Annotated in this window: 113 protein-coding genes (1 of these 113 only partly in view); 78 read left to right on the top strand and 35 right to left on the bottom strand. The window is 71.6% G+C overall.

What is annotated here, in order from left to right:
- The 31 genes from rplV to ACZ6TD_RS21255 form a co-directional block, all read left to right on the top strand.
- Window positions 1-339, top strand: the 3' portion of a protein-coding gene (gene rplV, locus ACZ6TD_RS21405; protein WP_059148970.1) for a 50S ribosomal protein L22. The gene continues 9 nt to the left of window position 1, outside the view; the window shows 339 of its 348 coding nt (coding positions 10-348); its start codon lies off the left edge, out of view; it ends in the stop codon at window positions 337-339.
- Window positions 339-1,169: a 30S ribosomal protein S3 gene (gene rpsC / locus ACZ6TD_RS21400; RefSeq protein WP_471356334.1), complete on the top strand. Its 831-nt coding sequence runs from the start codon at window positions 339-341 to the stop codon at window positions 1,167-1,169. The genes rplV and rpsC overlap by 1 nt, the downstream gene beginning before the upstream one ends.
- A gap of 4 nt (window positions 1,170-1,173) precedes the next feature.
- The gene (gene rplP / locus ACZ6TD_RS21395; protein WP_009715875.1) at window positions 1,174-1,593 is read left to right on the top strand and encodes a 50S ribosomal protein L16; all 420 of its coding nucleotides are present in this window, start codon (window positions 1,174-1,176) and stop codon (window positions 1,591-1,593) included.
- Window positions 1,593-1,817: a 50S ribosomal protein L29 gene (rpmC, locus tag ACZ6TD_RS21390; protein WP_009715874.1), complete on the top strand. Its 225-nt coding sequence runs from the start codon at window positions 1,593-1,595 to the stop codon at window positions 1,815-1,817. Before rplP ends, rpmC begins: the two co-directional genes overlap by 1 nt.
- The gene (gene rpsQ, locus ACZ6TD_RS21385; protein ID WP_014054172.1) at window positions 1,817-2,104 is read left to right on the top strand and encodes a 30S ribosomal protein S17; all 288 of its coding nucleotides are present in this window, start codon (window positions 1,817-1,819) and stop codon (window positions 2,102-2,104) included. The genes rpmC and rpsQ overlap by 1 nt, the downstream gene beginning before the upstream one ends.
- A gap of 99 nt (window positions 2,105-2,203) precedes the next feature.
- On the top strand, window positions 2,204-2,572 hold the full coding sequence (rplN, locus tag ACZ6TD_RS21380; protein ID WP_003998823.1) for a 50S ribosomal protein L14: 369 nt from the start codon (window positions 2,204-2,206) through the stop codon (window positions 2,570-2,572).
- A 3-nt stretch (window positions 2,573-2,575) separates the two neighbouring features.
- The gene (gene rplX / locus ACZ6TD_RS21375; protein ID WP_470009700.1) at window positions 2,576-2,899 is read left to right on the top strand and encodes a 50S ribosomal protein L24; all 324 of its coding nucleotides are present in this window, start codon (window positions 2,576-2,578) and stop codon (window positions 2,897-2,899) included.
- Window positions 2,899-3,459, top strand: coding sequence for a 50S ribosomal protein L5 (gene rplE / locus ACZ6TD_RS21370; RefSeq protein ID WP_020869255.1), 561 nt, complete (start codon window positions 2,899-2,901; stop codon window positions 3,457-3,459). The genes rplX and rplE overlap by 1 nt, the downstream gene beginning before the upstream one ends.
- Before the next feature lie 3 nt (window positions 3,460-3,462).
- Window positions 3,463-3,648: a type Z 30S ribosomal protein S14 gene (locus ACZ6TD_RS21365; RefSeq protein WP_003948630.1), complete on the top strand. Its 186-nt coding sequence runs from the start codon at window positions 3,463-3,465 to the stop codon at window positions 3,646-3,648.
- Window positions 3,649-3,857: 209 nt separating this feature from the next.
- Window positions 3,858-4,256 carry a 30S ribosomal protein S8 gene (rpsH, locus tag ACZ6TD_RS21360; RefSeq protein ID WP_014178779.1) on the top strand — a complete coding sequence of 133 codons (399 nt, stop codon included), beginning with the start codon at window positions 3,858-3,860 and terminating at the stop codon, window positions 4,254-4,256.
- Window positions 4,257-4,276: 20 nt separating this feature from the next.
- Window positions 4,277-4,816, top strand: a complete 540-nt coding sequence (gene rplF, locus ACZ6TD_RS21355; protein ID WP_198269288.1) for a 50S ribosomal protein L6 — start codon at window positions 4,277-4,279, stop codon at window positions 4,814-4,816.
- A 3-nt stretch (window positions 4,817-4,819) separates the two neighbouring features.
- A complete protein-coding gene (gene rplR / locus ACZ6TD_RS21350; RefSeq protein WP_470009697.1) occupies window positions 4,820-5,203 on the top strand; it encodes a 50S ribosomal protein L18 in 384 nt (127 codons plus the stop codon).
- 43 nt (window positions 5,204-5,246) lie between these two features.
- Window positions 5,247-5,852 carry a 30S ribosomal protein S5 gene (gene rpsE, locus ACZ6TD_RS21345; RefSeq protein ID WP_020869250.1) on the top strand — a complete coding sequence of 202 codons (606 nt, stop codon included), beginning with the start codon at window positions 5,247-5,249 and terminating at the stop codon, window positions 5,850-5,852.
- Between the two features lie 2 nt (window positions 5,853-5,854).
- Window positions 5,855-6,037: a 50S ribosomal protein L30 gene (gene rpmD, locus ACZ6TD_RS21340; RefSeq protein ID WP_037952898.1), complete on the top strand. Its 183-nt coding sequence runs from the start codon at window positions 5,855-5,857 to the stop codon at window positions 6,035-6,037.
- A 1-nt stretch (window position 6,038) separates the two neighbouring features.
- Entirely contained in the window at window positions 6,039-6,494 is a 456-nt protein-coding gene (gene rplO / locus ACZ6TD_RS21335) for a 50S ribosomal protein L15 (protein WP_471356330.1), read from the top strand.
- Between the two features lie 204 nt (window positions 6,495-6,698).
- Complete coding sequence (gene secY, locus ACZ6TD_RS21330) at window positions 6,699-8,012, top strand: preprotein translocase subunit SecY (protein ID WP_137979071.1); 1,314 nt, start codon at window positions 6,699-6,701, stop codon at window positions 8,010-8,012.
- Complete coding sequence (locus ACZ6TD_RS21325; protein WP_471356327.1) at window positions 8,012-8,668, top strand: adenylate kinase; 657 nt, start codon at window positions 8,012-8,014, stop codon at window positions 8,666-8,668. Before secY ends, ACZ6TD_RS21325 begins: the two co-directional genes overlap by 1 nt.
- Window positions 8,669-8,761: 93 nt before the next feature.
- A complete protein-coding gene (gene map, locus ACZ6TD_RS21320) occupies window positions 8,762-9,598 on the top strand; it encodes a type I methionyl aminopeptidase (protein ID WP_471356326.1) in 837 nt (278 codons plus the stop codon).
- A 150-nt stretch (window positions 9,599-9,748) separates the two neighbouring features.
- Complete coding sequence (gene infA, locus ACZ6TD_RS21315) at window positions 9,749-9,970, top strand: translation initiation factor IF-1 (RefSeq protein ID WP_003956442.1); 222 nt, start codon at window positions 9,749-9,751, stop codon at window positions 9,968-9,970.
- Window positions 9,971-9,998: 28 nt separating this feature from the next.
- Window positions 9,999-10,112: a 50S ribosomal protein L36 gene (gene rpmJ, locus ACZ6TD_RS21310; protein ID WP_003956441.1), complete on the top strand. Its 114-nt coding sequence runs from the start codon at window positions 9,999-10,001 to the stop codon at window positions 10,110-10,112.
- A 193-nt stretch (window positions 10,113-10,305) separates the two neighbouring features.
- Complete coding sequence (rpsM, locus tag ACZ6TD_RS21305; RefSeq protein ID WP_470009692.1) at window positions 10,306-10,686, top strand: 30S ribosomal protein S13; 381 nt, start codon at window positions 10,306-10,308, stop codon at window positions 10,684-10,686.
- Window positions 10,687-10,752: 66 nt separating this feature from the next.
- The gene (rpsK, locus tag ACZ6TD_RS21300; RefSeq protein WP_009715860.1) at window positions 10,753-11,157 is read left to right on the top strand and encodes a 30S ribosomal protein S11; all 405 of its coding nucleotides are present in this window, start codon (window positions 10,753-10,755) and stop codon (window positions 11,155-11,157) included.
- A 28-nt stretch (window positions 11,158-11,185) separates the two neighbouring features.
- A complete protein-coding gene (rpsD, locus tag ACZ6TD_RS21295) occupies window positions 11,186-11,812 on the top strand; it encodes a 30S ribosomal protein S4 (RefSeq protein ID WP_470009691.1) in 627 nt (208 codons plus the stop codon).
- Between the two features lie 129 nt (window positions 11,813-11,941).
- On the top strand, window positions 11,942-12,964 hold the full coding sequence (locus ACZ6TD_RS21290) for a DNA-directed RNA polymerase subunit alpha (RefSeq protein ID WP_009715858.1): 1,023 nt from the start codon (window positions 11,942-11,944) through the stop codon (window positions 12,962-12,964).
- A 113-nt stretch (window positions 12,965-13,077) separates the two neighbouring features.
- Complete coding sequence (gene rplQ, locus ACZ6TD_RS21285) at window positions 13,078-13,593, top strand: 50S ribosomal protein L17 (protein ID WP_471356322.1); 516 nt, start codon at window positions 13,078-13,080, stop codon at window positions 13,591-13,593.
- 85 nt (window positions 13,594-13,678) lie between these two features.
- Window positions 13,679-14,545 carry a tRNA pseudouridine(38-40) synthase TruA gene (gene truA, locus ACZ6TD_RS21280; RefSeq protein ID WP_471356319.1) on the top strand — a complete coding sequence of 289 codons (867 nt, stop codon included), beginning with the start codon at window positions 13,679-13,681 and terminating at the stop codon, window positions 14,543-14,545.
- A gap of 177 nt (window positions 14,546-14,722) precedes the next feature.
- Window positions 14,723-15,601, top strand: coding sequence for an STAS domain-containing protein (locus ACZ6TD_RS21275; protein WP_471356317.1), 879 nt, complete (start codon window positions 14,723-14,725; stop codon window positions 15,599-15,601).
- Window positions 15,598-16,008 carry an STAS domain-containing protein gene (locus ACZ6TD_RS21270; protein WP_198269279.1) on the top strand — a complete coding sequence of 137 codons (411 nt, stop codon included), beginning with the start codon at window positions 15,598-15,600 and terminating at the stop codon, window positions 16,006-16,008. Before ACZ6TD_RS21275 ends, ACZ6TD_RS21270 begins: the two co-directional genes overlap by 4 nt.
- Window positions 15,992-16,471, top strand: a complete 480-nt coding sequence (locus ACZ6TD_RS21265) for an ATP-binding protein (protein WP_471356314.1) — start codon at window positions 15,992-15,994, stop codon at window positions 16,469-16,471. Before ACZ6TD_RS21270 ends, ACZ6TD_RS21265 begins: the two co-directional genes overlap by 17 nt.
- On the top strand, window positions 16,468-17,487 hold the full coding sequence (locus ACZ6TD_RS21260; RefSeq protein ID WP_471356312.1) for a SpoIIE family protein phosphatase: 1,020 nt from the start codon (window positions 16,468-16,470) through the stop codon (window positions 17,485-17,487). Before ACZ6TD_RS21265 ends, ACZ6TD_RS21260 begins: the two co-directional genes overlap by 4 nt.
- On the top strand, window positions 17,484-18,692 hold the full coding sequence (locus ACZ6TD_RS21255; protein WP_471356310.1) for a PP2C family protein-serine/threonine phosphatase: 1,209 nt from the start codon (window positions 17,484-17,486) through the stop codon (window positions 18,690-18,692). The genes ACZ6TD_RS21260 and ACZ6TD_RS21255 overlap by 4 nt, the downstream gene beginning before the upstream one ends.
- Here ACZ6TD_RS21255 and ACZ6TD_RS21250 read toward each other — a convergent pair.
- Both ACZ6TD_RS21250 and ACZ6TD_RS21245 read right to left on the bottom strand, forming a co-directional pair.
- Window positions 18,686-19,222: a hypothetical protein gene (locus ACZ6TD_RS21250; protein WP_471356308.1), complete on the bottom strand. Its 537-nt coding sequence runs from the start codon at window positions 19,220-19,222 to the stop codon at window positions 18,686-18,688. The two genes, ACZ6TD_RS21255 and ACZ6TD_RS21250, sit on opposite strands and share 7 nt — an antisense overlap.
- A gap of 98 nt (window positions 19,223-19,320) precedes the next feature.
- Window positions 19,321-21,420 (bottom strand): glycosyltransferase, encoded by a 2,100-nt coding sequence (locus ACZ6TD_RS21245; protein ID WP_471356305.1) that lies wholly within the window; start codon window positions 21,418-21,420, stop codon window positions 19,321-19,323.
- A gap of 307 nt (window positions 21,421-21,727) precedes the next feature.
- On the opposite strand from ACZ6TD_RS21245, the gene ACZ6TD_RS21240 reads away from it, so the two are divergent.
- On the top strand, window positions 21,728-22,519 hold the full coding sequence (locus ACZ6TD_RS21240; RefSeq protein WP_471356302.1) for a hypothetical protein: 792 nt from the start codon (window positions 21,728-21,730) through the stop codon (window positions 22,517-22,519).
- Window positions 22,520-22,870: 351 nt separating this feature from the next.
- Here the strand turns inward: ACZ6TD_RS21240 and ACZ6TD_RS21235 are convergent, their stop codons facing one another.
- A complete protein-coding gene (locus ACZ6TD_RS21235; protein WP_471356300.1) occupies window positions 22,871-23,734 on the bottom strand; it encodes a hypothetical protein in 864 nt (287 codons plus the stop codon).
- A 467-nt stretch (window positions 23,735-24,201) separates the two neighbouring features.
- Between ACZ6TD_RS21235 and rplM the strand changes: the two genes are divergently transcribed.
- The 3 genes from rplM (at window position 24,202) to glmM (ending at window position 26,689) form a co-directional block, all read left to right on the top strand.
- Complete coding sequence (gene rplM / locus ACZ6TD_RS21230; protein WP_020869230.1) at window positions 24,202-24,645, top strand: 50S ribosomal protein L13; 444 nt, start codon at window positions 24,202-24,204, stop codon at window positions 24,643-24,645.
- A gap of 41 nt (window positions 24,646-24,686) precedes the next feature.
- The gene (gene rpsI, locus ACZ6TD_RS21225) at window positions 24,687-25,190 is read left to right on the top strand and encodes a 30S ribosomal protein S9 (RefSeq protein ID WP_037952927.1); all 504 of its coding nucleotides are present in this window, start codon (window positions 24,687-24,689) and stop codon (window positions 25,188-25,190) included.
- Window positions 25,191-25,330: 140 nt separating this feature from the next.
- Window positions 25,331-26,689 carry a phosphoglucosamine mutase gene (gene glmM, locus ACZ6TD_RS21220; protein ID WP_471356296.1) on the top strand — a complete coding sequence of 453 codons (1,359 nt, stop codon included), beginning with the start codon at window positions 25,331-25,333 and terminating at the stop codon, window positions 26,687-26,689.
- A 302-nt stretch (window positions 26,690-26,991) separates the two neighbouring features.
- On the opposite strand, the gene ACZ6TD_RS21215 is transcribed toward glmM, so the two are convergent.
- Entirely contained in the window at window positions 26,992-27,912 is a 921-nt protein-coding gene (locus tag ACZ6TD_RS21215) for a DUF389 domain-containing protein (protein ID WP_471356293.1), read from the bottom strand.
- 14 nt (window positions 27,913-27,926) lie between these two features.
- Window positions 27,927-28,937 (bottom strand): type I pantothenate kinase, encoded by a 1,011-nt coding sequence (gene coaA / locus ACZ6TD_RS21210; RefSeq protein WP_471356291.1) that lies wholly within the window; start codon window positions 28,935-28,937, stop codon window positions 27,927-27,929.
- A 95-nt stretch (window positions 28,938-29,032) separates the two neighbouring features.
- Between coaA and glmS the strand changes: the two genes are divergently transcribed.
- The 4 genes from glmS (at window position 29,033) to ACZ6TD_RS21190 (ending at window position 33,086) form a co-directional block, all read left to right on the top strand.
- Window positions 29,033-30,880, top strand: a complete 1,848-nt coding sequence (gene glmS / locus ACZ6TD_RS21205; RefSeq protein ID WP_471356288.1) for a glutamine--fructose-6-phosphate transaminase (isomerizing) — start codon at window positions 29,033-29,035, stop codon at window positions 30,878-30,880.
- A gap of 28 nt (window positions 30,881-30,908) precedes the next feature.
- Window positions 30,909-31,277: a holo-ACP synthase gene (locus ACZ6TD_RS21200; RefSeq protein WP_044571618.1), complete on the top strand. Its 369-nt coding sequence runs from the start codon at window positions 30,909-30,911 to the stop codon at window positions 31,275-31,277.
- A 405-nt stretch (window positions 31,278-31,682) separates the two neighbouring features.
- The gene (locus ACZ6TD_RS21195; RefSeq protein WP_471356286.1) at window positions 31,683-32,258 is read left to right on the top strand and encodes a GNAT family N-acetyltransferase; all 576 of its coding nucleotides are present in this window, start codon (window positions 31,683-31,685) and stop codon (window positions 32,256-32,258) included.
- Between the two features lie 57 nt (window positions 32,259-32,315).
- Entirely contained in the window at window positions 32,316-33,086 is a 771-nt protein-coding gene (locus ACZ6TD_RS21190; protein ID WP_471356283.1) for an NUDIX hydrolase, read from the top strand.
- A gap of 665 nt (window positions 33,087-33,751) precedes the next feature.
- Here the strand turns inward: ACZ6TD_RS21190 and ACZ6TD_RS21185 are convergent.
- Together ACZ6TD_RS21185 and ACZ6TD_RS21180 are read right to left on the bottom strand one after the other, a co-directional pair.
- Window positions 33,752-34,117, bottom strand: coding sequence for a hypothetical protein (locus tag ACZ6TD_RS21185; RefSeq protein ID WP_191068625.1), 366 nt, complete (start codon window positions 34,115-34,117; stop codon window positions 33,752-33,754).
- A 269-nt stretch (window positions 34,118-34,386) separates the two neighbouring features.
- The gene (locus ACZ6TD_RS21180; RefSeq protein ID WP_414085412.1) at window positions 34,387-34,695 is read right to left on the bottom strand and encodes a hypothetical protein; all 309 of its coding nucleotides are present in this window, start codon (window positions 34,693-34,695) and stop codon (window positions 34,387-34,389) included.
- Between the two features lie 267 nt (window positions 34,696-34,962).
- Here ACZ6TD_RS21180 and ACZ6TD_RS21175 point away from each other — a divergent pair, with 267 nt between their 5' ends.
- Together ACZ6TD_RS21175 and ACZ6TD_RS21170 are read left to right on the top strand one after the other, a co-directional pair.
- Window positions 34,963-36,240: a hypothetical protein gene (locus tag ACZ6TD_RS21175; RefSeq protein WP_471356280.1), complete on the top strand. Its 1,278-nt coding sequence runs from the start codon at window positions 34,963-34,965 to the stop codon at window positions 36,238-36,240.
- Window positions 36,237-36,797, top strand: a complete 561-nt coding sequence (locus ACZ6TD_RS21170; protein ID WP_471356277.1) for a GNAT family N-acetyltransferase — start codon at window positions 36,237-36,239, stop codon at window positions 36,795-36,797. Before ACZ6TD_RS21175 ends, ACZ6TD_RS21170 begins: the two co-directional genes overlap by 4 nt.
- A 264-nt stretch (window positions 36,798-37,061) precedes the next feature.
- Here the strand turns inward: ACZ6TD_RS21170 and ACZ6TD_RS21165 are convergent, their stop codons facing one another.
- Window positions 37,062-38,660 carry an NAD(P)H-hydrate dehydratase gene (locus ACZ6TD_RS21165; protein ID WP_471356275.1) on the bottom strand — a complete coding sequence of 533 codons (1,599 nt, stop codon included), beginning with the start codon at window positions 38,658-38,660 and terminating at the stop codon, window positions 37,062-37,064.
- 105 nt (window positions 38,661-38,765) lie between these two features.
- On the opposite strand from ACZ6TD_RS21165, the gene alr reads away from it, so the two are divergent.
- The 4 genes from alr to ACZ6TD_RS21145 all read left to right on the top strand — a co-directional run bounded on the left by alr (window position 38,766) and on the right by ACZ6TD_RS21145 (window position 42,214).
- Entirely contained in the window at window positions 38,766-39,920 is a 1,155-nt protein-coding gene (gene alr / locus ACZ6TD_RS21160) for an alanine racemase (protein ID WP_471356272.1), read from the top strand.
- A gap of 2 nt (window positions 39,921-39,922) precedes the next feature.
- Window positions 39,923-41,146 (top strand): alpha/beta fold hydrolase, encoded by a 1,224-nt coding sequence (locus tag ACZ6TD_RS21155; protein ID WP_471356270.1) that lies wholly within the window; start codon window positions 39,923-39,925, stop codon window positions 41,144-41,146.
- A 162-nt stretch (window positions 41,147-41,308) separates the two neighbouring features.
- Window positions 41,309-41,827: a tRNA (adenosine(37)-N6)-threonylcarbamoyltransferase complex ATPase subunit type 1 TsaE gene (gene tsaE, locus ACZ6TD_RS21150; RefSeq protein ID WP_471356267.1), complete on the top strand. Its 519-nt coding sequence runs from the start codon at window positions 41,309-41,311 to the stop codon at window positions 41,825-41,827.
- 195 nt (window positions 41,828-42,022) lie between these two features.
- Window positions 42,023-42,214, top strand: coding sequence for a hypothetical protein (locus ACZ6TD_RS21145; protein ID WP_470009650.1), 192 nt, complete (start codon window positions 42,023-42,025; stop codon window positions 42,212-42,214).
- A 62-nt stretch (window positions 42,215-42,276) separates the two neighbouring features.
- On the opposite strand, the gene ACZ6TD_RS21140 is transcribed toward ACZ6TD_RS21145, so the two are convergent.
- Window positions 42,277-42,843: a hypothetical protein gene (locus ACZ6TD_RS21140; protein WP_471356264.1), complete on the bottom strand. Its 567-nt coding sequence runs from the start codon at window positions 42,841-42,843 to the stop codon at window positions 42,277-42,279.
- A 322-nt stretch (window positions 42,844-43,165) separates the two neighbouring features.
- On the opposite strand from ACZ6TD_RS21140, the gene tsaB reads away from it, so the two are divergent.
- The 4 genes from tsaB to ACZ6TD_RS21120 are packed head-to-tail and all read left to right on the top strand — an operon-like array spanning window position 43,166 to window position 45,807.
- A complete protein-coding gene (gene tsaB / locus ACZ6TD_RS21135) occupies window positions 43,166-43,834 on the top strand; it encodes a tRNA (adenosine(37)-N6)-threonylcarbamoyltransferase complex dimerization subunit type 1 TsaB (RefSeq protein WP_471356261.1) in 669 nt (222 codons plus the stop codon).
- Window positions 43,835-43,866: 32 nt separating this feature from the next.
- A complete protein-coding gene (gene rimI / locus ACZ6TD_RS21130) occupies window positions 43,867-44,454 on the top strand; it encodes a ribosomal protein S18-alanine N-acetyltransferase (protein ID WP_471357920.1) in 588 nt (195 codons plus the stop codon).
- Window positions 44,447-45,547, top strand: a complete 1,101-nt coding sequence (gene tsaD / locus ACZ6TD_RS21125; protein ID WP_471356258.1) for a tRNA (adenosine(37)-N6)-threonylcarbamoyltransferase complex transferase subunit TsaD — start codon at window positions 44,447-44,449, stop codon at window positions 45,545-45,547. Before rimI ends, tsaD begins: the two co-directional genes overlap by 8 nt.
- Window positions 45,544-45,807, top strand: a complete 264-nt coding sequence (locus ACZ6TD_RS21120; RefSeq protein WP_471356256.1) for a hypothetical protein — start codon at window positions 45,544-45,546, stop codon at window positions 45,805-45,807. Before tsaD ends, ACZ6TD_RS21120 begins: the two co-directional genes overlap by 4 nt.
- Before the next feature lie 293 nt (window positions 45,808-46,100).
- On the opposite strand, the gene ACZ6TD_RS21115 is transcribed toward ACZ6TD_RS21120, so the two are convergent.
- Complete coding sequence (locus tag ACZ6TD_RS21115; protein WP_471356254.1) at window positions 46,101-48,086, bottom strand: AfsR/SARP family transcriptional regulator; 1,986 nt, start codon at window positions 48,084-48,086, stop codon at window positions 46,101-46,103.
- A 163-nt stretch (window positions 48,087-48,249) separates the two neighbouring features.
- Here ACZ6TD_RS21115 and ACZ6TD_RS21110 point away from each other — a divergent pair, with 163 nt between their 5' ends.
- Complete coding sequence (locus ACZ6TD_RS21110) at window positions 48,250-49,167, top strand: alpha/beta fold hydrolase (protein WP_471356252.1); 918 nt, start codon at window positions 48,250-48,252, stop codon at window positions 49,165-49,167.
- Between the two features lie 190 nt (window positions 49,168-49,357).
- Here the strand turns inward: ACZ6TD_RS21110 and ACZ6TD_RS21105 are convergent, their stop codons facing one another.
- A complete protein-coding gene (locus tag ACZ6TD_RS21105; protein ID WP_471356251.1) occupies window positions 49,358-50,215 on the bottom strand; it encodes a polysaccharide deacetylase family protein in 858 nt (285 codons plus the stop codon).
- A gap of 277 nt (window positions 50,216-50,492) precedes the next feature.
- On the opposite strand from ACZ6TD_RS21105, the gene ACZ6TD_RS21100 reads away from it, so the two are divergent.
- Window positions 50,493-51,227 carry a hypothetical protein gene (locus ACZ6TD_RS21100; protein WP_471356249.1) on the top strand — a complete coding sequence of 245 codons (735 nt, stop codon included), beginning with the start codon at window positions 50,493-50,495 and terminating at the stop codon, window positions 51,225-51,227.
- On the opposite strand, the gene ACZ6TD_RS21095 is transcribed toward ACZ6TD_RS21100, so the two are convergent.
- The 4 genes from ACZ6TD_RS21095 to ACZ6TD_RS21080 all read right to left on the bottom strand — a co-directional run bounded on the left by ACZ6TD_RS21095 (window position 51,185) and on the right by ACZ6TD_RS21080 (window position 53,618).
- Window positions 51,185-51,517 carry a hypothetical protein gene (locus tag ACZ6TD_RS21095; RefSeq protein WP_471356247.1) on the bottom strand — a complete coding sequence of 111 codons (333 nt, stop codon included), beginning with the start codon at window positions 51,515-51,517 and terminating at the stop codon, window positions 51,185-51,187. The genes ACZ6TD_RS21100 and ACZ6TD_RS21095 overlap by 43 nt on opposite strands.
- A gap of 102 nt (window positions 51,518-51,619) precedes the next feature.
- Window positions 51,620-52,462: an arylamine N-acetyltransferase family protein gene (locus tag ACZ6TD_RS21090; protein WP_471356245.1), complete on the bottom strand. Its 843-nt coding sequence runs from the start codon at window positions 52,460-52,462 to the stop codon at window positions 51,620-51,622.
- Window positions 52,463-52,543: 81 nt separating this feature from the next.
- Entirely contained in the window at window positions 52,544-52,756 is a 213-nt protein-coding gene (locus ACZ6TD_RS21085; protein ID WP_471356244.1) for a DUF397 domain-containing protein, read from the bottom strand.
- A 10-nt stretch (window positions 52,757-52,766) separates the two neighbouring features.
- Window positions 52,767-53,618 (bottom strand): helix-turn-helix domain-containing protein, encoded by an 852-nt coding sequence (locus tag ACZ6TD_RS21080; protein ID WP_471356242.1) that lies wholly within the window; start codon window positions 53,616-53,618, stop codon window positions 52,767-52,769.
- A 190-nt stretch (window positions 53,619-53,808) separates the two neighbouring features.
- On the opposite strand from ACZ6TD_RS21080, the gene ACZ6TD_RS21075 reads away from it, so the two are divergent.
- Window positions 53,809-54,297, top strand: coding sequence for an ATP-binding protein (locus tag ACZ6TD_RS21075; RefSeq protein ID WP_471356240.1), 489 nt, complete (start codon window positions 53,809-53,811; stop codon window positions 54,295-54,297).
- Between the two features lie 33 nt (window positions 54,298-54,330).
- On the opposite strand, the gene ACZ6TD_RS21070 is transcribed toward ACZ6TD_RS21075, so the two are convergent.
- Together ACZ6TD_RS21070 and ACZ6TD_RS21065 are read right to left on the bottom strand one after the other, a co-directional pair.
- Window positions 54,331-55,740, bottom strand: a complete 1,410-nt coding sequence (locus ACZ6TD_RS21070) for an acyltransferase (protein ID WP_471356238.1) — start codon at window positions 55,738-55,740, stop codon at window positions 54,331-54,333.
- Between the two features lie 280 nt (window positions 55,741-56,020).
- Window positions 56,021-57,202 (bottom strand): class I SAM-dependent methyltransferase, encoded by a 1,182-nt coding sequence (locus ACZ6TD_RS21065; RefSeq protein WP_471356236.1) that lies wholly within the window; start codon window positions 57,200-57,202, stop codon window positions 56,021-56,023.
- A gap of 77 nt (window positions 57,203-57,279) precedes the next feature.
- Between ACZ6TD_RS21065 and ACZ6TD_RS21060 the strand changes: the two genes are divergently transcribed.
- The 3 genes from ACZ6TD_RS21060 to groL all read left to right on the top strand — a co-directional run bounded on the left by ACZ6TD_RS21060 (window position 57,280) and on the right by groL (window position 60,647).
- Window positions 57,280-58,362, top strand: a complete 1,083-nt coding sequence (locus ACZ6TD_RS21060) for a polysaccharide deacetylase family protein (protein ID WP_471356234.1) — start codon at window positions 57,280-57,282, stop codon at window positions 58,360-58,362.
- A 256-nt stretch (window positions 58,363-58,618) separates the two neighbouring features.
- Window positions 58,619-58,927 (top strand): co-chaperone GroES, encoded by a 309-nt coding sequence (groES, locus tag ACZ6TD_RS21055; RefSeq protein WP_014054228.1) that lies wholly within the window; start codon window positions 58,619-58,621, stop codon window positions 58,925-58,927.
- A gap of 94 nt (window positions 58,928-59,021) precedes the next feature.
- A complete protein-coding gene (gene groL / locus ACZ6TD_RS21050; RefSeq protein WP_471356231.1) occupies window positions 59,022-60,647 on the top strand; it encodes a chaperonin GroEL in 1,626 nt (541 codons plus the stop codon).
- Window positions 60,648-60,782: 135 nt separating this feature from the next.
- On the opposite strand, the gene ACZ6TD_RS21045 is transcribed toward groL, so the two are convergent.
- Both ACZ6TD_RS21045 and ACZ6TD_RS21040 read right to left on the bottom strand, forming a co-directional pair.
- Entirely contained in the window at window positions 60,783-61,556 is a 774-nt protein-coding gene (locus ACZ6TD_RS21045; protein ID WP_471356229.1) for an SDR family NAD(P)-dependent oxidoreductase, read from the bottom strand.
- Between the two features lie 97 nt (window positions 61,557-61,653).
- Window positions 61,654-62,340: an MOSC domain-containing protein gene (locus ACZ6TD_RS21040; RefSeq protein WP_471356227.1), complete on the bottom strand. Its 687-nt coding sequence runs from the start codon at window positions 62,338-62,340 to the stop codon at window positions 61,654-61,656.
- Window positions 62,341-62,419: 79 nt separating this feature from the next.
- Here ACZ6TD_RS21040 and ACZ6TD_RS21035 point away from each other — a divergent pair, with 79 nt between their 5' ends.
- Complete coding sequence (locus ACZ6TD_RS21035) at window positions 62,420-63,340, top strand: LysR family transcriptional regulator (protein ID WP_044571555.1); 921 nt, start codon at window positions 62,420-62,422, stop codon at window positions 63,338-63,340.
- A 92-nt stretch (window positions 63,341-63,432) separates the two neighbouring features.
- On the opposite strand, the gene ACZ6TD_RS21030 is transcribed toward ACZ6TD_RS21035, so the two are convergent.
- Window positions 63,433-63,747 carry a WhiB family transcriptional regulator gene (locus ACZ6TD_RS21030; protein WP_014054233.1) on the bottom strand — a complete coding sequence of 105 codons (315 nt, stop codon included), beginning with the start codon at window positions 63,745-63,747 and terminating at the stop codon, window positions 63,433-63,435.
- Between the two features lie 409 nt (window positions 63,748-64,156).
- Here ACZ6TD_RS21030 and ACZ6TD_RS21025 point away from each other — a divergent pair, with 409 nt between their 5' ends.
- The 4 genes from ACZ6TD_RS21025 to ACZ6TD_RS21010 all read left to right on the top strand — a co-directional run bounded on the left by ACZ6TD_RS21025 (window position 64,157) and on the right by ACZ6TD_RS21010 (window position 68,568).
- Window positions 64,157-64,768, top strand: a complete 612-nt coding sequence (locus tag ACZ6TD_RS21025; protein ID WP_003948568.1) for a response regulator transcription factor — start codon at window positions 64,157-64,159, stop codon at window positions 64,766-64,768.
- 290 nt (window positions 64,769-65,058) lie between these two features.
- Entirely contained in the window at window positions 65,059-65,670 is a 612-nt protein-coding gene (locus tag ACZ6TD_RS21020) for a sigma-70 family RNA polymerase sigma factor (RefSeq protein WP_471356224.1), read from the top strand.
- A 156-nt stretch (window positions 65,671-65,826) separates the two neighbouring features.
- Entirely contained in the window at window positions 65,827-67,329 is a 1,503-nt protein-coding gene (gene guaB / locus ACZ6TD_RS21015; protein WP_471356222.1) for an IMP dehydrogenase, read from the top strand.
- 111 nt (window positions 67,330-67,440) lie between these two features.
- Window positions 67,441-68,568 (top strand): GuaB3 family IMP dehydrogenase-related protein, encoded by a 1,128-nt coding sequence (locus tag ACZ6TD_RS21010; RefSeq protein WP_471356220.1) that lies wholly within the window; start codon window positions 67,441-67,443, stop codon window positions 68,566-68,568.
- 97 nt (window positions 68,569-68,665) lie between these two features.
- On the opposite strand, the gene ACZ6TD_RS21005 is transcribed toward ACZ6TD_RS21010, so the two are convergent.
- Window positions 68,666-69,355, bottom strand: coding sequence for a hypothetical protein (locus tag ACZ6TD_RS21005; RefSeq protein WP_138914359.1), 690 nt, complete (start codon window positions 69,353-69,355; stop codon window positions 68,666-68,668).
- Between the two features lie 208 nt (window positions 69,356-69,563).
- Window positions 69,564-70,007, bottom strand: coding sequence for a hypothetical protein (locus ACZ6TD_RS21000; RefSeq protein WP_471356219.1), 444 nt, complete (start codon window positions 70,005-70,007; stop codon window positions 69,564-69,566).
- An 89-nt stretch (window positions 70,008-70,096) separates the two neighbouring features.
- On the opposite strand from ACZ6TD_RS21000, the gene ACZ6TD_RS20995 reads away from it, so the two are divergent.
- On the top strand, window positions 70,097-71,254 hold the full coding sequence (locus ACZ6TD_RS20995) for a rod shape-determining protein (protein WP_137979104.1): 1,158 nt from the start codon (window positions 70,097-70,099) through the stop codon (window positions 71,252-71,254).
- A gap of 323 nt (window positions 71,255-71,577) precedes the next feature.
- On the top strand, window positions 71,578-73,908 hold the full coding sequence (locus tag ACZ6TD_RS20990; protein WP_471356216.1) for a DUF6049 family protein: 2,331 nt from the start codon (window positions 71,578-71,580) through the stop codon (window positions 73,906-73,908).
- A 33-nt stretch (window positions 73,909-73,941) separates the two neighbouring features.
- Here ACZ6TD_RS20990 and ACZ6TD_RS20985 read toward each other — a convergent pair whose 3' ends face one another.
- The gene (locus ACZ6TD_RS20985) at window positions 73,942-75,213 is read right to left on the bottom strand and encodes a nucleotide sugar dehydrogenase (RefSeq protein WP_471356214.1); all 1,272 of its coding nucleotides are present in this window, start codon (window positions 75,211-75,213) and stop codon (window positions 73,942-73,944) included.
- Window positions 75,214-75,410: 197 nt separating this feature from the next.
- Between ACZ6TD_RS20985 and ACZ6TD_RS20980 the strand changes: the two genes are divergently transcribed.
- The gene (locus ACZ6TD_RS20980; RefSeq protein WP_471356213.1) at window positions 75,411-77,117 is read left to right on the top strand and encodes a glycerol-3-phosphate dehydrogenase/oxidase; all 1,707 of its coding nucleotides are present in this window, start codon (window positions 75,411-75,413) and stop codon (window positions 77,115-77,117) included.
- Here ACZ6TD_RS20980 and ACZ6TD_RS20975 read toward each other — a convergent pair.
- Window positions 77,015-78,298 (bottom strand): serine hydrolase domain-containing protein, encoded by a 1,284-nt coding sequence (locus tag ACZ6TD_RS20975; protein WP_471356211.1) that lies wholly within the window; start codon window positions 78,296-78,298, stop codon window positions 77,015-77,017. The genes ACZ6TD_RS20980 and ACZ6TD_RS20975 overlap by 103 nt on opposite strands.
- A gap of 200 nt (window positions 78,299-78,498) precedes the next feature.
- On the opposite strand from ACZ6TD_RS20975, the gene ACZ6TD_RS20970 reads away from it, so the two are divergent.
- Window positions 78,499-80,469 carry a serine/threonine-protein kinase gene (locus tag ACZ6TD_RS20970; protein ID WP_471356210.1) on the top strand — a complete coding sequence of 657 codons (1,971 nt, stop codon included), beginning with the start codon at window positions 78,499-78,501 and terminating at the stop codon, window positions 80,467-80,469.
- Between the two features lie 157 nt (window positions 80,470-80,626).
- The gene (locus ACZ6TD_RS20965; protein WP_471356208.1) at window positions 80,627-83,647 is read left to right on the top strand and encodes a protein kinase domain-containing protein; all 3,021 of its coding nucleotides are present in this window, start codon (window positions 80,627-80,629) and stop codon (window positions 83,645-83,647) included.
- On the opposite strand, the gene ACZ6TD_RS20960 is transcribed toward ACZ6TD_RS20965, so the two are convergent.
- A complete protein-coding gene (locus ACZ6TD_RS20960; RefSeq protein ID WP_471356207.1) occupies window positions 83,644-85,197 on the bottom strand; it encodes an AMP-binding protein in 1,554 nt (517 codons plus the stop codon). The genes ACZ6TD_RS20965 and ACZ6TD_RS20960 overlap by 4 nt on opposite strands.
- A gap of 147 nt (window positions 85,198-85,344) precedes the next feature.
- Here ACZ6TD_RS20960 and ACZ6TD_RS20955 point away from each other — a divergent pair, with 147 nt between their 5' ends.
- From ACZ6TD_RS20955 to ACZ6TD_RS20945, 3 genes are all read left to right on the top strand, one after another.
- Window positions 85,345-86,508 carry an acyl-CoA dehydrogenase family protein gene (locus tag ACZ6TD_RS20955; protein ID WP_471356206.1) on the top strand — a complete coding sequence of 388 codons (1,164 nt, stop codon included), beginning with the start codon at window positions 85,345-85,347 and terminating at the stop codon, window positions 86,506-86,508.
- Between the two features lie 7 nt (window positions 86,509-86,515).
- Window positions 86,516-87,682, top strand: a complete 1,167-nt coding sequence (locus ACZ6TD_RS20950; RefSeq protein WP_471356204.1) for an acyl-CoA dehydrogenase family protein — start codon at window positions 86,516-86,518, stop codon at window positions 87,680-87,682.
- A gap of 471 nt (window positions 87,683-88,153) precedes the next feature.
- Window positions 88,154-88,726, top strand: a complete 573-nt coding sequence (locus tag ACZ6TD_RS20945) for an ATP-binding protein (RefSeq protein ID WP_471356201.1) — start codon at window positions 88,154-88,156, stop codon at window positions 88,724-88,726.
- Between the two features lie 272 nt (window positions 88,727-88,998).
- On the opposite strand, the gene ACZ6TD_RS20940 is transcribed toward ACZ6TD_RS20945, so the two are convergent.
- Window positions 88,999-89,925: a cyclase family protein gene (locus ACZ6TD_RS20940; RefSeq protein WP_471356199.1), complete on the bottom strand. Its 927-nt coding sequence runs from the start codon at window positions 89,923-89,925 to the stop codon at window positions 88,999-89,001.
- Between the two features lie 110 nt (window positions 89,926-90,035).
- Between ACZ6TD_RS20940 and ACZ6TD_RS20935 the strand changes: the two genes are divergently transcribed.
- Genes ACZ6TD_RS20935 through ACZ6TD_RS20915 form a run of 5 tightly spaced genes read left to right on the top strand, consistent with a single transcriptional unit; the run spans window position 90,036 to window position 95,362 of the window.
- Complete coding sequence (locus ACZ6TD_RS20935) at window positions 90,036-90,947, top strand: SDR family oxidoreductase (protein WP_471356197.1); 912 nt, start codon at window positions 90,036-90,038, stop codon at window positions 90,945-90,947.
- A 58-nt stretch (window positions 90,948-91,005) separates the two neighbouring features.
- On the top strand, window positions 91,006-92,370 hold the full coding sequence (locus tag ACZ6TD_RS20930; protein ID WP_471356194.1) for an acyl-CoA dehydrogenase family protein: 1,365 nt from the start codon (window positions 91,006-91,008) through the stop codon (window positions 92,368-92,370).
- Window positions 92,367-93,833: an aldehyde dehydrogenase family protein gene (locus ACZ6TD_RS20925; RefSeq protein ID WP_471356192.1), complete on the top strand. Its 1,467-nt coding sequence runs from the start codon at window positions 92,367-92,369 to the stop codon at window positions 93,831-93,833. Before ACZ6TD_RS20930 ends, ACZ6TD_RS20925 begins: the two co-directional genes overlap by 4 nt.
- Before the next feature lie 21 nt (window positions 93,834-93,854).
- A complete protein-coding gene (locus tag ACZ6TD_RS20920; protein ID WP_471356190.1) occupies window positions 93,855-94,904 on the top strand; it encodes a Zn-dependent alcohol dehydrogenase in 1,050 nt (349 codons plus the stop codon).
- An 11-nt stretch (window positions 94,905-94,915) separates the two neighbouring features.
- The gene (locus ACZ6TD_RS20915) at window positions 94,916-95,362 is read left to right on the top strand and encodes a hypothetical protein (RefSeq protein WP_471356189.1); all 447 of its coding nucleotides are present in this window, start codon (window positions 94,916-94,918) and stop codon (window positions 95,360-95,362) included.
- 45 nt (window positions 95,363-95,407) lie between these two features.
- Here the strand turns inward: ACZ6TD_RS20915 and ACZ6TD_RS20910 are convergent, their stop codons facing one another.
- A complete protein-coding gene (locus tag ACZ6TD_RS20910; protein WP_471356187.1) occupies window positions 95,408-96,463 on the bottom strand; it encodes a GlxA family transcriptional regulator in 1,056 nt (351 codons plus the stop codon).
- A gap of 57 nt (window positions 96,464-96,520) precedes the next feature.
- On the opposite strand from ACZ6TD_RS20910, the gene ACZ6TD_RS20905 reads away from it, so the two are divergent.
- Window positions 96,521-97,936 (top strand): MFS transporter, encoded by a 1,416-nt coding sequence (locus tag ACZ6TD_RS20905; protein WP_471356184.1) that lies wholly within the window; start codon window positions 96,521-96,523, stop codon window positions 97,934-97,936.
- Between the two features lie 350 nt (window positions 97,937-98,286).
- Here the strand turns inward: ACZ6TD_RS20905 and ACZ6TD_RS20900 are convergent, their stop codons facing one another.
- The 4 genes from ACZ6TD_RS20900 to ACZ6TD_RS20885 form a co-directional block, all read right to left on the bottom strand.
- Window positions 98,287-98,904 (bottom strand): flavin reductase family protein, encoded by a 618-nt coding sequence (locus ACZ6TD_RS20900; protein WP_471357917.1) that lies wholly within the window; start codon window positions 98,902-98,904, stop codon window positions 98,287-98,289.
- Window positions 98,905-99,009: 105 nt separating this feature from the next.
- On the bottom strand, window positions 99,010-99,825 hold the full coding sequence (locus tag ACZ6TD_RS20895) for an enoyl-CoA hydratase/isomerase family protein (protein WP_471356182.1): 816 nt from the start codon (window positions 99,823-99,825) through the stop codon (window positions 99,010-99,012).
- A 16-nt stretch (window positions 99,826-99,841) separates the two neighbouring features.
- On the bottom strand, window positions 99,842-102,091 hold the full coding sequence (locus tag ACZ6TD_RS20890; protein ID WP_471356180.1) for an acetate--CoA ligase family protein: 2,250 nt from the start codon (window positions 102,089-102,091) through the stop codon (window positions 99,842-99,844).
- A 206-nt stretch (window positions 102,092-102,297) separates the two neighbouring features.
- Window positions 102,298-103,452 (bottom strand): flavin-containing monooxygenase, encoded by a 1,155-nt coding sequence (locus ACZ6TD_RS20885; protein ID WP_471356177.1) that lies wholly within the window; start codon window positions 103,450-103,452, stop codon window positions 102,298-102,300.
- Window positions 103,453-103,670: 218 nt separating this feature from the next.
- On the opposite strand from ACZ6TD_RS20885, the gene ACZ6TD_RS20880 reads away from it, so the two are divergent.
- Together ACZ6TD_RS20880 and ACZ6TD_RS20875 are read left to right on the top strand one after the other, a co-directional pair.
- Complete coding sequence (locus ACZ6TD_RS20880; RefSeq protein WP_210948436.1) at window positions 103,671-104,123, top strand: DoxX family protein; 453 nt, start codon at window positions 103,671-103,673, stop codon at window positions 104,121-104,123.
- Complete coding sequence (locus ACZ6TD_RS20875) at window positions 104,105-104,566, top strand: Zn-ribbon domain-containing OB-fold protein (protein WP_471356174.1); 462 nt, start codon at window positions 104,105-104,107, stop codon at window positions 104,564-104,566. Before ACZ6TD_RS20880 ends, ACZ6TD_RS20875 begins: the two co-directional genes overlap by 19 nt.
- A gap of 79 nt (window positions 104,567-104,645) precedes the next feature.
- Here ACZ6TD_RS20875 and ACZ6TD_RS20870 read toward each other — a convergent pair whose 3' ends face one another.
- The 3 genes from ACZ6TD_RS20870 to ACZ6TD_RS20860 all read right to left on the bottom strand — a co-directional run bounded on the left by ACZ6TD_RS20870 (window position 104,646) and on the right by ACZ6TD_RS20860 (window position 106,866).
- Window positions 104,646-105,332, bottom strand: a complete 687-nt coding sequence (locus tag ACZ6TD_RS20870; protein ID WP_471356172.1) for a pyridoxine/pyridoxamine 5'-phosphate oxidase — start codon at window positions 105,330-105,332, stop codon at window positions 104,646-104,648.
- Window positions 105,333-105,402: 70 nt separating this feature from the next.
- Window positions 105,403-106,581: a thiolase C-terminal domain-containing protein gene (locus ACZ6TD_RS20865; RefSeq protein ID WP_471356170.1), complete on the bottom strand. Its 1,179-nt coding sequence runs from the start codon at window positions 106,579-106,581 to the stop codon at window positions 105,403-105,405.
- Window positions 106,582-106,737: 156 nt separating this feature from the next.
- The gene (locus tag ACZ6TD_RS20860; protein WP_267950671.1) at window positions 106,738-106,866 is read right to left on the bottom strand and encodes a hypothetical protein; all 129 of its coding nucleotides are present in this window, start codon (window positions 106,864-106,866) and stop codon (window positions 106,738-106,740) included.
- Between the two features lie 191 nt (window positions 106,867-107,057).
- Here ACZ6TD_RS20860 and ACZ6TD_RS20855 point away from each other — a divergent pair, with 191 nt between their 5' ends.
- Both ACZ6TD_RS20855 and ACZ6TD_RS20850 read left to right on the top strand, forming a co-directional pair.
- Window positions 107,058-108,377, top strand: coding sequence for an acyl-CoA dehydrogenase family protein (locus ACZ6TD_RS20855; protein WP_471356167.1), 1,320 nt, complete (start codon window positions 107,058-107,060; stop codon window positions 108,375-108,377).
- Complete coding sequence (locus ACZ6TD_RS20850; RefSeq protein ID WP_471356164.1) at window positions 108,377-108,859, top strand: nitroreductase family deazaflavin-dependent oxidoreductase; 483 nt, start codon at window positions 108,377-108,379, stop codon at window positions 108,857-108,859. Before ACZ6TD_RS20855 ends, ACZ6TD_RS20850 begins: the two co-directional genes overlap by 1 nt.
- A gap of 294 nt (window positions 108,860-109,153) precedes the next feature.
- On the opposite strand, the gene ACZ6TD_RS20845 is transcribed toward ACZ6TD_RS20850, so the two are convergent.
- Window positions 109,154-109,801: a TetR family transcriptional regulator gene (locus tag ACZ6TD_RS20845; protein ID WP_471356162.1), complete on the bottom strand. Its 648-nt coding sequence runs from the start codon at window positions 109,799-109,801 to the stop codon at window positions 109,154-109,156.
- Window positions 109,802-109,863: the final 62 nt, after the last annotated feature.

Raw genomic sequence — 109,863 nt, 5'->3', positions numbered from 1 at the left:
AGGGCCCAGGCGCGGTACATCCGCGTCACGCCCATGAAGGCCCGCCGCGTGGTGGACCTCATCCGTGGCATGAGTGCCACGGAGGCCCAGGCGGTCCTGCGTTTCGCCCCGCAGGCCGCGAGCGTGCCGGTCGGCAAGGTGCTGGACAGCGCCATCGCCAACGCCGCGCACAACTACGACCACACCGACGCCGACAGCCTCTTCATCTCCGAGGCGTACGTCGACGAGGGCCCGACCCTGAAGCGGTTCCGTCCGCGCGCCCAGGGCCGCGCCTACCGGATCCGCAAGCGGACCAGCCACATCACCGTGGTCGTCAGCAGCAAGGAAGGAACCCGGTAATGGGCCAGAAGGTAAACCCGCACGGGTTCCGGCTCGGCATCACCACCGACTTCAAGTCGCGCTGGTACGCCGACAAGCTGTACAAGGACTACGTCAAGGAAGACGTCGCCATCCGCCGGATGATGACGAAGGGCATGGAGCGCGCCGGTATCTCCAAGGTGGAGATCGAGCGCACCCGTGACCGCGTCCGCGTCGACATCCACACCGCCCGGCCGGGCATCGTCATCGGCCGCCGCGGCGCGGAGGCCGACCGTATCCGTGGCGAGCTGGAGAAGCTGACCGGCAAGCAGGTGCAGCTCAACATCCTCGAGGTGAAGAACCCCGAGGTCGACGCTCAGCTGGTGGCCCAGGCCGTCGCCGAGCAGCTCTCCTCCCGCGTCTCCTTCCGCCGTGCGATGCGCAAGTCGATGCAGAGCTCGATGAAGGCCGGCGCCAAGGGCATCAAGATCCAGTGTGGTGGCCGTCTCGGCGGCGCCGAGATGTCCCGCTCGGAGTTCTACCGCGAGGGCCGCGTGCCCCTGCACACGCTCCGCGCGAACGTCGACTACGGCTTCTTCGAGGCCAAGACCACCTTCGGCCGCATCGGCGTCAAGGTGTGGATCTACAAGGGCGACGTGAAGAACATCGCCGAGGTCCGCGCCGAGAACGCCGCCGCCCGCGCCGGCAACCGCCCGTCGCGTGGTGGCAGCGACCGCCCGCAGCGCCGTGGCGGCGAGCGCGGTGGCCGCGGCCGTAAGCCGCAGCAGTCCGCCGCGGCCGCCGAGGCCAACAAGGCCGAGGCGCCCGCCGCTCCGGCGGCCGAGCCCAGCGCAGCCGGAAAGGAGAGCTGACCCCATGCTGATCCCTCGCAGGGTCAAGCACCGCAAGCAGCACCACCCCAAGCGGTCCGGCATGGCCAAGGGCGGTACGGAGCTGGCGTTCGGCGAGTACGGCATCCAGGCCGTCACCCCGGCGTACGTCACCAACCGTCAGATCGAGGCCGCTCGTATCGCGATGACCCGCCACATCAAGCGTGGCGGCAAGGTCTGGATCAACATCTACCCGGACCGTCCGCTGACGAAGAAGCCTGCCGAGACCCGCATGGGTTCCGGTAAGGGTTCGCCGGAGTGGTGGGTCGCGAACGTCAAGCCCGGTCGGGTGATGTTCGAGCTGTCCTACCCGAACGAGAAGACTGCGCGTGAGGCGCTCACCCGCGCTGCTCACAAGCTCCCGATGAAGTGCCGGATCGTTCGGCGCGAGGCAGGTGAGTCGTGATGGCGGCCGGTACCAAGGCGTCCGAGCTGCGTGAGCTGAACAACGAGGACCTCGTTGGCAAGCTGCGTGAGGCCAAGGAAGAGCTGTTCAACCTCCGCTTCCAGGCGGCGACCGGACAGCTCGAGAACCACGGCCGGCTGAAGGCCGTCCGCAAGGACATCGCCCGGATCTACACCCTGATGCGGGAGCGCGAGCTCGGCATCGAGACGGTGGAGAGCGCCTGATGAGCGAGACGAATGTGACTGAGAACGCAACGCAGAACCGCGGCTTCCGCAAGACCCGTGAGGGTCTGGTCGTCAGCGACAAGATGGACAAGACCGTCGTCGTCGCCGTCGAGGACCGCGTCAAGCACGCGCTGTACGGCAAGGTCATCCGCCGTACCAACAAGCTCAAGGCGCACGACGAGCAGAACGCCGCGGGTGTCGGCGACCGCGTCCTCCTGATGGAGACCCGGCCGCTGTCCGCGACCAAGCGCTGGCGCGTCGTCGAGATCCTCGAGAAGGCCAAGTAACCCCCTGAGGACAGCAGTCCTCAGGCCAGTTCCGCCAGGCTCGGCGGGGGCCCGGACCAGGGCCCCCGCCGGGAACCGGCAGACGATCAGGAGATAGACGTGATCCAGCAGGAGTCGCGACTGCGCGTCGCCGACAACACGGGCGCGAAGGAGATCCTTTGCATCCGTGTTCTCGGTGGCTCCGGTCGCCGCTACGCGGGCATTGGTGACGTCATCGTCGCCACCGTCAAGGACGCGATCCCCGGTGGCAACGTGAAGAAGGGTGACGTCGTCAAGGCGGTCATCGTGCGCACCGTGAAGGAGCGCCGCCGCCCGGACGGTTCGTACATCCGCTTCGACGAGAACGCGGCCGTCATCCTCAAGAACGATGGCGACCCCCGTGGCACCCGTATCTTCGGCCCCGTGGGCCGTGAGCTGCGCGAGAAGAAGTTCATGAAGATCATCTCGCTCGCGCCGGAGGTGCTGTAACCGATGAAGATCAAGAAGGGCGACCTGGTCCAGGTCATCACCGGTAAGGACAAGGGCAAGCAGGGCAAGGTCATCGCGGCCTTCCCGCGCGAGGACCGTGTCCTGGTCGAGGGTGTCAACCGGGTCAAGAAGCACACCAAGGCCGGACAGACCGCTCGTGGTTCGAAGACCGGCGGCATCGTGACGACCGAGGCCCCCGTCCACGTGAGCAATGTGCAGCTCGTGGTGGAGAAGGACGGCAAGAAGGTCGTCACCCGCGTCGGATACCGCTTCGACGACGAGGGCAACAAGATCCGCGTTGCCAAGCGGACCGGTGAGGACATCTGATGACTGCCACCACCACTGCACCGCGTCTCAAGGCGCGCTACCGCGAAGAGATCCAGGGCAAGCTGCAGGAGCAGTTCTCCTACGAGAACGTCATGCAGATCCCGGGTCTGACCAAGGTCGTGGTCAACATGGGTGTGGGCGACGCCGCCCGCGACTCCAAGCTGATCGAGGGCGCCATCCGCGACCTCGCCACGATCACCGGCCAGAAGCCCGCCGTCACCAAGGCCCGTAAGTCCATCGCGCAGTTCAAGCTGCGTGAGGGCCAGCCGATCGGTGCCCACGTCACCCTCCGCGGTGACCGGATGTGGGAGTTCCTGGACCGCCTGGTGTCGCTCGCGCTTCCGCGTATCCGCGACTTCCGCGGTCTGTCGCCGAAGCAGTTCGACGGCCGGGGCAACTACACCTTCGGTCTCACGGAGCAGGTCATGTTCCACGAGATCGACCAGGACAAGATCGACCGCGTCCGGGGTATGGACATCACCGTGGTGACCACGGCGACCAACGACGAAGAGGGCCGTGCCCTGCTGCGTCACCTCGGCTTCCCGTTCAAGGAGGCGTGAGCCGTGGCGAAGAAGGCTCTCATTGCCAAGGCCGCCCGCAAGCCCAAGTTCGGCGTGCGTGGGTACACGCGCTGCCAGCGCTGCGGACGTCCGCACTCCGTGTACCGCAAGTTCGGCCTGTGCCGCGTGTGCCTCCGTGAGATGGCTCACCGCGGCGAGCTGCCGGGCGTGACCAAGAGCTCCTGGTAATCAGCCCATACGGGCTGGTACCGGGCTCTCGGTAAGCAAATGGATGGCGAGGCCCGCCCGTCCGCTCCCGTAGAGTGGAAGGGTTGGGCGCTCGCCGCCCAGAATCCTTACTACGCCGTAGGTCCCCGCGCCGCACCCGTGCCCGCCGATGAGCGGGTGAGAGGGATGGCGCATACAGGAAACCCCGGCGAGAGAGGCCGAAGGCCATCATGACCATGACCGATCCGATCGCAGACATGCTGACGCGTCTGCGAAACGCGAACTCGGCGTACCACGACTCCGTCGTGATGCCCCACAGCAAGATCAAGTCGCATATCGCGGAGATCCTCCAGCAGGAGGGCTACATCACCGGTTGGAAGGTCGAGGACGCCGAGGTCGGCAAGAACCTCGTCCTCGAGCTGAAGTTCGGCCCGAACCGCGAGCGCTCGATCGCCGGCATCAAGCGGATCTCGAAGCCGGGCCTGCGGGTCTACGCAAAGTCCACCAACCTGCCGAAGGTGCTCGGCGGCCTGGGCGTGGCGATCATCTCCACGTCGCACGGGCTCCTCACCGACAAGCAGGCCGGCAAGAAGGGCGTGGGTGGGGAAGTCCTCGCCTACGTCTGGTAACCAGGGAACGGAGGAAGCACATGTCGCGCATTGGCAAGCTGCCCATCCAGGTTCCCGCTGGTGTGGACGTCACCATCGATGGCCGCACGGTCGCCGTGAAGGGTCCCAAGGGCTCTCTCTCGCACACCGTCGCCGCGCCGATCGAGGTCGCCAAGGGTGAGGACAACGTCCTCGTTGTCACCCGCCCGAACGACGAGCGTCAGAACAAGGCCCTGCACGGCCTGTCGCGCACGCTGGTGGCGAACATGATCACCGGCGTGACCCAGGGCTACAGCAAGGCGCTCGAGATCAGCGGTGTCGGTTACCGCGTCCAGGCCAAGGGCTCCAACCTGGAGTTCTCCCTGGGCTACAGCCACCCGATCCTGGTCGAGGCCCCGGAGGGCATCACCTTCAAGGTGGAGTCCCCGACCAAGCTGAGCGTCGAGGGCATCGACAAGCAGAAGGTCGGCGAGGTCGCCGCGAACATCCGCAAGCTGCGCAAGCCCGACCCGTACAAGGCCAAGGGCGTGAAGTACGCGGGCGAGGTCATCCGCCGCAAGGTCGGAAAGGCTGGTAAGTAAGCCATGACATACGGTGTGAAGATCGCCAAGGGCAACGCGCGCAAGGCGGCTGCCGTCAAGCGGCGTCACATCCGCGTCCGCAAGCGGGTCTCCGGTACGCCGGTCCGCCCCCGCCTCGTGGTGACGCGGTCCAACCGTCACATGGTGGCGCAGGTCATCGACGACATCGCGGGCCACACCCTGGCCTCGGCGTCGACGCTGGACAGCTCCATCCGGGCGGCCGAGGGCGACAAGAGCGCCCAGGCGCAGCAGGTCGGCGCCCTGGTGGCCGAGCGGGCGAAGGCCGCGGGCATCGAGGCCGTCGTGTTCGACCGCGGTGGCAACAAGTACGCCGGGCGCATCGCCGCTCTGGCGGACGCCGCCCGCGAGGCCGGGCTGAAGTTCTGAGCCCCGGTTCCAACGCAAAGCGGAAACGAGAGAGGTAAATCCAATGGCTGGACCCCAGCGCCGCGGTGGCGGCGCCGGTGGCGGCGAGCGGCGGGACCGGAAGGACCGGCGGGACGGTGGCGCTGCCGCCGAGAAGACCGCTTACGTCGAGCGTGTTGTCGCGATCAACCGCGTCGCCAAGGTTGTGAAGGGTGGTCGTCGCTTCAGCTTCACCGCGCTGGTCGTGGTGGGCGACGGTGACGGCACCGTGGGTGTCGGTTACGGCAAGGCCAAGGAGGTGCCGGCCGCGATCGCCAAGGGCGTGGAGGAGGCCAAGAAGCACTTCTTCAAGGTCCCCCGGATCGCCGGCACCATCCCGCACCCGATCCAGGGTGAGGAGGCCGCGGGTGTCGTGCTGCTGAAGCCGGCGTCGCCCGGTACCGGTGTGATCGCCGGTGGCCCGGTGCGTGCCGTGCTGGAGTGCGCGGGCATCCACGACGTGCTGAGCAAGTCGCTCGGCTCGTCGAACCCGATCAACATCGTGCACGCCACGGTGGCCGCTCTGCGGGGCCTTCAGCGCCCCGAGGAGATCGCCGCCCGCCGTGGTCTGCCGCTCGAGGACGTCGCCCCCGCCGCTCTGCTGCGGGCGCGTGCCGGGGTGGGTGTGTGAGCATGGCCCGCCTGAAGATCACGCAGACGAAGTCGTACATCGGCAGCAAGCAGAACCACCGCGACACTCTGCGTTCGCTCGGGCTGAAGAAGCTCGGCGACGTGGTCGTCAAGGAGGACCGCCCCGAGTTCCGCGGCATGGCGCAGACCGTGCGGCACCTCGTGACGGTCGAGGAGGTCGACTGACATGGCGGAGAGCAACCCGCTGAAGGTCCACAACCTCCGGCCCGCCCCGGGCGCCAAGACCGCCAAGACCCGTGTCGGTCGTGGTGAGGCGTCCAAGGGTAAGACCGCTGGTCGTGGCACCAAGGGCACCAAGGCCCGCTACCAGGTTCCGGAGCGCTTCGAGGGTGGGCAGATGCCCCTCCACATGCGGCTCCCGAAGCTCAAGGGCTTCAAGAACCCCTTCCGCACCGAGTACCAGGTCGTGAACCTGGACAAGCTGGCCGCGCTCTACCCCGAGGGTGGCGAGGTCACGGTGGCCGACCTGGTCGCCAAGGGTGCGGTTCGCAAGAACCAGCTCGTCAAGGTGCTGGGCTCCGGTGAGGTCTCCGTGGCGCTCCAGGTGACGGTCGACGCCGTCTCCGGCTCCGCCAAGGAGAAGATCACCGCTGCCGGCGGCACCGTCACCGAGCTCGTCTGAGCACGGTGGATTTCTGACCGGGGGTGCCCCAGATACGGGGCATCCCCGGTTGGTCGTTCCAAGCGGGGCCGGGTCGCCGGTAAGGTGGCTGGCGTTGTTACCTTCCGCGCGGTACGTCTCCGCGCGGGTCCTGGCTGATAAGTATTCGTCGATCCTCAAGACCGTCACCTCTCGCGAAGCGACGCGGGGGGCGCAGGAGGCACCGTGCTCACCGCGTTCGCCCGGGCGTTCAAGACGCCCGACCTGCGCAAGAAGCTGCTGTTCACGCTGGGCATCATCGTGCTCTTCCGGCTCGGGCAACATGTCCCGATCCCGGGCATCGACTACAAGAACGTCCAGACGTGCATGGACCTCGCCAAGGGCCAGCAGGGGCTGTTCGGCTTGGTCAACATGTTCAGTGGTGGCGCACTGCTCCAGATCACCATCTTCGCGCTGGGGATCATGCCGTACATCACGGCGAGCATCATCCTCCAGCTGCTGACCGTGGTGATCCCGCGCCTCGAGGCCCTCAAGAAGGAGGGCCAGGCCGGTCAGGCGAAGATCACGCAGTACACCCGCTATCTGACCATCGCGCTGGCGATCCTCCAGGGCACCGGCCTGGTGGCCACCGCCCGCAGCGGCTCGCTCTTCCAGAGCTGCCCGGTCGGCGGCCAGATCGTCCGTGATGACTCGATCTTCACCACCGCCGTGATGGTCATCACCATGACCGCGGGCACCGCGCTGATCATGTGGCTCGGTGAGCTGGTCACCGACCGCGGCATCGGCAACGGCATGTCGATCCTGATGTTCGTCTCGATCGCCGCCGGTTTCCCGAGCGCGATGTGGAGCATCAAGCAGCAGGGCAAGATCATGGACGGCTGGCTGGAGTTCGGCCTGGTGATCCTCTGTGGTCTGGCCATGGTCGGCCTGGTGGTCTTCGTCGAGCAGGCCCAGCGCCGGATCCCCGTGCAATACGCCAAACGCATGATCGGCCGTCGCAGTTACGGCGGTACGTCCACCTACATCCCGATGAAGGTGAACCAGGCGGGTGTGATCCCCGTGATCTTCGCCTCATCGCTGCTGTACATCCCGGCGCTGATCGTCCAGTTCTCCAATTCGAAGGCCGGCTGGGCGACCTGGATCTCGCAGAACTTCGTCAAGGGCGACCATCCGATCTACATCGCCACGTACTTCCTGCTGATCGTCTTCTTCGCATTCTTCTATGTCGCCATCAGCTTCAACCCCGAAGAAGTTGCCGACAACATGAAGAAGTATGGTGGGTTCATCCCGGGTATCCGGGCTGGTCGTCCCACCGCGGAGTACCTGAGCTACGTGCTGAACCGCATCACGTGGCCCGGTGCGCTCTATCTGGGCTTGATCGCCCTGGTGCCCACGGTGGCGCTGGTGACGCTCAACGCCAATCAGAACTTCCCGTTCGGCGGCACGAGCATCCTGATCATCGTGGGTGTCGGCCTGGAGACTGTGAAGCAGATCGAGAGCCAGCTTCAGCAGCGACACTACGAAGGGTTCCTCCGCTGATGCGAATCGTCCTCGTCGGACCTCCGGGAGCCGGCAAGGGTACGCAGGCCGCGTACCTCGCCGAGAAGCTGTCGATCCCGCATATCTCCACCGGCGACCTGTTCCGCGCGAACATCAGCCAGGGCACCCCCCTCGGCAAGCAGGCGCAGGAGTACATGCGGGCCGGGCAGCTGGTGCCGGACGAGGTCACCATCGGCATGGCGGAGGACCGGATGGGCCAGCCGGACGCGGCGAGCGGCTTCCTGCTCGACGGCTTCCCGCGCAATCTGGGGCAGGCCGAGGCCCTGGACGCCTACCTCCGGGACCACGAGCTCACGCTGGACGCGGTGCTGGATCTGGAGGTTCCCGAGGCCGAGGTGGTCAAGCGGATCGCCGGCCGCCGCACCTGCCGCACCGACAGCGCGCACACCTTCCATGTGGAGTACAAGAAGCCCAAGGTCGAGGGCGTGTGCGATGTGTGCGGCGGTGAGCTGTACCAGCGCGAGGACGACAGCGAGGAAACGGTCCGCGACCGGCTGGAGGTCTACCACAGCCAGACCGAGCCGATCGTCGACTACTACAAGGCCCAGGGCCTGGTCGTGACGATCTCGGCGCTGGGCAAGGTGTCCGAGGTCACCCAGCGGGCAATGGACGCCTTGGCCGCCAAGGCGGCCTAGGGAACGCGAGCTGTCACCGGCCGCGACGCTCCGCCTGGGGCGTCGCGGCCGTACTGTTGAGCAGATACGTGTATGGACGCGGAAGGCTGAGTGATGGTGGAGATCAAGACTCCCGAGCAGATCGCGAAGATGCGTGAGGCGGGACTGGTCGTCGCCGCCATTCACGAGGCGACCCGGGCGGCGGCCGTCCCCGGCGCCAGCACCAAGGACCTGGACGACGTCGCCCGTAAGGTCATCGCCGACCACGGCGCCAAGTCGAACTTCCTGGGGTACGGCGGCTTCCCCGCCACCATCTGCACCTCGGTGAACGACATCGTGGTGCACGGCATCCCGGACCGGGAGACCGTCCTCAGGGACGGCGACATCATCTCCATCGACGCGGGCGCGATCGTGGACGGCTGGCACGGCGACGCCGCCTTCACCGCCTTCGTGGGCACCGGGCACGCCCCGGAGCTGTACGAGCTCAGCCGGGTCACCGAGGAGTCGATGTGGGCCGGGATCGCGGCGGTCCGCAGGGGCAACCGGTTGGTCGACATCTCCAAGGCGATCGAGGGCTACATCCGCCGCCAGCCCCGCCCGGCCTCCGGCAAGTACGGGATCATCGAGGACTACGGCGGCCACGGCATCGGCACCCAGATGCACATGGACCCGCATCTGCTGAACTACGTCTCCAAGAAGCGCGGCAAGGGCCCGAAGCTGGTCCCCGGCTTCTGCATCGCGATCGAGCCCATGGTGAGCCTGGGCACCGCGAAGACGCATGTGCTGGCCGACGACTGGACGGTCAAGACGGACGACGGCGCCTGGTCCAGTCACTGGGAGCACTCGGTCGCGCTGACCGAGGAGGGCCCGCTGGTGCTCACCGCCGTGGACGGCGGCAGGGCCAAGCTGGCCGAGCTGGGCGTGGAGGCCGCGCCCGACCCGCTGGCCTGAGGATCTCCGTGGGCATAAAGATCTCAAAATCGGGGCATGATGCCCCCGATTCGTGTTTCGGGATGCCCTGACGTAGACTGACACGTCGGCTCTCGCATGCCCTCCCGCATGTCGCGAGCCGATCAAGGTAGCCGATCCCGAAAGCAGGACATGGCCAAGAAGCAAGGCGCCATCGAAATCGAGGGCACCGTGATCGAGTCTCTGCCGAACGCGATGTTCAAGGTGGAGCTTCAGAACGGTCACAAGGTCCTCGCGCACATCAGCGGCAAGATGCGCATGCACTACATCCGCATCCTGCCCGATGACCGGGTGGTCGTGGAGCTGTCTCCGTACGACCTCACGCGCGGACGGATCGTCTACCGCTACAAGTAGATCTCACGACCCGGAGAACCTCACACCCATGAAGGTCAAGCCGAGCGTCAAGAAGATCTGCGACAAGTGCAAGGTGATCCGCCGCCACGGCCGGGTCATGGTCATCTGCGACAACCTGCGCCACAAGCAGCGCCAGGGCTGACGCACACCGGCCGGAATCCTGCACCACTCGCAGTATCTTCGCGCGACGTCATAACTCGTACATACGCAGTCACCCGTTCCCGCCCCGCGGGGACGACACCCCCGGTCGGAGGCCGGGGACCCGGGAGCCGTCCCGTACGGCGGCCGGGAGTGGTGCTGCGGAAGACCTCCGACAACCATCTGGAGCCAGATTCATGGCACGCCTCGCAGGCGTTGACCTCCCGCGCGACAAGCGCGTCGAGGTCGCCCTCACCTACGTCTTCGGCATCGGTCGCACCCTTGCCCAGCAGACGCTCGCCAGCACCGGTGTGAGCCCGGACACCCGCGTTCGCGACCTGGCCGAAGAGGACCTGGTCAAGATCCGCGAGTACGTGGACAACAACATCAAGACCGAGGGTGACCTCCGTCGCGAGATCCAGGCCGACATCCGCCGCAAGGTCGAGATCGGCTGCTACCAGGGTCTGCGCCACCGCCGCGGCCTTCCGGTCCACGGCCAGCGCACGTCGACCAACGCCCGCACCCGCAAGGGCCCGCGTCGCGCCATCGCCGGTAAGAAGAAGCCGGGCAAGAAGTAGTCCGCACCGGACGCTGACAAGCGGTCCGAGCTGTAGGACCGACCACCTCCACGGGAGATTTCGAGAATGCCTCCGAAGAGCAGGACGGCCGGCGCCAAGAAGGTGCGCCGCAAGGAGAAGAAGAACGTCGCCCACGGGCACGCTCACATCAAGAGCACGTTCAACAACACCATCGTGTCGATCACGGACCCGACCGGGAATGTGATCTCTTGGGCCTCGGCCGGCCACGTCGGCTTCAAGGGCTCGCGCAAGTCCACTCCGTTCGCCGCGCAGATGGCCGCCGAGTCGGCCGCCCGCCGCGCGCAGGAGCACGGCATGCGCAAGGTCGACGTGTTCGTCAAGGGTCCGGGCTCCGGCCGTGAGACCGCGATCCGCTCGCTCCAGGCCACCGGCCTGGAGGTGGGCTCGATCCAGGACGTCACTCCGACTCCGCACAACGGATGCCGCCCGCCCAAGCGTCGGCGTGTCTGACCGGCTGAAGTAGGAGACAACAGAAACAATGGCGCGTTACACCGGGGCCGACTGCAAGCGTTGCCGTCGGGAGAAGCAGAAGCTCTTCCTCAAGGGGAGCAAGTGCGAGAGCGCGAAGTGCCCGATCGAGATCCGTCCTTACCCCCCGGGTGAGCACGGTCGCGGGCGCACCAAGGACAGCGAGTACCTGCTGCAGCTCCGTGAGAAGCAGAAGGCGACCCGCATCTACGGCGTCCTTGAGAAGCAGTTCCGTGGTTACTACGCGGAGGCGAACAAGAAGACCGGCAAGACCGGTGAGAACCTGCTTCGCATCCTCGAGACCCGACTCGACAACGTGGTCTACCGGGCCGGCTTCGCCAAGTCCCGCGACCACGCCCGTCAGCTGGTCCGCCACGGCCACTTCACCGTGAACGGCGTCAAGACCGACATCCCGTCGGCTCGTGTCACCGTGAACGACATCGTCGAGGTCCGTCCGAAGTCCCGGACCCTGACCCCCTTCCAGGTGGCTCAGGCCGAGGCGGGCGAGCGCACCGTGCCGGCGTGGCTGGAGGCCATTCCGTCGCAGCTGCGGATCCTCGTGCACTCGATGCCCGAGCGCCAGGTGATCGACACCCAGGTGCAGGAGCAGCTGATCGTCGAGCTCTACTCCAAGTAGGAGCGAGGCCCGCCGGCGCAGCCGGCTGATGTGAGGGTCGGGCGGTACGGAGCCGTTTGGCACGTACCGCCCGTACCATTAAAGGGTTCGGCGTCAAATAGCGGGCGCCGAAGACTGGAGGCAATACCCATGCTGATCGCTCAGCGTCCCTCGTTGACCGAAGAGGTCGTCGACGAGTTCCGCTCCCGGTTCGTGATCGAGCCGCTGGAGCCGGGCTTCGGCTACACCCTCGGAAACTCCCTGCGTCGTACGCTCCTCTCCTCGATCCCCGGTGCGGCTGTCACCAGCATCCGGATCGACGGGGTCCTGCACGAGTTCACCACCGTGCCGGGCGTCAAGGAGGACGTCACCGACCTGATCCTCAACATCAAGCAGCTCGTCGTCTCCTCGGAGCACGACGAGCCGGTCGTGATGTACCTGCGCAAGCAGGGCCCGGGTCTGGTCACCGCCGCCGACATCGCGCCGCCGGCCGGTGTCGAGGTGCACAACCCCGACCTGGTCCTGGCCACGCTGAACGGCAAGGGCAAGCTGGAGATGGAGCTGACCGTCGAGCGCGGTCGCGGCTACGTCTCCGCCGTGCAGAACAAGCAGGTCGGCCAGGAGATCGGCCGGATCCCGGTCGACTCGATCTACTCGCCGGTGCTCAAGGTCACCTACAAGGTCGAGGCGACCCGTGTCGAGCAGCGCACCGACTTCGACAAGCTGATCGTCGACGTCGAGACCAAGCAGGCCATGCGGCCGCGTGACGCCATGGCGTCGGCCGGTAAGACCCTGGTCGAGCTGTTCGGCCTGGCCCGCGAGCTGAACGTGGACGCCGAGGGCATCGACATGGGCCCGTCCCCGACGGACGCCGCCCTCGCCGCCGACCTGGCGCTGCCGATCGAGGAGCTCGAGCTCACCGTTCGTTCGTACAACTGCCTCAAGCGCGAGGGCATCCACTCCGTGGGTGAGCTCGTGGCGCGGTCCGAGGCGGACCTGCTCGACATCCGGAACTTCGGCGCCAAGTCGATCGACGAGGTCAAGGCGAAGCTGGCCGGTATGGGCCTCGCGCTCAAGGACAGCCCGCCCGGATTCGACCCGACCGCCGCCGCTGACGCCTTCGGCGCCGATGACGACGCGGACGCCGGGTTCGTGGAGACCGAGCAGTACTAGAACCCGCTGGTCCGCTGTGGCTGAGGTCTTGTCCTCAATCGCCGGACGGGCTGGATTTTGTTCACTGACACCGGTACCTGATACGGCCGGTGCAGACATCGAGGAGATACACCATGCCGAAGCCCACCAAGGGCGCCCGTCTGGGCGGCAGCGCCGCGCACGAGCGGCTCCTGCTGGCGAACCTCGCCACCGCGCTGTTCGAGCACGGCCGGATCACCACCACCGAGGCGAAGGCCCGCCGCCTGCGCCCGGTCGCGGAGAAGCTGGTCACCAAGGCGAAGAAGGGCGACCTTCACAACCGCCGTCTGGTGCTCCAGACCATCCGCGACAAGAGCGTCGTGCACACCCTCTTCACCGAGATCGGGCCGCGCTACGAGAACCGGCCGGGTGGCTACACCCGCATCACCAAGATCGGTAACCGCCGGGGCGACAACGCCCCGATGGCGGTCATCGAGCTGGTCGAGGCGCTGACCGTGCAGCAGGAGGCGGTCGGCGAGGCCGAGGCCGCCACCAAGCGCACCGCCAAGGACGCTGCCGGTGACCAGGCCGTCGCGGACCTCAAGAAGGAGACCCCGGCTGCCGAGGCTCCGGCCGAGGCCGCCGAGGCCGAGGAGTCGAAGGACGCCTGAGGCGTCTGATCGGCTTTCGTCGTACGGACGGGCCCGCCCCCAGATCCTGGGAGCGGGCCCGTTCCGCATGGAGAGGAACGGTTGGGTGAGTGACGAGGCGGCGCCCGGTTTCGTACGGGTCCGGCTGGATCTGAGTTACGACGGCAAGGACTTCTCGGGCTGGGCCAGGCAGCGCGAGCGGCGCACCGTACAGGGCGAGCTGGAGAGCGCGCTGCGGACGGTGACGCGCTCCGCGGAGACCTTCGAGCTGACCGTCGCGGGCCGCACCGACGCGGGGGTCCACGCCCGCGGTCAGGTGGCGCACGTGGATCTGCCCGAGGAGCTGTGGGCCGAGCACCGGGACAAGCTGCTGCGGCGGCTGGCCGGCCGGCTGCCCCATGACGTACGGGTCTGGAAGGTCGCCGAGGCCCCCTCCGGGTTCAACGCCCGCTTCTCCGCGATCTGGCGGCGCTACGCCTACCGGGTCACCGACCACCCCGGCGGGGCCGACCCGCTGCTGCGCGGCCATGTGCTGTGGCACGACTGGCCGCTGGACGTGGACGCCATGAACGCGGCCTCGACACGACTCCTGGGCGAGCACGACTTCGCCGCGTACTGCAAGAAGCGCGACGGCGCCACCACGATCCGTACCCTCCAGCGGCTGGACTGGGTGCGCGGGGCGGACGGCGTGATCACGGCCACGGTGCGGGCGGACGCCTTCTGCCACAACATGGTGCGCTCGCTGGTGGGCGCCCTGCTCTTCGTCGGCGACGGCCACCGTCCCCCGGACTGGCCCGCCAAGGTGCTCTCCGCCGGGCTGCGCGACTCCGCCGTCCATGTCGTACGCCCCCATGGCCTGACCCTGGAAGAGGTCGGCTACCCGGCCGACGACCAACTCGCGGCCCGTAACCGGGAGTCCCGCAACAAGCGCTCTCTGCCGGGCGCGACGGCGATCGGCTCCGGCTGCTGCTGAAGCCTGGGTGGGTGTGGGCGGGCGATCACCGGGTACTCGCTACGCGCATCGTGCGCCAACGGCGGGCGAGAACAGGTCACGGCGGGGCGGCGATCGGCATGATGCGGCTTCCGGGTCCCCCGGAAGATCGATAAAATTTGCCAACCGACAACGGTCGCCGACCGCGAAGGGAACCGCGTGAGTACCAGCGAGGCCGCTGTGCGAGAGCGCCTGACCAGGGCGCTTCATGAACGCGGAGAGGAGATCGCCGATCGCTGGGTCGAGCTGCAGATGGAGCAGGCCCTGCTCGACACCGACATCGGGGAGGCCGAACTCCGCGAGGAGGCCGACGCCTTGATCGAGGCGCTGATCCCGGGCCTGCGGAGCGGTGTGCCGGTGGACCGTGTGGTGACCTCCACGCCGGTGCTGCACGAGGCCGTGGTCGGGCTGTCGCTGCGCCGGGCGCGGGCCGGGGCCACGCCGACGGCGACCTCGCTCGCGGTGCTGGCGCTCAAGGAGGCGCTGCTGAAGGCGGTGCAGCGGGACACCCGGGACGCCGAGGAGCTGTTCGCCTCGGCCGTCTTCATGAACCGGCTGCTCGATGTGGCCGGGGCGCTGTCCTTCGAGACGTATGTGGAGGGCCGGGAGGAGATCATCCACCGGCAGAGCCAGCAACTGATGGAGCAGTCGACGCCGGTGGTGCGGCTGTGGCGGCAGGTGCTGGCCGTGCCGCTGATCGGAACTCTGGACACCGCCCGGACCCAGGTGGTGATGGAGAATCTGCTCCAGGCCATCCAGGACCACGAGGCGCTGGTCGCGATCGTCGACATCACGGGTGTGCCGACGGTGGACACCGCCGTCGCCCAGCACTTGATGCAGACCGTCAACGCGGTGCGGCTGATGGGCGCGGACTGTGTGATCAGCGGGGTGCGCCCCTCGATCGCCCAGACCATCGCCCAGCTCGGCATCGATCTGTCCACCATCCTCACGCGGGCGACGCTGGCCGACGCGCTGGCCGCCGCGATCAAGCTGATCGACGGGCCCGGGCCCGACGGTGACGAAGGAGACGGCCGGTGACCGGTCAGCCCCAGCCCGGCGTTCCGATTCTGCGACTGGGAGACGTCCTGGTCACCGGCCTGCTCAATGAGCTCGACGACCGGACCGCCATCGCCTTCACCGAGGAGTTGACCGAGCGGATCTCGGCCGAGGGCGCCCGTGGGGTGCTCATCGACATCTCCCGGCTGGAGGTCATCGACTCCTTCGTGGCCCGGACGCTGATGGAACTGACCACGGTGGCCCGGTTGCTGGGAGCGCGGGTGATCGTGGCCGGGATGCGACCGCCGGTGGCGATCACCCTGGTCGAGCTGGGGATCGAGCTCGTCGGTGTGGAGACCGCCCTCAACCCGGAGCAGGGCATGGCCGCGCTGGGGTGGCGTCAGGCCCCGCAGCCCCTGGAAGGGGCCCGACGTGGCACTGCCCGGTGAATTCACCCTCGCCTCCCGCGGGGCCAAGAGGCCCGGGCGGGCGGAGAACCGACGCCCGCCCACGCCGGCCACGTATCCGGTGCGCACGGAGGAGGACCTGCTGACGGTCCGCCATGCGGTGCGCGCGGCCACCGTCGAGGTGGGCTTCGGCCTGGTGGACCAGACCCGGGTGGTCACGGCCGCCAGCGAGCTCGCCCGTAACGCCTACGTCCACGGGCGCGGCGGCACGGTGACGCTCGAGTATCCGCGCGAGCCCGGCGGACGGCGGGGGCTGCGGCTGACCGTGAAGGACGAGGGGCCGGGGATCGCGGACCTCGACGCGGCGCTCACCGACGGCTTCACCACCGGCGGGGGCCTGGGCCATGGGCTGGGTGGCGCCCGTCGGCTGATGGACGAGTTCACGGTGCGCACCGGCCCGGGGGAGGGCACGGTGGTGGTCGTCACCCGCTGGACGTCCCGGTGATCCATACGTTCACGGCGCCCACCGTCCAGGTGCGCGTCGACCACCGCAGCGCCGTGCGGCTGGCCGCCGAGGCGGCGCGTGGGGTGGCCCGGGAGTGCGAGCTGCCGGGAGCACTGCCCGACCAGGCGGCGGTGATCGCCTCGGAGCTGGCGACCAACCTGGACAAGCACGCCAGCGACGGCACGCTCTACGTCCAGCCGCTGCCGCTCGGCCACGGGGTGGAGATCCTCGCCGCCGACCGCGGCCCGGGTATGCACGACCCCGAGCGCTGTCTGGCGGACGGCTACACCACCTCCGGAACGCTGGGGGTCGGGCTCGGCGCCGTCAAGCGGATGGCGACCCACTTCAGCATGCGCAGCGCCGGTGGCGCCCACACCGGCACCTGGGCCTGCGCCCGCCTCACCGCGCCGGGCGAGCAGCGGCCGGAGTGGCAGGGGGTGGGCGCGGTCTGTCTGCCCGCCGAGGGGGAGGAGGGCTGTGGCGACGGCCGCGCGATCGTCGACACGGACTCCGCCCGCACCGCGGTCGTCCTGGACGGGCTGGGCCACGGCCGGCCCGCTGCCGAGGCGGCCCAGGCGGCGCTGTGGAGTTTCCACGCCGACCCCGACCGGCCGCTGCCGGAGGTGCTCACCCGGATGAACCGGGCCCTGCGGCACACCCGCGGGGCCGCCGTGGGCGTGCTGCGGCTGTACCCCGAGCACGCCGACTACTGCGGCATCGGCAACATCCGCGCCCTCGCCGTGACCCACGACAGCGTTCGGCACCGGCTGACCGGGCAGCCCGGTATCGTCGGCTGGGGGATGCCCACCCCCCGCGTCCACGACTTTCCGCTGCCTCATGGCGGTACGGCGGTGCTGCACAGTGACGGTATCGACGCCCGCTGGTCGCTCGACCCGCCGCCGTCCGTGCTCCGCCTCCCGCCGCCCTTGCTGTCCGCCGCACTCGCCCATGGCCATCGCCGCGTCCGCGACGACGCCACGGTGCTCGCGGCCAGGTCCCCCTTAAGGCTTCCATGACGAAGAGGAACCTCATCTGCGCCACGACGGCGGGGCTCAGCCGGGCCGTTCGGGCGCTGGCCCGGGAGCACGCCCTGGACCCCGCGGTCCGGGCGCGCCTTGTGCTGGCCGCCGCCGAGGCCGCCGGGGCGGCGCTGCGCGCCGGGCGGGAGACGGGCCTCGAGTGGCGTTACGACCCGGACGAGGGGCTGCTCACGGTGGTGCTGCGGACCCCGGGCGATACGGGCCCGGTGGCGGCGGATCTCCCGATGGCCCCCGACGCGGTGACCGAGGGCGAGGTGGTCTGGCGCCTCCCGGCGTCACTGCCATCGGACGCCGCGGACGAGGCGCCCGACGAGGACACCCTCGCCGCGGAGGAGCTGCGCGCCGTCGTGGCCGCCGCCGACGCGCTCACCTCCGAGCACCGCCGCCTCAACGATGAACTCGCCGAGACCAACAGCGGGGTGCTCGCGCTCTACGTCCAGCTCGACGAGCGGGACAAGCAGGTGCGCACCGCGCACGGCCAGACCCTGCGGGAGCTGGAGGACGCGCTGCGCCCGCCGCCCATCAAGGCCGACGGTCTCGAACTCGCCGTGCACTACGAACCGGCCGGCACCGACGCGCCGACCGGCGGGGATCTGTACGACTGGTTCGTGCTGCCCGACGGCACCGTCCACATCACCATCGTGGACGCCCTGGGCCATGGGGTGACCAGTACGCGCAGCGCGCTCAACGTCACCCACGCGGTGCGCACCCTGGCCCTGGAGGGCCACCGGCTCGAGTCGATCGTGGCCCGCACCGACGAGATCCTGCGCCCCTTCGACCGGTCCGTGATGGCCACCGTGCAGCTCGCCCGGATCGATCCGGCCACCGGTGAGCTGTGGCTGGCCAATGGGAGCCATCCGCCCGCGCTGCTGCTGCGCCGCGACGGGGCGGTCCGGTATCTGGAGGCCCGGGGGCGCGGAATCGGCTTTCCGCTGCCCGGCAGCGAGACCCCGCTGACCGAGCGGCTGGCCCCCGGGGACCTCCTCCTGCTCTACACCGACGGGCTCACCGAGAGCCGCCGGGACCCGATCGAGGGCGAGAAGCGCCTGGTCGAGGCCGCGCACAAGCATCTGCGGAGCCCGATAGAGGAGGTCCCCGGCGCCATCGCGGAGGATATGCACACGGTGATCCTGCATCCGGATGACACCCTCGCGCTGGCGGTGCGGCTCACCGGTCAGTGATCGGCGGCCGGGCCGAGGCGCTGCCGCGGGACCCGGCCCCGTCGGCGGTCCCGCTGACGGGGGACCGGAGGCGGGAGCGGGCGCTCGTCGTGCGGCTGGGCGCGGACCAACTGCTCGAACAGGGGACGCGCCGCGACCAGCGCTTCCCGCATCCGCTCCGTGGCCGCCTCGGCGGCCTCGTCGTCGTTCACCCGCGCCGCCATGGCGTGCAGCCGGCGGTAGCCGTCGATCTCCTCGGGGTGACGGATGGACAGCGCGTCCATCCGCTTCTCCTCGGACTCGGCCGGATAGCCGCGGTCGACGGCCAACGCGCCCAGCAGCCGGTCGGCTTCGCGCAGGGCCCATCCGGGGGAGTCCACGAACCGCTCCTGCAGGCCCGCCCACCGCGCCGCGTACTGCTCCCGGCTTTCCGAGGGCAGGCTTCGGACCGGCAGGTCGCCCTTGCGGCCCTGCCGCACCGAGGGGGCGATCACAAGGCCGGCCATGGCGGCCAGCGCCGCCAGCAGGATGATGAGCGTGACTGTTGACATCGCTGTGCCTTCCGCAGAGATTTCCTCGCTCGAGGCTGGTATCACGGAGTGTTACCGGCGATCTCGGCGGCAAACACGGCACTTTTGGACCGAGTTCCTCAATTCCCTGTGGTGATACAGGTGATGGCGAGGTCACCGGTGCGGGTGAGGTGGGGTCGGACACCGTGAGTGATCGGAAAGAGGTCCGTCTTATCGCGGTCCACGATGTCGCCGACGATGCGTCCGAGCCGGATCGGGGTCCCGCCCCCGGCGGACTTATGGAGCGTCAGCGTCCACCCGGCGGCGCCCCCTTCGCCGTCACGGGCCTCCCGGATCCGCTCGTAGGGAACGGTGAAGCGGAACCGGCCGCCGTCGAGCGCCGTGACCCCGGTGAGGAACGGGCGGGCCGGACCCTTGGACGGGGTGGCCACCGCGGTCGGGGCGGCGTCGGGCCCGAAGCGCGCCCCGTGCAGGGTGCCTTCGACGGCGAGCCCCTCGGCGTCCAGGCGGATCACCCGGGCCTCGGCGTGGGCCGGGCGCCGCCAGGCGCGCAGCGCGAGATAGCCGTCGACGGTGGGGTAGGGGATCCACCAGGCGAAGGGGGAGCCGGGCAGCGGCTCCAGGTCCAGCAGCCCGCGCCCCTCGGCGAAGCGGCAGCCGACCCGGCGGCGGACGCCGTCGGAGGGGCGGACCACATGCAGGTCCCAGCGGCCCTCGGCGAGGTCGAGTGTCGCGCGGTCCAGCGTGGCCGTCCAGGGCGCGGACGGCGCGGCGCCGACCGGGGGCAGCAGCGGTACGCGGAACGGGGGCTCGTCGCTCTTGCGGCGGGTGACGGTCAGTTCGAGGCCGCCGCCGTGCAGACCGGCGGGCTCCAGCAGCACCGACAGATTGCCCTCGGGGGTGACCCGGCAGGACGCGACGGGCCGCAGGGGCTTGCGGATGAGCTGCTTGACCGCGTCCTTGAGGGTGCCGGTCAGCGGCGCTCCGGCCGGTCGGCCCCGCAACGGCGCGGCCGTACGGCGCCGGTGGGCCGGGGCCGCGGTGCCACGGGCGGTGTGGAGCTCCTCGATGAGCTGTTCGTAGGCGGCCGCCACGCGCTCGGGTGCGTACCGCCGCGCCGCGATCCGGGCCGCCTCGCCCATCGAGCGGCGCAGTTCGTCGTCCTCGATCAGGGTCAGCAGCCCCTTGGCGATCCCGTCCGCGTCGCCCACCGGCACCAGCAGTCCGTCCCGGCCATTGGTGATGATCTCGCCCGGACCGTGCGGGCAGTCGGTGGCGACCACGGGCACCCCGCAGTGCATCGCCTCGACGATCGTCATGCCGAACGACTCCTCGCGGGAGGTGACGGCGGCGATCGCGCCCTTGGCCCACTCGGTCTCGATGGGGGAGTGGGCGCCCATCAGGGTGATGTGACCGGCCAGCCCGAGCTCGTCGATCTGGCGGCGCAGCGCGGGGAGCTGGGGGCCGCGGCCGTAGATGCGCAACCGCCAGTCGGGGTGTTTGGCGGCCACCGTCTCCCAGGCGGCCACCAGCAGGTCGTAGCGCTTGACGGGGATCAGCCGGCCCGCGGCCACGACGAGTTTGGCGCGGCCGTCGGAGGGCTCGATCCCGGTGGCGGGCACCCCGTTGGGCAGGGCGGTCAGCCGGGTGGTGACACCGGGGAGGTGAGCCCGGTGGGTGGCCGCGTCGGCCTCGGAGACCGAGGTGTACGCGTCGAGGTGGGGGATGGCGGCGTCGCAGGCGGCGCGGATCTCGGCGCGGTGGGTGCCGTAGAGGCGGTGCTCCTGGCCGATCCGCAGGAAGCGGCCGGTGCGGCCGAGTGCGGCGAGATAGATGACCAGGCCGGGGCGGGTGGCGATGACGACATCGGCGTCGGTGCGGTCGAGGTACTCGGCGACGCGCTCGTCGGTGAGCGCGTTGAAGTTGGTGGTGCCCCTGGCCTCGGCGGCGGGGATGTGAGCGCTGGGCCGGGTCAGCAGCGGATGGCCGAGGTCGGCGGCGCGGCGCCCGGCGTGGGTCGCGTCTTCGTCGGGCCGCAGGTCGATCAGGGGGCTGAGCCGCACGGCGGGATGGAGGGGGAGGTTCGGGGCATCGATGGTGCGGATCAGGGAGACGATCTCCACCGTGTGGTGGGCGGCGAGCGCCCCGGCCACATTGAAGGTCGACCGGATGGTGCCGCCGATGCCATAGGCATTGTGGAGCAGGAAAGAAATCTTCATGGTGATGTACGCGCGGCGGTCCTGAACTGCCGCGACGTGCCCTCCCCTCCGAGGCCGTGCTTCGTTCTGGCTCCGAACCAGGCTCCATTACGCCGATATGGGGCCGGTGTGATGCCGGTATGGAGTCAGTAAGGACCGATTCGGTCGGTAAGACTGGCTGGGGACGCGAAGGTTGCTTATGCACATGGTGATATGGGATCCACCACATTCGGGAAAGGGATTACAACCTTCCCCGGGTTCTGGGAGTCTGCGGGGTGTCCGTGCGGTGACCGTACGGGCCCGACACTGACCAGGGGTGGACAGAGAAATGAACGAGTCCGGTGTGAAGCGGACCGTGGGCGCGGCCATCGCGGTAGTGGCGGCGTTGGGGCTGATGACCGGATGCGGCAGCGACTCCGGCGACGGCAAGGCGGACGGCGCCAAGCAGACGGGCAGCGCCGAGCAGGGCGACGGCGCTTCGCGGGAGGACCAGGCCGCGAGCTCCGACCCGGCCGCGAAGCCGCTGTCCGCGTCCGCCCTGGAGCGGGCCGCCCTGACCAATGGCGAGGTCAAGGGGCTCGAGGTGCAGAAGATGACGGACAAGGAGGTCAGCGAGGGCGGCTCGGCCAAGACCGGGAAGGCCGCGTGCCAGCCGATGGCGGCGCTGATGGGGACCCGGTACGAACCGGCGCCCAAGGCCAGCGTCCACCGCGCCTACGCCACCGACCTCACCAAGGCGAAGGCCGGCGGCGCCGGCCTGATCCGCATCTCCTCCTACGGACCGGGCGACGCCGAGCGCACGGTGAAGGACCTGCGCGAGGCCGTCACCGCCTGCCGGGGCGGATTCCCGGCCGAGGACGGCTCGGGCGAGAAGGCGGACGTCAAGAAGGTGACACCGCTGGACGCGCCGAAGGCCGGCGACGAGGCGGTGTCCTTCAGCCTGCATGACGCGGGCAAGGAGAAGGCCGTCATCAAGTTCACGGTCGTGCGGACCGGGCCACAGGTGACGGTGTTCTTCGGGGTGAACATCGCGGACCCGGCGAAGTCCGAGATCCCGGCCGCGCTGGTGAACGCCCAGGTGGCGAAGGTGGAGAAGGCCACGAAGGGCGCCGCGTCTTAAGCCCGGCGGCCCGGCCCCGGTTGGCGGCCCGGACTACGGTCGGCTCCGCCACGTGGCAGGGGCTTCACCCCTGGGCCCCGGGGGCCCAGGGCGGAGGCCCGGTTCCGGGGTCTGGGGCCGAGGCCCCCACGCGGCGGCTCCGCATCGTCGACGCTTTCCCCTCCGCGCCCCTTCCCGAAGGGGCGATAGGCGGCTCCGCCGCGTGGTAGGGGCTTCGCCCCCGGGACCCCGGGGGCCGCGGGCGAAGCCCCGGTTTCGGGGTCTGGGGCGGAGCCCCGGCCGGGAAGGGGCGGGGAGGGGAGCAGCCCGCCGCAGGCGTCACGATCCGTCGACACCCCTGGTCGGTGGCGGCTAGTCGGTGGTGGCGGCTGAGGCGGCCTCCGCCGACGCCTGGGCGCTGCCCCGGGCCAGGATCCGGCGGAAGGTGTAGTCGGCCACATCGCGACCGGCCTGGAGGGTGGCGGTGTCCGACGACGTGACCGCCTTCCCCGACGTATAGCCGGAGATCGTGAAGTAGGCGTACCGCCCGATCGCGTTCGCCGAGCTCTGGCAGGCCGTCCGGCGGCAGAAGACCGGCACGCCCCCGCCCGAGAGCGAGGCGATGTTGGGCTTGTACCCGTCCTTGGCCTTCTCGGCCGCGGCCTTGCCGTCGAAGGCGGCGACACCGACCGTCACCGCGACGCCGTCCCGGGTGAAGGTGGCCCGCAGCAGCTTGCGGCAGCCGTTGTTCACCAGAACCGGGCCGAGCGCCCCCTGGGCGGCGGCCGCGCAACTGGTGGTGGAGGCGGACACCGCCTTGGTGTACGAGCGGTCGTCCTTCGCGGCGCGCTTGTCCGGGAACAGGCTGGCCGCGCTCAGCGGCGCCTTGTCCCGCCGGGCGCTGGAGATGATGTCCAGCGGCTTCGGCGGCGCGGGCGGGGCCACATCGGAGAAGGTGGGCTCGGGCGTCGCCGACTCGCTGGGCAGGTCCTGCGGGGTCGGCAGCCCACCGGCCGAATCGCCCCCACCGCTGTCCTTGTGACCGCTGCTGACCACGGCGGTGGCGACGATCGCGGCGACGGCGGCGGTCGCCAGGGCCCCGCCCCCGATGAAGAGCACCTTGCGGCGGCGGTTGCGCGCGGCGGACTGATCGGCGAGCGCCGCCCAGTCCGGCGTCGACGGCTGAGACGCCTGAGAACCCCCGGGCCCATAAGGCCCCCCTTGCCCAAAGCTCATGGCGCGCAGTTTAGACCGGCCGAGTGACAGCATGGACCCGCCGGCGGGTCCCTCTTCCGCCCCGCACCCACTCGGCCGCTGCCCCGGCCCGACCCGTTCCGCGACCGGACGCCCGGCGAAGCCCTCCCGGCGGCGGCCGGGACCCGGTGAGGCCCCGGGCTCGGCCGGGGCCCCGGCCCGGAATCGCCGGCCGCGGGCGGGCGTGAGGCGGCACGGGGGCGTTTTGACCCGGGTGGGGGCGGGCCGGTATTCTGCCAGTTCGTTATGCGTATTGGCTTGCTCGTTCTCACGTGAGAGGCCGTTACGCCGGTCCACCGGGCCGATGACCAGCGGCAAGCACTCGGCATGCGTCACCGAGGTGCGGCCACGGCTGTCGTGATCGTCCGGGTGGCCTTGTCCGGACCTGTCCTCCCGGCCCTCGCGGGCCCGGGGAGACTCCACTCACTGAAGAAGCGAAGGCTACGACCGTGCGTACGTACAGCCCCAAGCCCGGCGACGTTCAGCGTCAGTGGCATGTCATCGACGCCACCGACGTGGTTCTGGGCCGTCTGGCCACCCAGGCCGCCACCCTTTTGCGGGGCAAGCACAAGCCGGTGTACGCGCCGCATGTCGACGCTGGTGACTTCGTCATCATCATCAACGCCGACAAGGTGCACCTCTCCGGCAACAAGCGGACCCAGAAGATGGCGTACCGCCACTCCGGCTACCCGGGTGGTCTGCGCTCCATCCGTTATGACGAGCTGCTGGAGAAGAACCCGGAGAAGGCCGTCGAGAAGGCCATCAAGGGCATGCTCCCCAAGAACACCCTCGGCCGTCAGATGCTCTCGAAGCTGAAGGTGTACTCGGGCGACCAGCACCCGCACGCCGCTCAGCAGCCGGTTCCGTTCGAGATCACCCAGGTCGCGCAGTAGTCCCGGCCACCCCTTACGACGAAGAGAATCTGAGGAGCATCGTGGCCGAGACCACCGCCGAGACCCCCCTCGATGTCGAGGAGTACACCACCGAGAGCGTCGAGACGGTCGAGTCGGAGTACACCTCCGAGTCGCTCGCTTCCCGCTTCGGTGACCCGCAGCCTGCCGCCGGCACCGGGCGCCGCAAGAACGCCGTGGCGCGTGTCCGCATCGTGCCGGGCAGTGGGCAGTGGAAGATCAACGGGCGTACTCTCGAAGAGTACTTCCCCAACAAGGTTCACCAGCAGGAAGTCAACGAGCCCTTCAAGGTGCTCGAGCTGGACGACCGCTACGACGTCATCGCCCGCATCTCGGGCGGCGGCGTCTCCGGCCAGGCCGGGGCGCTGCGTCTGGGCATCGCCCGGGCGCTGAACGAGGCGGACGTGGACAACAACCGCGGCCCCCTCAAGAAGGCCGGCTTCCTGACCCGTGACGACCGCGCCACCGAGCGTAAGAAGGCCGGTCTGAAGAAGGCCCGCAAGGCGCCGCAGTACAGCAAGCGCTGACGTCCATCGCGGCACCGCTGCTTCACCCGAACGCCCCGGCGGCACCACCTGTGCCTCCGGGGCGTTCGGCTATCGCCACCGGGGGGCGTATACCTACAGGCAAGCTTCAGCCCCCCAGCTCGTAACTTCGGAGGACACCAGTGGGACGACTCTTCGGTACGGATGGTGTGCGCGGCGTCGCGAACGCCGATCTGACGGCTGAGATGGCGCTCGGCCTGTCGGTAGCGGCGGCGCATGTGCTCGCCGAGGCGGGAACCTTCGAGGGCCATCGGCCGGTGGCGGTGGTCGGACGGGATCCGCGAGCGTCCGGGGAGTTCCTGGAGGCGGCCGTGGTGGCGGGGCTGGCCAGCGCCGGGGTCGACGTGCTGCGGGTCGGCGTGCTGCCCACGCCGGCCGTCGCGCATCTGGCCGGGGCGCTGGACGCGGACCTCGGGGTCATGCTCTCCGCGAGCCACAATCCGATGCCCGACAACGGCATCAAGTTCTTCGCCCGCGGCGGCCACAAGCTGGCCGACGAGCTGGAGGACCGCATCGAGACCACCTACCGCGCCCACGCCTCGGGTGAGCCGTGGGACCGGCCGACGGGCACCGGGGTGGGCCGGGTCCGGGACTACGACGAGGGCTTCGACGCCTATGTGGCCCATCTGGTCGGCGTCCTCCCCAACCGGCTCGACGGCCTCAAGGTCGTCATCGACGGGGCGCACGGCGCGGCCGCCCGGGTCTCCCCGGAGGCGTTCGCGCGGGCCGGGGCCGAGGTCGTGACGATCGGCACCGACCCGGACGGGCTCAACATCAACGACGGCTACGGCTCCACCCACCTCGCCCGCCTCCAGGCGGCCGTCGTGGAGCACCGGGCGGACCTCGGCATCGCCCACGACGGGGACGCCGACCGCTGTCTCGCGGTGGACGCCGCGGGCCGCGAGGTCGACGGCGACCAGATCCTCGCCGTCCTGGCCCTGGCCATGCGCGAGGCGGGTGAGCTGCGCGGGGACACGGTGGTCGGCACCGTGATGTCCAACCTCGGCTTCAAGCTGGCCATGCGGCGGGAGGGCGTCGAGCTGGTCCAGACGGCGGTCGGGGACCGCTATGTGCTGGAGGAGATGAAGTCCCACGGCTACGCCCTGGGCGGCGAGCAGTCCGGGCACGTGATCGTCCTCGACCACGCCACCACGGGTGACGGCACGCTCACCGGCCTGCTGCTGGCGGCCCGCGTCGCCGCGACCGGCCGCACCCTGGCCGACCTCGCGGGCGTCATGGAGCGGCTGCCGCAGGTGCTGGTCAACGTCCCCGACGTGGACAAGTCCCGCGTCGCCTCCAGCGCGGATGTAGCCGCGGCCGTCGCCGAGGCCGAGCGCGAGCTGGGCGAGACCGGCCGGGTGCTGCTCCGCCCCTCGGGCACGGAGCCGCTGGTGCGGGTCATGGTCGAGGCCGCCGACATCGAGCAGGCCCGCTCGGTCGCCGGCCGCCTGGCGGACGCGGTGAAGTCGGCCCTGGGCTAAGCCCTCCGCGGGAAGCGGCGCGAGGTGCGGTCGTGCATCCGCGGCGGCGTCGTGGCTGGTCGCGCCCACGCGGCGGAGCCGCACAACGACACAGCCCCGCGCCCCTTCGGGGCGCGACCGAACCGCACCGGACTTCTCGCGCCGGATGGGCTGGAAAATCCAGCCCATCCGGCGACATCAAGCCCCTCCGGCGATTGAGGAGCGGGGTCCGGGGGCGGAGCCCCCGAAAGGGAGTCTGGGGCGGAGCCCCAGCGGGGTCCGGGGCCGGGCCCCGGTTTCGGGAAGGGGCGGGGTGGGGGAACCTACCCCCGCCGCCCCCACAACGCCTTCTGCGCCATCAGCGTCAGCGTCCCCGCCACCACGATCCCCACGAGGTTCAGCAGCAGCTGCTCCGTCGAGCCCCACATCTGGTCGATCTCGCCGTACCCGAGCGCCACCGCCGCGTTGGCCGCCGCCGGCACCGTGGTGACCGAGATCGCCACGCCCACCAGCGCGCCGGACTTCGCCGACGTCAGCGAGAGCGTCCCCGCGATCCCCGCGAGCACGGCGACCACGAACGAGAACATGTCCGGCTTCCAGATGAAGTCCGTGTTCGGCCGGGCGCGCTCCAGCATGTCCTTGCCGAAGAGACCCACCGCGTCCATCGCGATGCTGAAGCCGGTGGTCAGCGCCATCGCCGCCGCGAACCCGACCACAAGCGCGATCGCCGAACGGGCGGCCAGCCGCGGCGCGCGCCGCACCAGCGCGGTGCACAGCCCCGCCAGCGGCCCGAACTCCGGGCCGACCGCCATCGCACCGACGATCAGGATCGCGTTGTCCAGCACCACACCGCATGCCGCGATCATCGTCGCGATGACGAGGAAGGCGAGATAGGTGACCGAGAGCGTGGACTCCTCATGGGTGGCGTCCGCCAGGTGCTCCCACAGGACCGCGTCCGCGCCCTCGCCGGGGGCATCCTCCTCCGCCTTGTCGGCGCGCTTGGACAGCGACAGGTCGATGTTCTCCACCGCGATCGAACCGGCCTCGTCAAGACCCAGCTCACGCAGGTCGCCCAGCAGGGCGTCCCCGGCCTCGCGCGCCACGTCGCACATGACGACATCCCCCGCGGGGTCGCGGGCGGCGCCCGGCAGCACCACCAGGTGGGTGGCGCCGACCGTCTTCTCGATCGTGCGTACCACGTCCTCGGTGCGGTCGGCGGGGACGATCAACCTCAAGTGCAGCATTTACCCGACGCTCCTCACAGCTTGCGCAGGGACAGCCGCTGCACCTTGTGATCCGGCCCCTTGCGCAGCACGAGCGTGGCCCGCCCCCGCGTGGGCTGCACATTCTGCTTCAGATTGGGCTTGTTGATGGTCCGCCAGATCATCCGCCCGTAGTCCAGCGCCTCCTCCTCGGAGACCTGGGTGTACTTGCGGAAGTACGAGGACGGGTCCTGGAAGGCGGTCTCCCGCAGCTTCTTGAAGCGGCCCAGGTACCAGCGCTCGATGTCCTCGGTCCGGGCGTCCACGTAGACGCTGAAGTCGAAGAAGTCCGCGAGCCCCACCCGGGTCAGCCCGTCCTTCCCCGGCAGCGCGGGCTGCAGCACATTGAGCCCCTCGACGATGAGGATGTCGGGGCGGTGCACGGTCAGCCGCTCGTCCGGCACGATGTCGTAGATCAGGTGCGAGTAGACCGGCGCCGACACCTCCGCCCGGCCCGCCTTCACATCGGCGACGAAGCGGGTCAGCGCCCTGCGGTCGTAGCTCTCGGGGAACCCCTTGCGGGACATCAGCCCACGGCGCCGCAACTCGGCGTTGGGGTAGAGGAAGCCGTCCGTGGTGATCAGCTCCACCCGCGGATGCTCGGGCCAGCGCGCCAGCAGCGCCTGGAGCAGCCGCGCGGTGGTCGACTTGCCGACCGCGACGCTCCCCGCCACGCCGATCACGAACGGCGTACCGGGCTGGGCCCCGGTGCCCCGCTTGGTGTCGCCCAGGAAGGTGTTGAGCGCGCCGCGCAGATTGCCGGTGGCGGCCACGTAGAGGTTGAGCAGCCGGGACAGCGGCAGATAGACATCCCGCACCTCATCGAGGTCGATGACATCGCCGAGCCCCCGCAGCTTCTCGACCTCCTCGGCGGTCAGCGGCAGCGGCGTCTTGTCCCGCAGCGCACTCCACTCGGCGCGGGACAGATCCACATACGGAGTCGCCTCGCCGCCCCGCCGCTGCGGGCCGCGCTCGGTGCGCGCTTCGCGCGCGGTTGACGTGATCACCCCCTCATTGTCATGGCAGGGACCGGCCGAGTGAGCGGTGCCCCGGCGTGGGGTCGGTCACCCCGGGCCGGGGCCGGGGGTCGTACGCTGCGTCCATGTGCGGAATCGTTGGTTATGTGGGAGGGCAGCCGGCCCTCGATGTCGTCCTCGCCGGACTCAGGCGGCTGGAGTACCGCGGCTATGACTCGGCGGGCGTCGCCGTGCTGGCCGACGGTGGGCTGGCGGCGGCCAAGAAGGCGGGCAAGCTGGGCAACCTGGAGAAGGAGCTGGCTGACCGCCCGCTGCCCACCGGGGGCACCGGCATCGGCCACACCCGGTGGGCCACCCACGGCGGCCCGACCGATGCCAACGCCCATCCGCACCTGGACAACGCGGGCCGGGTCTCCGTCGTGCACAACGGCATCATCGAGAACTTCGCCGCGCTCCGCGCCGAGCTGGCCGAGCGCGGCCACGAGTTGGCCTCCGAGACCGACACCGAGGTCGTGGCGCATCTGCTCGCCGAGTCGTTCTCGTCCTGCGGCGACCTCGCCGAGGCCATGCGGCAGGTGTGCCGTCGGCTCGAGGGGGCCTTCACCCTGGTCGCGGTGCACGCGGACGCGCCCGATGTGGTGGTCGGGGCGCGCCGCAACTCGCCGCTGGTCGTCGGCGTCGGTGAGGAGGAGGCGTTCCTCGCCTCCGACGTCGCCGCCTTCATCGCCCACACCCGCGAGGCCATCGAGCTGGGCCAGGACCAGGTGGTGGAGGCCCGCCGGGACGGTGTGACCGTCACCGACTTCGAGGGGGCGCCGGCCGAGGTCCGCCCGTACCACGTGGACTGGGACGCCTCCGCCGCCGAGAAGGGCGGCTACGACTACTTCATGCTCAAGGAGATCGCCGAGCAGCCGAAGGCCGTCGCGGACACCCTGCTCGGCCGGATCGACCTGGCCGGGAACCTCTGCCTGGACGAGGTGCGCATCCCGGCCTCGGTGCTGCGCGAGGTCAGCAAGGTCGTGATCGTGGCGTGCGGCACCGCGTACCACGCGGGCATGATCGCCAAGTACGCCATCGAGCACTGGACCCGGATCCCCTGCGAGACGGAGCTGGCCAGCGAGTTCCGCTACCGCGACCCGATCCTGGACCAGCGGACGCTGGTGATCGCCATCTCGCAGTCCGGCGAGACCATGGACACCCTCATGGCGCTGCGGCACGCCCGTGAGCAGGGCGCGAAGGTGCTGGCCATCTGCAATACGAACGGCTCCACGATTCCGCGTGAGTCGGACGCGGTGCTCTACACCCACGCCGGTCCCGAGGTCGCCGTCGCCTCCACCAAGGCGTTCCTCACCCAGCTGGTGGCCTGCTACCTGGTGGCGTTGTACCTGGGCCAGGTGCGCGGCACCAAGTGGGGCGACGAGATCCTCTCCGTGATCCGCGAGCTGTCGGAGATCGCGACCCAGGTGGACGAGGTCCTGGAGACCATGGAGCCGGTACGGGAGCTGGCCCGCACCCTGGCCGCCAAGAACACGGTCCTCTTCCTCGGCCGCCACGTCGGCTTCCCCGTCGCCCTGGAGGGCGCGCTCAAGCTCAAGGAGCTCGCGTACATGCACGCCGAGGGCTTCGCGGCGGGCGAGCTCAAGCACGGGCCGATCGCGCTGATCGAGCAGGATGTGCCGGTCGTGGTGGTCGTACCGTCGCCGCGCGGGCGGTCGGTGCTCCACGACAAGATCGTCTCCAACATCCAGGAGATCCGGGCCCGGGGCGCCCGCACCATCGTGATCGCCGAGCGCGGCGACGAGACGGTGGCCCCGTACGCCGACCACCTCATCGAGATCCCCGCCACGCCCACGTTGCTGCAGCCGCTGGTCGCGACCGTGCCGCTGCAGGTCTTCGCGTGCGAGCTGGCGACGGCGCGCGGCAACGAGGTCGATCAGCCGAGGAACCTGGCGAAGTCGGTGACGGTCGAGTGAGCCGTCGAGTGGTCCCTCGGGTCACGCCGTGATCATCGGCGTCGGCATCGACGTCGCCGAGATCGACCGCTTCGACGACGCGCTGCGGCGCACTCCCGGGATGGCGGACCGCCTGTTCGTCGAGCGCGAGCTGTGGCTGCCGAGCGGGGAGCGCCGTGGCATGGCCTCCTTGGCCGCCCGCTTCGCGGCCAAGGAGGCGTTGGCCAAGTCCCTGGGCGCCCCCGGCGGCCTGCGCTGGACGGACGCCGAGATCCTCACCGAGCCGAGCGGCCGCCCCCGCCTCTCGGTCCGCGGCACGGTCGCCACGTGCGCGGAACGGCTGGGGGTGCGGGGCCTGCACGTCTCGCTGAGCCATGACGCGGGGGTCGCGTCGGCGGTGGTGATCGCGGAGGGGTGAGAGCGGGTGCGGGTGCGGGTGCGGGTGCCGGGGCTCCGCCCCCACGCCCCCGCCGGGGCTCCGCCCCGGACCCGCGCGGTCGCTCCGGTGACGGGTGTGGTGCGGTGCGTGGGTGGTGCGCCCGCTGTTCGTGGGGGGGGCCGGGGGCGGGGCCTCCGGGGCGGCGCCCTGGACCGTATATTTACGGCGCCATTGGCCGGGGACTTGCGTGGGCCGGAGATTGGCGCCACAAATACACGTAAGCGTCCAGGACACCACCCCTCCGACCCCACCCCCTCCCGCCTCGTTCGCGGCCATCCGCCGGTGGCCCCGGTCACCATTCGCCGCCGTCCTCGTCGTGGACAGGCAGTCGGCTGCGCAGGACGCCGTGGAGCGTATCCGCGAGACAACGAGAAGGGGCGACTGATGACGAGACCAGCGACGATCACGATTGAGCGCATGGACGGTGCGGCTGCGGCACGGGCCGAGGACGCGTTCACTCTGGTCTATGCCGAGGCGTTCGCCGAACCGCCCTACGACAAGACTTCGGACTCGGTCGACGCGAACTTCCGACGGTTTCGTTCTCAGGTCCGTAAGAAGACCTTCTCAGCCGCCCTCGCCCGCACGGGCGATGGTGAGCCGGTCGGCATTGCCTATGGCTATCCGCTGAGCCCGAGCACCGGCTGGTGGGACCGGCTCACCATACCGGTCAGCGATGAGCTGCGTCGTGAGGATGGACGACGGACATTCGGGCTCATGGAGCTTGCCGTACGGGCCCCGTGGCGCCGTTTGGGGGTGGCACGCCGGATGCACGAAGCGGTGCTCACCGACACAACGGCGGAGCGCGTCCTGCTCAACGCACGGCCGGACGTCGCTGCCGCGCAGGCCGCGTACCGGTCGTGGGGGTACCGCAAGGTGGGGGAGGCCCACCCCTGGGACGGCGCCGTCCTGCATGACGTGATGGTGCTCGAACTGGACGTGGCAGGCCGCTCCGGGCGCTGACGTCGCAGGACCGGCGACGCCTCACCCGGCCGGTTCATTCGTGCCTACGATCAGCCGGTGACCGACCCGCAACCGCAATCCGCTCCCGTCGCGTTCTGGGTGCCCCGCCGACTCCGCATGGTCCGGACCGACCCGCCGCGGGTTTCGCCCGAGCATCAGCGGGCCGCGGACCGTATCTGGGGCGAGATGGCCCGAGCCAACCCGACCGGTCTTTTTGACGGGCCTGTTGTCGCCTGCACCTCACTGGACTGGGACGGGCCTCACCACATCGTTCTGTCCTGGGCGCCGGTGACGTACCGCCACTACGCTCTGCGCCGTGTGCCGGGGGCGTCCGCCCTGCCGTCCGTGTTCGTCGCCGTCTTGCAGCCCACGGACGACGGACGGCTGCTGGTGGGCCGCACGTCGTCGTGGACGGCGGCTCCCGGCCGCTGGCAGCTGCCGGGCGGATCGGCCGAGCCGCCCGCCGACCACGAACCGCTGGATGAGGCGGCCCTGCGCCGCCACGCCGCTCGGGAACTGGTCGAGGAGACCGGCATCGACGCCGCGTTGCACGATCTTCAACTGTGGGCCGTCACACGCGGCGGGCGCGGGACCATCGGCGTCTTCTTCCGCGCCCCGGCACGGCCCGCGTCGGTGCTGGCCGAACGGTTCATGGCCGCGGAGACCGCGCTCGGCCGTGAACCCGAGTTCGCCGAGACGGCTCTCCTCCACTCACCCGCCGACCTGGACACCCTCCCCGGCCCCCACGCCGACTACCTCGAACTTGTCATCCGGCGGTACGCGGAGGCAGCATCCGCCTGCCCCGACGACTCCCCGGGCCATGCATAGTAAGTACCGCGTCGACTCGCCTGGACGGTCGGTTGTTGGCGGCGGCTCCACCACCTGATGGTGCTCGACCTGTGGAGAGCAGGCGGGTAGCCGCGGGGCGGCGGGAGGGGGTGGGGTCGGAGGGGTGGTGTCCTGGACGCTGTCGCATATTTGTGGCGCCTATCTCCGGCCCACCCGACGTTCATCGTTCGTCGGCGCCGTAAATATGCGGTCCAGGGCGCCGCCCCGGAGGCCCCGCCCCCGGCACCCACCACGAACGGCGGGCGCACCACCCACGGGCCCGCACCAGCACCACCCACGCACCCCGCGCACCACCCACTTGACCGGTACCTGTACCAGCACCCGCACCCAGCGGACCCAGCGGAAGCCTCAGGCCAGCACGTCACCCCAGGTGTCCGTCAGCGCCGTTGACAGTCGTACGCGGCGATGGGCGCGCCGTGCGGGGCCTGCACGACTCCCTGAGTCATGACGCGGGGGTCGCGTCGGCGGTCGTGACCGCGGAGGGGTGAGGCCGGGGAGGGGCGGGGCCTGCGACTCGCCCCTCCGCATCGTTGGCGGCCACCCGTCCGTGGCCCACGCGGTTCACCGCCCTGTCCGGCCAGGACCTGAGCAAGCTCTTCACAGGCCGGCTGTACGACAAGGGCAAGCCGAAGCGAGGAGGCGCGTCAGCTGACGTCCTTCTCGATCGCCTCGAAGATGTCCGCGTCCGTCTCCTGCTGCCAGCCGGGAAGATCCGGCCAGTCGGCGACGTACCCGGGCTTCGGGTCCTCGAAGTGCCGGTACATCTGCGCGGTCCAGCAGGTAGCGACGAAGCGCCCCTTCTGCTCCCGCGTAAGTCGCCCCGCGTGCCCCTCGCTCACCTCCAGGAACTGCCTCACCTGCTCGTACACCGCCCCGGCAGCCACCCGCTCCCACTCCGGAGTCTCCTCCCAGGGGGTCACATAGCCCGGCTTGGGCTCCCCGGGAAAGTGCCGTCGCACCCCCGCGATCCACGCCTCCCGGAACAGCCGGGCACCCTCGGTCCGTGACATCCCTGCCCCTTTCGTCAGTTCACGCTCAATGCCTTGATCTCGGCATCCAACTCGGCAACCCGCACATCGCGAGCGAGGGAGCCGAAGTCCGTATGCAGGGCCGCGAGTCTACGAGCGACGCAACCGGAGGATGATTGCGCTTGACGCCGATGGCGGCTGACGCGGGGGTCGCGTCCAGCGGTGGTGATCGCGGCGGGGTGACATCACCGGTCCTGCGGCGCGGGTTGCATGTGCGAGTGCGTGGTGGTGCGCCTGGAGCGCGCGGTTGGTCATGATTCGTCTCCGTCCTCGCCGTGGACATGCAGTCGTCTGCCTCTGCTCTCGGCCACCCGCAGCACGTCGCGCAGTGCCTCACAGAGTCGGTCCGCGAGGAAGCGGAGCTCTCGGGTGTCTGCCTTGCGGTCGCCCAGTAGGGCTTGGGCGTGGCCGAGGAGCTCCGTCCCCATGGACAGCTGGAGTGCCTCGATCTGGTCCGCACGTCGGTTCAGGGGACTGTCGTCGCTGTCCGATGCCAGATAGCACGGCCTGCCCTCCGGGTCGGACCAGGGCAATAAGCGAAGGCCGGTCATCGTGTTCATCCGACGGCCTCCCGGAGAGGGGCGAGAACCGCTCTCACCCATTCGAGGGCACTGGTCATAAAGTGGTTCATGTTCATCAGCTCCTGTCAGCTGGTGGGCCACGCCCCCGGACGTCCCACAACGTCGCGGGGGTCTTGCGTAAGTCCACCGCCTCGGCCGGTGCCATGGGCCATTGATGACCGGACTTTTGGGCGGACGTTTCCGTCTATGCCGCGTGGGCGAAATCGCTACGGTAATGGGACGGTTGGCGCAATTGGGGGGATGCGGATGGCAGGCAGGACTCTCGGCAAGCTGGCGTCGCTGCGCTGCGCGGCGGGATACACGCAGGTGAACTTCGTCGCGACCTTCGCCCGCGAGGCCGCCCGCCTGGGCATCGACGCCTCGGTGAGCGTCCGCCAGCTCCGGCGGTGGGAGAGCGAGTCGCCGCCGCCGTTACCGCATCCGAGTCAGCAGGCCGTGTTGGAGGCGATGTTCGGTCTTCCGCTTGCCGAGATGGGTTTCGATGTCCCATCGCATCGCTATTCGACGGTCGAGAGGATCGGCGACGATGGAGAGGTGAAGCGTAGAGCGTTCGTCACGGGGTCGGGTGCGATCGCGGCGGCGGCGGTTCTCCCGAACCAGCAAGGGCCGCGTGTCGGTGCGAGTGAGGTGGCGGCGTTCCGTGCACGGCTGGCCGACCTCTATACCGTCGATCACCAGTCGGGTGGAATTCCGGCGAAGGTGCGTGCCGAGCGGTTGGAGCGGGAGATCACGCATGTACTGAGCAGCAGCATCTACACGAGCCGAGTGGGTCGCGACTTACAGGCCGCGCTTTCCGAGCTGCACAGCAATCAAGCGTGGTACGGCTACGACAGCGGGCCGATCGCACAGGCACGTACCGCTGCCATGGAGGCATTGACCACCGCTCAACTCATCGGTGACGGACTCCTGCAACTGTCCGCACTGGAGACGCTTGTCCTGATCGATATCAAGACGGACCGGCTGTGGGAAGCCGCGTCAGCGGTCGAGATGGCTTATGGCTTGGCCAACAGGAGTGGGGCCGGGCCCACCGTGCACCTCGTGATTGCTCTGCGTGAGGCCAACGTGGCCACGCAGTCCAGAGACACGGCCGCTGCCCGGCGAGCACTCAGCCGCGCCCTTTCGTACCAGAGCCGCGCCAACACGGACACCGAAGTGCCGCACTGGGCTCGGTTCGCCGGCCCGATTGAGATCGACTACGCCACAGCGGATATGTATGTGGCGGCTGGCGAACCACGACGCGCCGTGCCATTTCTGCGTGCCGCCGTCGATGGTCTGGCTCGAGGTTATGCCCGCAATACGGCCTGGTACCGGTCGAAACTCGCCTGCACGCTCCTCGATGCGGGCGACGTCGAGGAGGCGTGCGCCGAGATGGGCAGTGTGCTCGATGTCTATGAGGAGATCGGTTCCGATCGACTGACGCACCGGATGCGTGCTTTCGACAAGACCGCCATCGCTCTGAACACCGCGGTGACCCGTGACACGTCCGCCCGTATCCGCGAGGTCGCACGAGGAGGCTATGCATGACCGGGACGATCGCCGTCGAGCGCATGGACGGCGCGGCCGCAGCGCGAGCCGAGACGGAATTCCGACTGGTCTACGCCGAGGTCTTCGCAGAGGAGCCGTACGAGGAGACTCCGGAATCGATCGACGCGAACTTCCGGCGGTTTCGTTCACAAGTCCGTAAGGAGACCTTCTCCGCCGCGCTCGCCCGCACGGGCGACGGTGAGCCGGTCGGCATCGCCTACGGCTATCCGCTGAGCCCGAGCACCGGCTGGTGGGACCGGCTCACCACACCGGTCAGCGACGAGCTGCGCCGTGAGGACGGACATCGGACGTTCGGCCTGATGGAGCTCGCCGTACGGGCCCCGTGGCGCCGTCTGGGGGTGGCGCGCCGCATGCACGAGGCGGTGCTCACCGACACGACAGCCGAGCGCGTGCTGCTCAACGCACGGCCGGACGTCGCTGCCGCGCAGGCCGCGTATCGGTCGTGGGGGTACCGCAAGGTGGGGGAGGCCCACCCGTGGGAGGGTGCGGTGCTGCATGACGTGATGGTGCTCGACCTACGCGGATCGGGCGGATAGCCGCCGACGAGGCGGGAGGGGGTGGGGTCGGAGGGGTGGTGTCCTGGACGCTTACGTGTATTTGTGGCGCCAATTTCCGGACCGCCCTACGGCCCCGGTCAATGGCGCCGTAAATATACGGTCCAGGGCGCCGCCCCGGAGGCCCCGCCCCCGGCACCCACCACGCACAGCGGGCGCACCACCCACGCACCCGCACAAGCAACCGCACCGGCACTTACCCACGCACCCGGCGCACTACCCACGCACCCGGACCCAGCGGACCTCTCAGGCCAGCACGTCCCGCCACGTGTCCGTCAGCGCCGTCGATACGTCGTACGCCGCGATGGGCGCGCCGTGCGGGGCCGTGGTGCGGCGGGCGGCCAGGCCGTGGAGGTAGGCGCCCGCCGAGGCCGCGTCGCGGGCCGGGAGGCCCGTGGCGAGCAGGGAGCCGATCAGGCCGGACAGCACATCGCCGCTGCCCGCCGTGGCCAGCCAGCCGACGCCGGTGGGGTTCACGCGCACCGGCTGGTGCTCGGCGGCGATCAGCGTGGTCGACCCCTTCAGCAGTACGGTCGCGCCGTAGCGCTCGGACAGCGCCCTTACGGCGGCCAGCCGGCCCGCTTCGACCTCCTCGCGGCTCACGCCGAGCAGCGCCGCCGCCTCGCCCGCATGCGGGGTGAGGACCGTGGCCGCCTCGCGTTTACGCAGGTCACCCCCGGTGGGCAGCAGGTGGAGCCCATCGGCGTCGATCAGGACCGGGACATCGGAGGCCAGGACGTCGTCCAGGGAGTGCTTGGCCGCCGCGCCGTCGCCGAGGCCGGGGCCGACGACCCACGACTGGACCCGGCCCGCCTTGGCCGGGGGCCCGGAGTGGACGAGGGTCTCGGGGAAGCGCGCGATGACCGTGTCGGCCGCGGGGCCGACGTACCGCACCGCCCCGGCCCCGCCCCGTAGCGCGCCCGAGACCGCCAGTACGGCCGCGCCCGGGTAGCGGGCGGAGCCCGCGACGACGCCCACCACGCCGCGCCGGTACTTGTCGCTCTCCGCCGAGGGCCGGGGCAGCAGCGCCGCCACGTCCTCGTGCTGCAACGCCTCCACGTCGGGGTCGGCCGGAAGGTGGGCGTCCAGGCCGATGTCGACCAGCCGCAGGGCGCCCGCGTGGGTGCGGGCCGGGTCGATGAGCAGCCCCGGCTTGTACGCGCCGAAGGTGATCGTGGCGTCCGCGTGCACGGCGGAGCCCCGCACCTCGCCCGTATCGGCGTCGACCCCGCTCGGCAGGTCCACGGCGACGACGATCCCGCGCACCGCCCGGACCAGCCGCTCCGCGTCGGGCCGCAGCCCGCCCTTGCCGCCGATGCCGACGATCCCGTCGACGACGAGATCGGCGCGTGCGACGGCGGCCTCGGCGTCACCGTTCGCCGCGCCAGTGCCGTCCGCCGCCGCGCCAGTGCCGCCTGCCCCCGCGCCAGTGCCGCCTGCCCCCGCGCCGCCGCCCGCCGCCACTGCGCCGCCGCCCGCCCCCGTGCCGCTGCCGCCTGCCCCGCCGCCGCCCGTCGCCGCCCCGCCGCCGACGGCGGCCACTCGCCCGCCCGCCGCCCGCAAAGCGGCGAGGCCGCCCTGGTGCGCGCGGTCGGGGTTGAGCAGTACCGCCGTGACGCCCGCGCCGCGGCGGGCCAGGCGGGCGCCCGCGTAGAGCGCGTCGCCGCCGTTGTCGCCGCTGCCGACGAGCAGGGCCACCCGGGAGCCGTACACCCGGCCCAGCAGATCGGCGCACGCGGCCGCGAGCCCCGCCGCCGCGCGCTGCATGAGCGCTCCTTCGGGCAGCCGCGCCATCAGTTCGCGCTCGGCGGCCCGTACGGTCTCGACGCTGTAGGCAATCCTCATGCCCATAGTCTCCCGAACGGAGGGCACTCCTCGCGTGAAAGCGAGGCACTCCGTGCGGAGAAGCACACACTCCGGTCGGGGGACCGGCCTGAGAGACTGACGGAGATGGACGAGACACCGATGCGCGCCCGTGCCGTGGTCGATCTGGCCGCCCTACGGGCCAATGTGAGGGCGCTGCGCGCCGCGGCACCCACGGCCGAGCTGATGACCGTGGTCAAGTCGGACGCCTATGGCCACGGCATGGTCCCGTGCGCGCGGGCCGCCCGCGCGGCGGGCGCGGACTGGCTGGGCACGGCCACGCCCGAGGAGGCGTTCGCGCTGCGGGCGGCGGGGGACACGGGCCGGCTGATGTGCTGGCTGTGGACGCCCGGCGGCCCCTGGCGGCAGGCCATCGAGGCGGACGTCGACGTCTCGGCCAGCGGGCTGTGGGCGCTGCGCGAGGCCGTCGCCGCGGCCCGCGCGTGCGGTCGCACCGCACGGCTGCACCTGAAGGCGGACACCGGGCTCGGCCGCAACGGCTGCCAGCCCGCCGACTGGCCGGCCCTGGTCGCCGAGGCCCGCGCCGCCGAGGCGGAAGGGGCCATTCGGGTGACGGGGCTGTGGTCCCACTTCGCCTGCGCGGACGAGCCGGGCCATCCGTCCATCGGCACCCAGCTGTCGGTCTTCCGCGAGATGGTGGCGCACGCGGAACAGGCGGGGCTGCGGCCGGAGGTGCGCCACATCGCCAATTCGGCGGCCACCCTGACCGTGCCCGAGTCCCATTTCGACCTCGTCCGGACCGGCGTCTCCACCTACGGCATCTGCCCGAGCCCCGAACTCGGCACGGCCGCCGACTTCGGGCTGCGCCCGGTGATGACGCTCTCCGCCGCGCTCGCCTCGGTCAAGCGGGTGCCGGGCGGGCACGGCGTCTCCTACGGGCACCGCTATGTGACCCCCGGCGAGACGACCCTCGCGCTGGTGCCCGTCGGCTACGGGGACGGCATTCCGCGCCATGCCTCCGGCACCGGCCCGGTGCTGGTCGCGGGCAAGTGGCGGACCATCGCGGGCACGGTCGCCATGGACCAGTTCGTGGTGGATCTGGGCGGCGACACCGCCGCCCCGGGGGACGAGGCGGTGCTGTTCGGCCCGGGGGACCGGGGCGAGCCGACCGTCGAGGACTGGGCGCGGGCCGTGGGCTCGATCGCCTACGAGATCGTGACCAGGATCTCGGCCCGTATCCCCCGCGTTTATGTAGGTGAGGACGGGGGCACAGGGAACTGACCATGGGCGACGAGAGCACGGCCGTCAGCACGGCAGAGATGGCGACACGAGTCGCGGCGGGGGCCACAGCCGTGAGCTGGCGCCGGGGCGCCGGATTCGCGGGTGCCGCGATCGGTGTGCTCGCGGCGGGGGCGGCCGCGGGCGTCGCGCTCGAGCGGCTGACGGTGGGCCGCGGCGTACGGCGCAAGGCGCGGCTCGCCCTGGACGCCGAGGGCCCGTACGGCACGCTGCGCGGCACTCCGGGGACGGCGGTCGCCGAGGACGGCACCGAGATCTACTACGAGATCGAGGAGATCCGGGAGAACGCGGCCGCGCCCTCGCCGCGGCGCAAGCGGCGGTTCGGGCGCCGCGCCCCCACCCCGGTCACCATGATCTTCAGCCATGGCTACTGCCTCGCCCAGGACTCCTGGCACTTCCAGCGCTCCGCGCTGCGCGAGGTGGTCCGCACCGTCTACTGGGACCAGCGCTGCCACGGCCGCTCGGCGCGCGGCTGCGCCCAGGCGGACGGGGAAGCGATCAGCATCGACCAGCTCGGCCGCGACCTGAAGGCGGTGATCGACGCGACGGCGCCCGAGGGGCCGCTGGTGCTCGTCGGCCACTCCATGGGCGGCATGACGATGATGGCGCTGGCCGCGCAGTACCCCGATCTGATCCGCGAGCGCGTGATCGGCGCGGCCTTCATCGGCACCTCGGCGGGCCGTCTTGGCGAGGTCAGCTTCGGCCTCCCGGTGGTCGGGGTGAACGCGGTGCGGCGGGTGCTGCCCGGACTGCTGAAGGCGCTGGGCTGGCAGGCCGACCTGGTCGAGCGCGGGCGGCGGGCGACCGCGGACTTGTTCGCGGGGCTGATCAAGCGCTATTCGTTCGGCTCGAAGGACGTGGACCCGGGGGTCGCCCGGTTCGCCGAGCGGCTGATCGAGGCCACGCCGATCGATGTGGTCGCGGAGTTCTACCCGGCGTTCATCGCCCACGACAAGGCGGCGGCGCTGCCGCACTTCGACGGGCTGCCGGTGCTGGTCCTCGCGGGCGACAAGGACCTCATCACCCCGATGGAGCACAGCGAGGCGATCGCGGAGCTGCTTCCGGGCGCGGAGCTGGTGATCCTCGAGGAGGCCGGGCACCTGGTGATCCTCGAGCACCCGGAGGTGGTCAACGGCCACCTGACGGAGTTGCTCTCGCGGGCGGTGGACGGGGTCGGCGACCGGGCGCGGCGGGGCGTGACGGGCTGAGGAGCGGTACCCCGCCCGGCCGTTCCGGCGGTCCGGCCGGGGCGGCCGCACGCCCGTCCGGCCGGGGCGTTCGGGGTGGCCGCACGGCGGTTCGGCCGGGGCGTTCGGGGTGGCCGCACGCCGGTCCGCGGCGGGCTTTTCGGGCCCGTACCATCGGCGAGTATGGACGTAGGCACGCGCATCACCGTCACCTCTCCCGACCAGATGCGGGACCTGGGCCGCAGACTCGCCAAGCTGCTGCGCCCCGGCGATCTGGTGCTGCTCACCGGTGAACTCGGCGCGGGCAAGACGACGCTGACGCGGGGCCTCGGCGAGGGCCTCGGCGTCCGCGGCGCCGTCACCTCGCCCACCTTCGTGATCGCCCGGGTGCACCCCTCGCTGGGCGACGGACCGCCGCTGGTCCATGTCGACGCCTACCGGCTGAACGGCGGCCTCGACGAGATGGAGGACCTGGACCTCGACGTCTCCCTGCCGGATTCGGTGGTGGCCGTGGAGTGGGGCGAGGGCAAGGTCGAGGGGCTGGCGGAGGACCGGCTGCATGTGGTGATCCAGCGGACGGTGGGCAGCGACATGGCCGTCACGGACACGATGGCCGCCGACGTGGACGACGTACGGGACGTGGTGGTGACGGGCGTGGGCACCCGCTGGGCGAGCGAGGACCTGGCGTCGCTCGCGGGGTAGCGCCAGGGCTGCCCGGTCAATCGGTCAAACGGTCAAGCCGCTGGTAGAGCTCGCGTGCAGATGCCGCGTAGTTTCCGACAAGCCGTCGGCATGCTGTTGCATTCCGGGCATCACCCGTGGTCACATGGTGGGAGAAAGCGTGGGTTAGGTCTACCTAACTCCGCTCGACTGCCCCAGGACCCTCAGGAGGCACCCATGTCGGCCCACGACCCTGTGGCCGGGACCGGCGCCGCGCGCGACGACCGGTCACCGTCGATGTCGGAGCTCCTGGCGGCGTGTGCGGCGGCGAGCGCGGTCTCGACGCCTCCGCGGCCGGCCGAGGAGGAGACCCCGGCGTCCGTCGAAGCCGAGCCCGAGGCGGATGACGAGGAGCGGGACGCGGCGTAGCCGCGCACGGCTACGTCATCCGGCTACGTCGTCCAAGTCCGCTGGGGGGGGGCGACGGTCCGCTAGGGGACGACGACCACCTTCGTGTCCAGCTGCGCGAACTCCCACATCGCCGTGCCGTCCGCCCGGCTCTCCCGGACGGCCCCGGTCCGCTTGCGCGCGTTCGGGTCCGGCATCGACCCGTCCACCGCCGCGCTGAAACCGAACACGACTCCCCCTTCCGAGTGGAAGACGACGACGTGCTCGACCTGGACCCCGTCCGATCCGACCCCGCCCTTGTTGCGCGAGGTCACGGAATAGGTCCCCGGGTCGGGGCTGGCCGGGCTCGGGCCCACCTCGAAGGTGCGGCCGGCCTTGCCGTCGGCGCCGACCAGCCAGACCCGCTTGTCGCCGAGGGCATAGACGACCCGGACGCCGGTGCCGGAGCGGGCCGGGAGGGCGGTGGACTTCTTCTTCGACCCCGGGTCGTGCTTGTCCTTCTTCTTGGACTCGGCGGAGTGCGACCCCGGCCGGGCCTGGGTCGGATGGTCGGGCGCGGTCGCGGCGGCCTGGTAGCCGAGGAACCCGACGACGCCCAGCGCGGCGGCGGTGAGTACGGCCACAGCTGGCCCGGTACTGCTCCTTGGCACGGCGGCTTCCCTCTCCTGCGGTCAGTACGTGCTGACGGTCCGTACACACTTACGGTGACGGTAGCACCGGCGCCCGCCGCCCGGCCGCGCTCCGGCCGTCCGGTGACCGAGCTGTTCCACCGTCGGTACGAAAGCCCCTACCGACGCTGGTACGAAGGCCGGTACCGGCTTCGGTTCCAAGGCCGGTAGCGAAGCCGGTACCGAGGCTGGTGTCGATGTCGGTACCGAGGCCGGTATCGATGTCGGTACCGAGGCCGGTATCGATGTCGGTACCGAGGCCGGTACGAAAGAACGACCTCCCGGCGCGCCGTAGGCTGTTCTCGTGCTGTTGCTCGCTCTTGATACCGCCACCCCCGCCGTGACCGTCGCCCTGCACGACGGCTCCGCAGTGATCGCCGAGTCCTCCGACGTGGACGCCCGGCGCCACGGCGAGCTGTTGCTGCCCGCCGTCCACCGCACGCTGAAAGCGGCGGGCGCCGAACTGGGCGCGGTGACGGAGATCGTCGTCGGCGCGGGCCCCGGCCCGTACACCGGACTGCGCGTGGGCCTGGTGACCGCGGCCACCTTCGGGTCGGCCCTCGGCGTCCCCGTCCACGGGCTGTGCACACTGGACGGGATCGCGTACGCCGCCGGGACGGCCGGTCTGGAAGGCCCCTTCGTCGTGGCCACGGACGCGCGGCGCAAGGAGGTCTACTGGGCGCGCTACGACGACGCCCGCACCCGCGTCACCGAACCCGCCGTCGACCACCCCGCCGATCTCGCCGAGCGGGTGGCCGGACTGCCCGCAGTCGGTGCGGGCGCGCTGCTCTACCCGGCGGCCTTCGCCGACGTACCGCCCGGAATGCCGGAGCATCAGTCGGCCGGGGCGCTCGCCTCGCTCGCCGCCGAGAAGCTGGCGCGCGGCGAGGAACTGCCGCCGCCCCGGCCGCTGTATCTGCGCCGCCCCGACGCCAAGGTGCCCGCCAACTACAAGGTGGTCACCCCGAAGTGACCGGCACCGGCACGACCGTGACCCTGCGCGAGATGCGCTGGTGGGACCTGGAGCGGGTGATGGAGCTCGAGGAGGAGCTGTTCCCCGAGGACGCCTGGTCGCGGGGGATGTTCTGGTCCGAGCTCGCGCATGCCCGGGGCCGGGACGCCACCCGCCACTATGTGGTGGCGGAGAGCGGGCCCCGGCTGGTCGGGTACGCCGGGCTCGCGGTCGTCGACCGCACCGGCGACGTCCAGACCATCGCCGCCGCCCGCGACCACTGGGGCACCGGCCTCGGCGCGCGCCTCCTCACCGACCTCCTTACGGCGGCCACCGCCTTCGAGTGCCGTGAGGTGCTGCTGGAGGTGCGGGTGGACAACGCCCGCGCCCAGCGGCTGTACGAGCGCTTCGGCTTCGAGCCCATCGGCATACGCAAGGGCTACTACCAGCCCGGCAATGTGGACGCCCTGGTCATGCGGCTGGCCGACCCGGCGACGGCGAGTACCGGCGCGATGGCGAACGGCGAGCCCGGCGCGTCCGCCACGACCACAGGGAACCCCACGACCACAGCGGACCCCACGACCACAGCGAACCCCGCGAACCCCGCGACCTCAGTACAAGGAACCGAGACCCATGGCTGACGAACCCCTCGTCCTCGGCATCGAGACCTCCTGCGACGAGACCGGCGTCGGCATCGTCCGCGGCCGCACCCTCCTCGCCGACGCCGTCGCCTCCAGCGTGGACGAGCACGCCCGCTTCGGCGGCGTCGTCCCCGAGGTCGCCAGCCGCGCCCATCTGGAGGCGATGGTCCCCACGATCCAGCGGGCGCTGAAGGAGGCCGGGGTCGCCGCCTCCGACCTCGACGGCATCGCCGTCACCGCGGGCCCCGGGCTCGCGGGCGCGCTGCTCGTCGGCGTCTCGGCCGCCAAGGCGTACGCCTACGCCCTCGGCAAGCCGCTCTACGGCGTCAACCACCTCGCCTCGCACATCTGCGTCGACCAGCTGGAGCACGGTCCGCTGCCCGAGCCGACGATGGCCCTCCTGGTGAGCGGTGGGCATTCGTCGCTGCTCCTCGCGCCCGACATCACCGCCGACGTCCGCCCGCTCGGCTCGACCATCGACGACGCGGCGGGCGAGGCGTTCGACAAGATCGCCCGGGTGCTGAACCTGGGCTTCCCGGGCGGCCCCGTCATCGACCGCATCGCCCGCGAGGGCGACCCGGACGCGATCGCCTTCCCGCGCGGGCTGACCGGCCCGCGGGACGCCGCGTACGACTTCTCCTTCTCGGGGCTGAAGACCGCCGTCGCCCGCTGGATCGAGGCGAAGCGGGCGGCGGGCGAGGAGGTCCCGATCGCCGATGTCTCGGCCTCCTTCCAGGAAGCGGTCGTGGACGTGCTGACCCGCAAGGCCGTCCGCGCCTGCAAGGACGAGGGCGTGGATCACCTGATGATCGGCGGTGGCGTCGCCGCCAACTCCCGGCTGCGGGCGATGGCCGAACGCCGCTGCGAGGACGCGGGGATCACCCTGCGGGTGCCGCGGCCGAAGCTGTGCACGGACAACGGGGCGATGGTCGCGGCGCTCGGCGCGGAGATGGTGGCGCGGGGGCGGTCGGCGTCGGCGTGGGACCTGTCGGCCGACTCGTCCCTCCCGGTGACGGACCCCCACGTCCCGGCGCCCGCCGGGCACACCCACGACCATGTGCACGAGCTGAGCCGGAAGAACCTGTACGCATGACCGTCGCGTTGATGTGGGAAGCCCGAGCCGTGGCCGGAAAGGGCGAGGAACTCCTGACCTGGGCCACCCACCAGCCCCTCGACCCGCCCCCGCTCCGCCGCGAAACCTTCCGCGCCCCCGAGGACCGCGTCCTCGTCATCACCTGGTGGGACGGCGCCTACGACACCCAGGGCCTGCCGGAACTCCCCGAACCGGGCGAGGACTTGGTACGGCGGGCAGTGCACCGCTGGCGCTTCGAGGCGGTCGCGGACGAGGGTTGAGCGGTACGGCGCCGGGCTGTACGGCGCCCGACCGTACCGGGCCCGGCCGCCCGGCACTCGCTCGTGCGGTGCCCGGTCGTGCGGTGCCGGGCCCTACGGCACCCCGATTCATACGGCACCCGGCCGCACCCGCGGCAGCGCGGCACCGAGGCCGTACCCCCGGCGGTGCGCACCGAGGTCGTACCCCCGGCGGTGCGGCACGCGACCGTACCCCTGGCCGTACGGCACCCGGCCGCGCCCCGACCGAACGGCACGCAACCGCGCCCCTGGCCATACGGCACTCGGCCGCACCGTCACCGCAGGGCCTCGGACAGATCGGCCAGGTGCCGGGAGACCGGGCCGAGGGTGAGCAGGCCGCTGCCCGCGCCGGCCAGCTCGGCCGCCGCCGGGGTCAGTGCGGTGCGGGCGCGGGCGATCGTCTCCCGGTCGCCGACGGCGATGGCCGCCCGCCCGGTGAGACACCACAGGGCCTCCAGCAGCAGATCGCGGGGCGGCTCCGGGACCGTGCGCAGCGCCGCCGCGGCCTCGGTGTGGCGGTCCTGGGCCAGCAGCACCAGCGGGCGGGCCCAGGGCGCGTACGGCCCCCAGTCGAGGTCCGCGTCGATGGGGGCGGGCCGCCCCCGTTCCACGCGCAGACAGAGCAACGCGAGCGGCAGCAGACCGTGCTCCAGGCCGGGCATCCCGGCGCCGTCCAGCCGCGCGGCGGCGTCCCGGTAGGCCGCCTCCGCCTCGGCCTCGTCCGCCTGCCCCGTCGCGGCCAGCCGCAGCGCCCGGTACCACGCGGTGAACACCCCCACCAGCGGCCGCTCATGGCGCTCGCCCAGACGGTCGGCGGCGGCCGCGTGCCGGTCGGCCGCCGCGAAGTCGCCGAGCGCGCTGCGGGCCTGGAGCCGGATGAGATGGCCGAGCACCTCGAAGGCGACCAGCCCGTGCCGCGCCGCAAGGGCGATCAGCTCGGCTCCGGTCGCGTCCCGGCGCGGCGCCAGCCCCGCGCGCTCGAAGCTCTGCATGAAGACGCCGTTCAGCGCGAATGCCAGCAGCCCGGGATCGTCCAGCCGCCGAGCGATCTCCTCAGCCTGCCGAGCCGCCTGCCGCCCCCGCTCGGACCGCCCACCCCGCGACTCCACGGCGATCGTCGCCAACAACCGGGCCCGAATCGCGTCATGGCCGATCGGCCCGGAGCCGGCCGCGAGCGCGGCCAACGTGCGTTCGGCCGCCCTTACGATCGATGCCGCCTGCTCGGGGTCGTCCAGGCGGGTCCAGCTCGCGGGGACGTCGTAGGCGCCGATGACTCGGGCGGTCAGTTCCGGGTCGCCCAGTTCTTCCGCCGCCGCGACGGCCGCCACGCGCTGTTGGCGGGCCGTCAGCAGGCCGTCGCCACCGGTCATCGAGAGGTCGCGGAGCAGGGCGGCCGTCGACTCCAGGCGGGTCCGGGCGCCGGAGGCCACCGTGCGGTCGTACGCGGCGGTCGCGTCCGCCCACACCTGGGCCGCCGCGCCGCCCCGCGCCGCGGTGGGGTCGAGGTGGGGCGCCTGGCCGAGGATGTCCGTCTCCAGGCGGCGCAGCTCCGGGCCCGGGTCCAGGCCCAGCCGCTCGACCAGCAGCGTACGGGCCCGGCGCAGTACCGCCAGCGCGTCGCCCTGGCGGCCGGTGCGGTACAGCGCGAGGGCCAGCGCCCGCCAGGCGCCCTCGCGCCAGGGGTGCTCGGCCAGATGCGCCTCCAGGTCCGGCACCGCCTCGGCGGCCCGGCCGAGCGCCAGCCGGGCCTCCGCCTGCCGCTCGACGGCGTGCAGCCGCAGCTCCGCCAGCCGGGAGCGCTCGCCCCGGGCCCAGCCCTCGTCGGCGAACTCCGCGTACGCGGGCCCGCGCCACCGGCTCAGCGCCTCCTCCAGCCGGGGCAGCGCGCCGTCCGGCGGCAGGGTCGCGGCGGCGGCCACGTCCTGTTCGAAGCGCCAGGCGTCCACCGCGTCCGGGTCGGCCCGCAGCGCGTACCCGGGGCCCTCGGTGACCAGCAGCCGGGCCGGGGTGCGCGGCGGGCGCTGCGGCTCCAGCGCGCGGCGCAGCGCGGCCACGAACGTACGCACCGCGCCCACCGCACCCGGGGGCGGCTCCGTCCACAGGTCCTCGATCAGCCGGGAGACGGGTACGACACGGCGGCGGGCGACGATCAGCCGGGCCAGCACCGCGCGGTGCCGTGGCCCCTTGAGCGCGATCGTGCGCCCGTCGGCGTCCGCGTCCCAGGCCACGACCGGCCCCAGCACCCCGAAACCGACCCGCATGCGGTCACGGTAGCGCGCTGATCGGATGCTCATCCGCACCCGGCAGGCTGACAGCCACCCGGTCAGTCACGTACCTCGTCCTTGGCCAGTCACGTACCTCGTCCTTGGCCAGTCACGTACCTCGTCCGGTCGCCCGGATGTTCCACAGAAAGCGCGCTCACCCATGGCCCCTGTCATTCCCGGCTTCGACTACCGCCGCGTCCCCGTCGCCGACGGCGTGTCCCTGAACGTGGCCGTAGGGGGCTCGGGCAGCCCTGTCGTCCTGCTGCACGGCTTCCCGCAGACCCACCTCATGTGGCGGCACGTGGCCGCCGACCTCGCGGCCGATCACACCGTGATCTGCCCCGACCTGCGCGGCTACGGCGCCAGCGACAAACCGTCCGCCAATGCCGACGCCAATGCCGACGCCGATACCGACGCCGCCCCCGACCCCGCCGCCTACGCCAAGCGCACCATGGCCGCCGACATCGTCGCCCTGGCCCGCGCCCTCGGGCATGACCGCTTCGCCCTGGCCGGTCATGACCGCGGCGCCCTGGTCGCCTTCCGGGCGGGCCTCGACCACCCCGCGACGATCACCCATCTCGCCTGCCTGGACGTACTGCCGACCCTCGACATGTGGGACGTGCTGCACGGCACCACGGCCGCCGTCGGCTTCCACCTCTTCCTGATGGCGCAGCCCCCGGGGCTGCCCGAGCGGATGATCGCCGCCTGCCCCGACGACTTCTTCGGCCACTTCCTCGACCTGTGGACGGGCGACCCGCGGGCCATCCCCGCCGAGGTCCGCGCCGCCTATCTGGACGCCTGCCGCGCCGCGGTGCCGTCGATCGTGGCCGACTACCGCGCCTCCGCCGGTGTCGACGTCGACCACGACCGGGCCGACCGGGACGGCGGACGCCGGCTGACGATGCCGCTCACCGTCATCCAGCAGGACTGGGGCGCCGCCCTCGGCTATGACGCCGCGGCGCTGTGGCGCGCCTGGGCCGACGACCTGGAGCACCACACCGTCGGCTACGGCCACTTCATGGCCGAGGAGGCACCCACCGACATCGCCAAGGCCCTGCGGGAGCTGCTGGCCCGCTAGAGGACTTGGAGGTCCTGGACGTCCTGGACGGCCTACGGGGGTGTCCGCCGCGTGGCAGGGGCTTCGCCCCTGGACCCCGGGGTCTGGGGCTTAAGCCCCAGACCCGGGGCGGAGCCGCACATCGACGCTGCGTGGGAAGGGACGGGGAGGGAGCAGCCCGCCACAGGCGTACGCGTACCGCCGGAGACCCCTAGAGGGCCCCGGAGTAGTGGTCGGCGATCTCGTCGCTGGTCGTCACCCACACCCCGGGGTGGTTCACGACGTACTCGAGCGCCTGATCCACATACTTGTGCCGGAAGGGCTGGTTGATCACGAACGGATGCAGCACCAGCGACATCACCCGCCCGCTTGTGGCCGCGTCGGCGTAGAGCTGGTCGAGCTGGTCCTTGACGATCCGGACGAAGTCGGGCCCGCTGAGGCTCTTGCCGACGAAGAGCTGGATGTCGTTGACCTCGATCGAGTACGGCACGCTCAGCATCCCCGGCACGTTCAGCCGGTACGGCTGGTCGTCGTTGGCCCAGTCCAGCACGTACCGCAGCCCCAGCTCGGCCAGGAGCTCCGGCGTGCGGAAGGTTTCGGTCAGCGCCGGCCCCAGCCAGCCGCGCGGCCTGCGGCCGGTGGCCTTCTCGATGGTGCCGATCACCTCGGTGAGGTAGGCGCGCTCCTCCTCGGCGGACATGTCCGCCTGGAGGATGGAGTTGTTCTTGCCGTGCGCCGCCCACACCCAGTTCCGCTCCCGCCCGGCCCGGATGATCTGGGGGTAGCGCTCGGCGACATCGGAGTTGAGCATCACGCTCGCCCGCACCTGGTGCCGGTCCAGGCTCTCGATCAGCCGCCAGATCCCCACCCGGGGACCGTAGTCCCGCCAGCCGTAGTTCAGCGGATCGGGCGCCAGCGCCCTGGTGTCGGGGAAGATGCTGGTGGAGGGGCGGTCGATCTCGTAGTGCTCGACGTTGAGCCCGACGTAGAAGGCCACCCGGGCGCCGTCGGGCCAGTGGATCGGGGCGCGTTCGACGATGGGGCTGTAGTCGAAGAGCTGGTTGTCCATCAGTGCTCACCTCATCTGTGCGGCGGTTCGGCTTCGCGTTCGGCTTCGCTCGATGGACATCGTGAAACCCTCACACAAATGAGAAGGTCAAGCGGAAGCGGACCAGGCCACAACCGAAGAGCTGAGAGACTGCGTCGGCGTACACCGCAGTGCTGTGCGTGCCACGGGTGCCACGGGTGCCACGGGTGCCACGGGTGCCACGGGTGCCACGGGTGCTACGAGTGCTACGGGTGCTAAGAGTGCCGTGAGTGCGATGAGTGCCATGAGGAAGGACGCCATGACGCCGCCCAACGAGCTTCCGCCACCGCCGCCCGCCCCGGACGAGCGGCCGTGGAAGGACCGCGCCGGGTTGCTCGACGAGCGGGCGCGGGCGATGGGGGCGCTGGCGCGGTGGTACCTGGCGCCGCACCGGGCGCTGCTGCTGTGGCTGTCCACGCTCGTCTTCGCGCTGGGGTGGAGCCTCGCGGTCTCGGGGTTCCAGTTCCTGGTGAAGGGCGAGATCATCGAGCACGTGCTGGGCGTGATCTTCCTGGGTCTCGCCCTGGGCGCCACGGTCCCCTCCAGCCTCGGGGTGGCCTCCGGCATCCGGCGCGACGTCTTCGTGGGCGCGTGCCTCCGCGACTGGGCGGAGCTGGAGCGCGATCCCCAGACGCTGCCGCACTGGCGGGTCTCCGGCGGCGCTCTCCTGTGGCTGGGCCCGTCCATCGTGCTGACCTGCCTGGGGCTGGCGCTGGGCGGGTTCGCCGTCTTCTCGGACGTCGGCACGGAGAGCGTCGGCACCGTCGCCGGTATCGGCCTGGTCTTCGCGGCCGCCGGAGCGCTCGGCATGGCCAAGGCGATCGACTACTACCGCCTGGTCAGCCGCGAACTCCGCCCCTTCCGCCCCGACACCGGCGGTCCGGACGCATACGGTTCTGACGCATACGGTTCTGACGCGTACGGTCCGGACGCGTACGGTCCTGACGCGGGCTACGCCGACGGCTTCTCCGACGACGGCTTCTGCAGTGACTGAAAGCGGGTCCGCAGCTCCTCGTACCGCTCACCCGGGCTCTCCCCGCGCTCCTTGGCCACCTCCTCGATGCGGGTCAGCAGCTGCCTGACCCGTACAGCGTCCGTATAGGCGTCGCGCTCCAGCTTCTTGTACGCGGCGGCAGCGGGCCCCTTGTGATCGTCGGGGTCCACCGACTGCCTCAGATGGCCGAGACGCTCGATCTGTTCCTCGAGGTAACTGAGCATTCCCTCAAGGTCTTTGATGAGATCCGACAGATCCTGGTCCGATACGGACAGTTTGTCTTTACTCATGTTCCATCCGTCCCTGCCACCCTCCCATCGGCCCATTAGCGGGATGATCGTGCCATGACCGGGGCCGGTGTGGAGAGCCAGCCGGGGTAACTCCTGTGCCAGTCAGCCCGGCAGGACCGTGCCCGGGGGCAGCTCGATGCCGAAGTCGGCGGCGAGAACGTGCAGCACCTCGTCGTTGTCGGCGAGTTCACGCTCCTTACGGCTGCCGTCGGACCAGGACTCGACGAGAGTCCGCCCGGACAGGAGGAGATGGCGGTCCAGGGTGGTGCGCTGGACGTGGAGGGTGTGCTGGAAGGGCGAGCGCGGGTTGGTGGCGACGTGCCAGTTGATGACCCCGTAGTCGGACGCGTCGAACGGCTCGCGGGTGAAGGCGTACTGGTCCTGCCAGGAGCCGTCGAGGAACGCCTGGAACACCCACAGGTCCTCAAGACCGTCCGGGTACGGCTCGCGGACGTAGCGGTGGCGGCGGGTGCCGTCGTGGAACTCGGTGTCGGCGACGAGCGGCACGGCCTCCAGGAGGCTTCCGATGCTGCCGAAGCCCACATCGGCCACGTAACGCCGCTCCTCGCCCGGGATCTCGACCAGCAGCAGCATGTGCGTGCGCGGTCGGACCGTCCCGGGGGCCGCGCCGACCCGGACGCGGGCGGTGAGGCCGGTGACGCGGAAGCCGAGGGCGGTGAGGACGGCGGTCAGCAGCGTGTTGTGCTCGTAGCAGTAACCGCCGCGCCGGCCGTGGACCAGCTTGGCCTCGAGGTCGGGGACGGCGAGGGAGGGGGCGGAGCCGAGGAGGGGGCCGAGGTTCTCGAACGGTATGGACGTGAGGTGCGCCCGATGCACCGCCCGCAGGGTCTCCACGGTGGGGGCGGGGCGCCGGTCGCCCGTCCAGCCGATACGGCTCAGATAGGCGTCGAGATCGAGATCGAGTTCAGTACGGGCTGGTTCCATGCTGCCGACCGTAACGCCGGAGCCCCGGTACCGGCCTCCGCTCATAGCGGGGCCGCCTCTGGTCCTCTGGACGTAGGTCCGCTACGCCTTCGGCACCGCCGCGAGGTGATCGAGCGCGCCCACCTTGATCGACTGGAGCAGGGCTCCCAGCCTCGCGGGGCTCGTGGTGAGGACCGTAAGGGGGTCGTCGCTCTCGCGGAGGGCGACGGTGGTGCCTATGAAGGCGAGTTCTATGCAGGAGTTCCCGTCCCCCGCCCCGGAGTAGGAGGACTTGCGCCAGTTGATCTCGGACATTCCTTCGCCCTCACATCTGTTGAACGGTCTCGCGGATGAAGTCACGTGACTCCTTCTCGGACAAAGCCAGCTCTTCGGTCCGGTCCATGACCGCCCGGTAGTTCAGAAGCTGGGACTCCCCGTCGAGGAACGCCGCATCCTGCGCGACGTCGAGCTGAACGGTATCCAACTGCGGCACCGGACCCGTGGCGTAGGTGACGGAGATACCCGCGACGTGGAATCCTCCGGCCGCGATCGGGACGACCCGGACGGAGACGTTCGGGCGCTCCGAGGACTCCAGCAGGCTGTCGAGCTGCGCGCGCAGCACGTGCTGATCGCCGAACCGTACGCGGAGCGCGGTCTCGTGGATGATGAATGTGCAGGATGGCGGCTGGTCCCGATCCAGGATGTCCCGGCGCTTCATGCGGTGGGAGAGTCTTCGGCGGAGTTCCGTCGGCGACCAGCCGGGGACGGCCGTGCTCAGTACCGACCGGGCGTAGTCCTCGGTCTGCAGGAGTCCCGGGATGTGCATCAGCTCGACGACGCGCAGGCTCGTGGCGAAGTACTCCAGTTCCGCCAGATCGAGACCGGCCGCGCCGAGCGTCCCCCGGTACTCCTCCCACCACCCACGCTTGCGCTCGGTCGCCATCGCGACCAGCGCCTCGACGTACGCCTCGTCCGGGCAGGCGTAGTTGGCGGCGAGTGTGCGTACGCGCTCTTCGCTGACGCCGAACCGGGCCAGCTCCATATTGGTGACATGCGAGCGGTTCGTGCCCAGTCGGTCGGCCGCTTCCTGGATGGTGAGACCCGCGCGCTCGCGCATCCTCCGAAGCTCCGTGCCAAGTCGGCGCTGACGTGCCGTGATGGTGGTCCTCGAAGCCATGCCTGCCTTCCTCATGGGGTCGTCACCCAGTGTGGCGTGTGACCACGAATGGGTCTATCTACTCACTAATTTCGGCGATCTGGTGGCACTAGTTAGGTGTCGACCTCTACCGTAGGTGTCGTTGCCGCTACCGCGCGTTGATCGCCGTAACGGTACGCGCGCTGTCGGCCCCCTCACAGGGAGTTGCCCCATGGATTCCGATCACGAGTCCGACGACCGTCCCCCACGCCGCCCGCCCGTTCCCTCCAGGGATCCGTACGTCTACACCCTGCAGAGCGGTCGGCACGCGACCTCCGCCAAGGTCTGCCGGGACTTCGTCGCCTGCGTCCTGAACTCCGTGGGGCAGGAGGAGCTGGTCGACACAGCGACGCTGTGCACCTCGGAGCTGGCCACCAACGCCTTTCTGCACGCCGAGGGCGACTCCGTGATGCTGCGCGTGGTGATCGAGCCGCCCCGCTTCCGCGTCCTGGTCTACGACGCCTCCGCCGAGCTCCCCACCGCCGCCTGCCTCCCCGAGGGAGACCGCCTCCACGGCCGCGGCCTCGGCCTGGTGTCGGCCCTGGCCGACGCGTGGGGGACGGCGGAGGGGGACGCGGTGGGCACCTACGCCAAGGGGGTCTGGTTCGAGCTCGCGGGCAAGGAGGAGGGCGAGGGCCGGCCTCGGGATTTCACGGTCTGACGGCTTTCCTCACCGTTCTCCTCACCGCTTTCCTCAGCCCTCGGCCTTGGCCGCCATGAACGTCAGTGGAAATACCTCGCCGGAACCCGCGTAACGGTGGAACCGGTCGGCCCAGGAGGGTTCCTGAATGGTTCGGACCCGCTCGCGGGGCAGGGCCATGTACACATCGCGGCCACCGTGCTGGTCGGCCGGGGTCGGTGCTATGTGCACGGTCCAGGGAATGGCCATCGAGGGGAAGTCGTACCAGAACGGGGCGCCCTGGCCGAAGTCGATGTCGTAGAAGGGGAGCTTCGACCAGTTGTTGATGGCGATGGTGTCGTCGAACGCGTCGAGGCCCATGGTGGTCATGACCCGCTTCAGGCGCCCTGCCTCGAATTCGGCACAGAGGAATGCCGCTTCCTCGCGTATTCTCTCCTCCGTGTTCTCGGAAAAGCCCGAGCGGACCGCCGCGGCGACCTCGCCGAGCGGGCGCGAGCGCAGTTCGGCCGCGGTCATCCCCGGGCGGGTGTTGGTGACGGCGTTGCCCCAGTAGTCGTCCGGTACGACTTCGGCGACAAACGCACGGAAGTCGGCGACGAGGCCGAGCTTTTCCCGGCTCGTGTCCGGGCGGGCACGGAATTCGCCGAGGACTTTCCAGAGGTGGGCGGTCAGCGCGTCATTGGTCGACACCCACCGCTCTGTGCCCGCGAGGTCCGCCATCGCGATGTCCTTCATGGCGGCCAGTTCGTCGGCCGTGAAACGGGTGCTCACCGTCTTCACGCCGCCGAGGCCGCCGAACGCCATGCGGCGTATGAAGGCGGACTTCTGGCCCCGCCCGGTGACCGTGAGATGGGCGCTGCCGATACGGGAGTCACCCGCGGCCGACGCCGCGAGCGCGGCGATGACGCCGCGGTCGTGGCTGGGTTTCGGATATCCCAGGCCCCGGTGCTCGCGCGACCAGCTCTCCACGAACGCCATGTAGCTGGATCCGTCGGCCACGGCATGGTTCATCGTGAGGCCGAGGATGGAGCCGCCGCCTTTCATATGGGTGAGCTTCACCGTGAAAAGCGGCGTATCACGGTCCACCACCCAGAACGGCATGGTGTGACTGAGATGGCGATCCAGCCCCTTTTTCGCCGTGTGACGAGGCCCGTAGTCCGGCATGCGCACCGATGCGTGAGCCTCGACGAAGCGCACCCCGGCGTCGTCGCAGAGCACACTGAGGCCGCCGTCGGGGTCCCTCTTCATACGGCCGGAAAGAATCGGGAAGTTGCGCAATGTCCGGCCGAGGGAGGCGCGGAGCGCCTCGCCGTCGAGCGTCTGCCGGTAGAAAAAGACACGGGGTGTATAGATCGGGCCGATGAGCATGTCGTAGACGCTCAGGCGTATGCGGTCACCGCTCGCCTCTCCGGCACGCACGGTGAACGATCGCTTGGCGCCGCTCTCGCTGGCGGATGCCGTCATACTCACACGCTCTTTCGTCGGGCCCAAACGCGCTGTCGTGTCGACGCGTTGACCCTAACCCCACGGGCGCGAGCGGCCTCCTGAAGTGGAACCGGGTTTAGGGAAATTCCCCAACTTCCGTCCGGCCTCGATCTTTCTTGGCGGCCGTGAGCGTGTTACAGGGTGTCCGGATCTTTCCCCTTCCCTCCCCTTCCCGGGGCGGGGAGGGGAGCAGCCCGCCGCAGGCGCCACGGTCCGTCGCCCCCTGGGCCGGGTGTCCCAGCTAGGCCGGGTGCCCCAGCTAGGCCCGGTGCCCCAGCAGCATCGTGGGGGAGCCCGCCGAGCGCGTCAGCACGATGGTGCAGGCGTTCCCGCCCTCGAGCCGCAGCTTCTTGCGGAGCTGCTCCGGCTCGACCGCCGAGCCGCGCTTCTTGATGGTCGCGATGCCGACCTCCCGCTCCCGCAGCAGCGCCTTGAGCTTCTTCAGGTTGAACGGCAGCACGTCCGTGATCTCGTACGCGGTGGCGAACGGCGTCGGGCGCAGCTCGTCCGTCGTGATGTAGGCGATCGTCGGGTCGATCAGACGGCCGCCGACGCGGGCCGCCACATCGGCCACCAGATGGGCGCGGATGACGGCGCCGTCCGGCTCGTAGAGCCAGCGGCCGACCGGGCCGGGCTCGGGGTCGGGGAGGAGCGGGGTGCCGATCAGGGAGTGGCCGCTCGGCAGCAGCGTGGCGCGGCGCAGCCCGGGGCGGGCGGTGCCGAACCACAGGACGGCCTCCTTCACATGGCCGTGGTCCGAGATCCACTCGGCCTCCGCGTCCTCGGGGACCGCCTCGTGCGGCACGCCGGGGGCGATCTTGAGGGCGGCGCGCGGAGTGGTGCGGGCGGCCTCGATGGCCCAGGAGAGGGGCGGGGAGTACGCCTCGGGGTCGAAGACGCGGCCCCGGCCGCCGCGCCGGGCCGGGTCGACGAAGACCGCGTCGAAGCCCCGGGTGTCGACATCGGTGACATCGGCGCGGCGGACCTCGATGAGATCCGCCAGGCCGAGCGCCTCGGCGTTGGCGCGGGTGACCGCGCAGGTCAGCGGGTCGCGATCGACGGCGAGCACGGAGATCCCGGCGCGGGCGAGCGCGATCGCGTCGCCGCCGATGCCGCAGCACAGATCGGCCATGCGGCGGACGCCGAACTCCGCGAAGCGGGAGGCGCGGTACGCGGCCACGGAGGTGCGGGTGGACTGCTCGACGCCGTTCGGCGTGAAGTACATGCGGTGCGCGTCCTCGGGGCCGAATTTGGCCACCGCCCGCTGCCGCAGCGCGGCCTGGGTCAGGGCCGCCGAGACCAGCGCCGGGGGATGGTCGCGGCGCAGCCGCGTCGCGGTGGCGAGCTCCTTCGCCGGGTCGTAGTCGCGGAGCGCGGAGAGCAGCGCCTGCCCCTCGTCGCCGAGCAATGCATCGAAGGCGTCAACGTCCACATGGCCCATTCTCCCCGCTCCCGCGAGCGCATTCGCCCCCGCACAGCGCGCATATGCACGCCCGCGGGCCGAAGATCACTTATGTGATGATGATCAAGACTGGTTTTCCTCGCTGTCTGGTTCTCGTCGGCGCGGCGGCCGTGCTCACGGCCTGTGGATCCCTCGCCGCCGCCCCCGAGCCGCACACCGGCTCCCGCCACGGCGCCCCCATGCCACCGGCCTCCCTCGCCTCACGGCTGGACGACCCGCCCTCGGCGGCGTCGCGGCCGCCGTCCGGACGGGAGCCGGAGCAGCGGCCACCGGCGTCCTCCGGGCCGGAGTACGGGGGTGACGAGGGTGACGAGGGGCGCGAGGGAGGGGCCGAGGACGGCCGGGTCCCGGACACGCCGCCCTCCGGTGACGCCTCGGCGTCCGCCCTGGCCGCCGGGCCGCCCGGCACGGCCTCGGCGCTGCCCCGCGCGGCCCCGGCGGGCGGGTCCGACGCCTACCGCCGCTGGGGGCTGGACCGGCCGCTGGCGCGGCCCCCGGCCCCGCCCGCCGTCAAGCCCGCGCTCGGGCGGTCCGGCCCGCAGCAGTGGGGACTGCCGCCGACCGTGCGGCGGGTGCCGACCGACCAGCGGGTGGTCTTCGTGACGATCGACGACGGGATCGAGAAGGACCCGCGCTTCGTGGAGCAGGCCCGCGAGCTCGGGCTGCCGTTCACCGGGTTCCTTACCGACAACGTGATCGGGACCCACTACGACTACTTCGACCAGCTGCGCCGGCTCGGCAACCCCATGGAGAACCACACCCTGACCCACCCGAGCCTGGCCGGTATGGCCTACGACGACCAGGTGCGGGAGATCTGCGGCCAGCGCGACAACCTGTGGCACCGCTTCGGTCAACAGCCGGAGCTCTTCCGTCCCCCTTTCGGGGAGTACGACGAGACGACGCTGCGGGCGGCGGCCTTCTGCGGCGTGCGGACGGTGGTGCTGTGGCGCGCCGAGATGGAGACCCACGGTCTGGCCTACCGCTCCGGCGACCATCTCCGGCCGGGGGACATCGTGCTCGCGCACTTCCGGGGGCCGGAGCAGCTCGAGGGTCAGTCGATGACCGACATGATCACGGGGCTGGTGCGGGCGATCCAGGACCAGGGCTTCACGATCGGACGACTGGAGGACTACGTATGAGGGCTCTCCGTGGAACGGCCCCGGTGAGGGCTCTCCGTGGAACGGAGACGGAGTGCCGCACGAAGGTCGCCACCGCGTCGCTTGGCACTCTAGTTGACTGAGTGCTAACCGCGTCATAATGTCGAGGCTGGCACTCGGGACCGATGAGTGCCAGGGATACAGCGACGGGCAGGTCCGGCACCCGCGACGACGGATCCACCTGGTCGCCACCTCAGACAGTTGACCCCGTGAGATCTCCGAAGGGGGAGGTCGGATCGTGACGACCACCAGCTCCAAGGTTGCCATCAAGCCGCTTGAGGACCGCATCGTGGTCCAGCCGCTCGACGCCGAGCAGACCACGGCCTCGGGCCTGGTCATTCCGGACACCGCCAAGGAGAAGCCCCAGGAGGGCGTCGTCCTGGCCGTGGGCCCGGGCCGCTTCGAGGACGGCAAGCGCCTTCCGCTCGACGTCTCCGTCGGTGACGTCGTGCTCTACAGCAAGTACGGCGGCACCGAGGTGAAGTACAGCGGCGAGGAGTACCTCGTCCTCTCGGCTCGCGACGTCCTCGCGATCGTCGAGAAGTAATCACCGAAGTTTTGCCTATGAGCCGTGCCCCGGTGCCCGTGTCAGTTGAAACCGGGGTCGGGGCACGGCTTGTTTGAGAGGACATACGCAACTCATGGCGAAGATCCTGAAGTTCGACGAGGACGCCCGTCGCGCCCTCGAGCGCGGCGTCAACAAGCTCGCGGACACCGTCAAGGTGACCATCGGCCCCCGTGGCCGCAATGTCGTCATCGACAAGAAGTTCGGTGCCCCCACCATCACCAACGACGGTGTCACGATCGCCCGTGAGGTCGAGGTCGAGGACCCGTACGAGAACCTTGGCGCCCAGCTCGTCAAGGAGGTGGCGACCAAGACCAACGACATCGCGGGTGACGGCACCACCACCGCCACCGTTCTGGCCCAGGCCCTGGTCCGCGAGGGCCTGAAGAACGTGGCCGCCGGCGCCTCCCCGGCCGCCCTGAAGAAGGGCATCGACGCGGCGGTCAAGGCCGTCTCGGATGACCTGCTGGCCACCGCCCGCCCGATCGACGAGAAGTCCGACATCGCCGCCGTGGCCGCGCTGTCCGCCCAGGACAAGCAGGTCGGCGAGCTGATCGCCGAGGCGATGGACAAGGTCGGCAAGGACGGTGTCATCACCGTCGAGGAGTCCAACACCTTCGGTCTGGAGCTCGACTTCACCGAGGGCATGGCCTTCGACAAGGGCTACCTCTCGCCGTACATGGTCACCGACCAGGAGCGGATGGAGGCCGTCCTCGAGGACCCGTACATCCTGATCCACCAGGGCAAGATCTCCTCCATCCAGGACCTGCTGCCGCTCCTGGAGAAGATCATCCAGGCCAACGCCAGCAAGCCGCTGCTGATCATCGCCGAGGACGTGGAGGGCGAGGCCCTCTCCACCCTCGTCGTCAACAAGATCCGCGGCACCTTCAACGCCGTCGCGGTGAAGGCCCCGGGCTTCGGTGACCGCCGTAAGGCCATGCTCGGCGACATCGCCACCCTTACGGGCGGCACCGTGATCGCCGAGGAGGTCGGCCTCAAGCTCGACCAGGTCGGAATGGACGTGCTGGGCACCGCCCGCCGCGTGACCGTCACCAAGGACGACACCACGATCGTCGACGGTGGCGGCAAGGCGGACGAGGTCAGCGGCCGCGTCGCCCAGATCAAGGCCGAGATCGAGTCCACGGACTCCGACTGGGACCGCGAGAAGCTCCAGGAGCGGCTCGCCAAGCTGGCCGGCGGCGTGTGCGTGATCCGCGTGGGCGCGGCCACCGAGGTCGAGCTCAAGGAGAAGAAGCACCGCCTGGAGGACGCCATCTCCGCGACCCGCGCCGCGGTCGAGGAGGGCATCGTCTCCGGTGGTGGCTCCGCGCTGGTCCACGCCGCGAAGGTGCTGGAGAACAGCCTGGGCCTGGAGGGCGACGAGGCCACCGGTGTCGCGGTGGTCCGCCGCGCCGCGGTCGAGCCGCTGCGCTGGATCGCCGAGAACGCCGGTCTCGAGGGCTACGTGATCACCTCGAAGGTCGCCGAGCTCGAGAAGGGCCACGGCTACAACGCGGCCACCGAGGAGTACGGCGACCTGGTGAAGGCCGGCGTCATCGACCCGGTCAAGGTCACCCGCTCCGCGCTGGAGAACGCGGCGTCGATCGCGTCGCTGCTGCTCACCACCGAGACCCTGGTGGTCGAGAAGCCGGCCGAGGAAGAGCCCGAGGCCGCCGGCCACGGCCACGGTCACGCGCACTGACGCTCTGCCACACACAGCGCGAAGGCGCGGCCGCCCAACGGGCGGCCGCGCCTTCGCGTGTCCCGGGGCGGGGCCCCAACCCCGACCCACCCCGGGCCGGAGGCGGGCAGAGCCCGAAGGGCGCCCCCCGAACGGCTACCCCTTCGCCGGGGGGCGGCCGACCTTGGAGGAGATGGAGGAGAGGGCCGAGCGCGGGGCCAGCTTCGCCAGGCTCGACATCGCCTTGTAGCGCGGGTCCGGGATGGACAGCGACTTGCCCCGGGCGAAATCCTTCAGCGCCGCCGTGACCAGCCGGTCCGGGTCCAGCCACATCCAGCTCGGCACGCTGTTGTCCTTGATCCCCGCCCGCGCGTGGAACTCCGTACGGACGAACCCCGGGCACAGCGCCATCAGCCGCACCCCCGAACTGGCCAGGTCCTTCGCCGCGCCCTGCGTGAACTGCACGACCCACGCCTTGCTCGCCCCGTACGTCCCGCGCGGGAAGAAGGCCGCGACCGACGCCACATTGATCACCCCGCCGCGCCCCCGGTCGCGCATCGTCCCGGCTCCCGCGCTGGTCAGCCGCAGCACCGCCTCGCAGTGCAGCTTCAGCATCCGCAGCTCATCGGCGATCGGCACCTCCAGATAGCGGGCGCGGTTGCCGAAACCGGCGTTGTTGACGAGCAGATCGACCGGGTGGGTGCGGTCCTTCAGCCGGGCCTCGACCGCAGCGATCCCGTCATCCTCGGAGAGGTCCGCCACCAGCACGTCCGCCTCCACGCCGTGCCGGTCGTGCAGATCCGCCGCCTGCTCCCGCAGCCGCTTCTCATCGCGTGCGACGAGCACCAGATTGTGCCCGTCGGCGGCGAGCCGGCCCGCGAAGGCGGCGCCGATGCCCGCCGTGGTTCCGGTAATCAATGCAGTCGTCATACGCGCACGTTATCGGCCATGGCGGGCCCCGGCGGACCGCCGAGCGGCACCGCGAGCGATCTGCGCCGGAATGAGCGCTTCCGTCAGTCCGCTTCCGTCAGATCGCCTCCGCGGGCCGGTACTTCAGGGCGGCCTTCCGCACCTCCGGATGCAGCGCGTCACCGGCCGCCAGCACCCTCGGCAGCAGCTCCCGCTCCGTGGTCTCGGCGCGGAAGAGGAAGGCGACCGTCACCTCGTGGCCGGGCCGGTGGACGATCTCGACGGGGTCGCCCGAGCGGATCTCGCCGGGCTCGAGCACCCGCAGATACGCACCGGGGACGGCGGCCTGGGTGAACCGCTTGACCCACCCCCGCTCGCCCAGCCACCCGGCGAACGTACGGCACGGGATCCGCGGTGAGGTCACCTCCAGCAGCAGTTCGCTCCCCACCCGCCAGCGCTCGCCGATGAGGGCGCCGCTGACGTCGATACCGCTGGTGGTGAGGTTCTCGCCGAAGACGCCGTTGGCCAGCTCGCGGCCCAGCTCCCGCTCCCAGACGTCGAGGTCCTCCCGGGCGTAGGCGTAGACGGCCTGGTCGTCGCCGCCGTGGTGGCGGGTGTCGCAGACGGTGTCACCGGCCAGACCGCTTCCGCCCTGGCCCTTCGGCCCGGGGGCCGCGACCCGTACCGGGCGGTCGACGGGCCGCTTGTCGATACCGGTGCCGGCGGGCCAGTCGGTGTGGGCGCTCGGCGTCGCGCCGCCGACGTTCACGGTGAGCACGGTGGAGGGGTGTGAAGTGTGCAGCATGACCGCACCGTAGGACAGCGAGGCCAAAGCGTCGACGTAATATCCCGGCCCATACCCAAGGGTCCCTTATGCTCAAGACATGATCGAGGCCCGCCATCTCCGGGTGCTGCGCGCGGTGGCCGCCACCGGCTCCTTCTCCGCCGCGGCCCGTGAGCTCGGCTGCACCCAGCCCGCCGTCAGCCAGCAGATGAAGGCCCTGGAGGGCGCCGCGGGCACCCCGCTGCTGATCCGCAGCGGACGGGAGATGCGGCTGACCGAGGCGGGCCGGGCGCTGGTGCGGCACGCCGGCGGGATCCTGGCCGGGCTGACCGCCGCCGAGGAGGAGGTCGCGGCGATCGCCGGGCTGCGCTCGGGCCGGGTGCGGCTGGTGTCCTTCCCCAGCGGCAGCTCGACCCTGGTGCCCATGGCGCTCGCCGAGATGCGCGCGGCGCACCCCGGGACGCGGGTCTCGCTCGTGGAGGCCGAGCCGCCGGGCTCGGTGGAGATGCTGCGCTCGGGCGACTGCGAGATCGCGCTGGCCTTCCGGTATCCGCAGGTGAGCGCGGAGGCGGAGGCGGCTTCGGGGGGCGGCGGCGAGTGGGACGACCTGGTCCTGCGGCCGCTGCTGAGCGATCGGCTGGTGGGCGTGGTGCCGGAGGGGCACAAGCTGGCGGGCGCCGGGGCGGTGGGGATCGCCGAGCTGGCCGGGGAGCCGTGGATCGCGGGCTGCCCGCGCTGCCGGGGGCATCTGGTGGAGGTGTGCGAGTCCGAGGGCTTCACCCCGCGGATCGACTTCGCGACGGACGACTATCCGACGGTCGTCGGCCTGGTCGGGGCCGGGCTGGGGGTCGCGGTGCTGCCCGAGCTGGCGCTGGAGTCGGTGCGGACCAAGGGGGCCACGACGCTGGAGGTGGAACCTGCGGTGCGCCGGGAAGTGGTGGCGCTGACCCTGCCCGACCTCGCGCGCGTCCCGGCGGTGGCGGCGACGCTGGACCGGCTGGAGCGGGCCGCCCGCAGATGAGCGGCGCGCGCACCACCGCGCGGGCCGTCCGCGCACACAGTGGGTGGTGACAGGAGGAACGTTTCTTCAGTTGGCCGGGACACGGGCCGCGATCAGGATCCCGGGGCCCCGGTGCCGGCGACCGCGCGGTGCCGCGCCCGCCCCATGAGCTCCTCGCGTTCGTCCTCGGTCAGTCCGCCCCACACTCCGTAGGGCTCGCGCACGGCAAGGGCGTGGGCCGCGCACTGCGCCCGTACCGGGCAGCGCATGCACACCTCTTTCGCCGACATCTCACGTGCGCTGCGGGCAGCGCCGCGCTCTCCCTCCGGGTGGAAGAAGAGCGAGCTGTCGACCCCGCGACACGCGGCCAGGAGCTGCCAGTCCCACAGGTCGGCATTCGGGCCGGGAAGACGGGAGAAATCTGCCATTGCCTTATCTCCTCGATGCTGATCGGCTGCGGACGCTGCGTCCTGGGTCGTACACCTACGGTGTAAGTAGATGTAAATATGACTCATTGCGAATCTAGCCACACAGACCGGCAAATTGGAAGCAAGGTCGCCAAATGCCACCGAAGGGACTGCCTGGGGGGCTGCCCTATGGGGGAGGCGCGAAGGACGCGACCGGCGCGACGAAGCTGCTCCGTGTCCGAGCCCTCACGTAGAGTGTCGAAGGTGGCCGCCGAACCCCGTAACTCTTTCGGGTGACCGTCGTTGAGAGTGCGGAGGCGGTTGATGGGTAAAGCTCTCGGACAGACATCCGGGGCTGTCAATCGCTCAGGTGACGATATGTACCAGCCTGGAGGCTCAAGGTGACGCGCATCAGCTGCGGAGGGCGGCCATGACATCCGTCCTCGTCTGCGACGACTCCCCGCTTGCCCGAGAGGCGCTGCGCCGCGCGGTGGCGACCGTGCCCGGCGTCGAGCGTGTGACGACGGCGGCCAACGGCGAGGAAGTCCTCCGCCGCTGGGGTGCCGACCGCTCGGATCTGATTCTGATGGACGTACGGATGCCCGGTCTCGGCGGGGTCGAGACCGTGCGGCGGCTGCTCTCCGCCGACCCCGGCGCCCGGATCATCATGCTCACGGTCGCCGAGGACCTCGACGGAGTGGCGCTGGCCGTGGCCGCCGGCGCCCGTGGCTATCTGCACAAGGACGCCTCGCGCGCCGAGCTGCGCGCCACCGTGACCCAGGCGCTCGCCGACCCCACCTGGCGGCTGGCCCCGCGCCGGCTGCGCTCGGCCGAGATGGGCGCCGCGCCCACGCTCACCGCGCGGGAGATCCAGGTGCTCGAGGGCATGAGCCACGGCCGGTCCAACGCGGAGATCGGCCGCGAGCTGTTCCTCTCCGAGGACACGGTCAAGACGCACGCACGCCGGTTGTTCAAGAAGCTCGGCGCGTCCGACCGGGCGCATGCGGTGGCCCTCGGGTTCCGCTGGGGTCTGGTCCGCTGATCCGGCCACGACCGCATTGACGTGCTGCGCAGCGGGGGCGCGACGGTCCCCGCCCGTCGGGTGGCGGGCGGGGCGAGAGCGTGCGCGGCGAGCGCTGTGGTGGTGGCCTGTATCAGTTCCCCGCGCTATGCCGCATCCTTGAAGGTGTGGAGTTCCTCGGGGACGAGTCGGTCGGGCGTGAGGGGAGAGCGCAGGACGTGACGACAGCCGGCGCACCTGCTCATAACGCTTCAGCGCACAACTACGGACGCGGTGCCACGGAGCCCCCGGGCCCGAGGCACCATGGATGGATGCCGCGCGACGACGAGAGCCCAGGAGCACCCAAGGGAGCTCCCGGGGGTACGGGGACGATCGGCGCCCTCGTCGGGCGCGCAGCCGAGGGGGACGAGCAGGCCACCCACGATCTGCTGGCCCTGGTCCACCCGCTGGCCCTGCGCTACTGCCGTACGAGGCTGTCCCGACTTCCGGGTGATGCCCGCCACTTCGTGGACGACCTGGCGCAGGAGGTCTGTCTCGCGGTGCTGTGCGCGCTGCCGCGCTACCGCGACACCGGAAAGCCCTTCGAGGCGTTCGTCGTGGCCATCGCCTCCCACAAGGTCGCCGATCTCCAGCGGGCCGCCATGCGCCACCCGGGCTCCACGGCCATTCCCTCGGACGAGATGCCGGAGCAGCCGGACGATTCGCTGGGGCCCGAGGAGCGGGCGCTGCTCAGCAGCGACGCGGAGTGGGCCAAGAAGCTCCTGGCCAACCTTCCGGAGAACCAGCGCGAGCTGGTGCTGCTGAGGGTCGCGGTCGGGCTGACGGCGGAGGAGACCGGTCAGATGCTCGGGATGTCTCCCGGGGCGGTGCGGGTCGCCCAGCACCGGGCGCTGAGCAGGCTGCGCGCGCTCGCCGAGCAGTGAGCCCGAGGCCCACCGGAGTTCCGACCGGCTCGTTACCTTGTTGTGCCTTCCGTATTCAGCAGGTCGCTGAGAAGTTATCCACAGGGCGGAATGAGGCACTCGGGGAGCCCGTTAGCATGGGAGTCCGCGCTGGGGCAAGACCATTGGAAGGGTGTCATGACTGACAACGTCGACGGAGTGCCTGAGAAGTTCGCCATGCTCGGGTTGACGTACGACGATGTGCTGCTGCTGCCGGGCGCCTCCGAGGTGCTGCCGAACGCGGTCGACACCTCGTCCAGGGTCTCCCGGAACGTCCGGGTGAATGTGCCGCTGCTGTCCGCCGCCATGGACAAGGTCACCGAGTCCCGGATGGCCATCGCCATGGCGCGTCAGGGCGGCGTGGGCGTGCTGCACCGCAATCTGTCCATCGAGGACCAGGCCAACCAGGTCGACCTGGTCAAGCGGTCGGAGTCCGGCATGGTCACCGACCCGATCACGGTCCGGCCGGACGCCACGCTGCACGAGGCGGACGCGCTGTGCGCGAAGTTCCGCATCAGCGGTGTGCCGGTCACGGACGCCGTGGGCAAGCTGCTCGGCATCGTCACCAACCGTGACATGGCCTTCGAGGTCGACCGGGGCCGCCAGGTCCGTGAGGTCATGACCCCGATGCCGCTGGTCACCGGCAAGGTGGGGATCTCCGGCGAGGACGCGATGCAGCTGCTGCGCCGCCACAAGATCGAGAAGCTGCCGCTGGTCGATGACGCGGGCGTGCTCAAGGGCCTGATCACGGTCAAGGACTTCGTGAAGGCCGAGCAGTACCCCCAAGCGGCGAAGGACGCGGGCGGGCGGCTGGTCGTCGGCGCCGCCGTCGGTGTCGGCGACGAGTCGTACGAGCGGGCGCAGGCGCTGGTCGAGGCCGGGGCCGACTTCCTGGTCGTGGACAGCGCGCACGGCCACAGCCGGGGCATCCTCGACATGATCGCCAAGATCAAGTCCAATATCGCGGTCGATGTGGTGGGCGGCAATGTCGCCACCAGGGACGGCGCCCAGGCGCTGATCGACGCGGGGGTGGACGGGGTCAAGGTCGGCGTCGGCCCGGGTTCGATCTGCACCACGCGCGTGGTCGCGGGCATCGGCGTGCCGCAGGTGACGGCGATCTACGAGGCCGCCCGTGCCTGCCACGCGGCCGGGGTGCCGCTGATCGGCGACGGCGGTCTGCAGTACTCGGGCGACATCGCCAAGGCGATCGCGGCCGGCGCGGACACGGTGATGCTCGGCAGCCTGCTGGCCGGCTGCGAGGAGTCGCCGGGCGAGATGGTCTTCATCAACGGCAAGCAGTTCAAGTCCTACCGGGGCATGGGCTCCCTGGGCGCGATGCAGACCCGCGGCCAGGCCCGCTCGTACTCCAAGGACCGCTACTTCCAGGACAACGTCCTGTCCGAGGACAAGCTGGTCCCCGAGGGCATCGAGGGCCAGGTGCCCTACCGCGGCCCGCTGGCCTCGGTCGCGCACCAGCTGGTGGGCGGTCTGCGGGCGTCGATGGGCTATGTCGGCTCGGCCAATGTGGCGGAGCTGAAGGAGAAGGGCCGCTTTGTGCGGATCACCGCGGCGGGCCTCAAGGAGAGCCACCCGCATGACATCCAGATGACCACCGAGGCGCCGAACTACTCCGGCCGTTGATCCGCGCCGTCCGTGCCGTCCGCGCCGTCCGTGCCGTTCACCCGGGCGACCTTGCGACGGTGCGGGCAGGGATACTGGGACGGCTGTTCGTGAACAGGGAAAGGCACCCACGTGACTGAGATCGAGATCGGGCGCGGCAAGCGCGGCCGCAGGGCGTACGCGTTCGACGACATCGCCGTTGTGCCGAGTCGTCGCACCCGGGACCCGAAGGAGGTCTCGATCGCCTGGCAGATCGACGCCTACCGCTTCGAGCTGCCGTTCCTGGCCGCGCCGATGGACTCGGTGGTCTCGCCCCGCACCGCGATCCGCATCGGTGAGCTCGGCGGCCTCGGAGTGCTCAACCTCGAGGGGCTCTGGACCCGTTACGAGGACCCGGAGCCGCTGCTGGCGGAGATCGCCGAGCTGGACGAGCACACCGCGACCATCCGGATGCAGGAGATCTACGCCGAGCCGATCAAGGAGGAGCTGATCGGCCAGCGGCTGAAGGAGGTGCGGGACGCGGGCGTGGTGACCGCCGCCGCCCTGTCCCCGCAGCGCACGGCGCAGTTCTCCAAGGCCGTGGTGGACGCGGGGGTCGACATCTTCGTGATCCGCGGCACCACGGTCTCCGCCGAGCATGTCTCCGGTGCCGCCGAGCCGCTCAACCTCAAGCAGTTCATCTATGAGCTGGACGTCCCGGTGATCGTGGGCGGCTGCGCCACCTACACGGCAGCGCTGCACCTGATGCGCACCGGTGCGGCCGGTGTGCTGGTGGGCTTCGGCGGCGGCGCCGCGCACACCACCCGCAATGTGCTGGGCATCCAGGTGCCGATGGCCACGGCGGTCGCCGATGTCGCCGCCGCCCGCCGGGACTACATGGACGAGTCCGGTGGCCGCTATGTGCATGTGATCGCCGACGGCGGCGTCGGCTGGAGCGGCGACCTGCCGAAGGCCGTCGCCTGCGGCGCGGACGCGGTGATGATGGGCTCCCCGCTGGCCCGGGCCACGGACGCGCCGGGCCGCGGTCATCACTGGGGCATGGAGGCCGTGCACGACGAGGTGCCGCGCGGCAAGCGCATGAACCTGGGCACGGTGGGCTCCACCGAGGAGATCCTCCTCGGCCCCTCGCACACCACTGACGGCTCGATGAACTTCTTCGGCGCGCTGCGCCGCGCGATGGCCACGACCGGCTACTCGGAGCTGAAGGAGTTCCAGCGGGTCGAGGTCACGGTCGCCCCGTCGGCCCGCGACAAGCGCTGAGCGTTCTTCACATGCCGGTTCGGCAACCGGTTCGACGAGGGGAAGGCCCCGACCGCCTCGCGGTCGGGGCCTTCCCCTCGCTGTGTGATGTTCAGGCTCAGCGGTTGCTGATCCGGTAGGCCGTGCTGACCGCCGCGACCGGCGCGAGCGCCATGAAGATGTAGGTCAGCGCGTCGGAGTCTTCCTTCCACGACTTCCACAGGTCGCTGAAGTGGTCGAAGAAGATCTCGTTCGAGGAGAGCACCTGGCTGCTGGCGCCGCCGCCGATCTTGTCGGCGTAGTTGCTCATCACATCGTGCAGGATCATGGCGTAGCCGTAGAGCTCGCCGAGGAACACCGCGGCCAGGGCCAGCACCGCGCCGACCACCCACAGCCCCGTGTTGCGGCCGCCCAGCTTGGCGACCGCCAGACCGATGAGCGCGCCGACGACCACACCGGCGTACGCGAACTGCGTGACCTCCGGCGGGGTCTTGTCCGTGTCCGCCATCGCGCTCAGCAGGAACGCGTAGAGGAACGCGCCGACGACAGTGGCCACGAGAGCGGCGCCCACCGCCAGCAGCGGGTTGCCCGGTCGGCCGGCCGGCGGCGCGGGCGGCGGGAAGCCGCCGCCGTACTGCGGCTGGGGCTGCTGGGGCTGCTGCGGCTGCCCCTGCGGGTAACCGTAGCCGGGCTGCTGCGCGGAGCCGTACCCACCGGCCTGCTGGGGCGGGGCGGGCTGCTGCGGATAGCCGCCCGGCTGCTGCGGGTACCCGCCTGGCTGCTGTGGCTGCTGCCAGTTCTGGCTCATGGAATTCCCCCGGGGATGAAGGTGTTGAGACCGCGTTCCGGGGACAGCTCGGCTGATGAGCGGCTGCGGGCTGGGAACGCGGAAGGAAACTTTCGAGCCATAAAACTAACAGGCATGCATGACAATCAGACAAGTCGTGTCCAGCGTCCGTGACATGGCTGGGACCGGACGGAGACACGTTGGCCCGGCATATGCGGATTCGTCGCCGCTATTCGGCGATGCGCTTCGCGACGAGGTAACTTTCCGCTCCCGCCACGGCGTAGAAGGTGATGTCGTTGCGCCCCAGGATGTGATCGCGCCAGTAGTCCACCACCAGCCCGAAGTGCTCGATCAGGGTGTCGGCGGTGGGCCAGGAGCTCTCGTCCCCCATCAGCACCGCGACGCCGATCAGTTGCGCCAGCGAGACGCTGACCACGGCCAGCGGTATGGCGACGAGCGCCAGCAGCGGCGCCCGGCCGCCCAGCTTGCCCAGCGCGGCGCCGGTCAACAGTCCGATGCACAGCGCCCAGTAGCCGACCTCCTGGCCACGGTGGCCGATTTTGCCCTGGATGAAGCCGAAGACCAGGGCTCCGAGCAGGGCCGCCGCGATGCCCGCCGCGAGGCCACGGGCCGGTCGTGGGGCCTGAGCTGCGGAGGAAGCGGACGTGATCATGTCGGCAAGGTAGCAGTGGCATGGCCGCACGGTGGTGCGAATGACATCAGTGCCGGGACAGAATCCGGCATAAGCAATAATGTCAACTTATGGCGCAGAACAAGTCGTTCAATGGGCGTGACATGGGTATCGACCTCGGCACCGCCAACACACTGGTGTACGTACGGGGCAGGGGCATCGTGCTCAACGAGCCGTCGGTTGTGGCCGTGAACACAGTCGACGGGAGTGTGCTGTCGGTGGGTTCGGCGGCCAAGGAGACCATGGGGCGGACGCCGACGAACATTGTCGCCGTGCGGCCGCTGCGCGATGGCGTGATCGCCGATTTCGAGATCGCCGAGCGCATGCTGCGGTACTTCATCAAGAAGGTCATGGGCAGCCGCCGGCTCGCCCGTCCCCGTGTGGTGGTCTGTGTGCCCTCCGGGATCACCGGCGTCGAGCGGCGCGCGGTGATGGAGGCCGCCACCCAGGCCGGGGCGCGTCAGGTGCATCTGGTCGAGGAGCCCATCGCGGCGGCGATCGGCGCGGGGCTGCCGGTGAGCGAGCCGACCGGCTGCATGGTCGTCGACATCGGCGGCGGTACGACGGAGGTCGCCGTGGTCTCGCTGGGCGGCATCGTCACCGCGCGGTCGGTGCGCACCGCGGGCGACGCGATGGACGTCGCGATCAGCTCCTATGTGAAGAAGCAGTACGCGCTGGCGATCGGTGAGCGGACCGCCGAGGAGATCAAGGTCTCCATCGGCTCCGCCTCGCCCACCGGGCCGCTGTCCGTACCGCGGGTCTCGGAGTCCGTCCGGCGGCCCGAGCGGAATGTGGAGGTGTTCATCCCGAGCCAGAGCGAGGACAACGAGGACACCCAGGCGCTGCTGCCGCCGGACCGCTGCACCATCCGCGGCCGGGACCAGGCGACCGGGCTGCCCAGGGTGCTCGAACTGACCTCGGACGAGGTGCGGCACGCCCTCGCCGAGCCGGTGGACAGCATCGTCGCGGCCGTGCGGGCCACGCTCGACGAGACCCCGCCGGAGCTGGCGGGCGACATCATGGACCGCGGCATCGTGCTGACCGGCGGCGGGGCCCTGCTGCGCGGCCTGGACGTACGGCTGGGGCGCGAGCTGAACATCCCGGTGCTGGTGGCCGACGACCCGCTGGACTGCGTGGCCATCGGCACCGGCCGCTGCGTGGAGGACTTCGCCTCGCTGCGCACCGCGATGGACGCACGGCCCCGCAGGCCGGACGCCGTGCGGGTGTGACGCCTCAGCGCACCGCCGGGAATGCCCTGACACGCCGTCGATCGTCTTGCGGCGCCGTCGTGGCCGGCCACCGCGGCGCAGCCGCGTATCGGCACAGCCGCGGCGGCGCCGCACACCGACACGGCCCCGCGCCCTTCGGGGTGCCGTTCGAACCGCGGCCGACTTCCGCGATCTGCCGAGGACGCCTCGGGGCGGCCCGGCGGGCCTCCCCGGGGCGGCGGCCTTGAGCGTGCGGCACCGTCCTCGGCGTGGTGGGCTGGTGACACCGCGTCGGTCCCGTGCGTCGCGGGCGGACGGCAGGCGCGGGCGTCGAGGTGGTGGTCGTGGGGCGCGGCAGGACGTACCGGCGGGCGGTCGTCGCGACCGTCACCACGATCCTGGTCGCGATCACTTCCCTCCTGTCGACGCCCGCCGGGGCAGCCACGGTGGTTCTGGCGGACGGCCAGGGGGGTCATGGCGCGGCCATGGCGGCGGTGCGGGGCCGCGTGCCTTACGGCGCCACCGCGACGGACGGTCGAGAGGCTCGCGGCGGCACGCCGGAGGGCCGTGGGCCTGACGTCGCCACGACGGCGAACGGCGGCGGGGCTCACGGGGCGGCCACGCCCCACGCGGCCTCCCGCCGGTACCCCGTGTCCGTCGAGCTGGCCTCCCTCACCCCTGCCGTGATCCGTCAGGGCGGCGAGCTGAGGATCAGCGGGCGGGTGACCAATACCTCCGGGCGGCGGGTCGGGGCCGCGCGGATCGGGGTGCGGATCGGGGCCGCCGGGGCGATCGACACCCGGGGCGGGCTCGCCACCGTGGCCCGTCGTACGCCCCTGACCCGGGCCGACGGCCCCGAGGTGGCCGACCGCACGGCCCGTCTCGCCCCGCTGCCGACCGGCGCCGAGCGCGCCTTCCGGCTCACCGTGCCCGTCCCCGACCTGGAGCTGGACGGCGCCGGGGCGTACGCGCTCACCGTGCACGTCGTCCGCGCGGACGGCGCGGCCGCCGGGACCGTACTCGGGCTGACCCGCACCCACCTGTCCGTGTATCCCGACGCCACCCGGCTGGAGCCGCTGCGCACCACCGTGCTGTGGCCGGTCCTGGACACCCCGCGGATGGAGGCGCTGACCCTGCGCACCCAGGACAGCGTGCTGCCGGTCTTCCGCGACGACCAGCTCACCGCCGCCTTCGGGCCGGGCGGGCGGCTGCGGCGGCTGGTCGAGATGGGCAAGGGGCAGCCGGTCACGTGGGTGCTCGATCCGGATCTGATCGTCCAGGCGCGGGCCATGGCCACCGGCTACCGGGTGGCCCGTACGCCCGGTGACACCGATCCGCGGCAGGCCACCGAGGGCAAGGGCGGCGCGGCGGCGGCGGGCTGGCTGGCCGCGCTCCGCGCGGCGGTCCGGGGCCGGGAGGTGATCGCGCTGCCGTACGCGGACCCGGATCTGGCCTCGCTCGCCCGCGGCGGCGGCGCCCCGCTCGCCGGGCTGCTGCGCCGGGCCTCGCGCACCGGCCGGAGCGTGGTGGACCGGGCGCTGGGCGTCCACGCGCGCGCCGGTGTGGGCTGGCCCGCGGGCGGTGAGCTGGACGGCGGGATCGCCCGGTACGCCAAGGGGCTCGGCCTGGACACGGTGCTCGCCTCCGGCGCCGGGGTGGCCTCCGCCGGTGAGCTGGTCTCCGAAGGGGCCACCGACGACGGAGCCGTCTCGCTCGAGGGCGGCACGACCGCGCTGCGCTACGACGCGGCGATCGCGTCCCAGCTCTTCGCGAGCCGCCCCGCCGCGGGCGCCTCCGGCGCGCCCGCCCGGCTGCGCTTGCGCCAGCGGCTGCTCGCCGAGACCCTTACGGCCGCGCGGGAGCTGCCGTACGCCCGCCGCGAGCTGGTCATGGTGCCGCCGCGCCGGATGCCGCTCGCGGTCGGCCGGGTGCTGCTCACGGTGGCGGCCGAGGGCCGTAAGGCGGGCTGGCTGGAGCCGGCCGGGTTCGCGGCCGCGCTGCGCAAGCCCACGGCCGGGCGGCTGCGGGGCTTCGACGGCTATCCGCTCGCGCGCCACGCCCCCGAGCTGCCGCCCTCCCGGCTCGCGGCGGTGGTCCGGGACCGGCTGCGGATGCGCGCCCTGGCCAAGGTGCTGTCGGACGCGCGGGCCACCGCCGCGTCCGTACGGGCCGCGCTGGCCCGCTCCGTCGCGACCGCCTGGCGCGCCGACCCGGCGGGCGCGGCCTCGTACCAGCGGGGGGTCTCCCGCTATCTGACCGCCTCGATCGCGTCGGTAAGGCTGGTGCCGAAGTCCACGGTGGTGGTGACCGGGGGGTCGGCGACCATCCCGGTCACCGTCGACAACGGCCTCCAGCAGGACCTCACCGGGGTGGAGCTCCGGGTCCTCTCCAGCCGCCCCGAGCGGCTGAACGCCCGGGACCGCGCGGTGCCGGTCCAGGCGTCGCGGGCGGTGAGCCGTACGGTGCGGATCCGGGTGAGGGCGTACGCGAACGGGCCGGTGCGGCTGACCGCCCGGCTCTACACCACCACCGACGGCAGGCCCTGGGGCGCGCCGATGACGTTCACGGCGGATGTGCGGTCGGTGCCGTCGGGAGCGGTGATCTTCGTGCTGGGCGGGACGGCGCTGATCGTGCTGGCGGTCGTGTTCCGGCTGCGGCGTACGCGGACCCGGTGACGAAGGGGGGCCCAAAACGGAGCCGGGCGGCACTCACAGCCGGTGCGCCGTCCCCGCCGGTCCCGCCCCCCGGGTGTCCAGCAATAGCTGGGCCTTCACCGAGAGCCCCTGCAGGTCGTAGGTGCGGTGCGGCTGCAGCAGGACGGTCAGGTCGGCGTCGGCCGCCGCCTCGTACACCGAGTCGGCGCGCGCCACCTCGCGCCCCAGCACCCGCCAGCGCGTGACGTACGGATCGTGGTAGCTGAGCCGGGCGCCCAGCTCGATCATTCGGGAGGCGATCTCCCGCGCGGGCGAGCCCTCCGGGTCGGCGACGTCGGCCTTGTAGCCGACGCCGAGCAGCAGCACATGCGCGCCGCGCGCCGACTTCCCGTACTCGTTGAGCAGGGCCGTGCAGCGGCGCGTGACATAGCCCGGCATCCGCCCGTTGACCTGCTGCGCGAGCTCCACCATGCGCAGCGGGATGCCGAGCCCGCGCTGCGGGTCCGCCATGTGGCCGTGGTCGACCGGCACGCCGTGGCCGCCGACGCCGGGGCCGGGGCGGAAGGACTGGAAGCCGAACGGCTTGGTCTCGGCGCAGCGGACCACGTCCCATACATCGACGCCGAGGTCATGGCAGTACACCGCCATCTCGTTGACCAGGGCGATGTTGACGTGCCGGTAATTGGTCTCCAGGACCTTGACGGTCTCGGCCTCGCGGGTGCCGCGGGCCCGGACGACCTTCTCGGTGAAGCGCCCGTAGAAGGCGGCGGCCGCCTCGGTGCAGGCGGGGGTGAGGCCGCCGATGACCTTCGGGGTGTTGGCGGGGCCGTGGGCGCGGTTGCCCGGGTCGTGGCGGCAGGGGGAGTAGGCGAGGTGGAAGTCGCGCCCGGCCCGCAGCCCGGATCCCTCCTCGAGAAGCGGACGGAGGAATTCCTCGGTGGTGCCGGGGTACACGGTCGATTCCAGCAGAACGGTGGTGTGCGGGCGCAGCCGCGCCGCGAGCGTACGGGCCGCCTCGCCGACCGCCGACAGATCCAGTCTGCGGTCGTCCCCGAGCGGGGTCGGGGCGCAGATCACAGCGGTGCGGACGCGGCCGAGCTCGGCGGGGTCGGCGGTGATCCGGAAGCCCTGGGAGGCCATCCGGCGCAGCTCGGCGGCGGAGAGCAGGCCCTCACCCGAGCCGGCGGGCAGCCGTCCGGCCCGGAGGTCGTGGGCCGCGCGCGGATCGGGGTCGTAGCCGACGGTGCGGACGCCGGCGGCGGTGGCCGCCCGGGCGAGAGGAATACCGAGATGACCGAGTCCGATGACGGCGAGATCTGCGGGCATGACGTCGTGTCGTCCTTCCCGGGACGATGTCGGATGGCGCAAAGGCAGACTAAGCGGAAATATGACTCGTATTCAGTATTGGTGAGGGGTGTTGACACGGTGTCGCGGCGATGGCCGGAGCAGCGGCATAGCACAGGGGGGAGAAAGCCAGGAAAATCGGCAGGGCGGCGTGGCGTCGATCACAACGGGAGGCAGCGGTGAAAACACCGGCACTGGGACCGGCCGAGCGCGGCGAGGCGCTGGCCCGGATGGCGGACCGTGAGCTCGATGTGCTGGTCGTGGGCGGCGGAGTCGTCGGCGCGGGCACCGCGCTGGACGCCGCGACGCGGGGCCTGGAGACCGGTCTGGTCGAGTCGCGGGACTGGGCCTCCGGGACCTCCAGCCGGTCCAGCAAGCTGATCCACGGCGGACTGCGCTATCTGGAGATGCTGGACTTCGCACTGGTGCGCGAGGCGCTGAAGGAGCGCGGGCTGCTGCTGGAGCGGATCGCACCACACCTGGTCAAGCCCGTGCCGTTCCTGTATCCGCTGCGACACCGGGTCTGGGAGCGGTTCTACGCGGGCTCGGGTGTCGCCCTCTACGACACCATGTCGATCTCCTCCGGGCACGGCCGCGGACTGCCCGCCCACCGCCATCTGAGCCGCGGCCGGGCGCTGCGCGTCGCCCCCTGCCTCAAGAAGGACGCGCTGGTCGGGGCGTTGCAGTACTACGACGCCCAGATGGACGACGCCCGCTACGTCACCACGCTCGTGCGCACGGCGGCGGAGTACGGCGCCCACGTGGCCAACCGCGCGCGGGTGGTCGGCTTCCTGCGGGAGGGCGAGCGCGTGGTCGGCGCCCGGGTGCACGACCTGGAGCAGGGCGGCGAGTTCGAGGTCCGCGCCCGGCAGGTGGTCAACGCCACCGGGGTGTGGACCGACGAGACCCAGGCGCTGATCGGGGAACGCGGCCAGTTCCACGTCCGGGCCTCCAAGGGCATCCACCTGGTGGTTCCCAAGGACCGCATCCACTCCACGACCGGGCTGATCCTGCGCACCGAGAAGAGCGTGCTGTTCGTGATCCCCTGGGGCAGGCACTGGATCATCGGCACCACGGACACCGACTGGGACCTGGACAAGGCCCACCCGGCCGCCTCCAGCGCCGATATCGACTATCTGCTGGAGCATGTCAACGAGGTCCTCGCGGTGCCGCTGACCCGCGACGACGTGGAGGGCGTCTACGCCGGGCTGCGCCCGCTGCTGGCCGGGGAGTCGGACGCCACCAGCAAGCTCTCCCGCGAGCACACCGTCGCCCATCCGGTGCCGGGCCTGGTGGTGATCGCGGGCGGCAAGTACACCACGTACCGGGTGATGGCCAAGGACGCCGTGGACGAGGTGGTGCACGGCCTCGACCGCCGGGTCGGGCCCTGTGTCACCGAGGAGATCCCGCTGGTCGGCGCCGTCGGCTACAGGGCGCTGTGGAACGCCCGGGAGCGGATCGGCCGGCAGTACGGGCTGCACGCGGCGCGGATCGAGCATCTGCTCAACCGCTACGGCTCGGCGGCGCAGGAGGTGCTGGACCTGATCGCGGGCGACGCCTCGCTGGGGAAGCCGCTCGCCGGGGCGGAGGACTATCTGCGCGCCGAGGTCTCTTACGCGGCCTCGCACGAGGGGGCCCGCCATCTGGACGACGTCCTCACCCGCCGCACCCGCATCTCGATCGAGACCTTCGACCGCGGTACGCGCTGCGCCCGCGAGGTGGCCGAGCTGATGGGGCCGGTGCTGGGCTGGGCCGAGGACCAGCTCGACCGGGAGGTCCAGCACTACGAGAAGCGGGTGGAGGCGGAGCGCGAGTCCCAGCGCCAGCCGGACGACCTGACGGCGGACGCGGCCCGGCTGGGCGCGCCGGACATCATCCCGCTGTAGGAGCTGTCCGGCGGGCTTCGTCGTGGTGGACAGAACTCGGCCTCGAGCAGGGACGTTTCTGCGGTCAGACCGGAGGCGGCGGTGCTGTTGAGCCGGTAGGCGAGGCTGTGGCGGCCGTCGGGGGTGGTCACGGCCAGCGCGTACGAGCCGTTGATCTCCCCGTTGTGGCCCCACAGCGTCACCCCGCACGCCAGCGGCACCGGGAAGAGCCCCATGCCGTAGCGGCCGTCGGAGGCGGAGGTGTTCCGCATCTGCCGCAGCTCGGCCCGGGGCACGACCTTGCCGCGCAGCAGCCCGGGGAGGAGGCGGGTCAGATCGTCCAGCGTGGAGATCAGCTCCCCCGCGGCCCCCGCCGAGGAGGGATTGAGGTCGGTGACGTCGCGTCGGGCGCCGCCGTCCCCGGCCCCGCCGTCCCGCGTGTAGGCGCGGCCGTGCGGGTCCGGGAGGGCGGTTCGGGTGCCGGGGAAGGAGGTCCCGTGCAGACGCAGGGGGGCGAGCACGTCGCGCCGGGCCTCGGTCGCGTAGGAGCGGCCGGTGACCCGCTGGACGACCATGCCCAGCAGCACGTAGTTGGTGTTGGAGTAGCGCCAGGTGGCCCCGGGCGCGAAGTACGGGCGGTGCGCGACGGCGGTCCGCACCAGGGAGGCGGGGGTGCGGGTGCGGTCGGCCGCGGCGGAGAGCTGACGCGCCAGCACCGGGTCGGCGGTGTAGTCGAACAGCCCGCTGGTCTGGTTCAGAAGCTGACGAATCGTGATGGTCCGGCCGTCGTTGCCGTGGCCGCGCACCAGCCCCGGGAGGTGCTCCTCCACCGTGTCGTCGAGGCCGAGCCGCCCCTGGGCGGCAAGACGCAGCGTTACCGCCGCGATGACGGTCTTGGTGAGGCTGCCCGCCCGGAAGTGGTCGTTCCGGTGGATCCGGCGCCCGGTGCGGACGTTCGCGACCCCCGAGGCGAGGTACCGGGTGCCGCCGCCCTCCCGGCGGATGAGCACCGCGGCCCCCGGCGCGTCGCCCTGGTCCGCCAGCCGCCGTACGGCGGCGCGCAGGACACCGTTACGACCGCCCTCGGCACCCGGACTCGCGCTCGCCCGCGGGCCCGCGTCCCGGCCCGGTTCCGTGGCCGCCGCGCCGCAGCCGGACAGGACGAGTGCGAGGGCCGCGGTGAGCGCCGGTGCGGTCGGCATACGGCTCCGCCTGTGCCATCGTATGGCGGAGATGGGCATGACACGGACCTCCGTTTCCTGCGTACTTCCAGATGGTCGCAGGTACCGCGGTGGCCGCCACGCCGCGCCCCGGACCCGGGGCGGTTCCGGGTCCGCGGATGAGAGACAATGGACGCTCTCCCAGGGTGGGTTCAGGGTGGGTAGATTTGCAGAGGGGTCGCATGTCGGAGGCTGAGAAGACGCAGGGTTCGACTGGGCGCCTCCTCGCCGGGCGGTACCGGCTCGGGGAGATTCTCGGTCAGGGCGGCATGGGCACGGTCTGGCGTGCGAGTGACCAGACCCTCGGCCGTACGGTCGCGGTCAAGGAGCTGCGCTTCCCGTCCAGCGTGGAGGAGGACGAGAAGAGACGGCTCATCACCCGCACACTGCGCGAGGCGAAGGCGATCGCCCGGATCCGCAGCAACGGCGCCGTCACCGTCTACGACGTGGTCGACGAGGACGACCGCCCGTGGATCGTCATGGAGCTCATCGAGGGCCGCTCCCTCGCCGACGTCGTCCGCGACGACGGCCCGCTGACCCCCAAGCGCGCCGCCGAGGTCGGGCTCGCCGTCCTCGACGTGCTGCGCGCCGCCCACCAGTCGGGCATCCTGCACCGCGATGTGAAGCCCTCCAACGTGCTGATCTCGGACGACGGCCGGGTCGTCCTCACCGACTTCGGCATCGCCCAGGTCGAGGGCGACCCGTCGGTGACCTCGACCGGCATGCTCGTCGGCGCGCCCTCCTACATCTCCCCGGAGCGGGCCCGCGGCCACAAGCCCGGCCCGCCGGCCGACCTGTGGTCGCTGGGCGGACTGCTGTACGCGGCGGTGGAGGGCGTGCCGCCGTACGACAAGAGCACGGCCATAGCGACCTTGACCGCCGTGATGACCGAGCCGGTGGAGCCGCCGAAGAACGCGGGCCCGCTGGAGGAGGTCATCTACGGCCTGCTCACCAAGGACCCGGACCGGCGGCTCGACGACGCCGGGGCGCGGGCGCTGCTGGAGCACGTGGTGAACGGGCCGGAGGTGACCAAGGCCCCCGCCGACGCGACCCGCACGATGAGCCTGCCGCCCGCCCCGTCGAAGGACGACGAGGCCGCCGCCGGGGCCAAGGAGACGGCCGTCGCGGAGCGCAGGCGCGGCGCGCTGAAGTCGGTGCGCAACGCGGCTGCCGCCGCGGCCGTGAAGAAGGCGGGGGACGAGAGCGAGGCGGAGCCGGAGTCGGCGTCGGCGTCGGGCGCGAAGTCCGGGGCCGCGGGCTCCGCGTCGGACGCCGCGACGCCCGAGGCCGCGCCCACCCCGCGGCCTTCCCTGCCGCCGCGCGCCTCGATCACCGACGTGGTGCCCAAGCGCAGGCTGATCATCATCGCGGTGGTCGTGGTGCTCGCCATCGTGGCCACCGTGCTCGCCATCGTCCTGAACGACGGCGGGGACGGCGGCGACAAGGCCAAGGGCTCCTCCGGCGGCGACAAGTCCGCCTCCGCCGGGGCCTCGGGCGGCTCCAAGGAGGACCAGGGCAAGGGCACGGACAAGACCGGCCAGTCGGCGGGCGAGTCGCCGAAGGAGGGGTCTTCCGGCGGCAAGCAGAGCGGTCAGCCGGATGCCTCCAAGGGTTCGGACGACAACGCGGGCAAGGGCGGCGGCGGAAGCGGCGACAACAGCGGTAAGGGCAAGGACGGCGGCGGTAAGGGCGGCCTGCCCGACGGCTACAAGACCGTCAAGAGTTCCGACTTCCCGTTCAGCATGGCCATGCCGGAGGGCTGGTCGGTCCACTCCGGGAGCTATTCCGGAAGCCGTAAGTACTACGGCGGGTCCAGCATTCCGCGTATTCAGATCGACTTCACCAACGCGCCCAAGTCCGACGCGGAGGCGGACTGGCGCAAGAGCGAGGAGAACGCCCGGCGCACCATGTCCGGCTACAAGGGCCTCGGCATCAAGTCGGTCGACTGGCGCGGCTATCCGACCGTCGCGGACTGGGAGTTCGAGCGACTCGATCGGGACGGCAAGCGGGTCCACGTCATCAACCGCGGCTTCAAGGCGGACGGCAGCCATGGCTTCGCCATACTGATCACCTGCGAGGCGAGCAAGTGGGACGACAAGGAGTGCACCACCCTCCGCCAGACCGCCTTTGACACGTTCAAGATTACGGACTGAACACTCCTGTCGGCGAAGCGTCGTTCGGGCACGTATCGTGAGAGGCCCTAGACTGTGCGCAGCCGCAGGAACCCGCCAAAGCGACCAAATTTGAAGGGTTTCAGACTGCGCTGACCGCTGATGAGGGCGGCGTTGGTCGCGCGCTTGGGGAGGCGTCGTGGAGGAGTACGCGGGCCGGGTGCTGGCCGACCGCTATCGCCTGCCCCTGCCGCCCGCCGACGAGTACGAACTCGTCGAGACCCGCGCCTTCGACACCTACAGCGGACAGGAAGTCCATCTGCGGCAGATACCGCTGCCGGAGGTCGTCGACGCGGAAGTCGTGGGCGACGACGCGCGCTGGGGCGGCGGGCCGTCGGGGCGGAACGGCGCGTTCGCCGGTGCCGGGCGTACCGCCCGGGGCGGCGGTGACCCGGCCGTCCGGCGCGCCATCGCGGCGGCGACGTCCGCCGCGCAGATCCCCGACCATCCCCGGCTCGGCCAGGTCTTCCATGTCTTCGCTGAGGCCGGAAGCCTGTGGATCGTCAGCGAACTGGTCTCCGGCCGCCCGCTGGCCGCGCTGCTCGCGGAGGGCACGCTGTCCCCGCACCGCGCCGCCGAGGTCGCCAACGACATCCTTACGGCGCTGCGCGCCCTGCACGCCCACGGCTGGGTCCACCGCAACATCACCGCCCGCACGGTGCTGCTGTGCGACGACGGGCGCGCGATGCTCACGGGGCTGGCGGCGGGTGCGGCGGAGGAGGCGCTGTGCGGCTACGACCCCGTTCCGGCGCCCGCGTCCTCGCCCTCCCCCTCCCCGGACGCCCTGGCCGCCGCTGAGGATGCCCCGTCGGCTGACGTCCCGGTCTCCCTGCCGCCGGGCCCGGCGGGTTCCGGCGATCACCCGGACCCGGGCGCGCAGGGCCCGGCCGGGCGAGGGGACGAAGGGCGCGCCGCCATCCCCGGAGCCCGTACGGCCGAGGGCGGCGAGGCACGGCCGCACGGCGGCCCGCGCTACCACGACCAGGGCGCCGCGGGAGGTCTCCTGCCGCCGGGCCGCCCTTACGGTGGCCACGAACCGGCGGACGCGGCACGCCCGGACGGACCCGCGGGCGCGGCACGGCCCGACGCCGACGGCAGGGAACACGGCGGCCAGGGCACGGCAGCGGGCCTGCCCGAGCCACGGTCGCCTTACGGCGACCACGGGGCGATGGAGGCGAGTTCGGGGCCTGGTGCGGGGGGTTCGGCGAGGCCGGGCGCCGGTGGTCCGGCGAGGCCGGGTGCGGGTGATTCGGCAGGGTTCGGCGCGGGCGGTTCGGCGAGACCCGGCGCCGGTGGTCCGGCGGGTCCAGGCGCAGACGGTCCGGCGGTCCCGGGCGCGGGCGCCGGTGGTCCGGTGAGGCCCCGTCCTGGCGGTCCGGTGTACCGGGATCAGGTGACGTTGGGCCCGGGGGCCGGTGGGCCCATGGCGCCTTACCGGGACCAGGCGGCCGCCGGTGGGCTGCCCGGGCCGCGGCGGGCGGGACAGCCGGGGCAACCGGGCGACCGGGAGGGCGAACGGGGCGGCGTCGGCGCCGATGCGCCGAACGCGGCCGCGCGGGCGGCGCGGGCCAGCGCCATCGCCGCCTACGCGGCGGGCGCGCGAGCCGCCGCACGGGCCAACGTCGACGCGGCCACCCGCTCCCCGCACGCCCCCGAGCCCGCCCCGACGCCCGCACCCGAACCCGACCCGGAGCCGGTGACCGGCGGCGCCCGCTGGCCCGGCCGGCCGGAGGCCGTGGAGAACGCCCAGCCCACCGCCTCCGAAGGCCCGTCCGCCCTCGAAGGCGGCTCCTGGGACTCCGGTGGAGCCACCGGCGGCGGCCCCGCCACCGCGCTCGCCGCCGAACGCGCCCGCCAGGCCCGTATCGTCGTGGTCGGCGCCGTCACCGAGCGATGGGCGCCCGAGCAGGCGGGCCCGGTCCATGAGAACTGGCGGCTGGCGCCCCCGGTCGGCCCCGCCGCCGATCTGTGGGCGCTCGGCGTGCTGCTGTTCCGCGCCGTGCAGGGCCATGCCCCGTACCCGGAGGAGAGCGCCGCCGAGCTGGTGCAGATGGTCTGTGCGGAGGCGCCCGCGTACGCGGAGGAGTGCGGTCCGCTGCGTCCCGTCGTCGAGTCGCTGATGCGCCAGGACCCCACCGAGCGCCCGGACTTCGAGGAGCTGCGCGGCTGGCTGCGGTCCCTGATCCGGTCGGCGCCCGAGCCGGACGTCGGCATCAGCACGGTCACGGTGCCGTCGCTCGGCTCGGGCGGCACCTCCGACCCCCGGCGGCTGCCGATCGTCCGCAGGCGGGGCTGGCTGGTGCGCAGGGGCCGGGGCCGCCGCCCGGCCGCGGCGGCCGACGCGCCGGTGGGCCACGCGCGGCACCGGCGGGACAAGCGCGAGAGGCGGGAGAAGAGGGAGCCCCGGGAGACCCGGCAGGCTCCTCCGGCGCCCACCCAGCGCAAGCCGCGCAGGCTGGGGCGGATGTTGCTGCTCCTGATCCTGCTGGGGCTGGCGGCCGCGGTGCTCTACGCGATGATGTTCATGCCGCGCTCCAAGGACGACGGCGGCCAGGGGCGTACGGGCTCGGCCGGTGCGCCGAGCGCGGCGCCGAGCGCCCCCGCGGACGGCGACGGCGACAAGGGCGACGGCGACGAGGGCGAGGCCGGAAAGCCGGCCGACCCCGGCGACCAGGAGCCGCAGTCCACCGACCCGGCCGGGCTGGCGAAGGGCTTCGCGGTCCGTAAGGACCCCAAGGGCTTCAAGGTCGCCGTCCACGAGGGCTGGACCCGCCGGGGCGAGAACGGCCGCGGCCAGATCCGCTACATCGGCGGCGACTTCGAGCTGGTGGTCGTGGCCGGGCGGGACAAGATGTCCGAGTTCGGCGGCGACCCGATGGCGTACCAGCAGGACCGCGAGGCCGAACTGTCCGCCTTCCGCGGCTCTTCCTGGGCCTCGTCCTCCGGGCTGCGGCGGATCGACGTCGGCCGTACGGCGATGGCGGAGGGCGCGTTCACCTGGCGCGACAGCAGCGGGCGGAATGTGTACGCGCGCAACCTCGCGATGCTGATCGACGGGCGCTACCACGTGGTCCTGGTCATCGGCCCGTCCGATGAACGCCGGGCGGTCAACCAGTACTTCGAGCAGGCCACGGCCACGTACAGCACGACCACCGGCTAGACCCTAGGCGGCTCCTCCGCGAACCGCTCCCGCAGCCGGTACTTGAGCACCTTCCGCAGCGTCTCGTTCCGGGGCAGGGCGTCCACCACCTCGAGCCGCTCCGGCAGCTTGTGCACCGACAGCCCGGCCTCCCGCAGATACGACACGACCTGGCCGAGGGTCAGCGCCTCCGCCCCGTCCGGCTGCTCCACGACGGCGCAGACCAGCTCGCCCCGGTCCGGGTCGGGCAGGCCGATCACCGCCACATCACCCACGTCCGGGTGCTGGTACAGCAACTGCTCGATCTCCTTGGCCGAGATGTTCTCGCCCTTACGGATGATGATGTCCTTGACGCGGCCGGTCAGCACCAGATGGCCGCTCTCCGTAAGGTGGCCGAGATCGCCGGTAAGGAAGAAGCCGTCCGCGTCGAACGCCTTACGGGTCTCGGCCTCGTCCAGATATCCGGCGCAGACAGCCTCGCCGCGCAGCCGCACCTGACCGTCCACCACCCGGATCTCCATCTCCCGGGGCGGCCGGCCCTCGGTGGTGGCGAGGTTCTCGTCCGTGTCGTCCGGCGACCCCATGGTGATCATGGGAACTTCGGTCATCCCGTAGCCGTGGGTGAGCGTGCAGCCCAGCTCGCGTACGACCTCGTAGTAGAGCTCGGGCGGCTTGGGCGCGCCGCCACCCGCGAGGAGCCGCAGGGTGGGGATGAGCCGGCGCGAGGGGTCCTTGCGCTGCTCGGCCAGGAACATCGAGTAGAAGGCGGTGCTGCCGCCCGCGACCGTCACCCCGTGCCGCCGGTACGCGGGCAGCGACTCCGGCAGCGAGAAGTGCTCCAGCAGCACGGCCGGGAAGCCGTAGAGCAGCAGCATCACGGTGTAGTCGGGACCCGCGACATGGGCGTACGGGAAGGCCATGGACCCGACGTCGTCCGGGCCGAGCCGCAGTGCGTGGGCGAGGCAGGCACCGGCGGCGATGAGGCTGCGGTCGGTGTGCAGCACGCCCTTGGGGTCGGAGGTGGTGCCCGAGGTCCAGTAGATCCAGCGGACGGCCCGCCCGTCGGTCGGCGGTGGCGGCAGCCGCACCGCCTTGGGGTCGGCCACCGGCAGCGTGTCGTACGCCTCGAAGACCAGCGGCGGATCCGGCAGTTCGGCGGCGAGGCGGCGCGCCATCGCGGTGTGGTCGAAGCCGCGCCACCGGCCGGGCACGGCGAAGAACCGCGCCCCGGACTCGCGGAGCGCGAACCGCACCTCGCGGTCGCGGTAGTACGGGATGAGCGGGGTCTGCACGGCGCCGAGGCGGGCGAGCGCCATGGTCAGCACGACCGTCTCGATCCGGGTGGGCAGTTGCCAGGCGACCCGGCCGCCGGGGCGTATTCCCAGCCGGTACAGCCCGGCGGCGGTGCGCTCGGCGCGGGTGTGCAGGGCGCCGAAGGTCAGCCGCCGGTCGTGGCGGGCGGAGGCGGTGGCCTGGAGCAGGGCGGGGGCGTCGGGGGTGAGCGCGGCGCGCCGTTCGAGCAGTTCCCACAGCGTCGCCGATGTGCCGAGCTCATGCGCGATGTCGGTCATCCCGGCCTCCCGTGGGGCGGTAGCTGACGACCCATCAGATAATGCTGGAAGCGTAAGGGTGCGCGCCTTGTCGGTCCAGGGGGTGCGGACTAGCCTGCGGAAGCCCACCTTGTCTGACGGCCCATCAGAAACGGAGGTCGGCCGCTGATGGATCTCACCTACACGGAGGACGAGGAGGACTTCCGGCACCGGCTGCGCGCCTGGCTCGCCGACGTCCTGCCCAAGCTGCCGGACCGCCCGCACCCGGCCGACTGGCCCGGCCGCCGCGCCTATGACTGCGGCTGGCAGCGCATGCTCCATGACGCGGGCTACGCCGGGCTGCACTGGCCCAAGGACGCGGGCGGCCGGGGCGCGACGCCCACCCAGCATCTGATCTTCCTGGAGGAGACCGAGCGGGCCGGTGCGCCCTATGTGGGCGCGGGCTTCGTCGGACTGCTGCACGCGGGCCCCACCATCGCCGCCGAGGGCACCCCCGGGCAGCGGGCGCGCTGGCTGCCGCCGATCCTGCGCGGGGACGAGGTCTGGTGCCAGGGGTTCTCCGAACCGGACGCCGGCTCCGACCTGGCGTCGCTGCGCACCCGGGCGGTGCGGGACGGCGATGAGTACGTCATCAGCGGAAGCAAGATCTGGACCTCGCACGCCGAGATCGCCGACTGGTGCGAACTCTTGGTGCGCACCGCGCCGGTAAACGCCGACACGCCGAAGCACCGGGGCATCACCTGGCTCGCGATGCCGATGGACGCGCCCGGGGTGACCGTGCGGCCGCTGCGGACCCTGGCCGGGACGGCGGAGTTCGCCGAGGTGTTCCTGGACGAGGTGCGGGTGCCGGTCGGCCACCGGGTCGGGGAGGAGAACGACGGCTGGCGGGTGACCATGGTGACCCTCTCCTTCGAGCGCGGTACGGCCTTCGTGGGCGAGGTGGTCGCCTGCAGGCGGGTGCTGGAGGCGCTGGCCAGGACGGCGCGGGCCAACGGGCGCTGGGACGACGCGGTGCTGCGGCGCCGGTTGGGGCGGCTCGCGGCGGAGTGCGCGGCGCTGTGGCGGCTCACCCAGTGGAACGTGAGCGAGGCGCAGCGCACCGGCGGGGTGCCGGGCGTCGGCGGCTCGGTCTTCAAACTGCGCTTCTCGCAGGTGCGGCAGGAACTGTACGACGCGGCCGCCGAGGTGCTGGGGCCGGACGCGCTGGACGCCGGTCAGGAGTGGGTCGTCGACCGGCTCTCCTCGCTCTCGTACACCATCGCGGCGGGGACCTCGCAGATCCAGCGGAACATCGTGGCCGAGCGGATCCTCGGCCTGCCGAAGGGACGGTGAGCGGGGCGTGGACTTCCAGCTCACGGACGACCAGCGGGCGCTGCGGACGGGCATGCGCGAGCTCCTGGAACGGCGCTTTCCGCGGGCCCGGCTGCGGGCGGTGGTGGACGGGGAAGCGGAGCGGGGCGACGGTGGCGCGGCGCGGGGCGGGGGGCTGGACCGGGCGCTGTGGCGGGAGCTGGGCGCGGCGGGCCTCTTCGCGCTGCGGGTGCCGGAGTCGGCGGGCGGGGTGGGGCTGGGACTGCCGGAGGTGGTGCTGGCCTTCGAGGAGGCGGGCCGTGCACTGCTGCCGGGACCGCTGGTCGCGACGGAGCTGGCGGCGGGGTTGTGGGGGGCGGGGTCGCTCGAGGCGGAACTTTCGGGGTCTTTAGGGCCTTCAGAACCTTCAGTACCTTCCGGGTCTTCGGGGTCTTTGGCGGCGGGTGCGGTCCGGGGTGAGGCGGTGGTGACGGCGCTGGACGAGGGCGGTGCTCCGGTCGAGCACCTGGCCTCCGCCGATGCGGTGCTGGCGCTGGGGCCGACGGCGGCCGAGGTGATTCCGGCGGAGGAGGTGGCGCGTTGGGCGGAGCCGATGCGCTCCGTCGACCCGGCCACCCCACTGCACCGGAGGGCCCCGCGCCGAACCCGGCTGGACCAGGAGGATCAGTCGGGCCAGGCGGACCGGACGGCCCAGGCGGACCGGGCGGCCCAGGGGGACCGGACGGCCCAGGCGGGGCCGGGCCGTTCGGGGCTCGCCGCCCGGCTGCGCCGCGAGGCGGCGCTGCTGACCGCGGCCCAACAGCTGGGCAGCGCCTCCCGTACGGTCGAGCTCGCGGTGGACCATGCCAAGCGGCGCACCCAGTTCGGCCGACCGGTCGGCGCCTTCCAGGCCGTACAGCATCTGTGCGCCCAGATGCTGGTTCGTGCCGAATCAGCCAGAAGTGTGGTGTATGCCGCGGCGGTCACGGAAGACCCGGGTGACATCGCGGCGGCCAAGTTGCTCGCTGACGAGGCCGCTGTCCACAATGCCCGCGATTGTCTGCAAGTCCATGGCGGGATGGGCTTCACCTGGGAGGCGGATGTCCATCTCCATCTCAAGCGGGCCTGGGTGCGGGCAGGTCAGTGGCAGTCCGCGGCGGCGGCGGAGGAGGAACTGGCGGCCGGGCTCGTGTCGACCGTTGAAACATGTTTGTAGCCGGGCTCGATGGATACGCCTGAATTGTTGGGATGTCGCATTCTCTGGGGAGATCCCCAGGGCTTCCGAGGTGACCGAGCGTTGATACCAGGTTGTTTCCTAGGCGTGACTCGTCACAGGGTGGAGTCGGGCCCGGGCTCGGGTACTCTCCGTGGGGTGCGAGCGCTTATGGGGTGCGAGAGGCCCGGCGTTGCCCATGGGGCGATTCCGGGCATGACGACGTGCCCCGCTCGCCGGGGGTCTGCGACGCCCCAACCTCGATGTTCGAGTCCTCAGGACGCGTGTCGCACAGTATGCCCCACGCATACTCCTTGGCGCTGGAATATGACCGAAGCGCTTGTTGGGGTGACTGTACGTCAACCATGCTGTCGCGCACGGGGGTACCTCCCAGCGGTAGCTGGGGGAGTGTCACGGTCCGTGACCTCTTGGAGGTACAAGGCGATGTGTCTGCCGGTTCGGATGGTGTGAGCGGTGCAGGTGCTTCAGGCGCAGATGGAGGTCAGGCCCGACCCGGCGGAGGTGAGTCGTGCCCGTCGATGGGCCCGTTCGCGGCTTGTCGGGTCCGGTATCGGAGCCGATGAGCCACTCGCTGAGACGTTGATCCTGCTCATCTCCGAACTCGTCACCAACGCCGTGGTGCACACCGGCTGTCCGGCCGTGCTGCGGATGCTCTTCCCCGCCCAGTCGATGGGTGGCGGGGGCGGCGGGAGCGGTGGTGGTGCCGGAGGTGGGGGCGGGGCGCCGGAGCCGTTCACGAGCCGGGGTGTCGATGCGGGAACGGTCCGGGTCGAAGTCGCCGACGCCAGTGACCGCGCTCCGCGCCAGCGCTGCGCCGATGAGGAGGACACTCATGGGCGCGGTCTGGAGCTGGTCGACGGCCTCGCCGACCGCTGGGGCTGGCAGCCGGAGGGCTCCGGGAAGCGGATCTGGTGTGAAATCGACCGCGCGAAGGGCGAGGAGTCGCTTTCCAAGAAGCGAGCGGCGTCTCATGCGCCGTCACACATGGGGCGAATCAGGCAAAGTCCAGACCAGGTGTTGACGTGACGTGTTCGGTTGATCACTCTAGGATCAGCGATTCGTCGCGAGGGGACGCCGAGGGCTGTGGTGTCTCTGTGGACCGTGTGTTCACGGGGACGTTCCTTGGCGAGTGCGGGTCGCGCCCCCGCTGCTGAAACAGGGCTCAGCGTCGGGAGCCGGGTGGCGGTGCGCGGTGCCGTGCTCGGGGCGCGCATGAGCGCACCGCCACCCGAAAGAGACCGACCCGCCGCCCCCTCCACGGGCGTCGGAGACGTCAAGGCATCAGTGGCGTCGAGCCGTCAGAGGATCGCGACGGGTGCCACGGGCGCCCCCGTTCCGCCGACGAACGGCTCGGGCGGGGCCGACAGCAGAAAGGCGTAGCGCCCCTCTTCGGCGCAGGCATCGGAGAGTTCCTCCAGATTCCAGTTCTGGCCCTGGAGCATGCCCATCTCGACCAGGTCGAGGGCGTGGACCGGCATCCAGAGGTCCTCGATCTCGGGTGGGAAGGTCTCGAAGGTCAGGGTGTCATTGGCGACCGCCGCCACATCGCGGGCGTGGAACCACTCGGGCGTGCGCAGGGACAGCCCCGGTGAGGGGAACGCGTACGCCTCCTTCTCGCCCGCCAGATAGCGCTGGATCTGCCCGGTGCGGACGAGCGCGATATCGCCGGAGCGCACCCTCGTCCCGGCCAGCTCCTCGGCGGCGTCGAGGTCTTCGGGGGTGACCACATGCCCCTCGGGCAGCCGCTCGGCGCCCCGGGCCCGGGCCACATCGAGGAGCACCCCGCGCGAGACGAGGGGCCCCGCCGTGTCGATACCGCTGAAGGCGGCGCGGTCATGAGTGGTGATGGAGTCGGCGGGGCGGCCGTTGTAGATCCTGCCGGAGTGCGAGACATGGGTCAGCCCGTCCCAGTGGGTACCGGCCTGGAGTCCCATCGTCACGGCGTCGTCGCTGGTCGCCACCGTGCCCGGGCCGAACATCTCGAAGTTGACCGCGATCATCGTATGCAGCGGGTTGATCCGCCCGGGGATCATTCCGGTCTGGATGCCGTCCTGTCGCAGCGGCACCGCGAGCGGCACGCGACGGCCGGTCCGTATCGTCGCGGCGGCCTCCCGGACCACGGCATCGGTGATCAGGTTGAGTGTGCCGATCTCGTCGGCCGTCCCCCAGCGGCCCCAGTTGTTGACGCGCTTGGCGATCTCGTGGAACTCGGCTGGCAGCGGCATGGCGTCTCCTTCGGCGTTCCCGGTCGACGTTTGTGTGCGGGGGCTTGTACTCGGGCCGCGTCTGCTCAAAAATCTAACGGACCGTCAGAAACTCCGGGAGGGGATGCGACGTGGGCAACTTCTTGGACGGCAAGGTGGTCGCCGTCACCGGGGCCGGACGCGGTATCGGACGAGCGGTGGCCCTCGCCTGCGCGGCCGAGGGGGCACAGGTCGTCGTCAACGACTACGGGGTCTCGATCGAGGGTGGCGAACCGAGCAGCGAGGTCGCCGAGGCCGTGGTCAAGGAGATCGCGGCGGCGGGCGGCGAGGCGGTCGCGGTCGCCGACGACGTCTCGACCATGGCCGGTGGCCAGCGGATCGTGGACACCGCGGTGGAGCGGTACGGACGGCTGGACGGGGTCGTCTGCGTCGCCGGGATCCTGCGCGAGCGGATGCTCTTCAACATGTCCGAGGAGGAGTGGGACCCGGTCGTCGCCACCCATCTCAAGGGCACCTTCACGGTCTTCCGGGCGGCGTCGGCGGTGATGCGCCGCCAGCGCTCCGGCACCCTGATCGGCTTCACCAGCGGCAACCACCAGGGCAGCGTCGCCCAGGCCAACTACGCCTCAGCCAAGGGCGGGATCATCTCCCTGGTGCGCAGCGCCGCGCTGGGGCTCCACAAGTACGGCGTCACGGCGAACTGCGTGGCCCCGGTCGCCCGCACCCGGATGTCCGCCAACGTACCGATGGAGCTCAAGGAGATCGGCGAGCCGGAGGACGTGGCGGCCCTGGTCGTCTATCTGCTGAGCGAACGCGCCCGCGCCGAACGGATCACCGGGCAGGTCTATACGATCGCGGGCCCCAAGATCGCGGTCTGGGCCCAGCCCCGTGAACTGCGCGCCGGATACGCCGAGGGCGCCTGGACCCCGGAGAAGATCGCCGACTTCCTCCCGGGCACGGTCGGCACCGATCCCATGCCGATGCTGGCCCAGTTGGAGGCCATGGCCCAGGCGGCCGCCGACGGCCAACGCCCCAACGCCTGACCCCGGCAAGGGCAGGGCGAGCCGGGAACACCCACCAGGGCCGACGAGGGGAGAGGCTGTGGACTTCGCTTTCGGGCCGGAGGACGAGCGGTTCCGCGCCGAGGCGCGCGACTGGCTGGCCGAGCACTTCACCGGACCGTTCGCCGCCCTCAAGCAGCGGACCGGCGGCCACCCCGGCGAGGGGCACGGCGACATGGCCGTCCGCCGAGCCTGGGAGCGCGAGCTCGGCACGGGCGGCTGGATCGGCCTGGGCTGGGACCGTACGGACGGGGCGTACGGCAACCGCGCCGCGACGCTGACCCAACAGGTCGTCTGGGCCGAGGAGTACGCCCGGGCCGGGGCGCCGGGGCGACTGGGCCACATCGGCGAGAACCTCCTCGGGCCCACCCTGCTCGCCCACGGCGACTCCGCCCAGCGCACCCGCTTCCTGCCGCCCATCGCCCGTGGCGAGGAGGTGTGGTGCCAGGGTTACAGCGAACCCGACGCCGGTTCGGACCTCGCCGGGCTGCGGACCCGCGCCGTCCGCGACCCGGGCGAGGGCACCTATCGCATCACGGGGCAGAAGATCTGGACCTCCCTCGCCCATGAGGCCGACTGGTGCTTTGTGCTGGCGCGCACCGAGGAGGGCTCACAGCGCCATCATGGACTCTCCTTTCTGCTGGTGCCGATGGACCAGCCGGGACGGATCGAGGTGCGGCCGATCCGGCAGCTGACCGGGACCGCGGAGTTCAACGAGGTGTTCTTCGACGGGGCCGTGGCCCGCGCCGAACACCTCGTCGGCGGCGCGGGCCACGGCTGGCGCGTGGCCATGAGCCTGCTGGCGGTGGAGCGCGGGGTCTCCACCCTGGTCCAGCAGATCGGCTTCGCCCAGGAGCTGAGCCGGGTGGTGCGGCTGGCGCTGGAGACCGGCGCCGCGGAGGAGCCCGTCCTGCGTGACCGGCTCATACGGCAGTGGGCCGAGCTCAAGGCCATGCGCTGGCACGCCCTGCGCACCCTGGGCAGTGCACAGAGCCCCGCCCCGAACTCCGCCCGGCCGGCCCGGGACCCCGCCCCGCGGAAGGCCGCCCCCCATGACCTCCCCGCGAGGAGCGCGGGCCCCCAGGCCACCGGCTCACCGGACCCCGGCTCGCCTAACCCCGGCCCGCAGTACTCCGGCCCGCAGGACCCCGGCGCGCCCAGCGTCGCCAAGCTGCTGTGGGGCGGCTGGCATCAGCGGCTCGGCGAGCTGGCCGTGCAGGTGAGAGGCGCCGCGGCCGCACTCGGCCCGGCGCGCTGGACCGCCGGCCGGCCGTACGAACTCGACGCCTTCCAGCGTCTCTTCCTCTTCTCCCGCGCCGACACCATCTACGGCGGCTCGGACGAGATCCAGCGCACCATCATCGCCGAGCGCGTACTTCACCTCCCCAAGGAATCACGCCGATGACGAAGACCTACGCGCACTGGATCGGCGGCTCGTGGCGGGCTCCCGGGAACGGGCACTACCCCGTCACCAACCCCGCCACCGAGGAAACCGTCGGCCATGCCCCCGAGGCCGATCCGGCCGATGTGGACGCCGCCGTCCGGGCCGCCCGGGCCACGTACGACGGCTGGTCGCGCACCGCCCCAAAGGAGCGCGCCGCCGTACTCGACCGGGCCGCCGATCTGCTCGCCGAGCACGCCCCGGACCTGGTGCCCCTCGTCCAGGCGGAGACCGGGGCGACGCTACGCGTCACCTCGTCCCTCCAGGTGCCCCCGGCGATCGACCGCTTCCGCCGCTATGCGCGTGGCGCCCTCGAGCCGGACACCGTGCCGCTGGCCCCGCTGCCCGTGGCCGCCACCCCGCTGGCGCCCGGCGGGCTGATCGGGGCGGCAGCGGTCCGCCGTCCCCTGGGTGTCGTCTGCTGCATCACCTCCTACAACTTCCCTCTCACGAATCTCGCGGGCAAGGTGGCCCCGGCCCTGGCCATGGGCAATACGGTCGTGGCCAAACCCGCGCCGCAAGATCCGCTGTGCTGTCTCGAGCTCGGCCCCCTGCTGAAGGAGGCCGGGCTCCCGGACGGAGCCTTCAATGTCGTCACCGGCTCGCGCGCGGCCGCCGGCGAGGCGCTGGTCGCGCACCCCGGTGTCGACATGGTCAGCTTCACCGGATCCACCGCCGTGGGGAAGAAGATCGCCGAATCCGCGGGGCGGTCGATGAAGCGCACCCTGATGGAACTGGGGGGCAAGGGCGCGGCCATCGTCCTGGGGGACGCCGACGAGCGAGTGATCGCGTCGGCGGTCGGGGCGGTCGGTTCGACCTTCTCCTTTCACAGCGGGCAGATCTGCACGGCGCCGACCCGTGTGCTCGTCCATCGATCGCTGTACGAGAAGGTCATCGCCGCACTCACACACTACGCAGAGTCACTGAAGATCGGGGACCCTGTGGATAACTCCACGGTCGTCGGTCCGTTGATCTCCGCCGCGCAGCGCGATCGCGTCGAGGCGTATGTCTCCGGCGCCCGTGAGCAGGGTGCCCGGATCGTCGTGGGCGGCGAACGCCCCGCGCTCAAGCCCGGCTTCTACGTGGCCCCCACGCTGATCGCCGACGCCACCCCCGCGATGACCGTCGCGCGCGAGGAGCTGTTCGGCCCGGTCGTCGTGGCCCTGCCCTTCGAGGACGAGGACGAGGCGGTGCGGATCGCCGACGCCACCCCCTACGGCCTCTACGACTACGTCTTCAGCGCCGACGCGGGCCGCGCCTGGGCCCTCGCCGCCCGTCTGCGCAGCGGAAACGTCGGCATCAACACCGTCCAGCGCCACCCCGAGACACCGTTCGGCGGTTTCAAGGAAAGCGGAGTCGGCCGCGACGGCGGCTCGTTCGGCCTGCACGCGTACAGCGAACTCCAGTCGCTGGTCTGGGTCGCCTGAGGCACCGGAAGGGTGATGAGGATGAGAGGCGTCATCTTCGACGGCACCGCGCCGCGCGTGGTCGAGGACTTGGAGGTGCGCGACCCCGGCCCCGGCGAGGTGCTGGTGCGCATCGCCGCCGCCGGGCTGTGCCACAGCGATCTGTCGGTCGTGGACGGCACCATCCCCTTCCCCCTCCCCGTGGTCCTCGGCCACGAGGGCGCGGGCGTGGTCGAGGGGGTCGGGCCGGGCGTCACCCATGTCGCACCCGGTGATCATGTGGCGCTCTCCACCCTCGCCAACTGCGGGACCTGCGCCGACTGCGCCCGGGGCCGCCCCACCATGTGCCGCGCGGCGATCGGCCGGCCGGCCCGGCCGTTCCGCCGCGGCGCCGAGCGGCTGTACAACTTCGCCTCGAACTCCGCCTTCGCCGAGCGCACCCTCGTCACCGCCGTCCAGGTGGTGCCGATCCCCGAGGACATTCCGCTCGTCCCCGCCGCCCTCATCGGCTGTGCCGTCCTCACCGGCGTCGGCGCCGTGCTCAACCGCGCCAAGGTGGACCGCGGTGAGTCGGTCGTCGTCATCGGCAGCGGCGGCATCGGGCTCAATGTGCTGCAAGGGGCCCGGATCGCCGGGGCGTCCCCCATCGTCGCCGTGGACTCCAACCCCGCCAAGGAGCCGATGGCGCGGCGGTTCGGCGCGACCCACTTCGTCCCCTCCGCCGACGCCGTACGGGAGATCATGCCGACCGGCGCGGACCACGCCTTCGAATGCGTCGGTTCCACCCGGCTCATCCGCCAGGCCGTCGATCTGCTCGACCGGCACGGCCAAGCGGTGCTGCTCGGGGTGCCGCCCGCCGACGCCGAGGCGGCCTTCCGCGTCTCCTCCATGTATCTGGACAAGTCCATCCTGGGCTGCCGCTACGGCTCCTCACGGCCACAGGCCGACATCGCGCTGTACGCCGACCTCTACCGGCAGGGGCTGTTGCTGCTGGACGAACTCGTCAGCAGGACCTACCCCTTGGAGGACTTCGCCAAGGCCGCCGACGACGCCCACCACGGCCGGGTGGCGCGCGCCGTGCTCACCTTCTGAGCGGGCGTCCGGTGCGTGCCGACCCTGTGCTGACCGATCCGGCGAGCCGCCGCGTGCTGCTCACCCCGCTCATCCTTACGGTCGCCGGCGTGGCCATGGCCACGCCGGGGGCGCTGGCGGCCGTGCTGCCGCTGCGCCGCCGCATCGCCGGACGCCGCCTCTTCCAGCTCGTCTTCTCCCTCCCCTTCGCCTACTCCGCCGCCTCGGCCTCGGCCTGCTTCGCCGGGCTGTTCGCCCCGTCGGTCGTGACGCTCAACCACGTCCTGGCGAAGCTGGGGTACGAGGGTCCGCCATGGCTCCAGTCCCCGGGGTGGGCGATTGCTGTGCGTGGCCCTGGCGGCCGCCTGGTACGAGTTCGGGTTCGCCGTCCTCGTACTGACGGCCGCTGTCCGAAATTTGCCCTCGGAGGTGCTGGAGGCCGCGGGAGTGGCCCCGTGACGGCGAGGGAGTGGCCGTGACGGGCCCTGAGCGGCCCTACGCGCGGCCGTGACGGGCTGGCGGCCTTACACGCGGGCGTCGGCGCCGGGAGCCGTACCGGCCTCGGCGCCCGCGCGGAAGGTGCGGCGGTAGGCGGTGGGGGAGACGCCCACCGCCGCCTGGAAGTGCTGGCGCAGGGACGCGGGGGAGCCGAAACCGGCCTCGCGCGTCACCTGGTCCACCGACAGATCGGTGCTCTCCAGGAGATGACGGGCCCGCTCGACCCGCTGCTGGGTCAGCCACTGGCCCGGGCTGACGCCGACCTCCTCGCGGAAGCGGCGGGTGAACGTCCGTACGCTCATCGACTCCTGGGCGGCCAGCTCCCGCAGCGAGATGGGCCGGTCCAGCCGGCCGAGCGCCCAGGCGCGCGCCGCCGTCGTGGTGGCCTGCTGGGGCTCGGGCATCGGGCGCGGGATGTACTGGGCCTGGCCGCCGTCGCGGTGGGGCGGCACCACACTGCGCCGGGCCACGTCGTTGGCCACGCCCGTGCCGTGGTCGCGCCGCACCATATGCAGACACAGGTCGATCCCCGAGGCGACACCGGCCGAGGTGAGCACATCGCCGTCGTCCACGAACAGCACGTTCGGATCGACCTTGACGGTCGGGAAGAGGCGCTGGAAGTGGTCGACGCTGGACCAATGGGTGGTGGCCGGGCGGCCGTCGAGGAGACCGGCGGCGGCCAGCACGAACGAACCGGTGCAGATGGACACCCAGCGCACGCCCGGCCGGGCATGGGCCAGCGCGGTGCCGAGCGGCTCGGTCATCCGGCCCTCCTCGTGGACCGGGCCGAGTTCGTACGAGGCGGGCACCACGATGGTGTCGGCCTCGGCGAGGGCCTCCGCGCCCAGCTCCACGGCGATCGGGAAGTCGGCGTCCGTGGGCACCAGACCGGGCTCGGGGGTGCAGGTGACCACCTCGTACAGCCGCCGGCGGTCGGCGGAGCGGGCCTTGCCGAAGATCCGGTACGGAATGCCCAGCTCGAAGGGGATCACGCCGGGGAGGGCGAGGACGACGACACGATGGCGCTCGTCGGCGGCCCCGGGCGGGGATGGGGGCGGGGATTGGGGCCGGGGTGGGGACACTTCCTGCCTCCCGTCGTTCGGACACGGCCTGAAAGGGGCGTGGCCCGATCCTAGCGAATGCTGTCCCACGGGCCACTCGTCCGTGCCGACCCGCTGTTCGATGCTGGTCCGGTGACGCAGACGACCGAGCTCTCCGAAGCCCCTGAACAGGACGAACAGCCGGAACAGCCCGCCCGGCCCGCACGGCGGGCGCTCCTACGCCTACCGCACCGCGCCTGGGCGGTCGCCGCCGTCGCCTTCGTGACGATCATCGGCGCGGCCGGATTCGCCTCCCTGCCCGGTCTGCTCATCGATCCGCTCCACGAGGAGTTCGGCTGGTCGCGCGGCACGATCGGGTTCGCGGTCTCCGTCAACCTCGCCCTCTATGGGCTCACCGCTCCCTTCGCCGCGGCCCTGATGGATCGCTTCGGCATCCGCAAGGTCGTCGCGGCCGCGCTCGTCGTCATCGCGGCCGGTGGCGGCCTTACGGTCTTCATGAGCGAGCCCTGGCAGCTCATCCTGTGCTGGGGTGTGCTGGTCGGCCTCGGCAGTGGCTCCATGGCGCTGGCCTTCGCCGCGACCGTGACCAACCGGTGGTTCGTGGCCCGGCGCGGTCTGGTCACCGGCATTCTTACGGCGGGCGGGGCCTCCGGGCAGTTGATCTTTCTCCCGCTGCTCTCCTGGATCGTCGAACGGCACGAATGGCGGCCAGCCGCGATCACCGTCTCGGTCGCCGCGCTGGCGATCGTCCCCCTGGTCTGGCTGCTGCTGCGCGACTACCCCTCGGACGTGGGCCTCGCCCCGTACGGCGCGGACGGGCCGCCCGCCCCGCGGCCCGCGCCCCGGCGCGGTGCGGCCCGGCGGGCCGTCAAGGCCCTCGCCTCGGCCTCGCGCACCGGCTCCTTCTGGCTGCTCGCGGGCGCCTTCGCGATCTGCGGCGCCTCGACGAACGGCCTCGTCAAGACCCACTTCGTGCCCGCCGCGCATGACCACGGCATGCCGGTCACGGCCGCCGCCGGCCTGCTCGCCGTCATCGGCGTCTTCGACATCGTGGGGACGGTGGCCTCCGGCTGGTTCACCGACCGCTTCGACGCGCGACGGCTGCTGGCCGTGTACTACGCGCTGCGCGGGCTCTCCCTGATGTTCCTGCCGATCCTGCTGGACGACGCGGTCCATCCGCCGATGTTCTTCTTCATCGTCTTCTACGGTCTCGACTGGGTCGCCACCGTGCCGCCGACGATGGCGCTGTGCCGGGAGCAGTACGGGGAGGACAGCGCGATCGTCTTCGGCTGGGTGCTGGCCTCCCACCAGGTGGGGGCCGGGGTCGTGGCCTTCCTGGGCGGCGCGGCGCGGGACGCCTTCGGCTCGTACGACCTGGTCTGGTACGGCGCGGGGGCGCTGTGCGCGATCGCCGCGCTGATGTCGCTGGTCATCCAGCGCGGTCCGGGCGCGAAGACCGCGTCGGCGACGGTCCAGGGGGCCGGCGGTTCGTGACGCCCGCGGCGGGCCGTTCCCCTCCCCGCCCCTTGCCGCAGCATCGATATGCGGCTCCGCCGCGTGGTGGGGCCCCGCCCCGGACCCCGGCCGACGACCCGGGCGTGCGCGGGCGTCCGCAGCGCCAGCGTGCTGGTGTGGGTATTCACGGCTGCGACGGTCGGCTCGTCGACCCTCGGGGTCCAGGGGCGGAGCCCTCGGTAGCGGGAAGGGGCGGGGAGGGGAAAGACCCGCCGGACACCCCCGTAAGGCCGCGCGGGCTCACGGAGCCGGGCCGTGAAGCCGTACAGATGCGGGCCGCGCGGGCTCACGGAAACGGGCCGCGTGGCCTTACGGAAGCGCCCGTGGCCTTACGGAAGCGCCGTGAACTCCCCGAAGGAGCCGCGGTGGAAGAGCAGCGGCCCCGATCGCGCCGCGGGCTCGTCCGTGCCCAGGGCCCGGACGCGGCCCACCACGACCAGATGGTCGCCGCCGGTGTGCACGGCGTGGATCGCGCAGTCGATCCACGCCGGGACGTCCGCGAGCCGTGGTGAGCCGGTGACCGGGGACGGCTCGTAGCGGATGCCCGCGAATTTGTCGGGGCGCCGGGAGCCGCTGACCGCGAAGGAGCGGCACAGCTCGCCCTGGTGCGCGCCCAGGACGTTGACGCAGAAGACGCCCGCGCGGGCGATGCGTGGCCAGGTCGTGGAGGTGCGGGCGACCATGAAGGCGACCAGCGGCGGGTCCAGCGACAGCGAGGCGAAGGACTGGCAGGCGAAACCGGCCGGTCCGTTCTCGTCGACGGTGGTGATCACGGTGACCCCGCTGGCGAAGTGGCCCAGCACATGGCGGAATGCGGCCGGGTCGACCGGGGGCCGCTCGTCGTCGCGCACACAGCGCAGCTCCGGTGGGGGCAGCGGGTCGACCGGTCGTACGGAGGTGGTCGGCGAGCCGACCGCCCGGAGGTAGCGGACGGCGGTGGCGGCCATACCGGCGTGTCCCATCATGGCCCCGTCCCCCTTTCTCGCTTGTTCGGGTTTCTGCCTTGCTGTCTCGGGTTCCCCCGCGGTGCGGTTCCTCAGCGCCTCAGCGCCTCAGCGGCCTCGGTACACGGGCGGCCGGCGCTCGACGAACGCGCGGACGCCCTCCTGAGCGTCGGCCGTGGTCATGTTGATCTCCTGCGCCGCCGCCTCGGCGGCGAACGCGGCCGGGCGGCCGGCCTCCAGTGAGGCGTTCACCAGCGCCTTGGTGAGGGCCAGGGCGCGGGTGGGCCCCGCGGCGAGGCGCTCGGCCCAGGCGCGGGCGGTCTTGGCCAGGTCGTCGTCCGGGACGACCCGGTTGACCAGGCCCAGCCGCTCGGCCTCGGCCGCGGGCAGTGCGTCGCCGAAGAACATCAGCTCCTTCGCGCGCTGCGGGCCGATCAGCCGGGGGAGGAGATACGCACCGCCCCCGTCGGGGACCAGGCCACGGCGGATGAACACCTCGATGAAGACGGCCGATTCGGCGGCCAGCACCAGATCGCAGGCGAGGGCCAGATGGGCGCCGAGCCCGGCCGCGGTGCCGTTGACGGCGGCGATCACCGGCTTCTCGCAGTCGAGGACGGCGGCGATGAGCCGCTGCGCTCCGCCGCGGATCAGCCGGGTGACATCGCCCGCGACCCGTTCCGCCCCGTCCGTCGTGCCGCGCAGATCCGCTCCCGCGCAGAAGCCCTTGCCGGTGGCGGTCAGCACGACGGCCCGGACGGCCGGGTCCGCGGAGGCGTGGTCCAGCAGCGAAATCAGGTGTTCTCGCTGGTCGGGGGTGATGGCGTTCATCGCCGTGGGGCGGTTGAGCGTGATCCACGAGACGCCGTTGTCAGTGGTGTGCCGTAGAACGGAGTCACGTGAATCTTCAAGGGGGGAAGAGGTCATGGTAACGCTCCATGCGTCAGCGGCAGATCGCCAGGGCGTCCAGTGCCACGGCACCTTGGCCGCGTTCCAGCACCATCAGCGGATTGACGTCCAGTTCGGCGAGGTGGTCCCCGAGCTCCAGGGCCATGCGCTGGACCCGCAGCACGACTTCCACGAGGGCGTCCACATCGGCGGGGGGAGCGCCGCGCACACCGTCGAGGAGGGCGCGGCCGCGCAGTTCGGCCAGCATCGCGCGCGCCTGGTCCTCGCCGAACGGGGGGACGCGTACGGCAGCGTCACGGAGGACCTCGACGAGCACGCCCCCTATACCGACGGTCACGGTCGGCCCGAAGAGGGGGTCCTGGCTCATGCCGACCACCATTTCCACCCCGCGCTCGACCATCTGGCAGACCAGCACCCCGTCCAGCTCGACGCCTTCGTAGCGGGCGATGTCGGTGAGCTCCCGATAGGTGTCGCGGACCTGGCTGGCCGAGGTCAGCCCCAGCCGGACCAGCCCCAGCTCGGTCTTGTGGGCGAGCTGCGGCGCGGACGCCTTCATGACCACGGGGTAGCCCACCAGACCGGCGGCGCGGACGGCCGCGGCCGCGCTGGTCACCAGCTGTTCGCGCGGCACTCGGATGCCGTACGCCCGCAGCAGCTGTTTCGCCGCGTGCTCGCTCAGGCGGTCTCCTGGGCGCAGCAGATCGCGCACCTTGCGAAGGGAGGGGGACGGCGTGCGCGGGGCGTCTTCGAACGGGGAGCGGTAGGAGGCGGTGAAGCGGTGGTGCCCCAGATAGGCGCGCACGGCGGTGATGCAGTTGGCGAACGTCCGGAAGGTGGCCACGCGGGAGGAGCCCAGCAGGGTGGTGCGGTAGGCGTCCTCGGTGCCGACCGGCGAGCCCCACACCACGCACACCAGCTTGTCCGTCTGCTCCGCCGCGTCCACCAGGTCCTGTGCCAGCTTGTCGCTCATGGGCGGGAAGGGGCCGGTGATCGGGCAGATCAACACGCCCACGGCGGGATCGGCGAGGATCGCGTCGATGATCTTGCGGCCGCGCCAGTCGCCGACCGGGTGGCCGCCGTTGTCCACCGGGTTGGCCACGCTGAGATCGCCGGGTATCCACTGGTGGAGTTCGGTCTGCTTCTCGGGAGAGAGGGTGGGCAGGGTGAGGCCCGCCGCGGTGGCGAGGTCGGAGAAGTGGGCCCCGGTGCCCCCGGAGATCGAATACACCACGACGCCCTCGGCGAGCGGCGGGCGGGCGCGGGCGAGGAGCGCCGCCGTGTCCTGCAACTCGTCCAGGCCGTCCACACGGATCACGCCGAACTGCCGCATGGCCGCGTCCACCACCGCGTCCGAGCCGGTCAGCTTGCCGGTGTGGGAGGCGGCCGTGCGGGCGCCGGTCTCGGTGCGGCCGACCTTCACGGCGACGACGGGCACCTTGGCGCGGGCGGCCCGGTCGGCGGCGAGCAGGAAGCCGCGGCCGTCCTTCAGCCCCTCCGCGTACAGGGCGATGGCGCCGACCTCGGGCCGGGTGGCGAAGTAGGAGATGAAGTCGGAGGTCTCCAGATCGGCCTCGTTGCCGGTCGGGGCCCAGTGGCTGAGCCGGATGCCGAGTTCCTGGAGGGTGAAGACCGGGCGGCCCTGGTGGCCTGACTGGGTGATGAGGGCGATGGCGGGCCCGTCGAGGTCGTCGCGGAACTTCTCGAAGGCGTTGAGGTTGGTGTTGGGGCCGAGCAGCCGCAGCCCGGCGCCGCGGGCCGCGGCGGCCAGCCGGGCCTGCGCGGCGGCGCCCTCGGGGCCGGTCTCGGCGAAACCGGAGGCGAAGACGACGGCGAACCTCACCTTGCTCCCGTCGAGTTCCTCGATCACCGGGAGCGGGTCGCGGACGAGGAGGACGGCGAGGTCGACGGGTTCGGGCAGCGCGGCCACGGACGGTACGCACGGAATGCCGAAGACGGTGGGACGGGAGGGATGCACGGGGTGCAGCCGGGCGCCGACGCGTTCGGCCCAGGCCAGGAGCTGGCGGGTGATACCGGTGTTGGGGCGGCCGTCTGCGTCGGAGGCGCCGATGAGGGCCACCGACTCGGGATGGAAGAAGCGGTCCAGATCGGGGACGGCGGACGTCAGCGGGCGCCCGCTGACGTCCACGTCGTCCACGCCTTCGGCGGTCCCGCCCGCCGCGGGCCTGCTGTGGACGTGCACGGCGGGGCCGGCGGCCTGACCGCAGGCGACGGCGCGGGCATGACGGGAGTTGGTGGTCAGGGTGCCGTAGGTCGATCCAAGCATCGGTATCCGCCACTCCTGCTCGTTGGCCAATAACCGGGTAGGTGACCAGGGGATTCGGCGTCGGCCGCCGCAGCAAACCTGACGCCAAGTCACATTACCCAGTAGTCAGGTTACTGAACTGACGGGCTGTCAGGAATGCTCGGGGCGCGGGGAACACGCAGGGTGACGACGGGGCCGATGGAATCGCGGCTCGCCCCGCCCCGTGGTCATGCCGTCGTGCGGGCGACCGTCTTGGCGATCTTCCGGGCGTCGATGGCCAGCTCGCGCAGCATCCCGCTGATCGGGTTCGTATACCCCGTGAAGTGCAGTCCCGGCGCGGACTTCAGGGTCCGCCGGCCGTGGGGGAGGGGGCGGCCGCGGTCGTCGAGCACGCCCAGATGGCCGACCAGCTCCTCCAGGCCGCGCCGGTAGCCGGTCGCGGCGATCACCACCTCGGGGCTGATCCGCGAGCCGTCGGCCAGGACCACCTTGTCCAGATCGAAGGAGTCCACCGCCGAGACCACCTCCACCCGTCCCGTCCGCACCGCGTCGACCAGCCCCACGTCCTGGACCGGGATCGCGCCCTCCCGTACGCGGGTGTAGAGCCCGGTGTCGGGCCAGGGCAGACCGTGTTCGGTCAGATCCGGCATGCTCACCCGGCACATCACCCGTGCCGCCCGGTCCACCGCGCGCCGCGGCAGCCTGCGCACCAGGATGCCGGTGGCCTGCGAGGGCCACCCGGCCGTCGAGCGGCGCAGGATGTGCGGCACGGTGCGGATCGCCAGCCGCACCCGGGCCGCGCCGCCCTCGACCAGGTCGACCGCGATCTCGGCGCCGGTGTTGCCGACGCCGACCACCAGGACGTCACGGCCCTCGAAGGGGCGGGCGTTGCGGTAGTGGGCGGCGTGCAGCAGCTCACCGGTGTAGCCGGCGCGGCCCGGCCAGTCCGGCAGCCGCGGGGTGTGGTTGAAGCCCGTCGCGACGACGACCACGGGTGAGGACGGGGTACGGCCGCCCGTGGCGCGCAGCACCCACTCCGTGTCGTCGGACGACCGGTCGATGCGGGAGACCTCGACGCCCGTGACGATCTCCAGCCGGTGGTGCTCGGCATAGCGCTCCAGGTAGCGCACCACGTCGTCGCGCCCGACCCACCGTCCGTAGGACCGGGGGATCGGCAGCCCGGGGAGCGCGGAGAGTCTGCGCGTGGTGTGCAGACGCAGCCGGTCGTAGTGGTTCCGCCAGGACGTGGCGACCGCGTCGGACTTCTCCAGGACGACGGCGCGGATCCCGCGGTGGCTGAGCGCGGCAGCGGCGGCGAGTCCGCCCGGTCCACCGCCGATCACATAGACGGGTGAGGACTTCTCGGGGGAGCGGTCGGCCATGCGGGTGAGCGTAGTCGGGTATTTGACGGGTTTCGGTCAAACGATCCGGTCAAAGTGATTCCGGATGGGTTGCGGAGAGGTCACGGTCGGTCGGCGCCGGACCGTCGTCGCGGTGTCCCGTCGGATTGTGTTGCGCCGGTGCGACCCCTTGCGCGGTTCGCGCCCGGCCCTGAAACTGACGTACCGTCAGATTCGCCGGGACGGGAGGGTGGGGGACGATGCGGACGATCGGGCTCGACGGGGCCGAATGGCTCGCCGTACTGCGCATCGGACTCGGCCTGTGGTGGCTCGAGAGCTGGCGGCACAAGGACAAGAAGGACTGGTTCGAACGCGGCACCGGCATCGGCTGGGCGGTGGGCGTGGCCGCCAAGCACCGCTGGGCGTTCGTCCGCGGCGGCTTCGACGCGGTGGTCACACCCCGTCCCAAGGTCATGGCGTATGTCGTCGTCTACGCCGAACTCGCCCTCGGCCTCGGGCTGACGCTCGGCTTTCTGACCCCCATCGCCCTGATCGGCGCGATCGTGCTCAATCTGCTCTATTTCCTGCTCATGATCCACGACTGGGCGGAGCAGGGGCAGAACTCGATGATGGTGCTGATCTCCGTGGTCGGGCTCTTCGGCATGAGCTGGCAGACCTGGTCGCTCGACGAGGCATGGGGGCTGTTCCTGTGAGCCCGACGCCGCCGCCCGCGGGCGCTCCGCGCTTCGACCTGCCCGAGACCGACGCCTTCACCCGCCCCTACTGGGACGCCGCCGCCGAGGGCCGGCTGCTGATCCGGCGCTGCGGCGCCTGCGGCCGGGCCCATCACTACCCGCGCGAGTTCTGCCCGTACTGCTGGAGCGAGAACGTCGCCTGGGAGGAGGCGAGCGGCGCCGCGTCGCTCTATACGTGGTCCGTGGTGCACCGCAACGACCTGCCGCCGTTCGGCACCCGTGTCCCGTACACCGCCGCCGTCGTCGACCTCGCCGAGGGGCCGCGGATGATGACCGAGCTCATCGAGGTCCCGGCGAGCGGGCCGCGGGTGGGGATGCGGCTCCGGGTGGCGTTCCGGGCGGCGGAGGCCGGTGAGGGGGACGCCCCGGTCTTTCCTGTCTTCCGGCCGGTGTCCGCCTAGTCCTACGGCGTCGCCGCCTTACGGTCGCGTTGTCCAACGGTGCACGCCTTACGGGCGTCGCCGTACGGCCGTGCCGCCGTCATGGCCACAGCAGCTCGCGCCGCCAGCCGCCGGACTCCCCGGGGTCGCGGCGGTAGCGGACCCGTACGTGCCGCCGCCGCGCCTCCTCCTGGTAGAACTCGACCTCGTCCGCCTCCAGGACGTACAGGGTCCAGGTGGGGGCGGTCGCGTCCGGTTCGCGTTCGGCCCGTTCGTACGCCGCCTCGAAGGCCCGTAGCAGTTCCTCGTACGAGCCGAGCACCTCGCTCTGGCGTCCGCTCCCGGCCAGCGCCGCCGCGAGGGCCGCGGGGGAGCGGCCGCGCAGATCGGCCGCGCTCTCCTCCGGTCCGGCCTCGCCGACCCGCCCGCTGAGGCGCACCTGACGGCCCGACCGCATCCAGTGGAACGCGAGCGAGGCGTACGGCCGCTCGGCCAACTCCCGGCCCTTACGGCTGGTGCGATGGGTGCCGAAGTGCCAGCCGAGCTCATCGGCGTCGTGCAGCATCACCGTGCGCTGGGACGGGCGGCAGTCGGCGCCCGCGGTGGCCAGGGTCATGGTGTGCGGGCCGGGTTCCCCCGCCTCGGCGGCCTCCCGCAGCCACCGCCGGAAGAGCGGAAGCGGCGCGTCCGGGGCCGTGGCCGGGTCGAAGACGGGCAGTTCGCCCGCATGGGGTACGCGCAGGCCGCGCAGCAGTGCGCGGAATGCCTCATCCTCGTTCTCGCTCATCGGATCCCCATCCGATCACCCGTGAGGAGCCGGGGCAAGCGGGGGCGCACGTACGGCCAGGGCGGGCCCGTCAGCCGCGGCCCAGGACCACCGTGCCCGCCGAGCAGAACCAGCCCCCCGTCCCCGACGCCACGGCCAGCTCCGGCAGCCGTCCGCCCGCCTTGCGCACCTGTCGCTCCCCGGCCTCGCCGCGCAGCTGCCGTACCGCCTCGACCAGCAGGAACAGTCCGCGCATCCCCGGGTGGCAGGCGGAGAGACCGCCGCCGTCGGTGTTGGTCGGCAGCGCGCCGTCCCGCGTGAGCCGCCCCTTCGCCGCGAAGGCCCCGCCCTCGCCCTTGGCGCAGAAGCCGAGGTCCTCCAGCGTCACCAGGGTCATATAGGTGAAGGCGTCATAGAGCTCGGCCACATCGATCTCCGACGGCCGGACGCCCGCCCGCGCGAAGGCCGCCCGCCCGGAGGCCGCGGCCGGGGAGACCGTGAAGTCCTCCCATTCGGACATGGTGGTGTGCGAGACCGCCGTGCCCGAACCCAGCACCCACACCGGGGGTTTCGCCGTGTCCGGTACGTACTCCTCGGCCGCGAGCAGCACCGCGCAGCCGCCGTCCGAGCGGATGCAGCAGTGCAGTTTGGTGAAGGGGTCGGCGATCATCGGGCCGCTCAGGACGTCATCGACCGTGATCGGTTCGCGAAACATCGCATCCGGATTGTGCCCGGCATTGATACGCGCCTGAACGGCGATGTCCGCCAGCTGTTCGAGCGTGGTGCCGTACTCATGCATATGGCGGCGCGCGGCCATGGCGTACTTGGCGACCAGCGTATGCCCGTACGGGACCTCGAACTGGAGCGGTCCGCGCGCCCCGAAGGAGAGGTTCGCGGTGCGGCGGCCCGCGCGGATGTCCGCGCGGGCGGTGGACCCGTAGACGAGCAGGACGGCGCGGGCGTGCCCGGCGGCGATCGCGTCCGCCGCGTGCGCCGCCATGACCTCCCAGGTGGAGCCGCCGACGGCCGTCGAGTCGGTCCAGGTCGGCCGCAGCCCCAGATACTCGGCCACCTCGACCGGCGCGAGGGTGCCGAGCCCCGCCGAGGCGAAGCCGTCGACGACCGACCGGTCGAGCCCGGAGTCGGCGAGGGCCCGGCGGGCGGCCTGGGCGTGGAGGGCGTAGGGGGTGGCCGTGTCGACGCGGCCGCAGTCGGAGAGGGAGACGCCGACGACGGCGACCTTACGGTTGCGCTGCGCTGCGGGCGGCATGAATCTGACGGTACATCAGATTCGGTGGAGCGGAAGGGGGCGCATGCACGAGCACACCGAGGCCCAAGGGGAAGGGGGTGGTCCGGACGATCTCCCGTATGGCCGTGCTCGCGCCTCGAACACAAGCCCCGTCCGGACCACGCGTGAGGCGCCCGGTTACTGCAGGAACTGCCCCACGCAAGCGGCGATCGCCACCAGAAGGCTCAGCACTCCGATCACGACCTGCCACTTGTCCGGGCCGGTCCACCGGGCGTCGCTTGTCTCCTGCGTGCTCCGATCGTCCATTACCCCTCCTCGCTCCTCCGACAGGCCCCGGAGGACAGGGCCACCGCCGGTCCGGTCGCGCTCCGGCGGAGTGAATGGGGAGGAACGTGGTGGGACGGCAGCAGCTTAGCCGGGGATGGGACGGGAGGGGTGGGAAAGTCCGGAGCTGGTCCCTAGTATGACGGCCCGTCAGGAAACGGAGGTGCTCGCCGATGGACGCCGCGTTCACCGAGGAACAGGACGAGATCCGCCGTACGCTGCGCACTCTGCTGCGGGAGCGGTGCGGACCGGACGAGGTCAAGGCGGCGGTCCAGACCGCGCCCGGCTATGACGAGGCCCTGTGGCGGCAGCTCGCCCGGACGCTCGGGCTGCCGGGCCTCGCCCTTCCGGCGGCGTACGGGGGCGTCGGCTGCGGCGTCACCGAGCTGGCGCTGGCCTGTGAGGAGACCGGGCGGGTGCTGCTCCCCTCGCCGCTCCTGGCCACCGCCGTGTTCGCCGCGCCCCTGGTCGCCGCGCTCGGGACGGAGGCGCAGCGCGCCGAGCTGCTGCCGCGCATCGCGGACGGCGCCCTTACGGCGGCACTCGCGGTACCGGGGCGCGCGCTGCCCGAAGCGCTCGGGCTCGTAGGAGCGCGGGACGGCGCGTGGGCCGGTGGGGGGCGCGCGGGGGGAGTCCAGGCGCGCCCGGACAGGGACGGCGGCGCGGGGTGGCGGCTGTACGGGCAGGTGGAGCAGGTGCCGTGCGGGCACAGCGCCGAACTGCTGCTGGTCGCCGCCCGCGCCGGGGGCTATACGCGCGGGCGGACGCTGCTGTTCCTCGTCCGGGCGGGGGCGGACGGCCTGGTCCGCACCCGGCTGACCGCGCTCGACGCGACGCGGCCGCAGGCCCGGATCGAGCTGCGGAACGTATCGGCCGAGCTGCTGGGGGTGGACGACGGCGGGAGCGGGGAGGCGGTGGCCGAGGCGCTGGCGGCCGTGGGTACGGCGGCCGCTGCCGTGATCGCCGCCGAGGCCGTGGGGGCGGCGGACGCGGCCCTCACGCGGACGGTCGAGTACGTGCGGGCGCGTGAGCAGTTCGGTCGCCCCATCGGCTCCTTCCAGGCGGTCAAGCACCGGCTGGCGGATGTGTACGTCGCGGTCCAGGCGGCCCGTTCGGCGGCGTACTACGCGGCGTGGGCCGCGGCCGAGGGCGGTACGGGCGGTACGGAAGCCGCGGTCGCGGGCGGGCTGGCGCTCGCGCAGGCGCTGGAGGCGCAGCGTACGGCGGCGGCCGAGGCGGTGCAGTTGCACGGCGGTATCGGCTTCACCTGGGAGCACGACGCGCATCTCTACTTCAAGCGGGCCGCCTCGGACGAGCTGCTCCTCGGCCCCGTCCACCGGCTGCGAGCCCGAGCCGCACAACGGGAGGGACTCTTCGGCGCGGCCGATCGCGCTCCTTACGGCGGCCACAACGGGGACGGCAGGCATGGTGGGCCTGACGGGCGCGACGGGCGCGACGGGCGCGATGGACCGCGGAAGGCGGTGACGGTCTGATGGCCGGTTACGGCGTGAAGCTGGTCCGTAAGGTGTCCTCGACCCGCGCCTTCGCCAAGGTCGCGCCCCACGTCATCCCCGCCTTCGACCGCACGGTCCACCGGCTGACCCGTGGCAGGGTGCTGCCGAGCGCGCGGATGCTGCCGGGCGTGATCCTTACGGCGCGCGGCGCTAAGTCGGGGCTTCCCCGCCGTACGCCGCTGGCCTGCATGCCGGAGGACGGCGGCACCTGGATCCTGATCGGCAGCAACTTCGGCCGCCCGGGCCATCCCGTCTGGACCACGAACCTCCTGAAGCACCCGGAAGCGGAGATCAGCTGGCGGGGCCGGGACATCGCCGTCCGGGCACGGCTGCTGGAGGGTGCCGAACGCGAGGCGGCCTGGGCCGCGGTCCTCGCCTTCTGGCCGCCGTACGCGACCTACCAGTCCCGGGTGGACCGCGAGATCCGCCTCTTCCGCCTCCACCGCGTCGAGGAAGGCTGAGCCGGTCCGTCGGGGCCGTGGGGGAGGGCTCGGCCGGTCCCTCCGGTTCGGGAGCAGTGCCCCTCCGAACGGGGGTGTTCAGCACCTCCGGCCGGGGGCGCCCAGCGCCTCGACGGCTCCCCGTCCCCTCCCCCAGGGACGAGCCCATGGCCAAATCAACCAGTGACCGCAAACGGCCGCGGCGGATCACTGGGAAGTGATCCGCCGCGGCGTGACAGGACGTGCGGGCCCGGCCGGGCAGCCGGCCGGGAGGGGCCGGGAGGGAGGCCAGGGAAGGGTTGGGGTGCGGATTCGTTACTTCGGCGGCTTGCGGCCGGTGATGCCGAGGTGGACGAGCCAGGTCAGGCTCGGCCTGAGGTCGGCCTGCTTGACGCCCCAGCTCTGGAAGCCCTTCTGGTGCGCCGCGACCGCCGCCAGCATGGCGACCAGCGAGCCCGCGATGGCCCCCGGGTTGAGGTCCCCGTCGATCCGGCCCTTGGCCTGCTGCTCCTTGACGGCGTCCGTCAGGGAGTTGGTGACGGAGTTGAGGATCTTCATGCGGATCTTGTAGAACCGCTTGTCACCCTCGGCGGCACCCAGGTCGACCACCCTCAGGATGGCGTCGTGTTTGCGCCAGAAGGAGAGGAACCCCTCGACCAGGTCCTCCGCCGCGGTCGCCCCCGACTTGCCGGCCCATGAGCGGTCGGCGACCAGATCGGTCAGGCCCGCGCCGTCCTTCGCCATCTCCTCGGCGAGCTCGAGGACCGCGCCCTCCACATCGGGGAAGTACTGGTAGAACGTCGCAGGCGAGGTCCCTGCCTTACGTGCGACATCGATGACCTTGACGTCTCGATACGGGGAGGTGCTGAGCATCTCGCCGAGGCAGTCGAGCAGCTTCTGCCGCGTCGCCTGCCCGCGACGACCGGCCACCCGCCCGTCGACTGTGCGTACTTGTCCTGTCATGCCGTCAGCTTACCGAGGGGTGATCGGAGCGCGATTCGGCTGCGTGCAAATGGGGTTAGGGC

The sequence above is a fragment of the Streptomyces yongxingensis genome, from assembly GCF_055597465.1.
This window is presented reverse-complemented; position numbering and strand designations above follow the sequence as displayed.

Coding starts and splice junctions, on each gene's coding strand:
- rpmD (WP_037952898.1), top strand. CDS start 5,855: ATGGCCCGCCTGAAGATCACGCAGACGAAGTCGTACATCGGCAGCAAG.
- ACZ6TD_RS21100 (WP_471356249.1), top strand. CDS start 50,493: ATGACGCCGCCCAACGAGCTTCCGCCACCGCCGCCCGCCCCGGACGAG.
- ACZ6TD_RS20940 (WP_471356199.1), bottom strand. CDS start 89,925: ATGCCGCTGCCAGCCGAGTTCCACGAGATCGCCAAGCGCGTCAACAAC.
- ACZ6TD_RS21025 (WP_003948568.1), top strand. CDS start 64,157: ATGACATCCGTCCTCGTCTGCGACGACTCCCCGCTTGCCCGAGAGGCG.
- ACZ6TD_RS21165 (WP_471356275.1), bottom strand. CDS start 38,660: ATGAGGATTGCCTACAGCGTCGAGACCGTACGGGCCGCCGAGCGCGAA.
- ACZ6TD_RS21065 (WP_471356236.1), bottom strand. CDS start 57,202: ATGGGCCATGTGGACGTTGACGCCTTCGATGCATTGCTCGGCGACGAG.
- rpmJ (WP_003956441.1), top strand. CDS start 9,999: ATGAAGGTCAAGCCGAGCGTCAAGAAGATCTGCGACAAGTGCAAGGTG.
- tsaD (WP_471356258.1), top strand. CDS start 44,447: ATGGCTGACGAACCCCTCGTCCTCGGCATCGAGACCTCCTGCGACGAG.
- ACZ6TD_RS20920 (WP_471356190.1), top strand. CDS start 93,855: ATGAGAGGCGTCATCTTCGACGGCACCGCGCCGCGCGTGGTCGAGGAC.
- ACZ6TD_RS21020 (WP_471356224.1), top strand. CDS start 65,059: ATGCCGCGCGACGACGAGAGCCCAGGAGCACCCAAGGGAGCTCCCGGG.
- ACZ6TD_RS21235 (WP_471356300.1), bottom strand. CDS start 23,734: ATGAGCTTTGGGCAAGGGGGGCCTTATGGGCCCGGGGGTTCTCAGGCG.
- ACZ6TD_RS20985 (WP_471356214.1), bottom strand. CDS start 75,213: ATGCCCGCAGATCTCGCCGTCATCGGACTCGGTCATCTCGGTATTCCT.
- ACZ6TD_RS20995 (WP_137979104.1), top strand. CDS start 70,097: ATGGCGCAGAACAAGTCGTTCAATGGGCGTGACATGGGTATCGACCTC.
- rplF (WP_198269288.1), top strand. CDS start 4,277: ATGTCGCGCATTGGCAAGCTGCCCATCCAGGTTCCCGCTGGTGTGGAC.
- ACZ6TD_RS20970 (WP_471356210.1), top strand. CDS start 78,499: ATGTCGGAGGCTGAGAAGACGCAGGGTTCGACTGGGCGCCTCCTCGCC.
- ACZ6TD_RS21085 (WP_471356244.1), bottom strand. CDS start 52,756: ATGTCCGAGATCAACTGGCGCAAGTCCTCCTACTCCGGGGCGGGGGAC.
- ACZ6TD_RS20905 (WP_471356184.1), top strand. CDS start 96,521: ATGCTGTCCCACGGGCCACTCGTCCGTGCCGACCCGCTGTTCGATGCT.
- ACZ6TD_RS20870 (WP_471356172.1), bottom strand. CDS start 105,332: ATGAGCGAGAACGAGGATGAGGCATTCCGCGCACTGCTGCGCGGCCTG.
- ACZ6TD_RS21290 (WP_009715858.1), top strand. CDS start 11,942: ATGCTGATCGCTCAGCGTCCCTCGTTGACCGAAGAGGTCGTCGACGAG.
- ACZ6TD_RS21040 (WP_471356227.1), bottom strand. CDS start 62,340: ATGCTGCACACTTCACACCCCTCCACCGTGCTCACCGTGAACGTCGGC.
- ACZ6TD_RS21115 (WP_471356254.1), bottom strand. CDS start 48,086: ATGCGGGTCGGTTTCGGGGTGCTGGGGCCGGTCGTGGCCTGGGACGCG.
- ACZ6TD_RS21175 (WP_471356280.1), top strand. CDS start 34,963: ATGGCAGGCAGGACTCTCGGCAAGCTGGCGTCGCTGCGCTGCGCGGCG.
- rplR (WP_470009697.1), top strand. CDS start 4,820: ATGACATACGGTGTGAAGATCGCCAAGGGCAACGCGCGCAAGGCGGCT.
- ACZ6TD_RS21110 (WP_471356252.1), top strand. CDS start 48,250: ATGGCCCCTGTCATTCCCGGCTTCGACTACCGCCGCGTCCCCGTCGCC.
- ACZ6TD_RS20845 (WP_471356162.1), bottom strand. CDS start 109,801: ATGACAGGACAAGTACGCACAGTCGACGGGCGGGTGGCCGGTCGTCGC.
- glmS (WP_471356288.1), top strand. CDS start 29,033: ATGTGCGGAATCGTTGGTTATGTGGGAGGGCAGCCGGCCCTCGATGTC.
- rplO (WP_471356330.1), top strand. CDS start 6,039: ATGGCGGAGAGCAACCCGCTGAAGGTCCACAACCTCCGGCCCGCCCCG.
- ACZ6TD_RS21325 (WP_471356327.1), top strand. CDS start 8,012: ATGCGAATCGTCCTCGTCGGACCTCCGGGAGCCGGCAAGGGTACGCAG.
- rplX (WP_470009700.1), top strand. CDS start 2,576: ATGAAGATCAAGAAGGGCGACCTGGTCCAGGTCATCACCGGTAAGGAC.
- ACZ6TD_RS21030 (WP_014054233.1), bottom strand. CDS start 63,747: ATGGCAGATTTCTCCCGTCTTCCCGGCCCGAATGCCGACCTGTGGGAC.
- ACZ6TD_RS20925 (WP_471356192.1), top strand. CDS start 92,367: ATGACGAAGACCTACGCGCACTGGATCGGCGGCTCGTGGCGGGCTCCC.
- ACZ6TD_RS20885 (WP_471356177.1), bottom strand. CDS start 103,452: ATGGCCGACCGCTCCCCCGAGAAGTCCTCACCCGTCTATGTGATCGGC.
- ACZ6TD_RS20900 (WP_471357917.1), bottom strand. CDS start 98,904: ATGGCCGCCACCGCCGTCCGCTACCTCCGGGCGGTCGGCTCGCCGACC.
- ACZ6TD_RS21120 (WP_471356256.1), top strand. CDS start 45,544: ATGACCGTCGCGTTGATGTGGGAAGCCCGAGCCGTGGCCGGAAAGGGC.
- ACZ6TD_RS21185 (WP_191068625.1), bottom strand. CDS start 34,117: ATGTCACGGACCGAGGGTGCCCGGCTGTTCCGGGAGGCGTGGATCGCG.
- alr (WP_471356272.1), top strand. CDS start 38,766: ATGGACGAGACACCGATGCGCGCCCGTGCCGTGGTCGATCTGGCCGCC.
- guaB (WP_471356222.1), top strand. CDS start 65,827: ATGACTGACAACGTCGACGGAGTGCCTGAGAAGTTCGCCATGCTCGGG.
- ACZ6TD_RS20875 (WP_471356174.1), top strand. CDS start 104,105: ATGGGGGCTGTTCCTGTGAGCCCGACGCCGCCGCCCGCGGGCGCTCCG.
- rpsQ (WP_014054172.1), top strand. CDS start 1,817: ATGAGCGAGACGAATGTGACTGAGAACGCAACGCAGAACCGCGGCTTC.
- ACZ6TD_RS20860 (WP_267950671.1), bottom strand. CDS start 106,866: ATGGACGATCGGAGCACGCAGGAGACAAGCGACGCCCGGTGGACCGGC.
- ACZ6TD_RS20895 (WP_471356182.1), bottom strand. CDS start 99,825: ATGACCTCTTCCCCCCTTGAAGATTCACGTGACTCCGTTCTACGGCAC.
- ACZ6TD_RS21215 (WP_471356293.1), bottom strand. CDS start 27,912: ATGCTGCACTTGAGGTTGATCGTCCCCGCCGACCGCACCGAGGACGTG.
- rpsE (WP_020869250.1), top strand. CDS start 5,247: ATGGCTGGACCCCAGCGCCGCGGTGGCGGCGCCGGTGGCGGCGAGCGG.
- rimI (WP_471357920.1), top strand. CDS start 43,867: ATGCGCTGGTGGGACCTGGAGCGGGTGATGGAGCTCGAGGAGGAGCTG.
- rpsH (WP_014178779.1), top strand. CDS start 3,858: ATGACCATGACCGATCCGATCGCAGACATGCTGACGCGTCTGCGAAAC.
- rplP (WP_009715875.1), top strand. CDS start 1,174: ATGCTGATCCCTCGCAGGGTCAAGCACCGCAAGCAGCACCACCCCAAG.
- ACZ6TD_RS20890 (WP_471356180.1), bottom strand. CDS start 102,091: ATGCTTGGATCGACCTACGGCACCCTGACCACCAACTCCCGTCATGCC.
- ACZ6TD_RS21105 (WP_471356251.1), bottom strand. CDS start 50,215: ATGGACAACCAGCTCTTCGACTACAGCCCCATCGTCGAACGCGCCCCG.
- ACZ6TD_RS21045 (WP_471356229.1), bottom strand. CDS start 61,556: ATGACGACTGCATTGATTACCGGAACCACGGCGGGCATCGGCGCCGCC.
- rplE (WP_020869255.1), top strand. CDS start 2,899: ATGACTGCCACCACCACTGCACCGCGTCTCAAGGCGCGCTACCGCGAA.
- ACZ6TD_RS21245 (WP_471356305.1), bottom strand. CDS start 21,420: ATGAAGATTTCTTTCCTGCTCCACAATGCCTATGGCATCGGCGGCACC.
- ACZ6TD_RS21195 (WP_471356286.1), top strand. CDS start 31,683: ATGACGAGACCAGCGACGATCACGATTGAGCGCATGGACGGTGCGGCT.
- rpmC (WP_009715874.1), top strand. CDS start 1,593: ATGGCGGCCGGTACCAAGGCGTCCGAGCTGCGTGAGCTGAACAACGAG.
- ACZ6TD_RS20960 (WP_471356207.1), bottom strand. CDS start 85,197: ATGACCGACATCGCGCATGAGCTCGGCACATCGGCGACGCTGTGGGAA.
- rpsK (WP_009715860.1), top strand. CDS start 10,753: ATGCCTCCGAAGAGCAGGACGGCCGGCGCCAAGAAGGTGCGCCGCAAG.
- rpsM (WP_470009692.1), top strand. CDS start 10,306: ATGGCACGCCTCGCAGGCGTTGACCTCCCGCGCGACAAGCGCGTCGAG.
- groL (WP_471356231.1), top strand. CDS start 59,022: ATGGCGAAGATCCTGAAGTTCGACGAGGACGCCCGTCGCGCCCTCGAG.
- ACZ6TD_RS21240 (WP_471356302.1), top strand. CDS start 21,728: ATGAACGAGTCCGGTGTGAAGCGGACCGTGGGCGCGGCCATCGCGGTA.
- ACZ6TD_RS20955 (WP_471356206.1), top strand. CDS start 85,345: ATGGATCTCACCTACACGGAGGACGAGGAGGACTTCCGGCACCGGCTG.
- rpsC (WP_471356334.1), top strand. CDS start 339: ATGGGCCAGAAGGTAAACCCGCACGGGTTCCGGCTCGGCATCACCACC.
- ACZ6TD_RS20865 (WP_471356170.1), bottom strand. CDS start 106,581: ATGCCGCCCGCAGCGCAGCGCAACCGTAAGGTCGCCGTCGTCGGCGTC.
- ACZ6TD_RS21155 (WP_471356270.1), top strand. CDS start 39,923: ATGGGCGACGAGAGCACGGCCGTCAGCACGGCAGAGATGGCGACACGA.
- ACZ6TD_RS21075 (WP_471356240.1), top strand. CDS start 53,809: ATGGATTCCGATCACGAGTCCGACGACCGTCCCCCACGCCGCCCGCCC.
- ACZ6TD_RS21145 (WP_470009650.1), top strand. CDS start 42,023: ATGTCGGCCCACGACCCTGTGGCCGGGACCGGCGCCGCGCGCGACGAC.
- infA (WP_003956442.1), top strand. CDS start 9,749: ATGGCCAAGAAGCAAGGCGCCATCGAAATCGAGGGCACCGTGATCGAG.
- ACZ6TD_RS20850 (WP_471356164.1), top strand. CDS start 108,377: ATGGCCGGTTACGGCGTGAAGCTGGTCCGTAAGGTGTCCTCGACCCGC.
- ACZ6TD_RS20855 (WP_471356167.1), top strand. CDS start 107,058: ATGGACGCCGCGTTCACCGAGGAACAGGACGAGATCCGCCGTACGCTG.
- ACZ6TD_RS21005 (WP_138914359.1), bottom strand. CDS start 69,355: ATGAGCCAGAACTGGCAGCAGCCACAGCAGCCAGGCGGGTACCCGCAG.
- ACZ6TD_RS21060 (WP_471356234.1), top strand. CDS start 57,280: ATGATGATCAAGACTGGTTTTCCTCGCTGTCTGGTTCTCGTCGGCGCG.
- rplQ (WP_471356322.1), top strand. CDS start 13,078: ATGCCGAAGCCCACCAAGGGCGCCCGTCTGGGCGGCAGCGCCGCGCAC.
- tsaE (WP_471356267.1), top strand. CDS start 41,309: ATGGACGTAGGCACGCGCATCACCGTCACCTCTCCCGACCAGATGCGG.
- ACZ6TD_RS21090 (WP_471356245.1), bottom strand. CDS start 52,462: ATGGAACCAGCCCGTACTGAACTCGATCTCGATCTCGACGCCTATCTG.
- ACZ6TD_RS21095 (WP_471356247.1), bottom strand. CDS start 51,517: ATGAGTAAAGACAAACTGTCCGTATCGGACCAGGATCTGTCGGATCTC.
- ACZ6TD_RS21180 (WP_414085412.1), bottom strand. CDS start 34,695: ATGAACACGATGACCGGCCTTCGCTTATTGCCCTGGTCCGACCCGGAG.
- ACZ6TD_RS21170 (WP_471356277.1), top strand. CDS start 36,237: ATGACCGGGACGATCGCCGTCGAGCGCATGGACGGCGCGGCCGCAGCG.
- ACZ6TD_RS21000 (WP_471356219.1), bottom strand. CDS start 70,007: ATGATCACGTCCGCTTCCTCCGCAGCTCAGGCCCCACGACCGGCCCGT.
- ACZ6TD_RS20880 (WP_210948436.1), top strand. CDS start 103,671: ATGCGGACGATCGGGCTCGACGGGGCCGAATGGCTCGCCGTACTGCGC.
- rpsD (WP_470009691.1), top strand. CDS start 11,186: ATGGCGCGTTACACCGGGGCCGACTGCAAGCGTTGCCGTCGGGAGAAG.
- ACZ6TD_RS21080 (WP_471356242.1), bottom strand. CDS start 53,618: ATGGCTTCGAGGACCACCATCACGGCACGTCAGCGCCGACTTGGCACG.
- ACZ6TD_RS21035 (WP_044571555.1), top strand. CDS start 62,420: ATGATCGAGGCCCGCCATCTCCGGGTGCTGCGCGCGGTGGCCGCCACC.
- ACZ6TD_RS21250 (WP_471356308.1), bottom strand. CDS start 19,222: ATGTCAACAGTCACGCTCATCATCCTGCTGGCGGCGCTGGCCGCCATG.
- ACZ6TD_RS20975 (WP_471356211.1), bottom strand. CDS start 78,298: ATGCCGACCGCACCGGCGCTCACCGCGGCCCTCGCACTCGTCCTGTCC.
- map (WP_471356326.1), top strand. CDS start 8,762: ATGGTGGAGATCAAGACTCCCGAGCAGATCGCGAAGATGCGTGAGGCG.
- ACZ6TD_RS21255 (WP_471356310.1), top strand. CDS start 17,484: ATGACGAAGAGGAACCTCATCTGCGCCACGACGGCGGGGCTCAGCCGG.
- ACZ6TD_RS21070 (WP_471356238.1), bottom strand. CDS start 55,740: ATGACGGCATCCGCCAGCGAGAGCGGCGCCAAGCGATCGTTCACCGTG.